Here is a 110862-nt window from a genome sequence, read left to right on the forward strand (position 1 = left end):
GCCGGCAACACCGCCCGCCGAGGGTGCCGCGCCGGCAACGCCACCCGCCGCGGACTCGGCACCCGCAACGCCGCCCGCAGCGGGTGCCGCACCGGCGGCGCCGACCGATGCCGCAGCAACTCCGCCGGCGCCAACTGCCGCCGCTCCGACGACGCCGGCAGCAGCGCCTGCCGAGACCTCGCTGCCGGTCGGCCAGAAGGCGATCTTCTATGAAGAGCGCACCAGCACCGCTCAGGGTTCGGCCGAGCCCGGCAGCATCGTCTGGTCGCTGGTGCAGGAATCGCCTGGCGGCGACCTGCCGCCGGAGCCGGCGATCCGCGCCGAAGCGACCATCCCCGGCAAGGACATCCAGTTGCGCATGACCATCCGCCGCAACACCGACCAAACACTGCCGGCCAGCCACATCATCGAGATGATCTTCCTGACGCCGGATGGCTTCGAAGGCGGTGGCGTCGACAACATCCTGCGCGTCGCCATGAAGAGTTCAGAACAGGATGCCGGCAGTCCGCTGATCGGCATTCCGGCCAAGATCGCCGACGGCTTCTTCCTGGTGGCGCTCAACGACACCAAGGCGGACGAAGACGCCAATCTGACCTTGCTCAGGGGCCAGGACTGGATCGACGTGCCGGTGGTCTACAAGACCGGGCGGCGGGCGCTGCTGACCATGGAAAAAGGCATTCCCGGCGAGAAGGTGTTCGACGAGGCGATCAAGGCCTGGCAGGCGAAGACCGCGGGCTGAGAACGAGTGTCTCGCCCTGGCTGTTGCCTTCGTTCAGAAGCCCTGGAACAGCATGTCGAGCGCGGCAACGATGGCATCGTGCTGCGTCGTTAGATTCAGTCGACTATCACCCAGTTCGCTTGCCGCCACAGTGGCGATGAGGTGGGTGGCCATGACCAGCTTTCGACCGTTGACCTCAAAGGTGGGATGGAGCTTTCGCATTGGCGGCGGCACCGTTGCAGCCGGCAGAAGCGGAACCACCACCCGAGTCTTGAAGTTGTCGAGCAGGTCGGATTGAACGTCGAGCAGATAGCTGCCTTCGATGCGCCCCGCAAAGACATCGTAGCGCGCCATCAGAATTGCCGATATTCTTCCAGCGGGATGCCGTGTTTTTCGACATAGTCGTTCCAGGCATCCATCGTAGCCCGGTTCTCAAGCTTCCAAAGCCGCGTTTTTTCAGCAGCCACAGCCTCAGCTATGCCGGCTTCGGCGGCGCGCGAGACATTCACGTCGAGCCCCTTTGCCTCTCTCATGAGGTTCGAATCGATCGACAGATTTGCTGGCTGACGGATCGCATTCAAGGCAATCTTGCGCATAGTACCCTCCGCAACATGCGCATAATATATGCGCATTTCAATGTCGGAGCAATAATCACGCGGCGCTGATTGCGAGTGGCGGGTCTACCCCTCCATCTCCTCGCGCAGCATCTCCAGCTCCAGCCATTCTTCCTCGAGCGCCGCCAGCGTGGCGCGCTCCTTGTCGAGGGCGGCGATGGTCTTCTGGAACGAGGCCGGATCGCGCTCGTAATAGGCCGGATCGGCGATGTTGTTCTCCAGCCTGGAGATTGAAGCCATCACAGCTTCGATTTTCTTGGGCAGGGATTCCAGCGCGAATTTCTGCTTGAACGACAGCTTTTTCGCCGGCCCCTTTGGCACAGAGGCTTCATTTTTGGCCGTTGCCGACGCGTCACCGGTTTCGGCCTTCGCTCGCGCCTTGCGATCGTCGAGCTTGGTGCCGCCACGCTGCGCCAGCATGTCGGAATAGCCGCCGGCATATTCGATCCAGTGGCCGTCACCGTCCGGTGCAATCAGGCTGGTCACGGTGCGGTCGAGGAAATCGCGATCATGGCTGACCAGGATGACGGTGCCGGCAAAACCGGCGACCAGTTCCTGCAACAGTTCCAGCGTCTCCATGTCGAGGTCGTTGGTCGGCTCATCAAGCACCAGAAGGTTTGCCGGCCGCGCCAAAACGCGGGCCAGCAGCAGACGCGCCCGCTCGCCGCCGGAGAGCTCACGCACCGGGGTGCGCGCCTGTTCCGGCTTGAACAGGAAATCCTTCATGTAGGAAACGACATGGCGCTGCTCGCCATTGATGACAAGGTTTTCACCGCGCCCGTCGGTGAGATATTGCGCCAGCGTTTCTTGCGGATCGACGGCTTCGCGCTTCTGGTCGAGCGTGGCGATTTCCAGATTGGTGCCGAGCCGCACCGAGCCGACATCCGGCTTCATCTCGCCGGTCAGCATCTTGAGCAGCGTCGTCTTGCCGGCGCCGTTCGGCCCGACCAGGCCGACGCGGTCGCCGCGCTGGATGCGGGTCGAAAAGCCCTTGACCACGGTGAGGTCGCCAAAGCTCTTCTCGATGTTTTTCGCCTCGATCACCAGCTTGCCGGATTCGGCGGCGTCGCTGGCCACCATGTTTGCCGCGCCCTCGGCGCCGCGATGGCCACGAAAGCGCTGGCGCATGGTCTGCAATTCGCCGAGCCGGCGCATGTTGCGCTTGCGCCGTGCCGTCACGCCATAGCGCAGCCAGTGCTCTTCGCGCACGATCTGGCGGCCGAGCTTGTGCTGCTCGCGCTCTTCTTCTTCCAGCACCACGTCGCGCCATTCCTCGAAATGGCCAAAACCCTTGTCGAGACGGCGGGTCTGGCCGCGGTCGAGCCAGATGGTGGCGCGCGACACGCGCTCGAGAAAGCGGCGATCGTGCGAAATGACCACCAGTGCCGAGGAGGTGCGGGCGAGCTCCTCTTCCAGCCATTCGATCACCGAGAGATCGAGATGGTTGGTCGGCTCATCAAGCAGCAGGATATCAGGCTCCGGCGCCATCACGCGGGCAAGGGCGGCGCGCCTTGCCTCGCCGCCGGAAAGGTCGTTCGGTCGCTCCTCGCCGGACAGACCGAGATGCTCCATCAGATAGGTGGCGCGATAGGGATCGTCGGCGGGTCCCAATCCTGCCTCGACATAGGCGCGGACGCTGGCGAAATCGTCCATGTCAGGCACTTGTGGAAGGTAGCGCACGGTCGCCGACGGTTGGCGGAACACTTCGCCGTCCTGCGGTTCGATCAACCCGGCGGCAATCTTCAAGAGCGTCGACTTGCCGGAGCCGTTGCGGCCGACCAGCGCGATCTTGTCGCCGGTCGATGCCGTCAGCGCCGCGCCATCGAGCAGCGGCGTGCCGCCGAAGGTCAATTTTATCCCGTCGAGATTGAGAAGCGGCGGCGCCATGTCAGCTTTCTGGAAGAGGGTAGGGGTGGGCGAGCAACAGTGCGCGGCCACCACCCAGTGCAATTTCGAGCCGGCCCTTGACCTCGTTGGAAATGGTCAGCGAGGAGCCGAAGGCAACCTCGACATGGGCGAGCGGCCATTTGGCGCCAGTGACGGTCAGGCCGGACAGATCGGAAAAGCCAAGGATCGAAAACAGCGTGCCGTCGGCATAGTCGAAACCGGCCTTGCCCGGCAGCAACGGGATGCCCTCCTCTTCGCCACTGGTCAGAAGCACCTGCGTACCGGTCTCGGCCAGGTGGATGCTGAGCGCCAGATGCAGGAAAGCATGGTCGGCGCGTTTGCCGCCAAAGGCGCCGGCCAGCACCAGGCTGGTTGCCCCGCGTTCGAGCGCGGCGGCGATGGCCAATTCGCCGTCGGTCTTGTCTTTTTCCGGCGGAAACACCTGGCGGGGCACCGACGCCAGATCGTCCGGCAGATCGGCCGGCACGGAATCGAAATCGCCGACCCAGAGTTCCGGCATCACGCCCAGCATCCTGGCATGGCCGATGCCGGCATCGGCGGCAATGACGCGCGTGCCTTCGACCTGGCGGTCGAGCAGCGGCGTGCGGATGAGATCGCCGCCAAGCAGGATGGTGAATGTGCTCATATCCGGTGGCCCTTACCAGCCCGGCACGAGAAACGGAAGGCGGCAAACTCCCACTTGCGCGGTCGATCGGCCGGGCCTATGTGTCGAAACGCTCTAACGGGGTGCCGGACGCAATCTTCGCGGACCGGCTGAGAGGCAGATTTGCCAACCCGCTGAACCTGATCCGGTTTGTACCGGCGGAGGGATTAGACGTTTCGGATAGCCCGACGCCTCAATTCCTTTCAACGCGAACGAAGGAGGCGCCGATGCGCACGCTTTTTTACTCTCTTGTCTCAGCAACAGTTTTTGCGGCATCTGTTTTTGCCACGTCCGAGCCGGCATCGGCCCAGGAAAAGCTCACCGTCTACACCTATGAGAGCTTTACCGCCGACTGGGGTCCCGGCCCTGCGGTGAAAAAGGCCTTCGAGGCCGAATGCGCCTGCACCCTCGACTTCGTCTCGGTCGCCGATGGCGTGGCGCTGCTCAACCGGGTCAAGCTCGAAGGCGCCGCGACCAAGGCCGATATCGTGCTCGGCCTCGACACCAATCTCACCGCCGAGGCCAAGGCCTCCGGCCTGTTTGCGCCGCACGGCGCGGTGTCGGATGTCAACGTGCCCGGCGGCTGGAGCGACGACACTTTCGTGCCGTTCGACTATGGCTATTTCGCCGTCGTCTACGACACCGAAAAGCTAAAAGTCCCGCCCAAGAGCCTGAAGGAATTGGTCGAGGGCAGCGCCGACGAGAAGATCGTCATCCAGGACCCGCGCACCTCGACGCCGGGTCTCGGCCTGCTGCTCTGGGTGAAGTCGGTCTATGGCGACAAGGCGCCGGAAGCCTGGGCCAAGCTCAAGGCAAAAGTGCTGACCGTGACGCCGGGCTGGAGCGAGGCCTACGGCCTGTTCACCAAGGGCGAGGCGCCGATGGTGCTGTCCTACACCACCTCGCCGGCCTACCACATGGTCGCCGAAAACACCGAGCGCTACCAGGCGGCGTCCTTCGAAGAGGGCGAGTATCTGCAGATCGAGGTCGCCGGCATCACCACCACAGGTGCCAAAAACCCGCTAGCGCAGAAATTCCTGGCCTTCATGACCGGGCCGAAATTCCAGAATGTCATTCCCGAGACCAACTGGATGTTCCCGGCCGGGAAAACCGACAAGCCGCTCAACCCGGCCTTTGACAAATTGGTCAAGCCGACCAAGACCTTGCTGTTCAGCCCGGAAGAGGTCGCGGCCAACCGCAAGGCCTGGGTGGATGAGTGGCTGGCGGTGATGAGCAAATAGCTTTGTGGCAAGCTGATCGAAGATGATCGCTCTATGGCGCCCCCCTCTGTCCTGCCGGACATCTCCCCCACGAGGGGGGAGATCGGCCGTCATGGCGGCCTTCGCCAATTGCCGAGGTCGCAGGAGTAAGCGGAGCGGTGGAATAGCCAATCTCCCCCCTCGTGGGGGAGATGTCCGGCAGGACAGAGGGGGGCGCGAAGGAACGCAGTCCTTTGTAAGTGCCGCAATCCGAGGATTGGCGGTCCAGCGTGCAACGCGCGTCTGATCCCCGCGTCACCGCCGGCATCGTCGCGCTCGCCGCAATCGCGCTGCTGATCGGCGGCGCGTTCGCCGGGCTTATCCTCGAAGGCACGCGGGACCTGTCCGGGGCTGTGTCGGCCTTCGATCCCTATCTCCTGCGCGTCGCCCGCTTCACGTTGTGGCAGGCGGCGCTCTCGACGCTGCTTTCCGTAGTGCCGGCGCTGTTCGTTGCCCGCGCGCTGTCGCGGCATCCGCACTTCCTAGGGCGTGGCTTCATCCTGCAGCTGTTCGCCGTGCCGCTGGCGCTGCCGGCCATCGTCGCGGCGCTTGGCATTCTCGCCCTTTATGGCCGCGCCGGCTATTTCGCCGGCGTGCTCGGTACGATCAGCGGCCAAAACTGGCCCGGCATCTACGGCTTGTCCGGCATTTTGGTCGCCCATGTCTTCTTCAACCTACCGCTCAGCGTGCGGTTGTTCCTCGAGGCGCTGGGCACGGTACCGGCCGACCAGTGGCGGCTGGCGAGCCAGCTTGGCATGGGCGCGGCGCCCGCCTTCCGGCTGATCGAGTGGCCGACATTGCGCGCGGCCCTGCCTGGCGTCGCCGGGCTCGTCTTCATGCTCTGCATCACCTCCTTCACCATCGTGCTGATCCTCGGCGGCGGGCCGGCCGCGACGACGCTGGAGGTCGCCATCTACCAGGCACTGCGCTTCGATTTCGATCCCGCGCGGGCCGTCACGCTAACGCTGCTGCAGATTGCGCTGACCTTTGCCGTGGTGCTGGCCCTGACGCGGCTTGGCGCCAACACCGTCGGCGACGCCAATCTGCCGGTGGCGTCGCGTCGCTATCTTTCGGCCGGTGCTACCGAGACCGCGCTCAACACTGCCTTGATCGTCCTCGCTCTGCTGTTCGTCGCCGGGCCGATGGCTGCCACGGTGATGTCAGGCCTTGGCGCCGATCTCGGCCGTCTCGCCGGCGAAAGTGCTGTACGGCAGGCGACGCTGACCAGCGCCGTGCTTGCCTTCCTGTCGGCGCTGCTTTCCGTAGCGCTGGCGTTGTCGCTGGTCATGGCACGGCGGGCGTTGTCCCTGAGCCGCCGCGTTGGCACCAGAACGCTGCTCGAACACGCCACCGACACCGGAGCCGGTTTTGTTCTTGTCGTGCCGCCGATCGTCATCGGCGCCGGCTGGTTCTTGCTGCTGCGTACGGTCAGCGATGTCTTTGCCATTGCTCCGATCATGGTCGTGACCGTCAACGCGGTGATGGCGATGCCGTTTGCGCTTCGCGCCGTCCGCCCTGCCTATGATGCGGCGAGCGAGCGCCATGAGCGGCTTTGTTTACTTCTCGGCATTTCCGGCTGGAGCCGGCTTCGGCTGATCGACTGGCCGTCGCTGCGGCGGCCGCTTGCCACCGGCTTTGCCTTTGCCATGGCGCTGTCGCTTGGCGATCTCGGCGTCATTGCGCTGTTCGGTAGCGATTCCGTGCAGACGCTGCCCTATCTGCTGCTGTCGCGCATGGGCAGCTACCGCACGGCGGACGCCGCCGGCCTAGCGCTGCTGCTCGGCGTGGTTTGTCTGGCGCTGGTGCTGGCCGCAGACTGGCTGGGACGGGGAGAAAAATCATGACGTCCGCGAACCAGGGCACCGGCGACGAAAAAGGCGCGGCCGTGCGGTTGGACCAGGTCACGTTCAGCTACGCTGAAGTGCCGTTCTTATTCGACGTCGAGTTCGCGGCGTCAAAAATCACCGCCATCATGGGAGCGAGCGGCTCGGGAAAGTCGACACTGCTCAATCTGGTCGCCGGCTTCGAGACACCGCAGTCGGGCCGGGTGCTGATCGGCGGCGCCGATGTCGGTGCTGCGCCGCCCTCGGCGCGGCCGGTGTCGATGGTGTTCCAGGAAAACAATCTCTTTGCCCATCTTTCGGTCGAGCGGAATGTCGGGCTCGGCCGCTCGCCTTCGCTCAGCCTGACCGAGGCCGACCGCGCCGCAATTGCCGAGGCGCTCAAGCGCGTCGGCCTTGCCGGCAAGGAGAGACGCCTGCCGCGCGAACTCTCCGGTGGCGAACGGCAGCGCGTCGCTCTGGCTCGTGTTTTGGTGCGCGACCGGCCGGTGCTGTTGCTCGACGAGCCTTTCGCCTCGCTCGGCCCGGCGCTGCGCGACGACATGCTCGACCTGCTTGTGGGCGTTCATGCGGAACGGCAGATGACGGTGCTGTTCGTGACCCACCAACCGGAAGACGCGCACCGCGTCGGTCAGAACATGGTGTTCCTGGACAATGGCACGGTTGCGGCAACCGGGGCTGCGGCTGATTTCTTCGCTGGGGCTGGCCCCGACGCCTTTCGGCGCTATATCGGCACAGGTCCGGGCGGATCACGAGATGTTGCCCGGAAGCGGACATAATTTACGGCCAAACCGGGTTGGGGCGAAGTGGCGCTTGCTTGCCATGGTCAAGGTAGTGTGGCTAGGTCCGCCCAGTACTGGTCCGGCACTGGCCGTGATTTGCCCCTACAGCGTCGTGTCCATTCGGACGACAAGGATGCTGTAGGTTTTTGATTTTGTGCGTGATCTCCAAGCCGCCGGCGCGAACCTTCGGTTCGGGATCATGTGTTGAGAGCCGAAAGGAAGCCGTTCTGCCGACCGGCACAGACACAGTAAGACGCAGTCCGCTGGCGCGTTTTCTCACGCTGGCCGGCTTGGCCGTGGCGCTGGCAAGCTGCCAGATGTTCACGCCTCCGGACGTGCAGGAATCCGGCTTCCAGCCGTCCGACAAGCCGATCACGGTCGACAATGTTGCCGCCAACAGCAAGCTCGCCGAGCTGGCGAAGGCGCAGCACCCGCGCATCCTCGCCACCTATGGTGGTGAATATTCCGATGCCAAACTCGAGCGCATGGTCGCCAAGGTCGTCGGCAGGCTGACGGTGGTGTCGGCCAATCCGACACAGACCTATCGCATCACCATCCTCAATTCGCCCAACGTCAACGCCTTCGCACTGCCGGGCGGCTATCTCTACGTCACCCGTGGCCTGTTGGCGCTGGCCAATGATTCGGCCGAGCTTGCCGCCGTCATCGCGCATGAGATGGGCCACGTCACCGCCAACCATGGCCTGCAGCGCCAGCAGCTGGAGGCCGAGGAAGGGTTGGCAACCAAGGTCGTCTCCGACGTGCTCGGCGACAGCCCGACCGCCAAGGCGGCGCTGATCCGCGGCAAGCTGAAGCTCGCCCAGTTCTCGCGCAACCAGGAGCTGGAGGCCGACGCGATCGGCATCAAGTCGATCGGCGAGGCGGGTTTCGATCCGTTTGCCGCCGGCCGCTTCCTGCAGTCGATGTCGGCCTATACCGATTTCCGTTCGATCAGCGGCGCCACCGACGCCAGCCTCGACTTCCTGGCGACGCACCCCAACACGCCGCAGCGCATCGATCTGGCGCAGCGCCATGCCCGCCAGTTCGGCGCGCCCGGTGTCGGCACGCGTGACCGCGATTCCTTCCTTGCCGGCATAGACGGCCTGCTCTACGGCGACACGCCGGAGGAAGGCTATGTGCGCGGCGAAACCTTCATGCATCCGGGTCTCGGCGTCTCCTTCTCGGTGCCGGACGGTTTCATCATCGACAATTCGGCCGCGGCGGTGACCGCCACCGGCCCCGGCGACATGGCGATACGCTTCGACGGTGTCGCGATCGACAAGAACCGGCCGCTGACCGACTACATCCGCAGTGGCTGGGTGGCCGGTCTCGTCGAAAGCAGCGTCAAGCAGGAAACGATCAACGGCAACGAAGCGGCGACCGCGCATGCCGGCGCCGAAGGCTGGCAGTTCGATATCGCGGTGATCCGTGCCGGCGGCCAGGTTTACCGGCTGCTGACGGCGGCACCGTCCGCCAGCACCGCGCTGGACCCGGTGGCGCGCTCGGTCAGCGGCTCGTTCCGCATCCTGAGTGCGGCCGAGAAGGCGGCGCTGAAGCCGTTGCATATCCGCGTCGTCACCGTGCAGCCGGGGCAGACCATGGGGTCGCTGTCGGCGCAGATGGTCGGCGTCGATCGCAAGCTCGACCTGTTCCGGGTGCTCAACGCGCTGTCGCCGGGGGCCGCTGTTTCGGCCGGCGACAAGGTCAAGATCGTCACCGACAAGTAAGAATCGGACGGGCAGGCGGTGCTATAGCCCGCCAGCGGGTGGTGGCGAAGGTGATTCCACTCACATCGCCTGGTCAGCCGCCAACGACCGCCGCCGTCAGCCAGGGCTGCCGCCGCCGCTTTGCCTGCCACTACCGCCATTGCCGTTACCGCCGCCACGCCAGGGCGGCGCAGTGAATGGATCGGGTTCGTTCGGTACCGGTCCGAGAAGTTTCGGGAGGTACTCCCTTTTGGGCTTGGCGACCTTGGGCGGCTTCGTACGAATGACCTTTATCTTCGTGATTGTTTTCGTTTCGGGCGTGCAGGCTGCGATCGCCAGGGCATTGCGGCCGGCAGGACCGAGAATGCTCATCGTATAGTTGTTCTGCCGTTCGATACCGGCCCTGAGGAAGGCCACGGCACGGGCCGAGTCGGCGGGCACGCCATTGCGGCCGTCCTTGAAGATCACGGCGAGGTCGCTCATGGCATTGCTATGCCCCATCGCCGCTGCCTTGAGCAGTAGGTCCAATCCCTTGCCGGTATCGCGCTTCACGCCGAGGCCATTGAACAAGGACCGTCCCCACGCCGTCATCGCGTAAGGGTCTCCCTTAGCGGACGCTTCTGAATAGAGGCCATTCGCTTTCGTGGCATCCGCAGGCGTCCCTATTCCGGACGAGGCGATGCGGCCGAGTTCGAAGACGGCCCGGACATGTCCCCGGTCGGCAGCCTCCTGGATCGCCTTGCTGGCTTCGTCGACCTTGCCTGACGCCAGCAAGGCACGGCCCAGTTCGTAGTGGAAGCGGGCGATGTCGGGGTAGGCCTTGACCGCCGCTTGGCAAAGCTCGACCGCGTTGCCGCCGATCTCGTTGGGCAGCAGTCCTGGGACCACGCCTTGCAGGTCGAGGGGGTCGCCTGCCGCCTCGTCGCAAGGCTCGACGCTTGGCGACAGCGTCATCGTCGCCCGCTTCGACGAATTGCTGGCTCGGATTTCGAAGCCGATCTCGACGGCAGCTGTCGAACCGACCTGCGGCTCATAACGCAAATCACTGACTTCATTGGCCATCAGGCTCGATTGAGGCGACAGGATGCGGTCCGGCAGCGACAGCGTTCCCGTTGCCGGATAGCTGGCGAGCTTAAGGCTGATGCCTGGATCCTTTGCCGGCAGATCCAGCTTCAGCGGCACCGGGCCTATTCCGACCGGAACCTTGACATCGCGATCCCCGATCGCCTCGGCGGCCCCGGAGACATGGATGCCGCGCTCAAGCACCCGCTGCTTCTGCTCATTCTTGAGCGAGGCGATGATCTGCTTGCCGTCGGCGCCCTCGCCGCTCATGACCCGCAGCACCAGAACGCCTTTGGATTCGCCGCCCCAATCGTCATGCGTGGCGTAGGCCACCGTGTCCACTTGTTCCTGCGCGCCGACGCCCTTGGGAACCTCTATCTTCAGACGCGGCAGATCCTTGCCCTGGATCGGCTGGCCCACTTCGACGGGTTTGCCATCCAGCGTCAGCCGGCCGAGCGTCGGCGGGCTTTCAATGCTGACGGTGACCGCGCCGCCGTCGACGTCGACAGGCTGCGGCAGGTCCAGCGCGACAGGACCGACGCCGGACGGCACGACCTTCTCCAGCACTGGCGGCAGCGAGGGCCGGGTCACGCGACGCATCAGCACGACGTCGTCGATCAGCGAGGAGTTTTCCCACGGAACCTGCTTGCCATCCGTGGCCTTGACGACATCACGGCGCACCGCGGCCATGACCGTGCGTATCTCCTGGTTCGGCGCCAGTGCCCGGCGCGAGAATGCCGACGAGAAGGGGCTGAGATCGCCGGTTCCGTCATAGGCGATTGCTCCCGGTTCCGTGGCAAAGGCGATCAACGTGTTCTGCGAGCCTTTGACTTGCGCGAGGCCGGTGCCGCCGGTGATGACCAGCTGGTCGCGCAGCCAATAGTCCTTGCGTGGGAACGGATTGTTGCGGCAGGCATCGAGAATGATCACCTGGATCTTGGATTTCGAGCGCAGCTGCTCAAGCACATCATCCAGCTTGACAGCCTGGACCTCGATGTCGGCTGCATCCTTGAGCGATGCATCGACCGGGATCAGGAAATTCTCGCCGCCGATCTGGAAGCCGTGGCCGGAGTAGTAGACGACAGCCAGATCGGCGCCGTCCGCGGCCGCGAGATAGTTGCGGAACTGCTCCTCGAACTGAAGCCTGGTGACGTCCTTGGCAAGGAACACATCGAAGCCAGCCTGCCGAAAAGTGTTCGACACATCGTCGGCGTCCTTGTCCGGATTCTTGAGAGCGGGAATGTCCCGGTACTCGGAATTGCCGATGACAAAGGCAACCCGCCGATCGGCTCGCGCATCGAATGTCGTGAGGCCCACAAGGACCAAGGCTCCAAGGATCGCGTAGCATCGCAACATGGCAAATCCCCATCCGCTATGACCTGTTCGGTCGCAAGAACGCAATTTGCAGCGGCCGGGTCTGTAAAAGGGGTCACAATCCACAAATATAGAGGAATGCCGCCATGGCGGCGATATATTCTTATATAATTAAAGTCTTACGTTGACCCTCAGAGACACCACAGGTGCGTTCAGGCGGCCGTCGCCAGGAACTCCGGGTTCTGCCGCACCAGCGCTATTTTCAGCTTTTCCATGGCGCGCGCCTCGATTTGGCGGACCCGTTCCTTGGAGATGCCGAGCGTCTCGCCGAGCGCTTCGAGCGTCGCGCCCTCGTCGCTCAGCCGGCGTTCCTCGATGATCCTGAGTTCGCGGGCGTTGAGCGCGCCGAGCGCCGTCTTCAGCCAGCCAGACCTGCGTTCGACATCGATGGTGTCGCCAGCGATCTCGTCGGGCAAGGGGTCGTCCGAGATCAGGAAATCCATCCGCTCGGTCGCGCCAGCGTCGTCGGCGAGCGGCGCATTGAGCGAACTATCGGGCGCCGAAAGGCGAGAATCCATCATCGCCACATCGGCTTCGGAAACGCCAAGCGCCACTGACACTTCGCGGTAGAGCGTGGCGTTGGAGATCGGCTCGGCGCCTTGCGCCAGTCGGGCGCGCAGGCGCCGCAGGTTGAAGAACAATGCTTTTTGCGCCGAACTGGTGCCGCCGCGCACGATCGACCAGTTGCGCAGGATGTAATCCTGCATCGAAGCGCGGATCCACCAGGTCGCATAGGTCGAAAACCTGACTTCGCGCTCCGGCTCGAAACGCGCCGCCGCTTCCAGCAGGCCGACATGGCCTTCCTGGATCAGGTCGCCGAGCGGCAGGCCATAGTGACGGAATTTGGAGGCCATGGAGATGACCAGCCGCATATGCGCGACGGTGATCTGGTGCAGCGCGTGCTGGTCCTGGTTCTCCTTCCAGCGCAGCGCCAATATGTGCTCCTCGTCGCGCTCGAGATAGGGAGCTTTCATCGCCGTGCGGACCATGGTCCGTCCTGCCGTGTCTTCCATCATGCGCCGCGCTCCCTGTTACGGGCATTGCGGACGGCTTGGCGACCGCGATCCCTGGCGTCGGGTGGTTGAAATGGTGACGCCGTGCCCTACAACAGCCAAGAACGTGCCATGCGCGGGATTGGTTCCGCCGCTCATGTCGCGTGGGTTGTGCTGCCGGCAACAAGGTTGCAGCGACCCGAAGCGCGGCTGGTTGGCGCCAGCCGGCATGGTTTTGAGAATTCGGTTTCGGGCGCGGCCGATTTTTGAAATCTGGTTCCTTATTTTGCGGCTCGGCATCTGTCAGTTTCCGGCTCTCACAATGCGCCGGACACCGGCCAAGGACGGGATCACAGAAAAATGAAATGGCTCAACTCACTTGTCATCGCCGGAACGCTGCAGGTTCTGGCTGTCACAACCGGCCACGCCGGTGCCAATCTCGACCAGATCAAGCAGGCCGGCACCATCAAGGTCGGCACGGAAGGCACCTATCCGCCCTTCACCTATCACAATGATGCCGGCGCGCTGGTCGGCTTCGACGTCGAGATCGCCAAGGCGATCGGCGACAAGCTCGGCGTGAAAGTCGAGTTCCTCGAGGGCAAATGGGACGGGTTGATCGCCGGCCTCGACGCCAACCGTTATGACACCGTCATCAACGAAGTCGGCATCACCGACGCCCGCAAGGCGAAGTACGACTTTTCCGATCCCTACATCGCCTCCAAGGCGGTGCTGATCGTGCGCGGCGACGACACCGCCATCAAGGCGTTCCCCGATCTCAAGGGCAAGAAGGTGGCGTCGTCGCTGACCTCGAATTTCGGCAAACTCGCCGAGGCCAACGGCGCCGAACTCGTCGGCACGGACGGCTTCGACCAGTCGATCCAGCTGCTGCTCACCGGCCGTGCCGATGCCACGATCAATGACAGCCTGTCCTTCCTCGACTTCAAGAAGCACAAGCCGGACGCCAATGTGAAGATCTCCGCGCGGCAGGAAAACGCCGAGTATTCCGGCGTCATCGTGCGCAAGGGCGATCCGGAACTGGTGGCAGCGATCAATACGGCGCTGGCCGACATCAAGGCCGACGGCACCTATAAGAAGATCGCCGACACCTATTTCGGCCAGGACGTGTCGCAGTAACGGCATTCCCGGAGCGGGTTGCTTGCCCGGCCCGATCACAAATAGCGGCGGGCCGTCTTTGATGGCTCGCCGTTTTTCGCTTGATATGACAACCGCATAGTCGCACTGCCAGACTGGGAACGGCAGTTGTGTGAGGGGAGGAGCCGTTCGTGCCGCACTGGCTGCAACTGATGCTGGACTCGTTGCCGACGCTGTTGTGGGCGGCGCTCATCTTCACCGTACCGCTAACGCTGCTGTCTTTCGTCCTCGGCTTGGCTGTCGGCCTGGGCGCAGCACTTGCCAGGCTGTTCGGATCAAGGCCGTTGGTCGCGCTTGTGCGCTTCTACGTCTGGATCTTCCGCGGCACGCCGCTCCTGGTGCAGCTGTTCCTGATCTTCTACGGCCTGCCGTCAGTCGGCATTCTGCTTGATGCCTTCACCGCGGCGCTGATCGGCTTCACGCTCAACATCGGCGCCTACACCTCGGAAATCATCCGCGCGGCCATCGGCTCGGTGCCGAAAGGCCAGTGGGAAGCCGCCTATTCAATCGGCATGACCTGGAGCCAGGCGATGCGGCGCACCATCCTGCCGCAAGCCGGCCGCGTCGCGGTGCCGCCGCTCTCCAACACCTTCATCTCGCTGGTAAAGGATACGTCGCTGGCCGCGGCCATTACTGTGCCGGAAATGTTCCAGGCGGCGCAGCGCATCGTCGCCACCACCTACGAGCCGCTGATCCTCTATGTCGAGGCGGCGATCCTGTATCTGGCGCTGAGCTCGGTTCTCTCAGCCCTGCAGACGCGACTGGAAACCCGGCTTAACCGCTATGGCGGCTTTCTGGAGGCGCGCTCATGATTGGTCTCACCAGCATCGAGAAGCGGTTTGGCGACAACCTTGTGCTAAAGAGCGTCAGCGTCGCCATCGAGGAGGGCAGCGTCACCGCGCTTGTGGGTCCCTCGGGTGGCGGCAAGAGCACGCTTCTGCGCTGCATCAACCTCTTGGAAATCCCGACCTCGGGTACGGTGCGCATCGGTGATGAGACGCTGGAGTTTCGTCCGGGCGTCAAGGTCTCCACGCGGGATATCCAGCGGTTGCGGCTGCAGACAGGCATGGTGTTCCAGAATTTTCAGCTTTTCCCGCATCGCACCGCGATCGAGAATGTCATGGAGGGGCTGGTGACGGTGCTGAAATGGCCGACTGCCAAGGCGCGCGAGCGGGCGCTCGCGCTGCTCGAAAAGGTCGGCATGGCGCACAAGGCCGATGCGTGGCCGGCAACGCTATCAGGCGGCCAGCAACAGCGCGTGGCGATCGCCCGGGCGCTGGCGCCGTCACCGAAAGTGCTGCTCTGCGACGAGCCGACCTCGGCGCTCGATCCGGAACTGGCGCAGGAAGTGGTCGACGTGCTCGGTCAGCTCGCCAGCGAAGGCACGACCATGGTGATGGCGACGCATGATCTGAGGCTCGCCTCCAAGATCGCGCAGGAAGTGGTGTTTCTCGATGCCGGCGTCGTTGTCGAAAAAGGTCCGGCAGCCGTGCTGTTCAGCAATCCGGAACAGCAGCGGACCAAGCGTTTTATCGCGACGCTGAAGCAAGAGGCGGGCGAGGCGTAGGCAATCGCAGGGCCTTCTACCCCCCCTTGTGGGGAGGTCCGGGTCGGGGGCTGCGCTGCACCCCCACCCCGCTGCTTCGCAGCGACCCTCCCCACAAGGGAGAGGGTTTACCCCAGAAACAAAAAACCCGGCGCCAGGCCGGGTTTTTCATGAATTCTGGGACGAAAGCGATCAGGCAGCTTCTTCCTGTTCGGATTCTTCGTTGTCGGCCTTGGCGCCGCGCTTCGGACCCTTGTTGAGGTTCACCTCGATGAGGCGCACCGCTTCGGTCTCCGACATGCGGTTGACGGCCGCGATCTCGCGCGCCATGCGGTCGAGCGCCGCCTCATAGAGCTGACGCTCGGAATAGGACTGCTCCGGCTGGTTGTCGGCGCGGTAGAGGTCGCGCACCACTTCCGAGATCGAGATCAGGTCGCCGGAATTGATCTTGGCATCATATTCCTGGGCGCGGCGCGACCACATGGTGCGCTTGACGCGGGCGCGGCCCTGAACGACCTTCAGCGCGCGCTCGACATAATCCTCTTCCGACAGCTTGCGCATGCCGATGGAGGTCGCCTTGGCGACCGGCACCTTGAGGCGCATCTTGTCCTTCTGGAAGTCGATGACGAAGAGTTCCAGCTTGTGGCCCGCAACTTCCTGCTCGTCGATCGAGACGATCTGGCCAACGCCGTGCGCCGGATAGACGATGTACTCGCCGGTTTTGAAACCGTGACGCGCCGCGGTGGACTTCTTCTGCGGGGTGATCGTTGCCATTACGCCCTGAACTCCTTCGTTGTGGTACCGGCGTCCTGCCGGCCCGAACTCGCCCGATCGGGATTACCGACCGTTAGCCGCACAACAGGTGAACCCACCGGAAAAGCCGGGACCGGCAAACCGCACAGAATGCGACCGCCCGCCCCAGATCGCTCTGGTCCGGATTGAGAAACTCACCTTTCAGTGATTTGGGGCGTTTGCGCCATAAATCGACGTTGTGTCACCGGCATGTTGGGCTGATGTAACACAAAAAGTCGGAAGAATCAAGGTTTTGCTGCATTCGCGAAGGCCAAGCACAATCGCTGCCTGTCAAGGCAGGTGATGTGTCACGTCCGTTATGCAGCGTTATGCCGGCCAAACCGGCACTCTCGTCAGTCGCCTTCGCCGGGCTCGGCGGAGAAATACTTCTCGAATTTTCCAGCCTCGCCATCGAAGGATTTGGCGTCTGCCGGCGGCTCCTTCTTGGCGGTGATGTTGGGCCATTTCTCGGCGTATTCGGTGTTGACCTGCAGCCACTTTTCCAGACCCGGCTCGGTGTCGGGCTTGATCGCGTCGGCCGGGCATTCCGGTTCACAGACGCCGCAGTCGATGCACTCGTCGGGATGAATGACGAGCATGTTCTCGCCTTCGTAGAAACAGTCGACCGGACAGACCTCGATGCAGTCCATGTACTTGCATTTGATGCAGTTGTCGGTCACGACATAGGTCATCGGTCGGCTCCGGTACGTCCCATTTTTGCTGGGCTTTTTTGGTGAGGTAACGCCTTTGTCCGCCGCTGGCAAGGGCAGCCATTCCTGGCGGCATCAGCGCGCCCGGAATGGAATTCCACAACGTCGCTGCGGCGAAAGCCGGTTGTGGCTCAATCCTCGCCGATCAGCCAGTCAGTCTGGCGGCGTTGCTTCTTGGTTGGACGGCCGCTGCCTGCCTCGCGCAATGCCGGGATCGCGTCCGGCACGGCCTCGTCTTTCGGCACCGGCGGTGGCGACATGTCTTCGTAAAGCAGGCGCGCCTCCTCGGCAGGGCCGCGCCGCGTACCGGTGTTCAGCACCTTCCAGACGAAGATGCGCCGCTCCAGCGTGATGGTCAGGACGTCGCCGGGCTTGACCATATCGGAGGCCTGCGCTGCTTTGTCGCGATTGATGCGGACGCGCCCGGCGACCACCAGCTTGGCCGCCAGCGAGCGCGATTTCACCGCGCGCGAAAAGAACAGCCATTTGTCGATGCGCTGTCGGTCTCTGGCGACCACTGGGGCAACCATCGGAGCGGACCGAGGCTACTTCTTCAGCTGGTCGCGCAAGGCGGCGAGCTTGGCGAAGGGCGAGTCCGGGTCGAAGCGTACCGGCCGCTCCTCACGCGGCTTGGGCTGGAAGGCGGGCTTTGCGCCCGGCGCGCCACCCTTGCCCTCCGGTCTGCCACCCTTCCAGGCGGACCTGTTATCGCGGTGATCGGGACGCTCGCCCTGCGGCTTGCCCTCGCGGCGCTCTGCGCCTTCGCCTTGCGGCTTCGGCTTGAACTTCGAGCGGTCGAAGCGCGGCTTGCCGGCACCGTCGCGCTGATCGCGGCGTCCCGGATGGGCCGGCCGATCGCCCGGCGCGCCTGCCGGCTGCCCGCCGGCGGCGTCCGCCGGCGCATCATTGCGCGCGGCCTGGCCGTTGCGCGGACGGCCGCGGTTTTCGTGCTGACGATTGCGCGGGCGCTGGTCGAAGCGACCCTGGCGCCACAACAGGATGGGTTTTGGCGCTTCGGCCTCCGGCACAGGCTCGCCGGCGGCGGCTTCCGCCACCACGGCTGGCTCAGCCGCTGTATCTTCGCTCGCGGCCGAAGCCTCGGTTACCGGTTCTGCCGATGCTGCTTCCGCTTCGACGACTTCGACTTCCGCCTCGGGCTCTGCCGGTGCGGCTTCAACCTCGACAGCTTCGGCCTCAGCCGCTGGTTCCGCAGGGGTTTCTGCTGCGGCTTCGGCTACCGGCGGCGCGTCTTCCGCGACCGCAACCGGAGTTTCCGGCTGGGCGTCCGCAACGGCCTCCGCTGCTGCTTCGGCAACAGGCTCCGCGACAGCCTCGGCTGCAACCTCGGTAGCGGCAGCCGCATCAGGCTCCGAACCTTCAGCTGGCGCCTCGACAGCCGTATCGGCAGTCGCGGCTTCTGCCGCCTTGGCCTGCTCGGCGCGGGCAGCCTCTTCCGCCGCCAACTTGGCTGCGGCGGCTTCACGCGCGGCATTGTCCTGCGCTTCGAGCCGCGCCTTCACTTCGGCCGCCGGCTTGGGCTCGGCGCGATAGCCGAGGCCTTTGAGGATTTCTTCCATGTCGTCGGCGGTGGCGCCGAGGATCGACATCATCGGCGGCGTCACCATGAAGGCCTGGCCGTCATAGGCGCCCTCGGGGCGTTGGCCGAGACCGGGCTTCCAGTTGGTCGCCGGACGGATCAGGTCGGCCAGCCGCTCCAGAATGTCGATGCGCACGGCGCGACGGCCGAGATTGCGGTAGCCGGCGAGCTTGTAGAAGGTCTTGTCGAAAGCTGGGTCGATGACCACCGAGGTGCGGCCGGAAGCCAGCGCGTGGACCACGTCGCCAAACCCCGGCTTGTCCTTGCCGTCATTCTTCAGCGCCCACAAAAGCGTCACCAGACCGGCCGGAGCCGGCTTGATCAACGCCGGCACGAAGACATGGTAGGCGCCAAAGCGCACGCCGAGGCGGCGGAGCGCGGCGCGTCCCTCCTGGTCGAGCGACTTCATCTCCTCGGCGATGTCGCGGCGGTTGATGAGGCCGAAATGCTCGACGAGCTGGAAGGCGATGCCGCGGCCGATGCCGGTGATCTGCTCGGCGTTCTTGAGGTCGACCAGCGGCTTCAGCAGGGATTCGATCTGGAAATTGACGAAGCGCTCGGCGCGCGCCGCGACCTTGTCGCGGGCGGGGCCGGTGAGCTGCTCGTCGGCCAGCAGCACGAGGCGCGGCTTCAGGGCTTCGTCGCCCGAAACCAGCGTGCCGATCGGCGCGCCAATCCAGCGCAGCGTGCCGTCCGAGCCGAGCGCGATATCACCATTGGACGAGGCACCGAAGCGTTCGGCGCGCGCCTCGAACTCGGCGGCAAGCGCCTTCTGGGCTGCCGCACGCACGGCCTTGGCGTCTTCGCCGCCGGCGCTCTGGTCGGCGGTGAAGCGGAATCCTTGCAACTCGCCGACATGGTGGCCTTCGACAAGGACGGTTCCGGTTGGGCTGATTTCGGCTTCAGGCATGGTATTTTCTCTAAGGCGCCGCATGAGGACGGAAGTCCTGCGGTCTACGAAGCGTTTCGTCAACCGCTCATGCAGCGCATCCGACAATCTGTCTTCGATTTCGCGCGTCTTTTCCTGCCAGTGTGCCTGATCGGCCAGCCAGCCGGGTCGGTTGGACACGAATGTCCAGGTGCGGATCTCGGCAATACGGTGCGACAGCGTGTCGATGTCGCCCTCGGTGGTGTCGGCGCGGCGCACCTGCTCGGCCATGTAGTTCTCGTCGACATGACCGTGCCTGGCCAGGTCCATGTAGATCGAGGCGATGAGGTCCGAATGCTGGGCCGGCGCGATCTTCCGGTAGTCGGGCAGGGCGCAGGCTTCCCACAGAAGCGCAACGCGTTTGGGGTCGGTGGCCAGCGCCTTTATGTCCTCGTCGCGGGACAAATACTCGAGCGCCTGAGCGTCGACCGCCGGCAGCGCCCGCGTCAGGCCTTCGACCGGCGCGTTGGTCTCGATCGAGCGCTTCAGCGCATCGAGGCTGGCAAAGTCGAAACGGGCAGAGCGCCATTGCAGCACTTTCACCGGATCGAACTCATGTCCTTCGATCCGCTTGACCAGTTCCTCGTCGAGCGGATCGACCTGGCCGGTGACGCCAAAGGTTCCGTCGCGCAGATGCCGGCCGGCACGACCGGCGATCTGGCCGAGTTCGGCCGCCGTCAAATTGCGGTACTGGTAGCCGTCGAATTTGCGGTTCTGGGCGAAGGCGACGTGATCAAGATCGAGGTTGAGGCCCATGCCGATGGCGTCGGTGGCGATCAAGTAGTCGACATCGCCCGACTGGAACAGCGCCACCTGCGCGTTGCGGGTGCGGGGCGACAGCGCGCCGAGCACGACGGCAGCACCGCCCTGCTGGCGGCGGATCAGTTCGGCAATGGCATAGACCTCGTCTGCGGAGAAGGCGACGATCGCCGTGCGCCGGGGCAAACGGGTCAGCTTCTTCGATCCGGCATAGGCGAGATGCGACAGCCGCGGCCGCGTCACCACCGAGACGCCCTTCAGCAGGCGCTGCAGGATGCCATGCATGGTGGCGGCGCCCAGCAGCAACGTCTCCTGGCGGCCACGCAGATGCAGGATACGGTCGGTGAAGATGTGGCCGCGTTCGAGATCGCCGGCCAGCTGCACCTCGTCGATGGCAACGAAGGCGGCGTCGGTCTCGCGTGGCATGGCTTCGACGGTACAGACGGAATATCTGGCGCCTGCCGGTTGGATCTTCTCCTCGCCGGTGATGAGCGCCACCTTGTGGGCGCCGACCTTCTCGCAGACGCGGGCATAGACTTCGCGGGCAAGCAGCCTGAGCGGCAGGCCGATAATGCCGCTTTCATGCGCCACCATGCGCTCGATGGCGAGATGGGTTTTGCCGGTGTTGGTCGGGCCAAGCACGGCGGTCACGTCGCGGCCCGACAGGATCAGCGGCTCAGTGTGTTTCGGCTGAATGTTCATCGACCTGGAAATAAGGCTTTCTGCCGTGTTGTCGGGAGCGCGCCTTAATGTGGCGCGTGTGACAGGCGACACATAGGGATTTCGTGCGCGAAGCGAAAGCGGAATGTTCCTGCCTGCTGTCCGAGGGTCGCGTTCGAGGGCCGAATCCGTCCGCGGTTAACAGTTGGAACGAGTCTGGAACGAATCGGCGACGAATCAGTGACTCATGCAGATTCAGCTTTTGTTCACGGCTACATGTGGATTTTTGACCGGCGAGTCTCACCACATGCTGAATCGCTGGAACTGGCCCGATTCATGCAGGCGAACGCTGATGTTAACCTTTGCCGGGGAAGGATCGGATCCTTGCGGCGGACCTTGCCCAAGATTATGAAATTGTTGATCTTTCCTAACGCGCTTTAATCATTTGGAGGGTGGTTTCAGACTTCGCCGTTAACGTTCCGGTCAAAGCCGGAACGAATGGGCGACGAATCAGCGATGGCCCGATTTTCCCGGTTTGTTCACCCCAATATCTTGTGTTGTGAACAGGTTTTCCACCGAGAATCCACAGGCTTGCTAACAGGTTTCGCACAGGCGGCGCTGTTGCCGTTAACATCTGCGTACCGGAGTGGCACAGATCGGCGCCGTGCTCATCCGTCGATGCACGACGACGAGCCTCGGCTGACAATGCCAACGGCCCGTTTTAAGATACGTCCTCTCCCGTTGCATAGCGCTGTAATGTGGGGCCGACGTTCAGGATGATTTCGTCGTGGGACAAGGCGACGACGGGCGGAAGCCGCAGCAAGTATCGACACATCGCCAAACCCAGCAGCTGGCTTGATACGAGCCCGGCCCGTCGACCCGCATCGGCGGCGGCTCCGGCCGACCCAACCACTGGCCACACCTGGTTGGCAAACACCTCGCGCAATTTCTCGGCGGCAAATTCGTTCGAGGTTGCCGAACGCAGCAGAATTGCCATGCCGGGACCGCTGGTCGGACCTTCCCAGATTTCGAGGAAACGTCTGATCAGGGCTTCGCCGACGGCGCTGCGGTCGATCACCTGCAATTCCGGCAATTGCAGATCGACGACCGCTGCCCTGGCGAACAGTTCGTCCTTGCTGCGGAAATAGCGGATCACCATGGCCGGATCGATAGCGGCCTGCGCGGCGACGTCGCGAATGGAGGCGCCCTCATAACCGTGCTCGGCGAACAGGAGCCGTGCGGCTTCGAGGATATGGGTCCGCGTGCGGTCCGACTTGCTGATTTTCATAGGCTGATTCTCGATCATGAACCTCATATGCCAACGACTGTTGACAAATGCAATGGCGTCGATTAAAAAGTCAACACTCGTTGATAAATGGAGAGAGAAATGCTACCCTATACAACAGAAGTGATGATCATTGGCGCCGGCCCGACCGGCATGGCGCTGTCCATCGTGTTGCACCAGGCCGGTGTCGACCACGTTCTGATCGACAGGCTGGAGCAGGGCCTTCAGAGCTCGCGCGCCGGCGTCATTCACGCGCAGACGCTGGAAACGCTGGAGCCTCTCGGCGTGACGCCGCGGCTGGGCGAACTTGCCCTGAAGCTGCAGAAATTTGCCTTCCGCGACCGCAACCGGGCGCTGCTCAACCTCGCTTTCGGCAAGCTTCCGTCAAAGCATCCCTATTTGATGATGCTGCCGCAGAACCTGACCGAGCAGGTGTTCGCCGAACGCATCGCCGCCCTGGGCGGGGTCATTCACCGCGCAGTCGAGGCCAAGGCGGTCGCTCAGGACATCGACGGTGCGCATGTGACGGTGGTCGAGAATGGCCGCGAGAAACTGATATCGGCACGCTACGTCGTTGGCGCCGATGGTATGAACAGCCTGGTGCGCAAGTCCGCCGGCATCGAGTTCGACGGCGCAGCCTATGACGCTTCCTTCGTCCTTGCCGACGTTCGTCTCGACTGGCCCGTTGGGCCGACCGAAGTGTCGCTGTTCTTTGCGCCGGCCGGGCTGGTGGTGGTGGCGCCGCTTCCGGACGGGTCGTACCGCATCGTCGCAACAATGGACAACGCACCGGAAAAGCCTGAGGTCGCCGACATCCAGGCGCTGCTCGACAGCCGTGGGCCGACCGGGAAACAGGCCCGGGTGCTCGGCCTGACGTGGAGCTCGCGTTTTCGCGTGCATCACCGCCTGGTCCGCTCGTACCGCAAGGACCGGTTGTTCCTGATGGGCGATGCCGCGCATGTGCACAGCCCGGCTGGCGGGCAAGGCATGAACACCGGCATCGTTGACGCGGTCGTGCTTGGCCAACTGCTTGCCGATGTTGTGAACGGGGTGCGCGCGGAGGCCGAGCTCGACGTCTATGAAACGCTGCGGCGTCCGGCAGCCCAGGAGGTGCTTGATCTGGCTGGCAGGATGACCGAGATGGCGCTTGCCCGCAGCCCCGTGAAGCGCCTCGTCCGCAATTTGGCGCTTTCGCTGCTGAACCTCAATCCATTCCTGAAGCGTCGCATCGCCTTGAAGCTGTCAGGTCTCAGCCGGGCGCCACTTGCCCGGCTGCCGGCGCCTTCCCGCCGGCCGGATCTGATCGCCCAGACCAAGCCTGCAGCCAAGCCAGGGCTGAAGCTCGCTGCCTGACGGCTATTGTCAGGCTCGCTGCCTCGTCGCGGGTACCGGCCGTTGGGCCGGTACATCGGTTGTCAGCGAGGGACGCCAAAGCCTCAGGCGAAGTATTGGCCGCCATTGGCGGAAATGGTCGAACCGGTGATGAAGCCGGCCTCGTCGGAGGCGAGGAAGACGACGCAGCGCGCGATCTCCTCGGGTTCGCCGAGGCGGCCGACCGGTATCTGCGGGATGATGCGTTCGTTGAGCACTTTTTCGTCGATCGCCTTGACCATCTCGGTTGCGATGTAGCCGGGGCAGATGACGTTGACGGTGATGCCGGCCCGTGCGCCTTCTTGGGCCAGCGCCTTCGAGAAGCCGATGTCGCCGGCCTTGGCGGCGGAATAGTTGACCTGACCGGCCTGGCCCTTCTGGCCGTTGATCGAGGAGATGGTGATGACGCGGCCGAACTTGCGGTCGCGCATGCCGCCCCACAGCGGATGCGTCATGTTGAAGACGCCGGACAAATTGGTGTCGATGACCTCTTTCCACTGTTCGCGTGTCATCTTGTGGAACATGCCATCACGGGTGATGCCGGCATTGTTGACCAGCACGGAAACCGGACCAAGGTCGGCTTCGATCTGCTTGATGCCGGCGCTGCAGGCATCGTAGTCGGCGACCGACCATTTATAGGTCTTGATGCCGGTCTCCGCGCTGAACTTCGCCGCTGCTTCGTCATTGCCGGCATAATTGGCGGCAACGGAATAGCCGGCGTTTTTCAGCGCGATCGATATCGCCGCACCAATGCCGCGCGACCCACCAGTGACGATTGCAACCTTGCTCATGCGCTCTCCTCCCTTTGGTCGGGAGAGTGAATAGGGAGTAGCGAATAGCGAGTAGGGATCTGATGTCCCATCGCGCTGACGCCATTCTTCCCTATTCGCTACTCCCTATTCGCTATTTCACTTCTTCTCTTAGAGCGCTTCGACGCACATGGCGACACCCATGCCGCCGCCAATGCACAGTGTGGCAAGGCCCTTCTTGGCGCCGCGGCGACGCATTTCGAAGACCAGCGTGTTGAAAACGCGGGCGCCGGACGCGCCGATCGGGTGGCCGATGGCGATGGCGCCGCCATTGACGTTGACGATCGAGGTATCCCAGCCCATGCCCTTGTTGACGGCACAGGCCTGGGCCGCGAACGCTTCGTTGGCCTCCACAAGGTCGAGGTCCTTGACCGACCAACCGGCCTTCTCCATCGCCCTCTTCGAGGCGGGAATAGGTCCGGTGCCCATGATCGCCGGATCGACGCCTGCGGTGGCCCAGGACACAATGCGCGCCAGCGGGGCGATGCCGCGCCTGACGGCTTCCGCTTCACTCATCAGCAGGGCGCCGGCAGCGCCGTCATTGATGCCCGACGCGTTGGCGGCGGTCACCGTGCCGTCCTTGTCGAAGGCCGGCTTCAGCTTGGTCATGGCGTCGATCGTGGCGCCGTGGCGGATGTACTCGTCCTGGTCGACGATGGTGTCGCCCTTCTTGCCCTTGATGGTGACGGCGACGATCTCGTCCTGGAACTTGCCGGCCTTCTGCGCGGCCTCGGCCTTGTTCTGGGAGGCCAGTGCGAACTGGTCCTGGTCGTCGCGGGTGATCTGGAACTGGCGAGCGACGTTTTCGGCGGTGTTGCCCATGTGATAGCCATTGAAGGCGTCCCACAGTCCGTCCTTGATCATGGTGTCGATCAGCTTGAAGTCGCCCATCTTGACGCCGGCGCGCAGGTGCTGGGCATGCGCCGAAAGCGACATCGATTCCTGTCCACCGGCGATGACCAGCTTGGCGTCGCCGGCGGCGATCTGCTGCATGCCGAGCGCAATGGCGCGCAGGCCCGAACCGCAAACCTGATTGAGGCCCCAGGCGGTGGTCTCTATGGGCAGGCCGGCATTGATCGATGCCTGGCGGGCCGGGTTCTGGCCTTGCGCGGCGGTCAGCACCTGTCCGAGGATGACTTCGTCGACCTCGCCCGGTTCGACACCGGCTCGCGACAGCAGCTCCCGGATGACGACGGCACCGAGCTCATGCGCGGGCGTGTTGGCGAAGGCGCCGTTGAAGGAGCCGACGGGGGTGCGCGCCGCACTGGCGACAACGATGGCATTGGCAGCGGACATTTTCTTCTCCAGACTTCGAGCTTGTTTTTTTGGCTATGGTTGGAGACTTTTCTTGCCCTTTCCATGATCCAAGTCAAACCGGAAATGGGCATGCCGGCCATGCGCTGCAAGCATGCCGCACGTGCTCACGCCAACGGCACCGCCTTTGCTGCGCAGCATATTGTGCCTGCCATGCAGCATTAATTGATGCCGCACTGCACAAACCACTTGGAATTGTGACGCTTTTGCGCATATCCTCGAAAGAGGCGCAATCGTCACCGGCTGCTTACTCAGGCCAGCCGGGGTCCCGGGGAGGATACTGATGGCCGCGAAAGACGATCCGATCATTATCAAGAAATACGCCAACCGCCGTCTCTACAACACCGGCACCAGCACCTATGTGACGCTCGAGGACCTGGCCGACATGGTCAAGAAGGGCCAGGAGTTCACCGTCCAGGATGCCAAGACCGGCGACGACATCACCCATCCGGTGCTGACCCAGATCATCTTCGAACTGGAGAACAAGGATGGGCAGAACATGCTGCCGATCCCATTCTTGCGCCAGCTCATCGCTTTTTACGGCGACCAGATGCAGATGATCGTGCCGAGCTTCCTCGAACAGTCGATGATGGCCTTCTCCAAGGAGCAGGAGCGCTTTCGCGAGCAGATGAAGGGCGCGCTGGTCAAGTCGCCGCTCGACATGATGAAAATCGCCACGCCGATCAAGGCGCTGGAGGAACAGACGCGGCGCAACATGGAAATGTTCCAGAACGCCATGCGCCTGTTCACGCCATTCCCGCCCGTCGGCTCGAATGGCCCGGCTCCGGCTCCGGCGCCGACCGAGCCGGCCAGGAAGGAAGCGCCGGAAAAATCCGACGACCTTCAGGATCTGAAGGAACAGATCGCCGCCATGCAGCGCAAGCTCGACACCATGTCGTGAGGTCAAAAGCTCGCGGACCGAATGATTTTGCGAGTGATCGAGAATCCCGCAACCCGGAAAGCTATGGCAACTGTCCCTCGTAGCGGGCGCGTGGCCTGATCAGGCCGTTGCTGGTGACCTGTTCGACGGCGTGCGCGGTCCAGCCGATGCTGCGGCCGAGCGCGAACAGGCGGAACGGCGCATCGGGCGGCAGGCGCAGGCTGCGGGTCAACGCCGCCAGGGCGAAATCGATGTTCGGGCGCAAGCCCGTTGCGGCAAAGGCCGCGTCGCGTAGCCGTGAGAACCCACGATCGACCTTGGAGACAGCCAGCAAGGCTTCAGCCCTGGGATCGCCTTCGGGGTAAAGCGGATGGCCAAAGCCAGGCATTGGCCTGTCATGACCAAGCCAGCGCTCGACAGCCGTGTCCGGTCCCAGCCTTTGCGCATCCTCCGCGAGGATCATGACCGCCTCGCCGGCGCCGCCATGGCGCGGTCCCGAAAGCGTGGCGAGGCCGGCCAGCAGGCAAGCGGCAATCGGCGACCCGGTGGAGGCGGCGACACGCGCTGCGAAGGTCGATGCATTCAATTCATGATCGGCCAACAGGACGAGCGCCCGGCGGATCAGGGCTGCGCCTGCGGTGTCAACGGACCAGCCCCGCGCCAGTCTTATGTGGAGGGCAGCCGTTCCGGCAACCGCGCCCAACGCTTGCGCGATAACTCCGATGTCGCCAGCCGCATCCTGATGCAGCGAAGCCGGCATGCGTCCGAGCGAAGGCCGGCCCTCGGCTGCCAGCAAAGCCAGTTTGGCGAAGGCAGCCGGCCGGCCGCGTTCCTGGCCGCTGTGAGGGGCCGGCGAAGCGAACGACACAGGACCATCGGATGCCCATAGCAGCCTTGCCGTGTCCTCCAGCGAGGCCTTCTCGGAGAGCGCAACCGCATCCTGGCCGCGATAGACGAGGCGGCCGTGAACGATGGTCGATATCCCGGTGGCAATCGCCGGCTCACCCCAGGCGATGGCGCTTTCGGCGATGGCCTGGGGCGTTCGCCCGCGCGCCCGGCGGGTCGCCAGCGACGCGATGTCGTCGGCGCGATACTGGCTTCGGCGCGGATCGGCCTGGTCCGGCCGCATGCCGATGCGGCCACGGCTGACATAGGCGTAGAGTGTCTGCGGGCGCACTTTCAGGCGCTCCATCGCCTCTTCCCGGGTCAACCACTCCGACATGTTGACGCTCCGACATATTGATTCACTTGATCAAGATTGATGATTCGATCGCTCACCATTATCTCCAATACGAAATTGGTCAAGGAGACAGCCATGGCAAACGGGCTCGATGACGTGGTGGCGGCGGAGACAGTGCTTTCCGACGTCGATGGTCTTGGCGGTCGTCTCACCATCCGCGGGCATTCGCTGCCGGAACTGGCCGGCCGCTGGCGCTACGCACAGGTGGTTCGCCTGTTGCTCGACGGCTTCTTCGAGGATCTTCCGGGCGATGCGGAACTGGCGGAGAGGATCGGCGAGGCGCGCGTTAACGTCCTCGCGCGGCTTCACCCGATGCTTGCCTCGCTGGCGCCGCTCGACATCTACAGCGCCATGCGCGCCGGCATTGCGATGCTGCCGGACGGCGACACATTGATGGATGCGCTGCGGCTGATCGCGGCACCTGCGGTGCTGACGCCGGCCCTGTTGCGCGCCAAGCGTGGGGCGCCGGCGATCGCCCCCGACCCGCACGCCGATCATGCCGGCGACATGCTGAGGATGCTGACCGGCACTGCCGCGTCACCGGCGCTGGCCACGGCGCTCGACACCTATCTGGTGACCGTCTGCGATCACGGCCTCAACGCATCGACCTTCGCGACGCGCGTGGTGGCATCGACGCAGGCCGGCCTGACATCGTCGGTGCTGGCAGGGCTCGGTGCCCTCAAAGGTCCGCTGCATGGCGGGGCGCCTGGACCGGTGATCGAGATGCTGGATGCGATCGATGCGCATGGCGATGCCGCCGGCTGGCTGCGCGACGAGGTCGCGCATGGCGAACGCATCATGGGCTTCGGTCACCGCATCTACCGGGTGCGCGATCCGCGCGCCGACGTGCTGAAAGCGGTGGTGCGGCAACTCGGCGGCCAGGGCGAAACCGGTCGCCGGTTGGCCTTCGCCGAAAAAGTGGAGCAGGCCGCGCTCGACGTGCTCCGGGTCGCCAAGCCGACGCGCTCGCTGCAGACCAATGTCGAGTTCTACACCGCGCTGCTGCTGGAGGCGGCGGGCTTTCCGAAAGAGGCGTTCAGCAATGTCTTTGCCGCCGGGCGGATGGCCGGCTGGATCGCGCACGCGCGTGAGCAACAGGCGACCGGACGGTTGATCCGGCCGCAGTCGCGCTATGTCGGCCCGGTGCCGGATTTGGTGGCCTGAGCTTCCCAGCGTTCGAAGCCAGCTCTCCGCTTCGAAGTGGAGAGGCTTTTTCTTCATGACCGAAATTTCATGTGATCACGCGACCGTGTTCGTGTTCTTGCCTTGGTCAGGACTTATATGCTGCACTGCAACATAAGTCCGCTGCAGCCCAACCGCCCGATTCCCGGGCGCGATGAGGCGACCGCAGCATCCAGACAGACAGGAACGCCATGACGAAGAACGGCAAGGCGGAGGAAACCAAGAAGATCAACATTGCGCTGCAGGGCGGAGGCTCGCACGGCGCTTTTTCCTGGGGCGTGCTCGACCGGCTGCTGGAGGATGGCAGGCTCGACATTTCAGCGGTTTCCGGCACCAGCGCCGGCGCCATGAATGCGGTGGCGCTGGCCGACGGCTTTGTGCGCGGCGGAGTCGACGGCGCGCGGCAAAAGCTCGACGATTTCTGGCGCGCGGTGGCGGCCAAGGGCCGCTTCAGCCCGGTGCAGCGCATGCCGTGGGATGTCGCCTGGGGCAATTGGTCGATCGAGAACACGCCCGGCTATTTCTTCTTCGACACCATGTCGCGGGTGTTTTCGCCCTATGTCGCCAATCCGCTCGGCCTCAACCCGCTGCGCGACGTAGTCGAACAGGAGATCGATTTCGGCAATGTGCGTGCCTGCAAATCGATGGAGCTGTTCATCTCGGCCACCAATGTCGAGACCGGGCAGCTGCGCGTCTTCTCGGACGGCGAGATCGACCTCGACACGGTGATGGCCTCGGCCTGCCTGCCGCAACTGTTCCAGGCCGTCGAGATCAAGGGCGTGCCCTATTGGGATGGCGGCTATGGCGGCAATCCGGCGCTTTATCCGTTCTTCAAGACGGCGGCGACCGAGGATGTGCTTCTGGTGCAGATCAATCCGGTGGTGCGCGAAGGGACGCCGAAGAGCGCCAACGAAATCCAGAACCGCATCGACGAGATCACCTTCAATGCCGGGCTGCTGCGCGAATTCCGTTCGATCGCCTTCGTCAAGGAACTGATCGCCGCCGGCCGCCTGCCGCATGGCGAATACCGCGACATCCGCATGCACCGCATCGATGCCGACGAGGCGTTCAAGGACCTGTCGGCATCGTCAAAGGTCAATGCCGAATGGGCCTTCCTGGCCTATCTGCGCGACCTCGGCCGCACCGCAGCCAGCGACTGGCTGGAGGAGAATTACGACGCCGTCGGCAAGCGGCCGACGCTCGATCTCTCCGGCGAACTCGATGACGGTTTCAAGCCGGTGCGTGGTCCCGCACCTGGCCGGCGGGTCAAGGAATTTCTGGCGGCGCGCAAAAGGCCTGAGCAGGTACGCCGTCAGGCATAGATCAGTCCGTCAGGACCGGTGTGGCGCAGTGCTTCCCCAGGGGAACCGGGGAAGTGCTGGATTCGGCCCATGGCGCGTTGTAGCTTACCTAGACGTAAACGGGAGGTTGCGATGTTGCAGACCAGACAGGATGCCCTCGGCGCATTGTTCGAGCTGCAGTGCAGGGCATTCGAGAAAGAGCCCTTTCCAGGCTTCGACGTCCGCAAGGATCGCCTCAAGCGCCTGCTGGCGCTCACCGAGCAGCATGAGGCCCAAATATGCTCCGCCATCGACGCCGATTTTGGCGGCCGGTCGGCCGAGGAGACGCGGCTGGCGGAATTGTTCGTCGTCCGCGCCGGGATACGGCATGCACTGGCGCATTTGCGCGGATGGATGCGGGAGCGCCGCGTTGCCACCAGCCTGCCGTTTCTGCCGGGACGCAACCGCCTTCTTCCGCAGCCGGTCGGTGTCGTCGGCATCGTGTCGCCCTGGAACTATCCTTTCCAGCTCGCCATCGCGCCGGCCACTGCCGCGTTGGCCGCGGGAAATCGCGTTCTGCTCAAACCGTCCGAACTGACGCCGCAATTCTCCGCGCTGCTCGATCGACTGGTCGGCAAGCATTTTGCGCCCGACGAGATGAGCGTCGTCATCGGTGATGCCGACGTCGGAAAGACATTCGTATCGATGCCGTTCGATCATTTGCTGTTCACCGGCTCGACCGCAATCGGCCGTCAGGTCGCGCTGGCGGCGGCGGCCAATCTGACGCCGGTCACGCTCGAACTCGGCGGCAAGTCGCCGGCCATCTTCGACGCGTCCTGCGATCTCGATGCGGCGGTGGCCAGTGTCGCCTATGGCAAGCTTCTGAACGCCGGACAGACCTGCATCGCGCCCGACTATCTGCTCGTCCCGCAAGGGCAGAGCGAGGCGATCGCCGCAAAACTTGCCGCGGCCATGAAGCGGCTCTACCCGAGCCTGCGCGACAACCCCGACTATACCTCAATCATCAGCGAACGGCATCGTCAGCGCCTTGGCGATATGATCGCCGAGGCCCGCGAGAGCGGCGCCGAAATCATCGAGATCAACCCGGCCGGCGAAGACCTCGGCGCCACCAACCGCAAGATGACGCCGACCCTGGTCAGGAACGCAGGCGAAAATCTGCGGCTGATGCGCGAAGAGATTTTTGGGCCGGTGCTGCCGATCATCGAATACGGCACGATCGACGACGCCATCGATCACGTGAACCGGGTGGAGCGGCCGCTTGCGCTGTATTGGTTCGGGCGCGATCACGGCAACCGCCAGCGGATCCTGCGCGAAACCATCGCCGGCGGTGTCACGATCAACGATTGCATGCTGCATCTGGTGCAGGAAAGACAGCCCTTCGGCGGTGTTGGCGCCAGTGGCATGGGCGCCTACCACGGCGAATGGGGCTTTCGCACCTTCAGCAAGGAGAAGCCGGTTTTCCTGCAGTCCAAGCTGAGTGCTGGTGGCTTGTTGCGTCCACCCTATGGCAAGACATTCGAGAGGCTTTTCCGTCTGTTGAGGCTGATTACCTGACGGATTCGCCCCTGGTTACTTCACATAGTTGAGAGGTTGCACATTATCCTGACGCCTACTGCCACGAGCATGAAGACCAGAGAAAGCGGGCTGGCAGGCGGCCAGAAGCCTGGGAATGGCGGGTGCGCCTGCCCGGTGGCACCATAACCCATCAACTTTTCTGACTATTTTGCGGTGCAACTTTGATGTAGAAGCGCGCTTCGCCGTTCACGGCAAATTGAACACGGCCTTGCGCGCACCCATATCGGCAGCGCGCCCGAGTAGAAGACGCGGCCTGGCCATGCCCCGCACAGTGGAAAAACGATGATGAAGATCAGGTTTCACAAGCTTGCAGCCGTTGTCGTGCTTGTTGGCTTCGCGGCGTGGGTTGGGACGGGCGTGTTCTCGTCCGTCGGCAGCGCCTCCGTCGACAACAAGCCCAAGGCAGCGGAAGTCGAACAGCCAAAGCCGCCGGTTCGCACCGTCGCCGTGGTGACGCCGCCGCGCGCCACCTATGCCCGCGCCATCCGCATTTCGGGATTGACCGAAGCCGACAAGCGCGCCGTGCTGGCGACGCGGGTGGCTGGCGTCATTGCCGAGTTGCCGGTCAAGCAGGGCCAGCACGTCAAGGCCGGAGATCTGGTGCTGATGCTGGCTGCCGAGGAGAAGATCTCGGCTGTCGACAATGCCAAGCAGCTTCTGGTGCAGCGCCAGGCCGAGCTCGAAGCCGCCCTGCGGCTGATGAAAACCGGCAATCTGCCCAAGCTGCAGCTCGATACCGCCCGCTCCAATTTGACGTTGGCGCAATCACAGCTGGAAGCCATGCAAGCCGAGCTTGACCGCAACGAGGTGAAGGCGCCCTTCGACGGCATCATCGACCGCGTGCCGGTGGAGCTTGGCAGCGCCGTCATGCAGGGCGGCGAGGTCGCCACCATTCTCAGCCTCGATCCCATTGTCGCCCGGGGCGAGGTCAGCGAAAGCGATCTCGGATATTTGAAGATTGGCGATAAGGCGAATGTGCGACTGGTCAGTGGCCAGATTGTCGACGGCACGGTGCGCTATATCAGCCGCGATGCGTCGTCGGCCACCCGCACCTTCCGTATCGAGGTCGCCATCCCCAATGCCGACGGCGCTCTGCCGGCGGGCATGACGGCGGAAATTTCGCTCAGCGCGCAGCCGACCGATGCGGTCATGCTGCCGCGTTCGGTGGTAACGCTCGGCGACAAGGGCGATCTCGGCATCCGCGCCGTCGACAAGAACAACAAGGTCGTCTTTTACCCGATCGATCTTGTCGACGATTCGCCAAAGGGCTTGGTGCTCGGCGGCATTCCCAAGGATGCCCGCATCATTGTGCAAGGACAGGACCTGGTGACCGAAGGCGATACAGTCAACGCCGTCGAAGCCGATCCGGCGATGATCAAGAAGCTGATCGGCGAAGCCACCGGCGCGACCCAGTAAGCGGCGCAACACAACAGGCAACGGGAAACTTTGCGAATGGGTATCGTTGGTTTTGCGATCCGCAATGCGCGGCTCACGCTGTCCTTCATGATCTTCTTCATCGTGGCCGGCGCGCTGTCCTATATGTCCATCCCGAAGGAAGCAGAGCCGGACGTCCAGATTCCGATCATCTATGTCAGCCTGAGCCTGCAGGGAATCTCGCCCGAGGATTCGGAGCGGTTGCTGCTGCGTCCGGTCGAGACGCGCATGAAGAGCCTTTCCAACGTCAAGGAAATGCGCTCGGCCGCCTTCCAGGGCGGTGGCTACGTGCTGGTCGAATTCAACCCCGGCGCCAATCTGTCGACGGCGCTGGAGGATGTCCGCGCCAAGGTTTCGGACGCCAAGCGCGACCTGCCGCAATCGGCCGACGAGCCCACCATCAACGAGGTCAACCTTTCGGAGTTCCCGGTTCTGGTTGTGACTTTGGCGGGCAACGTCCCGGAAAGGGCGCTGACGGCGGCGGCGCGCGACCTGCGTGACCGCATCGAAGAGGTTCCGGGCGTGCTCGAAGCCGATCTCGAAGGCGCGCGCGACGATCTCGTCGAGGTCATCGTCGATCCTGTGAAGCTGTCGTCCTATGGACTGCAGCTCGACCAGCTCATCGCCGGTGTCGGCGCCTCCAACAGCCTGGTCGCGGCCGGCAACATCGAGGGCGCCGAAGGAAAATATGCGGTCAAGGTGCCGTCTCTGATCGAGACGCCGGAAGATGTCGCCAACCTGCCGGTGATCGCCGGCCCGAATGCCGTGGTACGCGCCCGCGACATCGCCACCATCCGCTCGACCTACAAGGATGCCGAGACGATCACCCGGCTCAACGGCAAGCCGGCCATCGCCATCGAAGTCAAGAAGCGCATCGGCGCCAACCTCGTCGAAACCGTCGACGCGGTGAAGGCGATCGCCGACGAGTATGCCAAGAAGCTGCCCGAAGGCAGCATCGTTTCCTACAGCCAGGACAAGTCAACATCGATCCGGCAGCTGCTCGGCGACCTGCAGAACCATGTGATGATCGCCGTCATCCTGGTGTTCATCGTCATTCTCTATGCACTGTCCGGCCGTGCCTCGCTGTTGATCGGGCTGGCGATCCCGTCATCGTTCCTGCTCGGCATATTGATGCTGTCGCTGCTCGGCTTCACGGTGAACATCGTCGTGCTGTTCAGCTTGATCCTGGCCGTCGGCATGCTGGTCGACGACGCCATCATCGTCACCGAATTCGCCGAACGGCGAATGACCGAGGGCATGGACAAGAAGGAGGCCTATGCGCTGGCCGCCAACCGCATGGCCGGACCGGTCATCGCCGCGACCATGACGCGCATTGCCGCCTTCTCGCCACTGCTGTTCTGGCCGGGCATCGTCGGCGAGTTCATGAAATACATGCCGATCACGCTGATCGTGACGCTCGGCGCCTCGATGCTCTACGCGCTGGTCTTTACACCGACGCTGGGCGCCATCTTCGGCAAGGCGCACAAGGAGCCGGAACACAAGGACGGCCTGTATATGGGCACTGTCAAGCTTGCCGTGCGCCATCCGATCATAACGCTGCTGCTGACGGTCGCGCTGCTGGTCGGCTCGGTCTACACCTATGTCCAGAAGGGCAATGGCGTCGAATTCTTTCCCAACGTCGAGCCGGACTACGGCCTGCTCTATGTTCATGCGCGCGGCAACCTCTCGCTGGACGAGATGGACGCGGCCGTCGGCCAGGCGGAAAAGCGCATCCTCGGCTGGCCGGGCATCAAGTCCGTCTACACACGCGCCGGCAAGGCGCAGGGATCGGCCAACAACGACGTCGCCGAGGATGTCATCGGCGTCATCCAGTACGAATTCGTCGACTGGCGCCAGCGCAAGCCCGCCAATGACGTGCTTTCCGACCTGCGCGTCGCCATGGCCGGCATTCCCGGCGTCGACGTCGAAGTCAGGGTGCCGGATGCCGGTCCGCCGACCGGCAAGCCGATCCAGGTCCGCCTGTCGGCGACCGACCCTGCCGGCTTGAACGACAAGGCCCGCGAAGTGGCCAAAATGCTGAAGACGGTGCCCGGTGTCATAGACATTTCGGATGGGCTGCCGCCGCCCGGCATCGACTGGGCGCTGAAGGTGGACCGCGCCAAGGCCGCACAATACGGCATCAGCCCGGCCTCGGTCGGCACGGTCGTGCAACTGGTGACAACCGGGCTGAAGCTGTCGGAGTATCGTCCGGCAGGGGCCGACGATGCCGTCGACATCAGACTGCGCCTGCCCGAGGATCGCCGCACGCTGGCGACGCTGGACCAATTGCGGGTGCAAACGGCGCAAGGGTCGGTGCCGATCTCCAATTTCGTCAGCCGCGAACCCGAACTGACGACCGGCATCCTCAACCGCATCGATGCGCAGCGAACGGTCATCGTTCAGGCGAATCTGGCGACCGGCACCCAGCCGGCGGAGGCACAGGCCGAGGTCAAGAAGAAGATGGCCGAGATGGAGCTTCCGGGCATACGCTGGAAGCTCGCCGGCCAGGACGAGGAGTCGGCAAAAGCCTCAGCCTTCCTTGGCAAGGCCTTCGGCGCCGCGATCTTCATGATCTGCATCGTGCTGCTCATGCAGTTCAACAAGTTCACCAGCGTGCTGATGGTGCTGTCCTGCGTGGTCATGTCGACGATCGGCGTGCTGCTCGGGCTGCTGATCACCGGCCAGCCGTTCGGGATCGTCATGTCGGGCATCGGCGTCATCGCCTTGGCCGGCGTGGTGGTGAACAACAACATCGTGCTGATCGACACTTATGACCGGCTGCGCCAAGAAGGCTGGGACAAGATGGACGCCGTGCTGCAGACCTGCCGCGAGCGTGCGCGGCCGGTGGTGCTGACCGCCATGTCGGCCATCCTCGGCGTGCTGCCGATCGCCTTCGGCCTCGGCCTCGAAATCTTCCACCACGAGACAACGATCAACGCCCCGTCGACCCAGTGGTGGATTTCGCTGTCGTCGGCGATCGTCTTCGGCTTGTCCTTCGCCACCATCCTGACGCTGGTGGTGACACCAGCAATGCTGATGGTGTTCACACGCAGCAAGGACAGCCGCTTCTATGCGTTCTTCCGCCGGTTGTTCCGGCGCGACAAGAAGCCCGATACGGTCGCAGGGCCAAGACCAGGTCCGCTTGACGAACCGGCAATCGCCTTCCCGAAGGCCGCCGAATAGCTGCATTCGATCAGCCAGACAAAAAAGGCCGTCCGGAACAACCGGGCGGCCTTTTGCATTGTCCCCAGGAGCAACGCAAAGCGTTGTCTCCGAGCAGCACGCAAAGCGGGAGCTTCCGATGCCGATCAGCACCATCCTCATCATCGTCCTTGTTCTCGTCCTGATCGGCGCCGTGCCGAGCTGGCCGCACTCGCGATCCTGGGGCTACGGCCCCTCCGGCATCGTCGGCGTCGTCCTGGTGGTGCTTTTGATACTGCTGCTGATGGGCAGGATCTGAGCCCGGACCAACGCAACGACAAGGCCACGCAAGCCGTTGGGGCTTGCATGGCCTTGTTCATCAGACGATCCGTCAGGCGGTCTTGCGTCTGTCTGCCTTGTCGACGGTCGCAATGCCGATGTCGTTCAGGGCCTGCGAGACGGCTTCGTCCAGCGGGGTGTGCGGGATTTCGCCGATGATGTCTTCCAGCCGGTCGGATACCAGCCGGTGCGGTTCGAAGCGCAGATACGACATCGAGACGATTTCGTGCCACATGGCCACGAAGGGGCTGCCGGCGCGCAGCACCCACCAGGGCATGAAAGTCAGTTTCAGCGAACGGCCCAGCGCCTTCTCGGCGGCGGCCTTGATATCGAGATCGGTGACGGCGTGGCCGGGGAAGTTGAGCGCCTCGTAGACGCCAAGCTTGTCGAGATTGCGCGCCAGCCCGACGAAACCCACGGCGAAGTCCGGCAGATAGGCCCATTCATGTACGAGGTTGGCTGGACCGGGCGCCGTATAGAGGCCCTTGTTCATCTTGGCGGCGACGACCAGATCGAACCACGATCCGCTGCCGGTGCCGCCGAAGAAATCGCCGGCGCGCAGAATGATGGTGCGCACCCGGCCGCCATCGGCCTCGCGGCGAAACAGCGCCTCCATGGCGCAGCGGATGCGGCCCTTCTCGGTCGTCGGGTGGAACGGCGTGTCCTCGGTCACCACCTGAGGCAGCGGCGAGCCATAGTTGTAGACGGTGCCGGGGAAGAGGTGCAGCGCGCCATTCGCATGACAGGCGGCCATGACGTTTTCGGCCATCGGCAGGCATTTGCCCCAGTCGGTGTAGATCGGATTGAGGCCGTTGAAGATGATGTCGACACCTTGCGTGGCGCGGATCAGCGCCTCACGGTCGAGCGCATCGCCGGCGACGGCGGTGGCGCCCTCGAGTTCGGCTGGCACCTTACCGCTGCGGGTAATAGTGCGGACGTCGAAGCCGGCATCGATGAAGGCTTTGGCGACAACGCGGCCGAGCCGGCCATTGGCACCCAGAATTGCGATCTTGGTCATTGCAAGTACTCCTGATCTGGAATTTTCGTGGACGGCTCGGCAGGCGCGATCAGCGGTTGCCGAAGAGGTCGCCGTTGCTGCTCTGGGCGACCGGCTCGCGGACGTCCGACGTCTCGATCGACGTGGTGACCGTGTTGTCGGTGCTGGCGACCGCCGGCTGGCTGGCACCGTTCGAGCCGAACTTGTCGCTACCGGCAAAAGCGGCATTGGCAGCGATGAGGATGGCGGCGGCGGTGAGAGCGATCTTGGTCATTTCATGTATCTCCTGGTTGGTGTTTGCAGTCCGTTCTGGTGTCTGCATCCGGAATATGATCGCCTCGAATGCGAATGGAAATTGACTGCGAATGGCGTTTTGATATTCATAAATGAATGAGCGACATCGACTGGAACCTGATCAAGAGCTTCGTCACCGTGGCGGAAACCGGTAGCCTGTCGGCTGCCGCGCGAAAGCTGGCGGCTAGCCAGCCGACGCTCGGCCGTCACGTCGGTGAGCTCGAACAGGCGCTGGGCGTCACGCTGTTCCGGCGCGGGCGCCGCGGCTATGCGCTGACGGAAGCGGGCAGCACGCTGTTCGAGCGCGGGAAGGCGGTGAGCGAGCAGGCGAGCGCCTTTTCACTGTTGGCGCTGGGTTCGGTCGAGGCGATCGAGGGCACGGTGCGCATTGCCGCCAGCGAGGTGGTGGCGGCCTATGTGCTACCGGAGATGACGGCACGGTTGGGCGTCGAGGAGCCCGGCATCGAGGTCGAGATCGTCGCGTCGAACCAGGTCGAGAACCTGTTGCGACGCGATGCCGATATCGCCATCCGCATGGTCAAGCCGGCGCAAAACGAGCTGGTAGCGCGCAAAGTCAGCGACATTGCGCTGTGCGCCTGTGCGGCGAAATCCTATCTCGACCGGGTTGGTTGTCCGCTCAAGCCGGCCGACCTTGTCAGCCACGCTTTGATCGGCTTCGACCGCAGCGACGAGATTATCAGAGGCTTTGCCGAATTCGGCGTCTCGCTCAGCCGCAGCGCCTTCCGCTTCAGGGCCGACAACCAGATCGTGCTGTGGGAAGCGGTGCGGGCCGGGAACGGCATCGGTTTCGGCCAGGAGCCGCTCATCGACCGCGATCCGCTGATGGAGAAGGTGCTGCCAGGCCTCAAGCTGCCAACGCTGCCGGTTTGGCTGGCCATGCACCGCGATGTGCGCACCAGCGTACGCATCCGCCGCGTCGCGGATTTCCTCTACGAGGAACTGAAGCGCTATTCGGCCGGAGCCGGAGCGAACTCGGCGCGGTGAGCCAGTCCGGCCATCAGCAGGACGATCACCAGCAGCCCCGACAAAGCAACGAAGATCGGACCGAAGCTTGAGTGCTCGGCAACGAAGCCGATCGCCGACGGCGCCACCAGAATGCCGGAATAGCCCATGGTGGTGACGACGCTCATGCCGGTGCCCGAAGACATGCCTTCCTGATTGCCGCCGGCGGAAAAGATGATCGGCACCATGTTGGCGATGCCGAAGCCGCAAAAGGCAAAAGCCGCGATGGCGAGCCAGGGCGACGGCGCCAGACCAGCGACCAGCATGCCGGCGGCGGCGACAAGCGCCGAGACGCGGAGCGTCATCACCGCGCCGAAGCGGTTGCGCACGCCGTCGCCGAGGAAGCGCATGAGCGCCATGACGCCAGAAAAGGCGGCGTAGGCGAGGCCGGCAACGGCCAGGTCGGCACCGAGTTCCTGGCGAAGATACAACGCCGCCCAGTCGAGCACCGCACCCTCGGAGATCATCGTTAGCAGCGCCATCAGCCCGACCAGATAGACCAGCGGATTTGCCGGCAGCGTGAATTTATGATGCTCGGCAACCTCGGGCTTATCTTCGACGATCAGATGGCGGACCGCTACCGCGAGCACGGCAAAGGCAATCGCCGTCACCACAACTGCGTGGGCCAGATGCCCGTAGTTCTGGATGGCGAAGCCGCCAAGCGCCCCGCCGGCAAAACCGCCGAGGCTCCAGAAGCCGTGCGAGGACGACATGATCGCGCGGGAAAGCCTTCTTTCCACAACCACCGCATTGGAATTCATGGCGACATCCATGCCGCCGATCAGGCCGCCGAAGATGAACATGGCGATGGCCGCCAGCGGCACATTGGGCGCCAGCGCGACGACCAGCAGGCCGAAGCTGCCGCACAGACCGAACCAACGCAGCACGGTGCGCGAACCATGCCTGGAGATCAGATGGCCGCACCAGGTCATGGCCGCGACAGCGCCGGCGCCAAACAAAAGGATCAGCAGGCCGAGCGTGAATTTGGAGATGTCGAGCCGGGTCAGGAAAACCGGGATCTGCGGCGCCCAGCTGCCGGTCAAAAAACCATTGGCGAGGAAGATGCTTGCGACGGCCCATCGCCCGCGAATGGCGCTCTGCATGACGTTTTGCGCATCCATAAGGTCGAATCCGCTGCGGAATTGGCTTTGCGCGGCAAATTAGATCGATTCAACTTTCAGTCAAGCGCTGGTTGCCGAAAGCGCTTAGGCCAAGCTGGGGTCAGTGATCCTTGGGCCGCCGCGCCTCGAATTCGGCCTTCTTGGCGTCGGAGGCGTCAAGCTGGTTGAGCGCCTGCCATTCGGCATAGGGCATGCCGTAGACGATTTCCCGCGATTGATCCTTGCTGAGATCGACGCCCTCGGCCCCCGCTGCATCGCGATACCAGTTGGACAGGCAGTTGCGGCAGAAGCCAGCGAGGTTCATCAAATCGATGTTCTGCACGTCGCTGCGCTCGCGCAGATGCGCCAGCAGCCGGCGGAAGGCGGCGGCTTCGAAATCGCGTTGCTGCTCGTCGCTGAGTTCGGTCATCATAAACCTCCTTACAGCGGCCCGGTGCGCGAGCCGAAGATTTTCACCTGGTGTATATCGGGACGACGATCGATCGCGTCAACGATCGGCGCCAGACGTTCGGCCCAGGCGAGCGCACCCTTCTGGTCCGATATCAGGTCCTGGCGGATCTCGATCAGCACATGGGCAAAGCCGTTGACGATGGCATGCTTGAACATGGTGTCGCCGCGCAAGGCGCCGTCATAGGGTTCGTTGTCGCCGACGATGAGGGTTTTGTCCTCGGCCAGCATGTCGATCAGCGGCCGCGCCACACGGTCATCGAGGTCCCACAATATGCCGACGTGCCAGGGTCGTTCGATGCTCTGCATGACCGGCGTGAAGGAATGCACCGAGAAGATGAAAGGCGCCTTCGCAGAGGCCTGCGCTACCGAGGCGATCATGGCGCCGACCGCGTCATGGTAGGGCCGGTAGAAGCGGTCCAGCCGCCGTTCCCGCTCTTCGGCAGCGATGGGATAGTTCCCCGGCACCACGGTGCCGTCATAGAGCTGCCGAATCAGCGTCGGGTCGTCCTCGCCGCGATTGGGGTCGATCAGCAGTCGGGAAAAATTGGCGATCAGCGCCGGCACGCCGAGCAGTGCCGCCAGTTCACGCGTCACCGTTTCAACGCCGATGTCGTAGGCGATGTGGCGCTCGAACTCCGCCGAGGGCAGGCCGAGGCTGCCATACTCCTCGGGCAGGTCGCGACGGGCATGATCGGCAAGAAGCACGATGCCGCGCTTGCGGTCGCCTTCGACGATATCGAAAGGCGCGAAAACTGTGGATCGGGTCATTGGCTGAAAATGGTCTGTTCGCTGGCTTCCGGGGAGGGTGATATCGTCATTCCATGAAGAGGACGCTGGCGCAATGCCGTTGTTTGGCCACGGTTTCTGCGAGAATCCGGCAAAAGGCGGCCGACCGCGCGCCGGGGACGTTTCTAAATCGATTGGAATTGGACAGAACGGCGCGTTGACATGCGCCCGGACTTTTCCGAAAAGGGGCGTTGAGAGATGCACATGTGGTTGTTGAGGGGTTTCAGGATGGGTTCCGCCGGCAGGCCGCGCATGCGCACCGCCTTCGCCATGCCGCTCCTGGTCCTCACGGTTGGCTTGTCGGCGATGGTTGCGGCCTCGCCCGCCCGCGCCGACTTCCGCGTCTGCAACGCCACGCAGAACCTGGTCGGCGTCGGCATCGGCTACCGCGCCAAGGCCGGCTGGATCACCGAGGGCTGGTGGCACATCGAGGGATCGAGCTGCAAGACGCTGATCGAAGGTCCGCTGTCATCAAGGTTTTACTATCTTTATGCAGAAGACGCCGAGCGTGGCGGGCGCTGGGACGGTCCGATCAACATGTGCGTGGCCGAAAAAGAGTTCAAGATCGCCGGCGTAACCGATTGCGTCGCCCGGGGCTTCCAGCGCGCCGGATTCCAAGAATATGACACGGGTGAACAGGCAAGCTGGATGGTCCAGCTGACCGATGAGCCCGCAACGGGAGGCGCCCCAGCCGCCCCGGGAACAAACAGTCAATGAGACGTAGCCGCAAGGTCAAGATCCTCGCCACCATCGGTCCGGCCTCCTCGTCCGAGGAGATGCTGAAAAAGCTTTTCGAAGCCGGCGCCGATGTGTTCCGCATCAATATGAGCCACACCGATCACGATCTGATGCGCACGCTTGTCGGCCGCATCCGCACGGTCGAGGAAGCGGTCGGCCGTCCGATCGGCATCCTCGCCGACCTGCAGGGACCCAAATTGCGCGTCGGCAAGTTCGCCAACGGCAAGGAGGTGCTGACCGTCGGCCAGACCTTCACGCTCGACAACAATCCGGAACCCGGCACGTCGACAAGGGTCTATCTGCCGCATCCCGAAATCCTGAGCTCGGTCGAGGCCGGCCATCGCCTGTTGATCGATGACGGCAAGCTCGAATTGAAGGCGGTAAAGAGCGACGGCAAGGCCATCGTCTGCACCGTCATTGCCGGCACCACCATTTCCGACAAGAAGGGCGTCAGCCTGCCCGACACCGATCTGCCGGTCGGGGCGCTGACCGACAAGGACCGCAAGGACCTTGATGCGGTGCTGGCGACCGGTGTCGACTGGGTGGCGCTGTCGTTCGTGCAGCGGCCAGAGGATCTGGCCGAGGCGCGCAAGATCGCGCGCGGCCGGGCGCTGATCATGGCCAAGATCGAAAAGCCGCAGGCGGTCGCCCGGCTGGCCGAGATCATCGAACTCTCGGACGCGCTGATGGTCGCGCGCGGCGATCTCGGCGTCGAGATGCCGCTCGAAGCCGTGCCTGGCATCCAGAAGCAGATCACGCGTGCGGCGCGCCGCGCCGGCAAGCCGGTGGTTGTCGCCACGCAGATGCTGGAATCGATGATCACAGCACCCGTGCCGACCCGCGCCGAAGTCTCCGACGTATCGATCGCCGTGTTCGAAGGTGCCGACGCCGTCATGCTCTCGGCTGAATCCGCCGCCGGCGCCTATCCGGTCGAAGCGGTGGCGATGATGGACCGCATCGCCACCAAGGTCGAAACCGATCCCACCTATGCCGGCATCATCAACGCGCAGCGCTCGGAGCCGGAAGCGACCGGCGCCGACGCCATCTCGCTTGCCGCCCGCGAAATCGCCGAGACGCTGAAACTGTCGGCGATCATCACCTACACGGCGTCAGGCACCACCGGCCTGCGCGCCGCGCGTGAGCGGCCGCAGGTGCCGATCGTGGCGCTGTCGCCGATCCTCAACACGGCGCGACGGCTGTCACTGCTGTGGGGCACGCATTGCGTGGTCTCGCCCGATGCCAGCGACCTCGACGACATGGTCGACCGCGCCTGCCGCATCGCTCTCGAGGAAGGGTTCGGCAAGCCCGGCGACCGCGTCATCATCACGGCCGGTGTGCCGTTGCGCACGCCCGGTTCGACCAACATGCTGCGCATCGCCTATATCGGCTCGGACTCGCACGCCGGCCACTAGGTCGGCGCGAGTTCGGCCTCAGGCACTTTGAGGTCGGCGCATTTGCCGGCGCCATCTGCATCGCCGGCGATCCGTGCTTCCACGGTCTTGGCCATCGCCTGCAGGTCGATGTCCTTGCCGGCCACCTTTTCGATCGCGCCGACGACCAGATCGGGCGCGATCCAGTCCGGCTTGTGGCCGAGATTGTGGACCCAGACCAGTTCGGCGCCGGGGATGTCACGCACCAGACCGACCGAATGGATCGTGGCATAGACCACCTTGTCGCGATCCCCGGAAATTACAGCGGTCGGCGCCCTGATCTCGCGGTAGCGCGGCGAGGCGTCGAGCGCATAGCGGTAAAGCCCGGCGACATCGGTGGCGTTGGAGCGGAAGGCTTTGGGCCTGAGCACCAGCGGGATCGAAGCCCTATCGACATAGTCGTCCGGCACCTTGTTGGGGGAAAAGACGCAGGTGGTGGCGTCGTCCATCTGCAATGTTCCCGCCGGATAGGTCAGCGTTTCGGAAAACAGCCAGCCGACGACCGGAACGGTGGTCAGACTGTAATACCAGGAGGTCGCGCCGCCCGGCCAGGGATGGCTGACGGGCGAAACGAAGACGAGGCCAAGCGTCCTGTCCTGGTGTTCGCGGCCAAAGGCTGTTGTCACGGCGCCGCCAAAGGAATGGCCGACGATAATGGCTTGTCTGATGCCGAGACGGTCCATCAATGCCGCGATGGTGTTGGCCTGCGCCGACGGGTTCTCGTTGCTGCCCGGGCCGCGCCCCGACCAGCCGTGACCTGGGCGGTCGAAGAAAACCATCTCGGCACGGCCTTCAAGCAAGGGCCGCAGCGGCAGCATCTGGTCTTTTAGATTGGCGCTGGCGCCGTGGATGAAGATGATCGGCGGCAGTTCGGCATTTTCCGGCGCCGGAACATGAACATAGTGGATGCGGGTGCCATCGATGTCGACGAATTCGCCGCCTGGCCGATTGCGACGTTCGATCAGCCACGCGCCGGCGCGGGTAACCCCGACAAGGGTAAGGACAAGCGCCATCAGGAAGGCGAGCGCGGCGTAGATCAGGTTCATGGGGGATATACGGGGGTGGAGAGGGATAAGTTTGTGGGGTGGGCAGTAGGCAGTAGGCAGTAGGCAGTAGGCAGTAGGCAGTAGGCAGTAGGCAGTAGGCAGTAGGCAGTAGGATGTGATCAGCCGCTTATCCTACTGCCCACGCCCTATTCCCTACTGCCTATATTAAATTCCTTCGCCGGCAAGCTCCTCCGAAAGCGTCGCGACCTGATCCTGGGCGCTGCGCATCATCGGATAGATGCCCAGCACCTTCTGCCAGGCTTCGAGCGCCGACTGCTTGTGGCCGGTCGCCGCCATGATCTGCGCCAGCCCCGAAAGCGCGCCGAAATGGCGTGGCTCCAACTGCAGTGTGTGGTCGATGTCGGACATCGACTTTCCAAAATTCTTCATCATGTAGTGCACGGTGGCGCGCCGGTTCCAGCCTTCGGCATAGGTCGGCTGCAAGGTCACAACCTGGTCGAGGAAATCGAGCGCGACGTCGAATTTCTGGTTCTCGATCGCCTTTTGCGACCACAGCATCATCAGGTCAATCGAAGCGCTGCCGGATTGGAACCATTCGCTCCAGATGTGCCCGGCAATGCGCTCGGCGGCCTTTTCGTTGCGTTCGCGCTTCAGGTCGGCGAACAGCTGGTCGAGCCTGGCTGCCTTGGTCTCGGCAACCGGAGGGCCGACCGGGTCGTCCGCCCAAGCGGGCAAGACGGCGCTGGAGAGGAAAAGGGCGGTTAGAAATGCAAAAAGAATCCGCATCGCCGGAATCTAACCCCGGACGGCGGATCGTCAAACTGAAATTAGCGTGAAAGGGCCGGCAAGCCGGCAATAAACATCATGCGGGCGGAGGCAGAGAGCCTCCGGCCGAAAACTCAGCCCTGGCGCGCCTTGTAGCGCGGAGCGGTCTTGTTGATGATGTAGACGCGGCCCTTGCGGCGAACCAGCTGGTTGTCGCGGTGACGCGCCTTCAGCGCCTTGAGCGAATTCTTGATCTTCATGGTCTTGCCCGTCGGTCTGGGCCCATCCCGGGCCGAATTATTAAGGCGCGCTCGGAAAGCGCGCCTTGAACTTGTGCGTGGCTCATAAACGAGGAGCCTTGTCCGTGTCAACCGCAAGCGTGCTCATAGACGACGCGAATGCATCGCACCATCAAATATCTACCATCGGCGCCTTGAGGCATTGCGCCGTCCGGGCCCGGCTGGAATGATGCCGAAGCCGCGAAGTGATTTGGGGACCATCATGCGCCGAATTTTTCTGACCGCCTGTCTTGTCGTCCTGGCGTCGGCCGCGCGTGCGGAAGATTGCGACCGCAGCGACGACAGCCAGCAGATGATGACCATCTGTGCCAGCGAAGACTTCAGCGCGGCCGACGCGAAGCTCAACGAGACCTACCAGAATCTCATCGGCGCAAGTGACGCCAACACCGGGAAACTGCTGCAGACCGCGCAACGCGCCTGGATCGTCTTTCGCGACGCAGAGTGCGCATACGCCACCGCGGGCAGTGAAGACGGCTCCATACATCCGATGGAGGTTTCGGCATGCCTGACACGCTTGACCAACGACCGCATCAATCAGCTTACCGCTGCTACGAACTGCGACGACAGCGATGCGAGCTGCGCCAGCCCCGACGAGGACGAGGGCGACATCCAATAAGATGGTTTAGCCGCGGCGGCTGATCCGGGTGAAGTGGCCCATCTTGCGGCCGGGGCGCGCCTCGGCCTTGCCGTAGAGATGCAGCATCAGATCGGGCTCGGCGAGCAGGGCGGGAACGCGCAGGATATCGTCGCCGATCAGATTTTCCATGACGCAGTTCGAATGGCGGCCAGGATTGCCGAGCGGCAGGCCGGCGACGGCGCGGATATGCTGCTCGAACTGCGAGACGACGCAGGCGGCTTCCGTCCAATGGCCGGAATTGTGGACGCGCGGCGCAATTTCATTGGCCAGCAGCGAGCCGTCGGCGAGAACGAAAAACTCGACGCCGATGACGCCGACATAGTCGAGCGCCGCGAGTATCTCTGCAGCCGCGGCCTGCGCTGCCGCAGCTGTCTCGAGCTTTATCCCGGCCGGCAAGGTCGAGCTGTGCAGGATGCCGTGGCGGTGGACATTCTCGGCCGGATCGTAGGCGGCGACAGCGCCGTCCAGCCCACGCGCTGCGATCACTGAAATCTCGCGCTCGAAGGCGACGAAGGCCTCGAGGATCAGCGGCACGCCGCCCATCGCCTCGCAGGTGCCGGCAAAGCCGCCCGCTTCCATGTTGCGGAAGACGCGCTGGCCCTTGCCGTCATAGCCCATGCGCCGCGTCTTCAGGATGCCGCTGCCGTCGAACTTTTTCAGCGCCGCCGTCAGTTCGTCGTCATTGTCGACGGGGCAGAAATCCGCAGTCTGGATGCCGATGCCGTTGAGGAATTTCTTCTCGGCGACACGGTCTTGTGCCACCTCCAGCGCGCGCGCCGGCGGGTAAACCGGAACCGTTGCGGCAAGTGCGCTGGCGGCCGCGACCGGAACGTTTTCAAATTCGTAGGTGACGACGGCGCTGACTGCTGCCAGTTCCGCAAGAGCGGTTGCATCGTCATAGGCGGCTGTGATCTGCCGGTTGGCGACCTGTGCCGCCGGACAATCCGCTTGCGGCTCCAGCACCACCGTGCGGTAGCCGAGGCGGGCCGCTGCCATGGCCAGCATGCGGCCGAGCTGACCGCCACCGATGATGCCGATGGTCGATCCCGCCGGCAAGCTCACGGCTGGTCCGTCGGTTCGGCGGCGACCTTGGCGGTCTGCGCGGCACGCCAGGCATCGAGCCGGGTGGCGAGCTTGTCGTCGTAGAGCGCCAGTACGGCCGCGGCCAGCAGCGCGGCGTTGGCGGCACCGGCCTTGCCGATGGCCAGGGTGCCGACCGGAATGCCGGCCGGCATCTGGACGATGGAGAGCAGGGAGTCCTTTCCCGACAGCGCCTTCGATTCCACGGGAACGCCGAACACCGGCAACGGCGTCATCGCCGCCGTCATGCCCGGCAGATGGGCAGCACCGCCGGCACCGGCAATGATCACCTTGTAGCCGGCCGCCTTGGCGCCTTTGGCAAAGTCATACAGCCGGTCGGGGGTGCGGTGGGCCGAGATGATCAGCCGATTGTGCGGGATGCCCAGCGCCTCCAGCGTTTCGGCGGCATGGCGCATCGTCGCCCAATCAGACTGGCTGCCCATGATGATGGCGACGTCGGCGCGGTGATCGTTCAAGCTTTTGCTCCCGGCGGCAAAGGCGCGCATTAGCGGAATTCGCGCAAAGCCGCAAGGAACAAGCACCTGCCGGTCGAGACAAAGGGTTTGCGGGGATCAGTCGACCCTGACGACGAAGTGCTTGGTCACCGGCTCGATGATCTTCCACGTGCCCTTGAAATCGGCTTCGACCACGAAAGCGTCGCCAGGGCCGACTTCGACCGGCGCGCCGCCATCAGGCGTGATGATGATGCGGCCCGCGATCATGTGCACGAACTCATAGTCGCTATAGGTCGCGTGCCAGGTGCCAGGCGTCGCCTGCCATGTGCCTGAGAGAACCTTGCCGTCGGCGGTGGTGTGCTGGACGGCGGTCTTCATGGTCGGCTTGCCCTCGACCACGACCCAGCCCGCGAGATCGCCGGCCTCGGCATTGTCGACGGCGCCGAATTTGAGGATGGTCTTGTTTGTCATGGTCAGGCTCCGTTGCCGGCATTGGCTGCCGCGTGATAGCCGATGCACCCGGCGCGGGCAACGCGGATGCGATGCCTCCAACCGGTCCAGCCGGCCAGTTTAGTCCGGCCAGCGCAAGGCGCCGGAAGACTCCTTGCGGGGAGACTTCATGGCGTCCTTGGGACGGTCAGCCGCACGCAACACGGCGCGCAGGCGTTCGGCGACGATCTCCGCCTCGCCCGGGTGAAGGTTGCAGGGGTCGAGGAAGAAGTGGCCGCGCTCGACCTCGTGGTTGCGCACGATGATCGGCGGCGAGCCGGCGGCAAGCGCCGAGGCAAGCCCGGCGGCGCTGAAGCGGCTCTCGGGCGAAACAAAGATCTGCAGCCGGTCGAGCGGGTTGGCGGTCGGATCGGGAATGATGATCGCGGCGATGCCGGGCAGCCCTTGCAGTGCGTCTTTCCAAAGACGCAGCGCTGCGTCCTCGCGCTGGCGGATGCCGGCATGGTCGCGTTTTTCCCAGGCTTCCAGAGCCGCCATGGTGCCGGCAATGCTTTCCTTGCCGACCTTCATGGCGCGGGCCACGCCTCGGTTCTGCAGATAGGCGGTGCGCACCAGATCCTTGCGCCCGGTGACGATGCCGCTGGTCGGTCCTGAGAGGAATTTGTGGCCGCTGTAGACGACGATATCGGCGCCGCGCGCGAGGAATCTGCGCAGATCGTATTCCGAGGCGGCGTCTACGATCACCGGCACGCCCTTGGCGTGGCAGATCTCGCAGAATTCCTCGAGCGACAGCATGCCATACTGCACCGTGTGGTGGGCAACGACGTAGAGTGCCGCCGCCGTGCGCTCGTTGATCGCCTCGCGCACGTGATAATCCTGCGTCACGCTGACCGTGCCGGCAGGTATCACCTTGGCGCCGGCCACCCGTACTGACTGGTCGATGGGCGCGCCGTAATTGACGATATGGCCAAGCTGGATGACGACTTCGGACTTCAGCCCTTCGGTATCGTCGGGCAACCGTTCGATCGCCAGCAAATTGGTGCCGGTCATTGCCCCGGCGATGGCCATGGTGATGCCGCTGGCACAGCATGCGGTGATGAAGCCGGCCTCGCCGCCGGTGAGGCGGGCAATGACCGTGCTTGCGGCACGTTGCAGGTCGTCCATCTCCACCCATTGCGAGGCGATTTCCGCCATCGCGCTGATCGCTTCCGGGACGATGATCGAGGCGCCGAGCGTCGTCATCGTGCCGGAGACGTTGATGATCGGTCGCAGGCCGAGCCGTTCGCGGATCGTGGTGTTGGAGCCGTTAGCGGAATAGGTTTTCATCTCGGCAGATCCATTTCCAAAAAGTCAGGCGGCGATCTCGACGACCGCCTCGATTTCGACTGTGATGTTGCCCGGCAGCGAGCCGACGCCGATCGCCGAGCGGGCGTGGCCACCGATAGTATCGAAAACAGCGGCGAAAAGATCGGAGCAGCCATTGACCACCTTAGGGTGGTCGCTGAACGTCGGGACGGCATTGACGAAGCCAAGCAGCTTGACGATGCGCACAATGCGGCCGAGATCGCCGGCCGCGGCGTGCATGACGGCGAGCAGGTTCAAGCCGGTGAGACGGGCATGGCCATAGGCTTCTTCCACCGTGACGTCGTCGCCGACCTTACCGGTGCAAAGCGTGCCGTCGGCGCGCAACGGCCCCTGGCCGGAAAGGAAGATCAGCCGTCCGCTCTCGGCATGGGTGACGAAATTGGCGATCGGTGTCGGCGGCTCGGGCAGCGTCAGGCCCAGTTCGGCGAGCCGGATGTAAGGCGTCATAAAAGGGCTCCTTGCAACAGCTTGCGCTGCCGATGTCAAAAATGCGAGGCGCGGAACCGCGCCAGGAAGCTGCGAAGACGTTCGTTCTCGAACCCCTCGGCCAGGATTTCGGCAGGCGGGCCTACGGCGCTGACGCCGCCATCGGCCATAAAGACGATGCGGCTCGAGGCGTCGCGGGCAAAGGCCATTTCGTGGGTGACCATCAGCATCGTCATGCCGTCTTCGGCCAGGCTGCGCACGACCTCTAGCACCTCGCCGACAAGTTCCGGATCGAGGGCCGAGGTTATCTCGTCGAGCAGCAGGATCTTTGGCTCCATCGCCACGGCGCGGGCAATGCCGACGCGCTGCTGCTGGCCGCCGGAAAGCTCGGCCGGCAGGCTGTCGGCCTTGTGGGCGAGGCCGACCCGGCCGAGCCAGTGCTCGGCAATGGAACGCGCCTCGGCGTCGCTTTTTCCCCGCACCTTGCGCAGGCCAAGCATGATGTTGCCGGCGGCCGTCAGATGCGGAAACAGGTTGAAGCCCTGGAACACCATGCCGGTCTCGGCGCGCATCGCGGCCAGGTCGCGCTCGCTGCGGCGCTGGCGTGTTCCCGTCTCGCGATAGCCGACTTCCTTGCCGTCGATGCGGATCGAGCCGCTGTCATAGCTTTCGAGGAAGTTGACGCAGCGCAGCAGCGTGGTCTTGCCGCTGCCGGAGGGGCCGATGACGGTTACCACTTCGCCGCGCGTGACCTGCAGGCTTACGGAGCGCAGCACGGCGACGGTGCCGAAGGCCTTGGAGACATCGCGGACTTCAAGCAGCGCGGGGCTGGCGTTTGTGGCGTCGGACATCATGCTATTCCCGAATGAAGGAGAAACGCCGCTCCAGCCGCCGGCTGGCGAGCGAGAGCGCGTAATTGACGGCGAAATAGATGAGCGCGCCGAGGATGTAGAGCGGCATCGCCTCATAGGTGCGGCCGATGACCTGGTTGATCGCCTGCATCAGGTCGGTGATGCCGAGCAGCGAAACCAGGGCGCTGCCCTTGACCGCATCGGTGACGCCGTTGATCCAGGGCGGCAGGAAACGCCTGAAGGCCTGCGGGAAGATGACGTAGGTCAGCCGTTGGCGAAAGGTCAGCCCGATCGCCATCGCCGCTTCGGATTGGCCCTTCGGGATGGAGCCGACCGCGCCACGCAAATATTCGACAACTTGCGCCGTCTTGAACAGGGTGAGCGCTAGCACGGCTGCCCAGAACGACGCCAGATGAATCCCGACGGCAGGCAGGCCGTAATAGACGAAGAAGATCAGCACCAGGATCGGGATGCCGCGGATGGTGTCGCTGAAAGCGCGCACGACCCAGCGCAGCGGCGTTGGACCATAGACAAGGCCGACGCCCATCGCCACGCCGGCGATGAGCGACAACACCACGACCAGCAGTGACACCCACAGGGTGACGGCGAAGCCCTGGGCGAGGAAAGGCAAGGCGTAGAGGATCTGGGTGAGCATATCAGCGTGCCGCCCTGAACCGGCGCTCGACGAGGCGTAGCGCGAAAAGCAGCGCGTAGCCGGTCAACAGGTACATCGCCGTTGTGACAAGGTAGACCTCGACGATGCGGAAGGTGTTGAAGTTGATCCATTGCGCGCCGTAGGTGAGTTCGGGCACCGAAATGACCGACGCGATCGACGTGTCCTTGAACAGCGATATGAAGGTGTTGGAAAGCGCCGGCAAGGTTATGCGCAGCATCGTCGGCAGGCGCACATGTAGCAGCCTTTGCCAGGGCGTCAGGCCGATCGCCTTGCCGGCGTCGAGCTGTCCGCGCGGCACGGCTTCGAGTCCTGAGCGGAACACCTCGACCAGATAGGCACCGCTATAGAGCGACAGCGTGGCGACGAACGAGGTCTGGGCGTTGTAGGCGAGATCGATGACCGTCGGCAGGCCATAGAAGACCAGATAGACCAGCAGGATCAGCGGCACGTTGCGGATGAATTCGACATAGGCGGCGATGATCGACCGTACGATGCGCCCGGCCGAAACGTACCAGACCGCCAGCACGAGCCCGATGACGATGCCGATCGCGATCGAGATGACGGCGAGTTCGAGACTGAGCAGCAATCCGCCCCAGAGCTTGTCGAAATGCCGCCAGATCAGGTTGAAGTTGAGGGCATAGCCCATGCGTCTGCCTCAATATCCAGCATGGCATCACGCTGTCGAGGAGAAGGAGGCGGAAGGGCGTTTGCTTGCCCCTCCGCCGGCTTTTGTCAGATGACCGGAAAACCGGGATGCCGCGCCGGCGGCTCCAGCCCGAAATAGTCCTTGAATGCCGCGTCGTAGAGCGCCGTTTCATGACCGAACATGGCGGTCGCGAAGGTCGTGTTGACGAAGGTCAGCCAGTCGAGATCGCCCTGCCGGAGTGCCGCTCCATAGAGCATCGAGAACCAGCTCTTGCCGGCGTCGAAGTACTTGTCGGGATTGCGCGAGGCGAGCCAGCGGACCGTCGAGAGATCGACGGCGGCAGCGTCGACGCGCTTCGATTCCAGTGCCTGCAGCACGTTGGCCTGTGTGTCGATCTGCATCACCTGCGACTGTGGCAGGACGAGATGGACATTCTGCTCGGCATCGACGTTCTGCAGGATGGAAATCCGTGTCGCCGAACCGCCGGCGAGCAGCTTGTCGAATGTCTTGTTCTCGGCGGTCGGAAGCGTCAGCAGCGCGACGCCCTCGACATAGTAGGGCCGGGAAAAATTGATCAACTGCGAGCGTTGGGCGGTCATGGTCATGAACTGGATGGTGATGTCGACCTTGTTGGTGGTGACATTCGGAATCCGCTGCGCCGGGTCCTGCATGACGAACTCGACCTTGGTCGGGTCGTCAAAAAGCCCCTTGGCGAGAATGTGCCCCATGGTGATGTCCATGCCGACGAGTTCGCCGGCATCGTTCTCAAAATGCCAGGGTGCGTTGGTGCTGCCGGTGCCGACGATCACCTTGCCGCGATCGAGAACGGTGCGCAGGAGGCTGTCGGGTGCTGCCTGGGCAGCCGCTTTCTTGACATCGACCGCGGTTGCCGCGCTCATCACGCCGGCCGTTGCCAGCCCGGCCATTCCCAGTTTCAGAAAATCACGTCTCTTGGATGTGTCGTTCACTGCGACCTCCTTTTCGTGTGTATTCCCCTTTTTCAGACACATGCGTCTGTTGATTTCGCGATTTGTCTCTTACAAAAGACACATGTATCCTATACAAGACAGATACTAACACCAGGAATCGACAATGCAAGATGGCAATGGCTTGGCAGCCGTTTCGGATATCGGTCAGGACGAAGACAGGGTTTCAGGCTCCCGCGAGAAGGGCCTCACCCGGGTGCTGCAGATTCTGCAGTTCCTGCACACGACCCAGCGCGCCATCGGTATCGGCGACCTCGCCAAGGGCGTGAACGCGCCGCGCTCGACGACCTATACGCTGGTGCGCTCGCTGGTCGATGCCGGCCTGCTGGAATTGGCCGGCGACGGTAATCGCGTCTATTTCGGCAAGAAGCTTTATCTCTACGGAATGGATTATGTGAGGGGCAACGACCTGCTCAGGCGAGGGCGCCAGGAGGTCGACAATCTGTCGCGCGAGACCGGCGAGACCTCCGAATTGTGCATGCTGCAAAGCGGCCGCTACACGATCGTCCACTCAAGCCCGGGCACCAGGCCGTTCCGCATCAGCTCGGCGACAGGGTTGCAGATACCGCTCCCCTGGACCGCTTCGGGGCGACTGCTGCTGGCGGGTTTTGAGCGAGCCGTGATCGAAGGCATGGTGTCCGAAGACGACCTCGTGCTGCCGGATGGCCGCAAGCTGAAGCTGGACGATTTTATCGCCGATATCGCCGTCGCCGAGACCACAGGCTATTGCGTCACGTCAGGCCTCGTTGACGCCTACACCAAATGCCTGGCCGCGCCTGTGCTTTCGGTGTCCGGCAAGGTCGAGGCGACGATGTGCCTGGTGGTTCCGATCGATACCTCAAAGGAGAAGACCGGCGAGCTCATCACCCTGTTGCGTGAACGCGCAAGGAAGCTTTCGATCGCCGGATAGCCCCCTTGTTCGGGCGCAGCCGGCAAGCGCCGTTCAGGCAATGATGTCTGGGATGATCTTGTCTTCCAGCGCCATCAGCCGGTCCTTCAGGAACAGCTTCTTCTTCTTCATGCGCTGGATCTGAAGGGGATCACAGCCCATGGCGATCATCGCATTGATGGCCGCATCGAAATCGGCGTGTTCTTGCTTCAGCCGAGAATATTCGAGGCGGACATCAGCCTGTTCCTGGTCGGACATTATCTACCGTCTGCACGTCTGCGGCGCCCAAAATGGGCCTGATTAGGCGGGACCGGCATCATTTTGCTAGCCGGCGCGCAGCCCATATCACATTTCACATTGTCGTGGAATGCTACCACGCAGCATTCGACATCAATGCCGGATGGTGGCAGACTGTCACCGTGCCGTCACAGAAGCGAGCCTGCGGTGGACGCCTTGGCGGCTGCAATCGAGGAAAACCATGAAAGGGAGAACCAATCATGTCTCTTGCTTCCCATCTTGATGAGTTGCAGCGGAAACACGGCGACATCGAACGCGAAATCGATGATGCAATGAACCATCCATCGGTCGACGACCTCGAAATCGTGAATCTCAAGCGGCGCAAGCTGGCACTCAAGGACGAGATTGAAAAACTGAAAGCGACGAAACCGACGACACATTGACGCTCCACAGCTGAGATAGCCGCTTCACGCGGTGAATTGTCTTGCCGGCGGCAAGTGCTGTCGCCGGAAGTGGCTGTGTTTGGCAGCAAATTTCCGAAATCGATGCTTCTGGCGGCACCCCGCAATGCGGTTCCTGCCATGATTGCGTGAGCGATTTGATCGCCCAGTGGCGACCTGTCGCCATTGACAAGCCATCTTTGCTCCTCCACCTCATGCCCGGACCTCGGCGCGATGCGCGGACAACTGTTGGAGCGTCTTTGGCGTCGACGTGGACGCACGTCGCTCCAGAGATAAAAGGCGGCCGGCCATGACCGGATATTTCTCTTCTCCCTTCGCGCGCCGGACATCGGTCGGCGTCGATGTCGGCGGTGTGATCGTCGGCGGCGGTGCACCGGTCGTCGTGCAGTCGATGACCAACACCGACACCGCCGATATCGACCAGACGGTCGCGCAAGTTGCGGCGCTGCATCGCGCCGGCTCCGAGATCGTGCGCATCACCGTCGATCGCGACGAGAGCGCGGCCGCCGTGCCGGCCATTCGCGATCGCTTGCAGCGGCTCGGCATCAACGTGCCGCTGGTCGGCGATTTTCACTATATCGGCCACAAGCTCCTGGCCGACCATCCGGCCTGCGCAGAAGCGCTGGCCAAATATCGCATCAATCCGGGCAATGTCGGCTTCAAGGACAAGAAGGACCGGCAGTTCGCGGCGATTGTCGAGATGGCGATCAAACACGACAAGCCGGTGCGCATCGGCGTCAATTGGGGCTCGCTCGACCAGGAGTTGCTGACCCGGCTGATGGACGACAACCAGGCTAAGGGTTTTCCGCTGACCGCGCAGGAAGTCACGCGCGAGGCGATCGTGCAGTCGGCGATCCTGTCGGCCGAGATGGCGGAAGAAATCGGCCTTGGCCGCGAAAAAATCATCCTGTCGGCCAAGGTCAGTGGCGTGCAGGATTTGATCGCCGTCTACACCGAGCTCGCCACCCGCTCCAACCACGCGCTGCATCTTGGCCTGACCGAGGCCGGCATGGGCTCGAAAGGCATCGTCGCCTCGTCGGCCGCCATGGGCATCCTTTTGCAGCAAGGTATTGGCGATACCATCCGTATCTCGCTGACGCCGGAGCCGAATGGCGACCGCACGCGCGAGGTGCAGGTGTCGCAGGAGCTTTTGCAGACCATGGGTTTCAGGCAGTTCGTGCCGATCGTTGCCGCCTGTCCCGGCTGCGGCCGCACGACCTCGACCGTGTTCCAGGAACTGGCGCAGAACATCCAGGCCGATTTGCGCAAGAACATGCCTGCGTGGCGCGAAAAATACCCAGGCGTCGAAAACCTCAAGGTCGCGGTGATGGGCTGCATCGTCAACGGCCCCGGCGAATCCAAGCACGCCGATATCGGCATTTCGCTGCCCGGCACCGGCGAGACGCCGACGGCGCCGGTATTCGTCGACGGCAAGAAGGCAGCGACGCTGCGCGGCCCGTCGATCGCCGCCGACTTCGAGAAGATGGTTGCCGACTATATCGAGCAGCGGTTTGGGCAACACGGCAAGGCCGCAGCGGAGTAAGGGATGCAGCGTTTCCTCACGGTAACGCTGGTTTTGCTCTGCGCCCTGGGCTGGGTGACAGCCGTTCAGGCCGATCCACCGCAATCCGCCGCCAAAAGATTGATCGGCCGGGTCTGCGACCTGATCGAGACCCAGGCCGACCAGAACGGCCTGCCAAGGGACTTCTTCGCCCGGCTGATCTGGAAGGAGAGCCGCTTCGATCCGAACGCGGTCAGCCCAGTTGGCGCCGAGGGCATTGCCCAGTTCATGCCGGGCACCGCCAAGATGCGTGGCCTCGCCAATTCCTTCGACATTGCTCAGGCGATCCCGGCTTCGGCGAAATACCTCGCTGAAATGAAAACCGGTTTCGGCAATCTCGGCCTGGCGGCTGCCGCCTACAATGCCGGTGAGAGCCGGGTGTCGCGCTGGCTTGATACCGGCGGCTTTCTGCCGATGGAGACCGAGAGCTATGTCTTCGACATTATGGGCGAGCCGGCCGACAAGTTCACCGACACCGCTTATGCCGGCACCATCCAGCCGCTCGACAAGAAAGCCCCCTTCGCCGTCGCCTGCCGCAAGCTGCCGGTGATCATGTCCTCGACCGTGGCGATGGCGTCGATCAACATCAAGCCGTGGGGCGTCCAGGTCGCCGGCAATTTCCGCCGCGGGGCGGCGATCAATCAATGGATCAGGGTCAGGAGCCGGTTTCCGGCTCTGCTTGGCGGCCATGATCCTGTCGTCAGCCGGGTGCGCACGCCGATCGGCCGGCGCGGCATCTATGCGGTTCGCATCGGCGTCGACGATCGCGCCGCCGCCAACGTCATCTGCCAGAAACTGCAGAGCATCGGCGGTGCGTGTATTGTTGTGCGCAATCGGTAGAGCTTCCGAAGGCGCGTTGCAGATGACCGCTAAAATTATCCTCCGGCGTCGGCAGTGCCGGCAAAGATTCCAGCTATAGGTTGCCATGACCGACCGCCTCTACAGCGACCCCGACCTCGTCCAGTTCTACGACATCGAAAACGAGCGCGGCGTTGATTTCGACTATTGCGTCCGCTTCGCCCAAGGTGCTCGCTCGGTTCTCGATCTCGGCTGCGGCACCGGGCAACTGGCCGCGGCACTTGCCGATGGGCGCAGCGTCACCGGCGTCGATCCCGCCTCGGCAATGCTCGATATTGCGCGCCGCAGAGCGGGTGGCGACAGCGTCGACTGGGTCGAGGCCGATGCGCGAAATGTACGGCTCGGACGGCGCTTCGACCTGGTGCTTTTGACCGGGCATGCGTTCCAGGTGTTTCTCACGATGGGAGATCGCGAGGCGGTGATTGGCACCATCGCGGCGCATCTTGTTCCCGGCGGCCGCTTCATCTTCGACACGCGCAATCCCGCGGTCGAGGAATGGCTGGAATGGACGCCAGAACGATCGCACCGGATGCTGGATCATGTCGGACTGGGCACGATCAAGGCATGGAACGATGTCCGGCGCGATGCCACCACCGGCGTCGTCACCTATTCGACCCAATATGACATTTTGGGCCGCAAAGAGATTCTGAGCGCCGAATCGAGAATCGCGTTCCCGGCAAAGGAAGAACTTGCCGGTTTGATCGATGAGGCGGGCCTGACCGTCGAGAAATGGCTCGGCAGCTGGCTTGGCGAGCCCTATGGTCCGACATCGCCGGAGATCATCCCGATCGGCCGGCTGCGCTGACGGGCTATGCCGTCTTCGCCACCACCGTCTCGCTGAGCCAGGTGCCGATCTTGCTGCCGAGGCGATCGGGCGAAACCGGCTTGGGCAGATAATCGTCCATGCCGGCTTCGATGCATTTGTCGCGATCGCCCTTCAGCGCGTGCGCGGTGACGCCGATGATCGGTGTGTGGCTGCCAGTCGTGGCCTCGATCGCCCTGATGGCGCGGGTCGCCTCGTAGCCGTTCATCTCCGGCATGGAGACGTCCATCAGCACCAGCTTGGGGCGAAGCGCTCGATACATCTCGACCGCCGTGCGGCCGTTGCCGGCGATGCGGTAGCTCAGGCCGAGACCGTTGAGGATCTGGCCGAAGACCAGCTGGTTCACGTCATTGTCCTCGGCAATGAGGATATCGATGGGTCCGTTCGGCGTGGCGGTCGATTCCGGTGCGACCGATGCCGGCATTGCCGGCCCGCGGATGACGGTAAAGGCAGGCGGCGCTACCTGGGGGATGACCGGTTCGCGAACGAACTGTGCCTTGCCGACCTGGGCGCGGGCCCTCTGGATGACCGATATGACGGTGCCGAGCAGGATGGCCGAGCGGGCCGGCTTGGTCAGATGCGCGGCGATGCCGAAATCGATGACCATCCTGCCGAAATCGATCTGGTCGACCGAGGTTAGCAGCACGACCGGAATGGCGGACAGGCGGCTGTCCGAGGCAATGGCTCTGGCGACATCGGCGCCGTTCATGCCGGGCATCTGGTAGTCGAGGATGATGCAGTCGACCGCGGCGCCCAACTGGTTGGCGCGATCGAGGAAGGCCAAGCCGACGGCGCCGCTTTCGGCGGCCGCGCAGTCGAAGCTCCAGCTTCGCAGCTGCTCGAGCAGGATCTCGCGGTTGACCGGATTGTCGTCGATGACCAGCACGCGGGCGCCGGTGACGTCGACCGGCACGATCTCGTCGCGTGCATCCTGTTGATGCGAGGGCACCGGCACGGCGAACCAGAAGACAGAGCCACGGCCGATCTCGCTTTCGACGCCGATCTTGCCGCCCATCAGATCGACGAGGCGGGCGGCGATGGCGAGGCCGAGGCCAGTGCCTTCATGGCGGCGCGTCGACGAGCCGTCGACCTGAGCGAATTTTTCGAACACGTTCTGCAGCTTCTCGGCCGGAATGCCGATGCCGGTGTCTTCGACGCGCACTTTGAGCTGGACCAGGCCGGCGACGATTTCGCCGCCGACATCGATCAGCACATGGCCCTTTTCGGTGAACTTCACCGCATTGCCGAGCAGATTGGTGACGATCTGCCGGAACCGTCCGGCGTCGCCGACGACAAAGGCCGGCAGGCGCGGGTCGACACGCACGATCAGCTCGAGGTTCTTCTCGGCGACGCGCGCCGACACCAGGGTGGCGACATCCTCGACCGCTTCAGCAAGGCGGAAAGGGGCCGGGTCGAGCGTCAGCTGGCCGGCGTTGATCTTCGAGAAATCGAGGATGTCGTTGATGATGGTGAGCAGCGCGTTGCCGGATTTGACGATGACATCGGTGAAGGTCTTCTGGCGCGGCGTCAGTTCGGTCTTGGCGAGCAGCTCGGCCATGCCCAGCACGCCGTTCATCGGCGTGCGGATCTCATGGCTCATATTGGCCAGAAATTCCGATTTGGCGCGATCGGCGGCCTCGGCCTTGAACAGGGATTCGGCGGATTCGGCAAAGGCGCGGCGGATCGCCTTTTCCATCGGCCGGAAAATCCACAGGGCAGAGACGGCAAGCACGGCGAACAAAAGCCCGCTCGCCCACAACAGCAAGCGGTCGCCGGAGGCATCAGCCATATGGCGCTCGTCGTCCATGGCGGTGCGGACGCGGACCAGCATCGGCTGGGCAAACAGATCGTTCTGGTTGCGGATCTCGCGATAGCTCCATTCATCGGCCTTCTGCGCCACCGACATCAGGTTGAAGTTGCGCACCATGTCGCGTGTCGACCAGAACAGATCGCCGTTGACGGAGGCGGATTCGAGTTCGTTGACGGTTTTGCTGGAGAGGCGCGGCTTGATCGCGGCAATCTGGGCGGTGAGCGTTTCGATCTCGCCGGTCAGGCGTTCTGAATGGCCGCGCGCCGATGCGGCCAGCCCATCGCGTGTCTCCGCCCGCCAGGTGGTGCCGGTCGTCTCGGCGAAGCTGGTGGCGTTGCGCAGGTCGCGGGTGAAGATGACGAGGTTGCCGCTCAGCGCATCGATGTCGTGACGGAAGGAATTCACGCGGTTCAGCGCAAACATCACGGCGGCGGAAGCCAACGCGAAAATCAGCAATCCCGAGAGATAGCGGATGCGGATCGAACGGATGAAGAAAGAATATTCCGGCATGCGCAACCCCAACACATACGCATCATTTTAATCGCCGGGATTACGCTTCATTTACATTAAAATTTCGTTCGTGGCGGTGGCTGACACATACCTACAGTTGCTTCGGCCAATAGCTGTCATTCGAAAACAGCCCCTATTGGCGCGCTCCAGCAGGCACGAGCTGTGGAGGGGACCGAATTGTCGGATCGGATCCTTGCGGCTGGCAAAGATGCCGCGCCCAAGCTGATCCCGCCGCGTTAGGACGAAGTGGCGTCATGACGGATAGGGAGTGGACTGCCTGTGAGGGATAAGTCTGCTTTGGTCAGCTCCACGCGTATCCGGAGCTCGCAAGCTCCTTTCCGTCTAAAAAAATTGGCCACAGGCTGTAGGGTGCCCCGGCGGCTATCCATACCGACGAGGCGGCGCACGCCGGGCTGTCGTTGGCGTGGCTTCACCATGGCTTCACCAGGAGGTGGGACGCTCCTCTGCCATCCCCAATGCGCCGAGTTTCGGGTCGATCCAGACTTGGTTGCCGATTTATTGCGCCGCTGGACACGACGCACCCACCGCCATCCAGCTTTCGATCGCCTGATAGGTGGATTCGGCCGAGCCCGGCGCCGGCTCACGATCCGTACCTGGCGTCCAGCCCCATGCGACCAGTTTGTCGTCGCGGACATGCAGCGCGACATCAGCCAAGGTGCGGCCTCCATTGCGCGCGGGATCCTTGATCTGAGCACAGATTTCGGGCGAGGATTTGCCGAACCAGGCCATCTCGGCTGGCGCTAGGCGCCAGTTCGGGGCGCCGGGAGGTCCGTGCAATGCCTCGGAATTGCTGGCGAAATGGCATGTATTGCAGCGCAGCCCCGGATTGCCGAAGTCCGATCCGTCAGCACCGCGCTGGACGTTGAAGGCATGAACGCGCACGCCGCCGTAGTGCGCGCCGGACCAGCGCGGGCGGTCATCCGCGACATGGCAGTCGGCGCAACGCGGATGCGAGAACACGGCGTAGATCTTGTCCCATTCAGGCAGCCCCTTGGCTGCATCGACGGTAACCGGCGCCGGCGTCGGGCTTTCTTGGGCGGTTGCGAAATCGGCGCCCCGCCGGCGGCACCCGCGCTGGCCAATGCCATCTTTGCGCTCACCGGCAAGCGCATCCGCACGCTGCCCTTGTCGAAACAGGTCACCTTCGCATGAAAAAGTTTCTCATCATGCTAACGCCTGCTGCCATCCTGTTTTCGGTGATGCCCCTGCGCAGGCAATCGCTGACACCTTTTGAGGCAAACTTGTTGTAATGCGGCCCACGATGATGCCGGGCCCTTAGCCGTTGCCGCCAGCGACTTTAGGATGCCTTCCCATTCCCATCCGGCTGGATCAGCCTGCGCGCGGCATCTGCTCCTGCCGCGAGGATGCGATCCGACAATTCGGTCCCTGCCGCCGCGCGGGCCAGCTGAAGCGCGCCGATGAGGGTCGCAAAGACACCCAGCGCCACGCCTTCCGGGTCCTTGCCCTGCGGCAGCGCGGCAGACACCTGCCGCACCTGGGTCAGGAAGCGCTCGGTATAGACCTCGCGCGTTTCAGGCGGCTGGCGCGCAATCTCCGGCAGCAGCGCGGCGGACGCGCAGCCCTTGTCCGGGTTGTCCCGGTGCTCGGCCGACAGATACGCCTGAATGGTCATTTCCGGACCGCCCGAAGCCAACAACTCCTGAATTTGCTGCGACTGGGCATCCAGGGCCGCTGCCACGCTTTCGCGGATGAGCTCCGCCTTTGATTGGAAGTGCGGGTAGAAGGCTCCGTTCGTCAGCCCGGCGTCGCCCATGATGGTTGCCAGTCCAGACGCGGCGATGCCGTCACTCCTAAAACGCTGGGCGGCGACCTCCACAATCCGATCGCGGGATGCGTCCTTCCGGCCCTTTTCGTAGCGCATGGCGGCGTTTCCTTTCTGCTATTGCATTATGCACGTAATGTGATATTATGATCGTAATTCAACCAATGGCAAAAAGCTAGCCCTCATGCATCTGGAGTATCAAATGAGTGTCCTTTCAGGAAGAACCGCGATCGTTACCGGAGCCTCTTCGGGCATCGGCCGCGCCACAGCCGAAGCCCTGGCGCGGGCAGGATATACCGTCTTCGGGACAAGCCGTAGGGCGATAAGCAACGGCCCGGCGCAGGTGTCCATGCTGACATGCGACGTGACCGATGGCGACTCCGTCAGCGCCCTCGTTGCAACCGTGCTGGCGCAGACCGGGCGGATCGACCTTTTGGTCAACGATGCCGGTGTCGGCATGCTTGGCGGTGCCGAGGAATCCTCGGTCGCACAGGTGCAGTCCCTGTTCGACGTCAATCTGTTCGGCGTCATGCGCATGATCAACGCTGTGTTGCCGTCGATGCGGCGGCGCGGCCAAGGGCGGATCATCAACATCGGCTCGATTCTGGGATTGGTACCCGCGCCATACTCAGCGCATTACTCGGCGGTCAAGCACGCGCTCGAGGGCTATTCGGAATCGCTCGACCATGAGGTGCGCGCCTTCAATATTCGCGTCTCGATCATCGAGCCGGCATACGTGCGTACCGTCTTCGACCAGAACGGCATTGAGCCGGATTCGGTGTTGAAAGATACGATCAGGCCCGAGCCGGGGTCGAAGCGCTACTTCGCGATGTCATGCCCAAAGCCGATCGGCCGGAAGTGGTGGCGGATGTGGTCGTCAAGGCGGCGACCGATGCCCGTCCGCGGCGACGCTATACCGCGGGCAAGGCTGCGCGCCAAGTCAGCATGCTGCGCCGCTTCGCCCCCGCGGAGATGTTCGACAAGACCTTGCGCAAGCAGTTCCGCCTGCCGGTCTGAACCACAGCGAGGAGTTCACGCAGATGAGACTGGCAACCACGACACAATTGGTCAGGCGCCACAGCACGGAGGTGTCAAACATGGCACATATAGTTAATCAGTCGTCCCATTCACGGCTATCGTTCCAGGATGCGCCAACGCGCACCGTCGATGTCGGCGGCACGGCATTCGTTTACCGGGAACTCGGGCCCAGGACCGGCGTGCCGGTCATCCTCCTCAACCATCTGGGCGCTCAGCTGGACAATTTTGATCCACGCATCGTCGATGGTCTCGCCGCGACCCGGCGGGTGATTGCCTTCGACAACAGAGGCATCGGTGCTTCGGCTGGCAAAACGCCGTCAACCATCTCCGGGATGGCGCGCGATGCCGTCGCCTTCATCCGGGCGTTGGGGTTCGAAGAAGTCGACCTCTTCGGCTTTTCACTTGGCGGCTTCGTGGCGCAGGAGATTGTGCTGACCGAGCCCGGGCTTGTGCGTAAACTCATCCTCACCGGCACCGGGCCGGCCGGCGGTCAAGGCATCGACAAGGTGACGCCGCTGACGATCGTGGACATGATCAAGGGGGCGCTGACTTTTCGGGATGCGAAATACTATCTCTTCTTCACAAGGACGGCGAATGGCCGTCGTGCCGCGAACGCCTTTCTGGAGCGGCTGAAAGAGCGCAAGAGCAACCGTGACAAGGCGATTTCGCTGAGCGCGTTCGGCGCGCAACTGAAAGCGATCAAGGCCTATGGGCTGCAAACGCCGCAAGATTTGAGCACCATCCGCATTCCTGCTTTTGTTGCGAATGGCGATCAGGACAGAATGGTACCGAGCAGCAATACCCACGATCTCGCCCGGCGTATTCCGGGGGCGCAACTGGTGATCTACCCGGATGCCGGGCATGGCGGGATCTTCCAGAATTACGCCGATTTCGTCCCGAAAGCCGTTTCTTTCCTAGAGGCATGACGCCTCCCCACAGGGCGGCTTTGCAGCGGAAAAGCGTGGCTTGCTTCGTCCAGGAACACCAACAGACACTTTCAGAAAGTCACTGCCATGAAGGCATTCGTTGTCGATAAATATAACAAGAAGGGCATTCTGCGGCTGGCCGAGATGCCGGAGCCGGAGCTGCTGGACAATGATGTCCTGGTCGAGATCCATGCCGCAGGCGTGAACCTTCTGGACTCCAAGCTCAAGACCGGCGAGTTCAAGCTTATCCTGCCCTATCGCCGGCCCTTCATCCTGGGTCACGACGTGGCAGGGACGGTCGTCAGGGTGGGCTCAAAGGTCCGCAAATTCAAACCCGGCGACGATGTCTATGCGCGGACGCGCGATGGCCGGATCGGGACATTCGCCGAGTTCATCGCAATCGATGAGGCCGACGTGGCCCTGAAACCCAAAAACCTCAGCATGGAAGAAGCGGCTTCCATTCCCCTTGTCGGCCTGACTGCATGGCAGGTGCTGATCGAGAGGGCAGGCTTGAAGAAGGGCCAAAAGGTCTTCATCCAGGCTGGCTCCGGCGGTTTCGGGACATTCGCCATCCAGCTGGCAAAGCATCTAGGCGCGGCCGTTGCGACAACGGCGAGCGCGGCAAGCACCGATCTGGTCAAGGGTCTCGGCGCCGATGTCGTCGTCGATTACAGGAAAGATGACTTCGAGAAGGTCCTGTCGGACTACGACGTCGTGGTGAATAGCCAGGACGCCAAGACGCTTGAAAAATCCCTGACTGTGCTGAAACCGGGTGGCAAGCTGATCTCCATTTCCGGTCCGCCGGATCCCGAATTTGCCAGGAAGCAGGGGCTGAACGTAGTGCTAAGACTGGTGCTGCGCCTGCTGAGCCGCGGTATTCGGGCCAAAGCCAGGCGCCGGGGCGTCGGGTATTCGTTCCTGTTCATGTGGGCGCAAGGCGACCAGCTGGGCAACATCACGTCGCTCATCGAATCCGGAGCGATCCGGCCGGTTGTCGACAGGGTCTTTCCCTTTGAAGCGACCAACGAGGCTCTGGCCTACGTCGAAACAGGACGCGCCAAGGGCAAGGTCGTCATCAAGGTCAAATAGCGCACGCCTTCCCTTTCCGCTGGCAGCACGTCACGAAGCGGACGCGGCGACCTTGGGGCGTCCGAACTCGACGTCCCAGCTGCGCTCCTGGGGTGCAGCTTCGCCGCTGAGCCCGAGTTTGGGGAACAGCAGTTCGGCGACGTTGAACGCCTCTTCCAGGTGTGGGTAGGCGGACGCGATGATCGTTTCGATGCCGATCTCCTGATACTCGCGAATGCGCGCGGCGACATTGTCGGGGTTGCCGACCAGCGCCGTTCCGGCGCCGCCGCGCACCAGTCCAGGTCCCGCCCACAGGTTCGGGCCGACAACCAATTTGTCGCGCCGGCCCTGGTGCAGCGCCGACATGCGCTTCTGCCCAACGGATTCAGAGATGTGGACAAACCCCTTCTGCGCTTCGGCGATCAGGTCGTCGGTGACGTGGCTGATCAGCCGGTCAGCGGCGGCCCAGGCCTCGTCCTCCGTTTCGCGTATGATCAGATGAATGCGAAGGCCGAAGCGGATCGTGCGGCCTTGCGCTGCCGCTGCCTGTCTGACGCGGTCGATCTTTTCGGCAAGTTGGTCCACCGGTTCGCCCCAGCTCAAATAGGCGTCCACATGCTTGGCGGCGATCGCAATGCCAGCGTCGGAAGAGCCGCCGAACCAAAGTGGCGGGTGGGGTTTCTGGACCGGCGGGAAGGAGATGTCGGTGCCGTGCGCGGACAGGTACTTGCCCTCGAAATCGGCCGGCTCACCCGAAAGGATCCGCCGCCATATGGTCAGGAACTCGTCGGTCTGCGCGTAGCGCTCGTCATGGCTGAGCTTGTTGCCGTCGCCTGCGAGGTCGGCAGGATCGGCACCGGTGACGACGTTGAGCAGGACGCGGCCGCCGGAGATGCGGTCCAGTGTGGCCGCATGACGCGCAAACAGCGCCGGTGTTCCGCTGCCCGGCCGAAGTGCGACGAGGAACTTCAGCCGCTCGGTCAGCGGGATCAACCCGGCCGCCACGATCCAGGCGTCCTCGCAGCTCGTTCCGGTGGGCAAGAGCACGCCTTTGAAGCCAAGCCGGTCGGCCGCCTGGGCGATCTCCTTGAGATATCCGAAGCTTGCCGGGCGGTGCCGCTGGTCAGTGCCGAGATACGGCCCGTCGCCATGAGTCGGCAGGTACCAGTAGAGGTCGAGTGGCTTGCTGGACATCGGATTGTTCCTTCAGCGATGAGGGGCGGCAAGCGTCAGAGCTTGCCCTTCCAGGGGATGAGGCGATGCTCCAGCCAGCGCATGCCGCTGGTGAAGGCGAAGGCCAGCACAGCGATGACGATGAGGCCGACGAAGACGACGTCGGTGGCGAGGAAATTGGCGGCCGACATGATCATGTAGCCAAGGCCTGACTGGGCTGCGATCAGCTCGGCGGCGACCAGCGTCGACAAGCCGGCGCCGATGGCAATCTTCAGGCCGGTCAGGATTTCCGGCAATGCCGACGGCAGGATGATGCTGGTGAACAGTTGCAGGCGGCTGGCGCCAAGCGAAAGTGCTGCGTTGATCCGTTCAGCGGGCACGGACCGGACACCGGCCTGTGCGGCAAAGCAGATCGGGGCGAAGGTCGACAGCGACAGCAGCACGATCTTGGAGGTCTCGCCGATGCCCAGCCAGATGATCAGCAGCGGCAGGTAGGCCAGCGGCGGCAAGCCCCAGTAGAGGTCGATCGGAACGCTGAAGATGCCCTTGACCCAGCGGTTGAGCCCCATCAGCAGGCCGAGCGGAATGCCCAGGAAAATGCCGACGCCGAGCGCCGCGGCGATGCGGCCAAGGCTGGCCAGCGTGTGCTCGAGGAGCGTGCCGTTGGCATAACCGTCGACCCAGACAGCGCTGAACTGGGTCAGCACCTCGGCCGGTGACGGCAGGAACAGCGGCGACGCCCATTCGAAATGTGCGGCGAGGAACCACAAGGCAATCAGCGACGCCAGCGTGACCAGGCTGATGCCGAGCGTGCTTGTCGATGCGGACCGGCGCGGCGGAGCAGACAGTCTGCGCTGGGCCGTTGAGAGCCGGAATGAAGTCGGGGAGTTGGCGGCAAGCGTCATTGCAAGTTTCCTGTTCGGGGCAAGGTTCCTGTGCGGGCGGCTTCCGGCTGGTGGATGAGCGAGCGGATTTCCTGCCGCAGTTCGATGAAACGCGGGTGGGACTGGATCGGCCCGATGTCGCCACTCTCGGCGAACTCGCGAACGAAGTCGGCGTCGAACCGGGCAACGATGCGGCCGGGCCTCGGCGACATCACGACGATGGTGGTGCCGAGCGTCAGTGCTTCCTCGATCGAATGGGTGATGAACAGGATCTGCTTGCCGGTCTTGGCCCAGACCGAGGCCAGAAGCTGCTGCATCGTCTCGCGCGTCAGGCTGTCGAGGGCGCCGAACGGCTCGTCCATCAGCAGGATTTTTGGATCGGTGGCCAACGCCCGCGCGATGCCGACTCGCTGACGCATGCCGCCGGACAGTTCATAGGGCGGCTTTTCAGCGAAATCGGCGAGCCCGACCAGTTCCAACAGGTGCCTTGATCGCTCATGGCGTTCGCCGCGCCGCACACCCCGGTATTTGAGGCCGAGCGCGACATTGTCCAGCACATTGGCCCAGGGCAGCAAGGTGTCCTTCTGGAAGACGACGCCACGATCGCCGCCGGGCGCGACAATCTCTTTTCCGTCCAGTGTGATCGTGCCCTCGGTAAGCGGCAGGAAGCCGGCGATCGCGTTGAGCAATGTCGACTTGCCGCATCCGGAAGCGCCGACCGCGACAACGATGGAATCGGGAGCGATGTCGAGCGAGACGTGATCAAGCGCGTGCACGGCCTGGCCGTCCGAGGCCGGGAAGGTGACGCTGGCATCGCGGATTCGAAGCATGGTGGCCTCCAAGCAGTCTGGCTGGCGGGAATTCCGCCAGCCAGAACCGAATGTCGTCAGGGGATTTCTAGTTCGAAGCCTTGGCAGCGTCGGCATATTCCGGATCAGCGGCTGCGGCGTAGCTGTCCTTGATGGCGGTGATCTTCTTCTGGTCCTTCAGGAAGCCTGCGGTGTCCTTGAGGATTTTCGCAACGGCGCCCTTCTCACCACCGCCCAGCCATTTGTCGGAGACCTGCTCGTCGAGCGGCGGAACCACAGTCGTCTTCAACTGCTCCGAATTCTCGGCCGCCGTGCCACCTTGCAATTTTGCAATCAGCTTGGCGCTTTCGGACTCCGGTCCCCACGCGGCCGGGTTGCTCAAATAGGCCGTGTTGTAGCCGTCGATCAGCCGGACATACTGGCCGAGGAAGTCTGGATTGTCCTTGGCGAAATCGCCGGTCACCACCAGTGCGCTGAAGGTCGGCGCGCCACGATCGGCGACCTGGCCGGCGGTGAGCAGGACCTTGCCGTCCTTCTTGAGTTCGGAGAGTGCCGGATCCCAGACGAAGGCCCCATCAATGTCACCGCGCTTCCAGGCGGCGACGATTTCGGGCTGCGGAATGGCGATGACCTGGGTTTCCTTCTCTGAAATGCCTTCCTGCTTGAGGACGGCGAGAAGCTGATAGTGGTCGGTCGATACGGGTGCTGCGGCAAGCTTCTTGCCGCGCAGGTCGGCCGGCGACTTGATATCGGGCCGCACCACGAGCGCTTCGCCGTCACGGGAGACCGAGGAGATGTAGAACGCCTTCACGTCGAGGCCTCTGCTGACGGCAGCGGCGAACGGGCTCGATCCGACATCGCCGATCTGGACGTCGCCGGATGCTATTGCCGCGAAAATGTCGGCGCCGGAATTGAAGCGGCGGAATTCGATATCCCAGCCGGTCTTCTTGGCAAGATCGCCATTGGCGATGCCGAGATTGTAGGGGTTGGCGCCGGTCTGATAGGCGATGACGACTTTCTTATCGGCGGCAAGGGCTGCGGCGGAAGTGGCCGCCAAAGTAAGCCCGACAAGGGCAGCGGAAATCAGTTTTCTCATGGCATTTAATCCTTTTGAACAGAGGGCAAACCCCTCGATTGCCCGCTCTGGCCAAGAGCGTGGGGTTAAAGTCCACTTAACTTATAGACTTAGATAGAAATGGAATTCTGAAAATCAGCTCGCGCTTAAAAAAGAATTCGGATTGGACGGCAGGCCGTCGCTTCAGGACTGTTGCATACGCAAAATGCGGAGTTTCCTGAGGGTATTATGGAGCGCCTGGAAAAAGCGCCCGCAAGCGGCAATCAGAGACGGCTTCGACGGACGGTTCGCGACGTCCATCTCCCCTTGTCGCTTTGGTCGCGCACTGGCGCTCCGGCCATCGCTTCTCACGGAGTGAGAGGATTTCCTTGCAGGAGGTGTAGCGAAGACGCCGAAGCACTTTGCAACGGCAAGGACGGAAGGTTGGAGAATATATGATCCCAATGAAGTTGAGCCACTTTCGTAAGCCTATCCGGCACGGAATCCTTCAATCGGTCTTCGAAGCCAGGAAAAGCCTCGACCTGCAGATAAACATCGTTCTCCGCGAGCAACCGCCGCATTCCAGCAAGCACCCGCGCCTCACTTCCTTCCACGTCGATTTTGACGAACAGGATCGCATCTTTGACATCCAGCAATTCGTCCAAAGCGACCACCTGGACGAGCTCGGAGCCTTCGCTGGATTCCTGTATCAGAGCGGAGCCGCGATTGCCGTCGGCAATCGACGTGCTGCGCTGCAATCTCGCAGTGCCCGGTGAGTCCAGAACGGCCGCCTTGATACGCTTGATGTCGTAGCTGGCTCCGTTGAGAAACATCTGCGCTTCCAACTGCGCGAAGTTGTTTGCGTCCGGCTCGAAGCAAAGTATCTCGTCAAACACCCCCAGGCGCCACATCTTGAGGCTGTACAGGCCCCAATATGCGCCGACATCGATAAACAGTTTGCGCCGCGGGTTGTCTTTGAGGGCTCGTGCCGCGTCGATCATCAGGCCGATTTGTGTGGACTCCCAAGCCCCATGGTCCAACATCTCCCTGTCGACCAGCGAGGAAGGGTCGAGCAGCAGCCGAAGATCGCCCCGTTGCACAACGGAGGCCCCGTCGCGCCGATATTGTTCGGACACGATCCCTCCAAGACGTCGCGCCTCTTGCTCCGCAGCGCGAAGGTCGCGACGAAGTCGTCTCACATGAGGGATGCGTTCGAGTGCCCATTTTGCAAAGGCGGGGGTCCTCATCGTCGGTTGCCTATTTCCATTCGGAAAGCTTACAGGCGACGCAGATTGCGTGGCAAATGATATCCGCCAGACCTGCAGTCGAGCCCCAAGCGCGGTCATTGTATGACCATTGGTGGCGCAACGCAGACAATTCTAAAACCGGCTTCCGACGATCTAACCGGGGCGCAGTCTCAGTTGTTGCGGGCCGCCACGAACTTGGCCGCAGCCTTGAGCAAAACCGCCTGTTCGCCATAAGGTTCGAGCAGCGCATGGGCCTGGTCAACGAGACCATGAAGCTGCTGCCGCGCCCATTTCGCGCCATGCAGCGCCACCAGCGTCGCCTTGCCGGCGGCTGCATCCTTGCCCGTGGCCTTACCCATCTGGCTGATATCAGCTGTCAGGTCGAGCAGGTCGTCGGCAAGCTGAAAGGCAAGGCCGATCGCCGAACCGAATTCGGCCAGCCGGTCGCGGTCTTCGCGCGCTGCGCCGGCGATGATCGGGCCCGCCTCGCAGGCAAAGCGGATCAGCGCGCCGGTCTTCATGGCCTGCAGCCGGATGATGCCGGCCTCGTCGGGCCTGATACGCTCGGCTTCGAGGTCGAGCATCTGGCCGCCGACCATGCCGCCGGCGCCGGCGGCGCGGGCCAACGCCAGCACCAGCGCTGCCCGGCGCTCCGCCGGCAGCGCCGTCGCCTCGTCGGCAAGGATGTCGAAGGCAAGCGTCAGCAAGGCGTCGCCGGCAAGGATGGCGCTGGCCTCGTCGAAAGCCTTGTGCACGGTCGGCTGGCCGCGGCGCAGATCGTCATCGTCCATGGAAGGCAGATCGTCATGGATCAGCGAATAGCAGTGCACGCATTCGAGTGCTGCCGCCACGCGAAGTGCTGCCTCGCCATCGGCCGCAAACAAGGCGGCACTTTCCATGACCAGGAAGGGGCGCAGGCGCTTACCGCCGTTCAGCACACCGTGGCGCATCGCCGCCATCAGGCGTTCCGGGCGAGCGATCTCGCCGGAAAGCGTGCGTGCGTCGAGAAGCCGCCGCAGCAGCGCCTCCAGCGCGCCTGCGCGCGCGCCAAGCAGCGTTTCGAAGGCGATTTGGTCGTCTTTCGTCATAGCCGGGAGCGGTAGCCGACACTCAGACGTTGCGCAAGAAGCCAAGCGCCATTATGCCGGAGCAGGGGTGTAGCACGGGTTGAGCGGCTTGGCGGAACCGATCGTCGATCAAGAAATCGAAGGGCTGGACATGGCGGCGAGACCGAAAGGCGGCAACCGCATCGGTCTCAAACGCTGGGTCCGGCGCGGCATTGTCGTGGCTGCTGTGCTGGCGCTGATCCCGACGGTGCTGACCTTCCTCTACATGCCGTCCTTCGTGCATCCGGTGTCGACATTGATGCTGAAGGATCTGGCGACGTTTTCCGGCTACGACCGACGCTGGGTTTCGATCGACGATGTGGCGCCAGTGCTGGCCAATTCGGTGATCATGTCGGAGGACGGGCAGTTCTGTTTCCATCGCGGCGTCGATTTTGGCGAGTTGCGCGGCGTCGTCGACGACGCGCTGGCCGGCGAGATGACGCGCGGCGCGTCGACCATCACTATGCAGACGGTGAAGAACCTCTATCTGTGGTCGCGGCCGCTTGGCTCTGTGCGCAAGGTGGTCGAACTGCCGCTGGCGGTCTATTTCGACGCGGTGCTGTCGAAACGGCGGATCATGGAAATCTATCTCAACATCGCCGAATGGGGACCGGGCATCTATGGCATCGAGGCCGCCGCCCAGCATCATTTCGGTGTCTCGGCAAAACAGCTGACACGGCGCCAGGCGGCACTGCTGGCCGTCAGTCTGCCCAACCCGATCACCCGCAACCCGGCCAAGCCTGGACCGGGGCTGAGACGGCTGGCGGCGCTGATCGAGCGGCGCGCCGGAAGGTCCGGCGCCTATGTCGGCTGTCTTCACTAGTCTGCCGGCTTCAAAAAAATTCGGCGCAGTGCTGGCCAAAACCACATCAGGCGTGTATAGGCACCCGACTTCTTCAGATTTCGGCCCCTGACACGGCCCTTTCACGAGGGCGGGCGGGGCTTTTTGACCATGTAGTGGAGCATATCCATGGCCGTTCCGAAACGCAAAACCTCTCCGTCCAAGCGCGGCATGCGCCGCTCGGCCGACGCCCTCAAGGCCCCGACCTATGTCGAGGACAAGAATTCCGGCGAAATGCGCCGTCCGCACCATATCGACCTGAAGACCGGCATGTATCGCGGTCGCCAGGTGTTGACGCCCAAGGAAAGCTGAGACCAGCTTTCTCGAAGGTTTGAGTTCTAAAGGACCGGCCAGTGGCCGGTCTTTTTGCGTTTAAAGCGCTGATCGCTGAGCTGAATGGGGCGTGAGCGTGCGGCCAGCTCTACGGATGTAGGCCGGGCTCAGCTGACACCGTTGTTTCGCGCGGTTTCTTTCCGTGTTTGCGGTTGCCGACGAAAATTCTTGACGGCGGGCGCCGGGCGCATACTACAGAAGGCAGTCCAACCCGGAGCCGCCTGATGTTCGGTGCCATTCCGCTGCTGATCGTGCCTTTCGTGCTCTACAATCTCGGGCTTCTGGGAATATTCGGCAGCGGCGACGATCCGTGGGCGAGCGAAATCTTCTCGTTCAAGATGATGTCGGGCGGTGTGTTCTCGATGACGCTCGGCGACCTGATGGTGCTGATCGGGCTGGTCTTCCTGTTCCTCGAAATGGTGAAGTCGGTGCGCACCACAAACGCCTCGATCATGGACCATCTTTTGTCGACGCTGGTCTTCGTCGCCTTCCTGGTCGAGTTCCTGCTGGTGAAGGGCGCGGCGCACTCCGTCTTCTTCACGCTGATGCTCATCGCGCTGTTCGATGTGCTTGCCGGCTTCTCCGTCTCGATGCGGTCAGCCAGCAGGGATATCAATCTCAATTAGGCTGCATTGATATTCAGGTGATGCCGGCCTGCGAAGGGCGGCTTCCTGCGCTTCCGGTACTCACGTACCCAAAAGTACGCTCCGTTCCGGTTCTCGGAAACCGCCCTTCTCGACTCGGCCTGACCTGAATCTCAACGCACCCTCGCCTCTACGCCAAAAGACGCTTAGCCGGGGTCGGCGGTGAAGCCTGCCGCCTCGATGCCGGCGATGGCAGCCGCCTCGTCATTGTCCGACGTGTCGCCGGAAATGCCGACAGCGCCGATGACGACGCCCGCCTTGTCGCGGATCAGCACGCCGCCGACAACTGGCAGCACGCGCCCTCCCGACACGTCGGAGATGCCGGCGACCAGATGCGGGCGCTCCTTGGCGAACGCCTCGACGCGGCGCGAGCCCATGCCGATGGCGAGCGCACCATAGGCCTTGCCGGCCGACATTTGCGGGCGCAGGAACGAGGCGCCGTCCTGGCGCTGGAAAGCGACCAGATGGGCGCCGGCGTCGAGCACCGAGACGCCCAACGGCTTGAACTTCAATTCGGCACCCTTGGCAAAGGCGGCATCGATGATTTGCTTGGCTTTGTCGAGCGTCAGGGCGGTCATGGCAGTCTCCTGTTGGAACGCGTGATTCATTGACCGGGAGCGGGAGAAATGAAATCCCGGTTGCGGTTGAAATTGCTTCGCGTGAAGAGGCGTAGTGGAGGCCGATGGCATTCTGGATCATGCCGTTTGCGGGCACCGTCCCGATATGGCGTTGCCGTCCAGCCGTTTCCAGACCTGCTGCAGAAGACGGGGTTTCTAGGCGACCTTTTTCTTGGCGCGCGCCGGCTTCTTCACCGGGGCTGCGGGCGCATTGGCGAGGTCTTCGGCTTCCTTGGCGAGGCGCAGCGCCCTCAGCTTGTTGGTCTTGGCCTGGCGTGCATCGCTTTCGGCGACATATTCCGCCATCGCCTTCTGGCGGACCGTGGCTGCTTCTTCCTGCTTCTTGAAACGCGAATCGGCCCGCGCGCGGGCAGTGTCCTTAGAGTTCTCAACCAAGTGCGTTTTCCAATCCCGTAAAATATGATTTTCAGTCACTTGATAGCAGAGCCGGCCTGCAAATGGCAAAATAAGTTGGTCAGGAGACCGGGTGGCGCCCGGCCGCCTGCGCCTTGCGGGCGACCACGGCCTCGTATGCGGCCTGCAAGGTGGCGCGGACGGTGGCGCCTGCCGGCGTGGCGGAAGGCGCCCCCAGGTGGTCGTGGCGCAGCTCATCCATGAACCGTTCCCATAATGGCGGGCCGCCTTTTTCCAGCAGCTCGGCACGGATCGAGAGTTCCTCGCTGACCGGCAGCCAGACACGGCCCCAGGCGCCGAGATGCGCCAGGATGGGCACCAACGTGATGGCCATTTCGGTCAGGCTGTAGATCGCCTTCTGCTTGTGGCTGGGATCGTCGGCCTTGGTCAGCATGCCAAGCTCCATCAGCCGCTTCAGCCGGTCCGCGAGGATGTTGGAGGCGATGCCTTCCATCGAGCCGTTGAGCAGTTCGCGAAAATGGCGTTTGCCGCCAAAAATCATGTCGCGAAGAATGATCAGGCTCCAGCGGTCGCCAAACACTTCCAGCGACAGATTGATCGGGCATCCGGACCGGTGATCGAGGCTCATGCGACTCTCCAGAAAAAACTGGTTGCATTATCGTATCAGTCTTATTATCGTGCAACCGATTGCAAAATGCAATCAGTTTAGATGGTGGAGAGGAGATTCCCATGGCCAAGGCTCAAGCACCCGAAATCAAGTCGCAGACGTTTGGCGATTCCGCACATCCAGCGCTGCTGCTGATCATGGGCGCCATGGCTTCGATGCTGTGGTGGCCGGAGGCGCTTTGCCGCAAGCTCGCCGGCGAAGGGCGTTTCGTGATCCGCTATGACAATCGCGATACCGGCCTGTCGACCAAATATGCGTTGGGCGCCTACACATTCGACGACATGGCGGACGATGCCGTCAGTGTCCTCGACAGCTACGGCATAGCGAGGGCGCATGTGGTCGGCATGTCGGCGGGCGGCATGATCGCGCAGCTGGTGGCGTTGAAACACCCCTCGCGTGTCATCTCGCTGACGGTGATCAGCAGTTCGCCGGTGGGGATCGACACGTCGCATCTACCTGGGACGACGGCAGCCTACATGGAGCACTCGGCCGAGGGGGCTGATGTCGACTGGTCGAACCGCGAGCAGGTGGTCGACTTCATCGTCAAGGACGCACACGCGATCGCCAGCACCGTGCATCCCTTCGATGAGACGAAGACGCGGGCGTTCGTCGAACAGGACTATGACCGCTCCGGCGGGTTTCTGAGCGCGACCAATCATTTCACGCTGAAGGGCGGCGAGGACTGGAAAGGGCGCCTGCACGAGATCAAGGCCCCGCTTCTCGTCCTCCACGGGACGTCAGATCCGATCTTTCCGGTCGAGCATGGCGCCGCCCTTGCCGAAGCCGTGCCCGGCGGACGGATTGTCCGCATCGAGGGCGGTGGCCACGAACTGCATCCCCAGGATTGGACAACGATCGTCGCTGCTATCGTCGCCCACACTCAAGCCAAATAAGTGCCCGAGCGGGACCTTGACACCAAACGGTCGCGGCAATAGTTAAGTAAATGCTTCAGTGTTGAGTTCACTGCCGCCGACGCCGGCCAGATCTGCAAACCACGAAAAGAGACGAGCAAGACAATGTCCCTGACGATGCATCTCCATCCGCTGGCGTCCTTCTGCTGGAAGCCGCTGATCGCGCTCTACGAGAATGGCACGCCGTTCATCGCCGTGATCGTCGATCTCGGCGATGAGCAATCACGCGCCGCCTTCCTGAGGATATCGCCGACCGGCAAGATGCCGGCACTGCGCGACGATGCGCGCGACCGCACGATACTGGAATCGACCATCGTCATCGAATATCTGGCCGCGCACTATCCCGGTCCGGTCGACCTCATTCCTGCCGACATCGACCTGGCGCTGGCGGTCCGCCAGGCCGATCGTTTCTACGATTTCTACGTCCAGGCGCCGATGCAGAAGATCGTCGCCGACAGGCTGCGGCCGCAGGACAAGATCGACCCGTTCGGGGTCGAGGAGGCGCGCGCGCAACTGCGTAATGCCTACGCCATCATCGAGCAGGATATGCAATCGAAGACATGGGCGACCGGCGAGGCCTTCACCATGGCCGACTGCGCCGCGGCACCGGCATTGTTCTACGCCAACAAAGTCGAGCCGCTGGGTGACAAATACCCGGCCGTGAAGCGCTATCACGACCGGTTGCTGCAACGCCCGTCGGTCGTCCGCGTCATCGAGGAAGCGCAGCCTTACTTCAAATTCTTTCCCTACAACAACGGCTGAGCCCGATGCTGCACGATACCGCCCAGCTCGACCTGATGTTCCAGGCGCTTGCCGACCCGGCGCGGCGCAGCATGGTCGAGCGGCTGTCGCGTGGCCCGGCTTCGGTCAGCCAGCTGGCCGAGCCGCTGGCGATGTCGCTGTCGGCGGTCGTCCAGCACCTCAATGTGCTCGAGGCGAGCGGCCTCGTGCGTACGGAAAAGCTCGGCCGGGTGCGCACCTGCCAGATCGAGCCGAAAGCGTTGCGGAGCGCCGAGCACTGGATCAACGAACGGCGCCTGACCTGGGAGCGTCGGCTCGACCGGCTGGGCGACTTCCTGGCGCAAACCAAAGATGAAATCGACGAAAACTGAAGGAGACAACCATGACCGAACGATCCGTCGTCCATTCCACCTTCGTCATCGAACGCTTCTATCCGGCAGCGCCGGCGAAGGTCTATTTCGCGCTCAGCAATCCGGCCGCCAAGCGGCGCTGGTTCGCCGATCCTGATAGTCCGAACCCGAGCAGGCACGAGATGGATTTCCGTATCGGCGGCAGGGAGATCAATGCCGGCGGGCCGAAGGACGGACCGATCTACACCTACAACGCCGTCTACCAGGACATCGTGCCGAATGAGCGCATCGTCTACAGCTACGATATGCTGTTCGGCGAGGCCCGCATCTCGGTGTCGCTGGCGACGATCGACCTTCGCCCGGAAGGTAAAGGCACGCGGCTGGTCTTGACCGAGCAGGGCGCCTTTCTCGACGGCCATGACAACTCCGCCAGCCGCGAACATGGTACAGGCGTGTTGCTCGATATGCTGGGCGCAGCGCTGGCCGCCGAGGGCTGACAGTCAGTCCCTGGCGAGACGCTTCAGCCCCCCGGCGTTCCAAGCTGCTCGGCTTCCCAGAACTGGTCGAGCCAGATGTTGAGTTTCAGGAAGCCGGCATTGCTGACTGTATAGACGCGCCGCGTGCCTTCGGCCTTGGCGTTGACCAGCCCGGCCTCGAGCAGCACCTTCAGATGTTGCGAAACGGCCGGGCGCGACACTGGCAGTCCGGCGGCCAGTTCATTGACGGTCTTCGGCCCGCGCCGGAGCTCTTCGAGAAGATGGCGCCGATTGGGATCGGCAATCGCCAGGAAGGCATCGGAAAAGATCATGCCTCATTTGTGAGGCAAAGTTTTCCGAATCTCAACCATTGGTTTCATCTTTTCTGCGCGGGTCGAGCCGCAATGCTTCCGGCGTGACCGAGCGATCGGCCGGTTGGGTCTTGAACGCATCGCGGTTTTCGATCGGCACCGGGGCGCGGCGGCTGATGCGCAGCAGCGTGTAGCCGGCCAGGCTGAGATGGGCGAGCGCGGTCGCCAGGAACAGGCCTTCGGGCCGCATCCAGCCCATCAGGGCAGCGGCCAGCAGCGGTCCGATCATGGTGCCGAAGCCATAGAGCAGCAGCAGGCCACCCGACACTTTGACGAAATCCTCGGAGCGTGCGTGATCGTTGGCATGCGCGACCGCGATCGAATAGAGCGTGTAGGCGAAAGCGCCATAGGCGCCGGTGAAGACCAGGACGAAGACCGCGGAGCGCGGTTCGAACAGGAAGATGGCGAGAGCAAACAGCGCGGCGCCAAAGGCCGCGCCCGCCAGCACGAAACGGCGGTCGGTCTTGTCGGACAGCCGCCCCGCCGGAAGCTGCATGGCCGCACCCGCGACGACCACAAGGCTCATCATCAGCGCGATCTGTGGGGTGGCAATGCCGATGCGGGCGCCATAGACGGCGCCCAGCGTGCCCCAGGCACCGTTGGCAATACCGATCAACAGGCAGGCGATCGCCGATACCGGCGAATTCTTATAAAGGCCTTTGACGTCGAGTGAGACGTCCTGCAGCGGCTTGGGGTGCGAAGCCGTCGAGACGGCGGTCGGGATCAGCGACAGGCAAAACAATATGCCGGTGATCATGAACAGCGAGGCGGACTTCACGTCGCCGCCGGCGACGATCATCTGGCCGCCCATGATCGAGGCGTAGGTGACCATCATGTAAAGGCCGAAGACTGTGCCGCGGTTCTCGTTGGTGGCCTTCTCGTTCAGCCAGCTTTCGATGACCATGAAGGCGCCGGCCATGGTGAAACCGGTGAAGGCGCGCAGCAGGATCCAGAAATATTCGTCGATGATCAGGCCGGTGAGCAGAGCGACAATGGCGCCCGACGCGGCAAAGGCGCCAAAAGCCCTGACATGGCCGGCGCGGCGCACGATGCGCGGCGCAAAGAAGCAGCCGGTGACGAAACCGCCGGCCCAGGCCGTGCCCATCAGGCCGAGCGATGCCGTCGAAAAACCTTCGAGTTGGCCGCGCAGCGGCAACAGCAGGCCGTGCAGCCCCGACGCCGCCAGCAGGAAAGCGGTGCCGCGCAGCAGCGAAAGGATCGGTCGGTAGGTTGCAAACATTTTTGGATCCGGCTGGGGTTATGGGGCAGGTCTGAAGACAGTCGCATTCGGGCTTTTCGGCGGCGCCTGCACCAGCTTCCGGAATTATCCGCGGCGAAACAGTGCTTCGGCCGCCGACTTGGTGGTGTCCTTGCTCTTGAGTTCAGCTTCCAGCCGGGCAATCTCGTCGCGCAGGATGCCGATCCGCTCGGACAGTTCGCTGAGCGAAAGCAACGACAGATCCTGCCCGATCTCGTGCGGTCGTGCCTTCTTTTTGGGTTCGTCGTCGAAGATCGCCATCGTCGCTCCTCCCTGATTTGGCCATTTGCCTGATTTGGCAATCAGCATACATAGGGCAAGGGCGTGGATGCAAACAGCCGGCCACAAGCAGGCGAAGCAAGACGGGAAATTTCATGGCGAGCGGACAGAGAATTCCGGCCAGGATGACGGCCATCGCGATCACGGAGCCCGGTGGGCCACGTGTGCTGAAGCCGGAGACGCGCGACGTGCCGATGCCGGGTCCGGGCGAAATCCTGATCCGGGTGCGTGCCGCCGGTGTCAACCGGCCGGATGTGCAGCAGCGCAAGGGTGCCTATCCAGCGCCGCCCGGCGCGTCGGACCTGCCGGGCCTTGAGGCGTCGGGCGAGGTGGCAGCGCTTGGCGACGAGATATCGCGCTGGCGTGTCGGCGACCGGGTCTGCGCGCTGACGCCCGGCGGCGGCTACGCCGAGTATGTCAAGGTTCCCGCCGGCAGCGTGCTGCCGCTGCCCGCCGGTTTCACCCACACCGAAGCGGCGGCGGTGCCGGAGAACTACTTCACCGTCTGGCACAATGTGTTCGAGCGCGGCGGCCTGAAAAAGGGCGAGACATTGCTCGTCCATGGCGGCTCATCCGGCATTGGCACCACGGCGATCCAGCTTGCCTCGGCATTTGGCGCCTATGTCATCACCACCGCCGGCAGCGAGGACAAATGCGATGCCTGCCTGAAGATCGGCGCCGACCGGGCGATCAATTACCGCGAGGAGGATTTCGTCGCCGCGGTCAAGGAGGCCACCGGCGGCAAGGGCGCCAATGTCATCCTCGACATGGTCGGCGGCGACTATGTGGCGCGCAATTACGAGGCCGCCGCGATCGAAGGCCGCATCGTCCAGATCGCCGTGCAAAGCGGGGCGGTGGCGAGCGCCGATTTCTCGAAGATCATGGTCAAGCGGCTGACCCATACCGGCTCGACGCTGCGGCCGCGCACCGTCGAGTTCAAGGCGGCACTAGCCGCCGCGCTGGAAGCCCAGGTGTGGCCATTGCTCGGCACCCGCAGGATAGCGCCAGTCATGGACATGATCTTTCCGCTCAGCGAAGCCTGGCGGGCGCATGAGCGGATGGAGGACGGCGATCATATCGGCAAGATCGTGCTCGACGTCGGCTAGGCCGTATCGGTATTCAGGTGAGGCCGGCCTGCAAATGGCGGCTTCCTGCGCTTCCGGCCTTCGCCGGCCGAAGCACCAATGATTGGTCGTGGCAGTTAAGGCTACGGCCGGCGTAGGCCGGTGCTCACGTACCAAAAGTACGCTCCGCTCCGGTTCTCGGCAGCCACCCAGTTTGGTCGCTTCGCGCCCGTCTTCGACTCCGACTCGGCCTGACCTGAATCTCGACGCGCCCTGGCGTGCGGTCGCCCAGACAAGCTGAAGAAAGGCTTAATGCTGCAATGCACAATTGCATTGCGGCCATGCAAAAGCGTCTGTTCAATTCGTGGGCAGCGATGCCTATCTAAGCGTCATCGAAACGAATTGATCCAACAAATGGAGGACTACCATGAACCCGATCCGCGCTTACCGTAACTGGCGTATGTACAATGAAACCGTGCGCGAGCTGAACAAGCTCAACGCCCGTCAGCTCAACGATCTCGGCATCAACCGCGCCGACATCGAGGCAATCGCCCGCAAGGCGATCTGATTTCGAGCCTGGTCCGGTTCGAAAACCGGACCATGCTTTAGAAGCCAGAGCCGCAGCAGACGCTTTGCCGTCGCCGGTTCCGAACCCGCTGGACCCTGTCCGGCGGGTTTTGTCTTTTCAGCTGTTGGGTTCATGGCTTTGGCCGGTCCCGGATTGTGCTGACGCCGCCTTTGCCGCGCGCCCTCCCAAAACCGTTGCGATTTGACCTGAGAGCGGTTATACAGACCGCGAATTTCCCATTTTGGTGGCTCTAAACCACCGCCCGCGCGGGAACGCGGGCGAACGAGAAGGATTTTTGCAATGGCCAATACGCTGCTGATGCCCAAGGCGACCGCCGTCTGGCTGGTCGACAACACCGCGCTGTCCTTCGAGCAGATCGCGCAATTCTGCGGGTTGCATCCGCTCGAGGTCAAGGCGATCGCCGACGGCGAATCGGCGCAAGGCATCAAGGGCATGGATCCGATCATGACCGGCCAGCTGAGCCGCGACGAGATCGCGCGCGCCGAGAAGGACCCGAACCAGCGCCTGAAGCTGTCGGATCCCAAGGTTCGGGTGCCGGAATCCAAGCGCAAAGGTCCGCGCTACACGCCGCTGTCGAAGCGCCAGGACCGACCCAACGCCATCCTCTGGCTGGTGCGCAACCACCCCGAGTTGAAAGATGCGCAGATCTCGCGCCTGGTCGGCACCACCAAGTCGACGATCGATCAGATCCGCGACAGGAAGCATTGGAATTCGGCCAATCTGCAGCCGATGGACCCGGTGACGCTGGGTCTCGCCTCGCAGATCGACCTCGACATGGAAGTCAACCGCGCCTCGCGTGGCCGCGAGCAGCCGCAGCCGGTTGGCGACACGCTGCTGCCGGCGGCTTTGACCGAACGGCTGGTGCCGGCGCCGGAGAAGCCGAAGGACGAGGACGCCGAACTCGACGCCAATGCCGTCTTCGCCAAGCTTTCGGCGCTGAAGTCGAAGAACCCGGATCCGGACGAGGAAGAGTAGGAAGCGGTCGGCCGCAGGCCGATCCAGCATAGCAAAAAGCCGCTTCGAGCGGGCTTTTTTATTGCCAGGATTTTTACGGTTTCAGGTTCGCGCTGCCCGGTCCGGCGCCATGCCGTAATCCTCCGAGCGCTCCACCGCCCGATAGAAATCGGTCAGCTGCTTGCCGCGCTCAGGCTTGAAGTTGCGGCCGGCGATGACCACCGAGGCGAGGCGATCGATGCGGAAGGCGCGGAAATCGTCGCGCATCTCGCACCAGGCGACCAATGTCCACACCTTGCCCCAGAACCACAGGCCAAGCGGCCGGATATCGCGCGCGGTGCCGCGGCCGGCCTCGTCGGAATAGTCGATGGTCAGCACCTGACGCTTTTCGACGGCGCGCTCGATCAGGTCGATTGCTTCCCGTGCGGCATCACTCACCACCCACATCGGCGTGTGGATCTCGGTGCGGGCGATGCGATCCTTCTCGGCGTCGGGCAGCACGGCGCCGATCTTGACCAGCGCCTCCTCGGCGGCCCGCGCCATGGCGGCGCCCCCAAAGGCGCGCACCATGCGGGCGCCGGCGACCAGCGCGACGATCTCGTCACGCGTAAACATCAGCGGCGGAAGGTCGAAACCCTCCCTCATCATGTAGCCGACGCCGGCCTCGCCGTCGATCGGCACCCCGGTCGACTGCAGGTCGGCGATGTCGCGATAGATGGTACGCTCGGAAACCTCGAGCCACGTGCCCAGTTTCTGGGCGGTGACCAGACGGCCACCGCGCAGATGCTGCACGATCTGGAAGAGCCTGTCGGCGCGGCGCATCGTATGGTCCCTTGTTTCTATGCACGTCGTGACCCCAAAACCGGTTCCCGTTTTTGGGCGGCACGCATTATGGTTCCAGCCCTTCGCTCTTGCGCTGCGCGGCAACGAATGCCGTGCCGAAGGACAATTTCTTGGTTGTCGGCGTGTTCGCGTCGAGCACTCGCCAGAATGGTGCAATGTCATTCAACGTCATGCCGCGCTCGAGATCCTCGTTGGCAGCTTCGGCGACAGTGCGCAGATGATAGCCGATGGTGACCGGACATGTCACTTCGGCACCGTGCTCGATGGCGAGCGCGGTGCGCAGGGCACGGACATCCATATCCACGCCTTTGGGAATTGTGCGGATGAAATCGTCGACCTGACGTGCCGTCGGTACCAGCATCGGCTGGCCTTCGACGACGTCGGACATCGTGCGCGGCGTCGGCTTGACGCCGTGAATGCCGGGCGTGTTCAACCTGTCGTTCCAGCTCTTCACCATATGAATGCGTTCCCGCTAGACGAAAAGTCCAAAACTGTTGCCGTCCGGGTCGAGACAATAGGCGAACGTACCGGCCGGGATTGAGATCGCCGGCGAGACGACCTTGCCGCCATTCTCGGTCACCCGTGCCATTGCGTCCTCGATCGGTGCCGCGACCGACAAATGGATGGTCGGGCCGGTTCCTGGCGCTGCCGGCTTTCCGGGATAGACATGCCCCGATGCCAATCGTTCCTGGGCACTGAACATGGCTATCGGATTGGGACCGCTCTCTTCGAGGGTCAGATCGTTCTGCAGCACCGAGGCGTAGAAGGCGCGCGCCCGATCCATGTCAGTGACCGGTATTTCGAACCATGCCGATGCTTTTGCGGGAATGAACGCCATATCTCTCTCCTGACATCGCTGCACTATGGCACGCGGCTCCTGACACCATACTGTCAGGAGCCTTCAGCATGCTCTTTGGTCAGCCGGCCAAACATTTCGATGAAAAGGACATTGCTGTTCGCGCACCGCTTGCTCCATCCCATGCGCGCCGAACCTGTCATGTGGGCGTTGTGACGCCCACATCCAACAGTCGTGGCGAAAAAACTCAATTGCCGCGGATGTGGCGGCCTTCAAACATATCCGGCCAACCAATGTCCTTGCGGACGTCCGGCGGCAGCGAATTCATGAAGCGCTGGGTGCGGATCTCGTTGCGCATCGTCCGGATCTTGCCGACATAGTGCTGGACGCTGCGAAGAATTGTGGAACCGTTCATGGCGACTCTCCTCTGTTTTGATGAGGGCATCATCGCACACCCCTCCTGACAGCAGTCTGTCAGGAGCTTTCAGGGCCTTTGACGATCCTTGCTGCTTGTGCCGGCGTTGCGTTTGAGGCCTGGCGATTGTTCACTTTCGGTGTCGGTGTGTTCGACGTCGTTCAGCCGTCAGCGACGGACTGTCGGCGTTTGCGGCCTTCAGCAACAGGGTCGGCGTTCTGATATGGGAGGAGAACAATTTTCCTTAAAACAGGTCCGCGACCTGGGGAGACGACCATGAGCCTGCAACTGACAGGAATTCACCATCTGACGGCAATCACCGCCAATGCGCCCGGAAATCTTCATTTCTACACGAGGGTTTTGGGTTTGCGGCTGGTCAAGAAGACGGTGAACCAGGACGACACGTCGGCCTATCACCTTTTCTACGCCGATGGCGAGGCGACGCCGGGCAGCGACCTTACCTTCTTCGACTGGCCGGTCGGGCGCGAACGCCGAGGCACCCACAGCATTATCCGCACAGGCCTGCGGGTGGGCAGCGCCGAAAGCCTTGCCTGGTGGAAAGAGCGCCTGGCCGGCGAAAATATCGCGACCGGAGAGATCGGCGATATCGGGGGCGCCCTGTCGCTGGATTTCGAGGATCCTGAGGGCCAGCGGCTGCGTCTTGTCAGCGATGGCGGTGCAGGTGACAGCCACCCCTGGGCGCAAAGCCCGGTGCCGGCCGCGCACCAGATACGCGGGCTCGGGCCGATCGTGATCAGCGTTCCCGACATAACCAACACCGAGGCGGTGCTGACCAGGGTGATGAACATGCGCAAAGGGCGCGACTATGCCTCGCCGGACGGCCAGGGGCAGGTCCACGTCTTCGAAATGGGCCAGGGTGGGCCGGCGGCGGAGCTTCATGTCGCGGTGCAGCCGGGTCTTTCGCCGGCCGGCCAAGGTGCGGGTGCCGTCCATCACGTCGCCTTCCGGGCGCCGGACCAGGCAACGTTGCATCAATGGACGGCGCGGCTGGCGGAGTTCCGCCTGCCGTCAAGCGGCGAGGTCGAGCGTTACTACTTCCGCTCGCTCTACTTCCGCGAACCGAACGGCATCCTGTTCGAGATCGCCACCGACGGACCGGGCTTCACCGCCGACGAGCCGCTGGAGACGCTGGGCGAGAAGCTGGCCTTGCCGCCGTTCCTCGAGCCGAAGCGCGCCGCGATCGAGGCCGGCCTCAAGCTGCTGGCCTAGCGTCTGCCAGGCCAGGCGAAGGAGCGCTTTGACAGCCGGCCCTGATGCTGGTCAAAGGCGGCATGTCGAAACTCCTCGCCCTCGTCATCATCGCCATGATGGCCATCCAACTGATCAAGCCGCTCGGTTGGCCGGGGCTGAAGCGGCGCAGCGATTTCTGGAAGCTGGCCCTGCTGGCGATGGCGGCGATCTCGATCACGGCTGTGCTGGGGCATTGGACCTGAGAGTGGCCGGCCGGCCGTTCATTCGGCGATCACCAGCCCAACGAGATGTTCCGCCCAGGCGCGGTAACCGGCCTCCGATGCGTGAAATCCATCCGACGCGAAGCCGGCCTCGGGGTCGGGGATCGGTAGGCGTGGCGCCGGCACCGCGCCGCGCTCGAAGCAAAGGCGCTCGCCCATGCGGTTCATCTCACTGGCGCGGATCTCGAGGATCTTGCCGAGCAGTGGCGGCATTGCTGGCGCCATCGTGAATTCCAGCACCGGCGACCACACCACGCGCGCCTCCGGCCATTTGGCGCGTAGCGCATAGAGAAGGCCGCCAAATTCCTTCTTGAAGCGTGGCACCGAGTGAAAATTCTTGGTGTCGTTGGTACCGATGGCCAACACGATATGCGTCCACGGATCGGCCGACAGATTGGGCAGGACGTGGTCGCGGATCTGGCCTGATGTCGCCGAATTGAAACCAGCCGCCCGCCAGCGCACGGCACGGCCGGTGCGTTGAGCAATCAGCGCTGCCAGTTGCGCGGCAAGCCCGTTCTCCGAATTGCCGATGCCGACCGAGGCAGCGGAGGAATCGCCCAGCACCAGAAGCGAGATCGCCGGCGCCTTGCCGGCGACATCGTGCATGACCGGGCCTTGCGCCGGCAGCATGCGAGAGGTGCGGCGGCGCACACCGAGCCCTTGCCAGATGTAGACCGGGAAGGCGAGCCAGGTGAGGAGGGCGAGAGGGCGCACAGCGAAGACCTTGAGACAATCAAAGATGTGGACTTAGCGCATCTGGCGTTGCGGGTGAACGACCTTGTGCCGGCCGGTGTCAGGCTCTGCTTTGGTCGCAGCAGTCGTCGCTCTGTCTCCCGGACCTGTCGCCATACTCGTCGTGCAACCGCACCCAGTCCATCAGGCTATGGTAGGGACCTGCCTCGTTGCGGCCTTTCGGCGTCATATCGAGATAGTGATAGGCGCCGATCAGCGGATCGCCGCCCCTGGAGCGCGACATGAAGGTCAGGAAGATGTCGCCTTTCTCGTCCCTGTAGAACACGCTGCTGCCGGGAAGTTCCTTCGACGTCCGGGGACGGGTCTCGAAATTGTAAGTGGTGTCGCCGGCTGCGATCTGCTTGTCGGTGAAGGACACCTGCATGTCGAAGTTGAAGTCCGAGGCGTAGGACGACAGCCAGTCGAATTTCCAGTCCATGCGCTGCTTGTAGGGGAGCAGTTCGGCCAGCGGCGCACGCGACACCACGACCAGCGACACGTCGTGGTTCCTGAGATGCTGGTTGGCGCCGTCGATATGGTCGGCAAGGAAGGAACAGCCTTCGCAGCGGTGATCGGCGCCTGGCCCCAACATGAAGTGGTAGACAATCAGCTGACTTTTGCCGGCGAACAGGTCGGCCAACCGCTTCGGTCCCTGTTCGGTCTCGAAGACATAGTCCTTGCGGATTTTCAGCCAGGGCAATTCCCTGCGCTCGGCGGCGATGCGTCGCGAAACCGCGTCAATTCCTTCTCGCGCGCCAGATGCGCCTTGTGCGCCTCGAACCAGTCTTCGCGCGAAACGACCTTGTTGCGATGCATGAGCTTCTCCCTGTCATTCACCCCAAGGACGTTCGGGTTCGGCGCAAGCCGACATCGCCGCCAGCCTTTTTAGGGAGGAGATAGGCATGCAGATGCCGCCCCCCAAGCCGGGCGGCTGCAAATCAAAACCCGGGCGCATCGGCCCGGGTCCGGATCAAGACAGGCGCGTCGGGGTCAGGCGGCCTTTTCCAGGCTCGCCTGCCATTTTCCGAGCGCCGCCAGATGGTTCATGCGGGCGCGGTGGGCGAAGGCGGCCTGGCCGGCAGCCACATTGGCAGCCTTGCCGCCCCAGGCTTTTTGCGGCGCCGCCTGCAAGGCGCGGCCATAGGAGAAGGTCAGCTTCCAAGGATGCGGGCCGATGGCATTGATGGCGTTGAGGTTGGCGGTCGCCTCCTCGTCCTCCTGGCCGCCGGAGAGAAAAGCGATACCCGGCACCGCGGAAGGCACCGTCTGGCGGAACAGCTTTATGGTCTTTTCGGCGACTTCCTCGGGGCTGCTCACCTTGCCCGATTTCTTCCCGGCGAGAACCATGTTCGGCTTCAGGATGGTGCCTTCCAGCACGACGCCGGCCGCATGGAGCTCGTCATAGAGTTTTATCAACGTCGCCTTCGAGATTTCGCAGCAGGTGTCGATGTCGTGGGCGCCGTCCATCAGCACCTCCGGCTCGACGATCGGCACGATGCCGGCCTCCTGGCAAAGTGCTGCATAGCGGGCCAGCGCATGGGCGTTCGAGTTGATCGAATTTGACGAGGGCACGCCCTTGCCGGTGTCGATGTCGATCACCGCGCGCCATTTTGCGAAGCGGGCACCGAGCTTGTAGTAGTCGGCGAGCCGTTCGCGCAGGCCGTCGAGGCCTTCGGTGACGGTGTCGCCGGGAAAGCCGGCCAGCGGCTTGGCGCCGGCGTCGACCTTGATGCCGGGAATGGCGCCGGCGGCCTTGATGATGTCAACCAGCGGCGTGCCGTCGGCGGCCTTCTGGCGAATGGTCTCGTCATAGAGGATGACGCCGGAGATGTATTTTGTCATCGCATCCTTGGCGCGGAACATCATCTCGCGATAGTCGCGGCGGCTGTCGGCGGTGGATTCGACGCCGATGACGTCAAAACGCTTCTTGATGGTGCCGGAGCTTTCGTCGGCCGCCAGCAGGCCCTTGCCATCGGCCACGATCGCGGCGGCAATGTCTTCGAGACGTTCGCTCATGCTGCTTCTCCTAAAACGGTTTTCCGTGCCAACGGAACTCTACCGCCAAAGGAATGGCGCCGGAAAGCTCGAATCGCTTGAAAGTCCCCGGCGCCGCTGTTCGCTCTCGTGGTGATCGCCTCAGTGCTTCAACACGTCGACGCCGGGCAGCGGCTTGCCTTCCATCCATTCCAGGAAGGCGCCGCCTGCGGTCGAGACATAGGTGAAGTCGTCGGCAACCCCGGCATGGTTGAGTGCCGCCACCGTATCACCACCGCCGGCGACCGAGACCAGCTTGCCGGCCTTGGTGCGCGCCGCTGCGTGCTTGGCCGCCGCCACCGTGGCGTGGTCGAAGGGCTCGATCTCGAAGGCGCCAAGCGGGCCATTCCAGACCAGCGTCGCGGCGCGGTCGATCCATTCGGCGATGGTCTTCACGGTCTTTTCGCCGACATCGAGGATCATGCCGTCGGCCGGCACGTCGGCGATGGCGACGGTCTCGCTGGCGGCGCCCGCCTTGAATTCCCGGGCGACGACGCCGTCGACCGGCAGGATGATGGCGCAGCCAGCCTCGGCTGCCTCGATCATGATCTGCTTGGCGGTCGGGGCCAGATCATGCTCGCACAGCGATTTGCCGACATCGGTGCCGCGCGCGGCAAGGAAGGTGTTGGCCATGCCGCCGCCGATGACCAGCGCGTCAACCTTCTTCACCAGATTCATCAACAGGTCGATCTTGCTCGAGACCTTGGCGCCGCCGACGATGGCGACCACCGGGCGGACGGGATTGCCGAGGCCCTTTTCCAGCGCGTCAAGCTCGGCCTGCATGGTGCGGCCGGCGAAGGCCGGCAGCAGATGCGCCAGCCCTTCGGTCGACGAATGGGCGCGGTGCGCGGCGGAAAAGGCGTCATTGACGAAAATGTCGCCATTGGCTGCCAGCTTTTCGGTGAAGGCCGGATCGTTCTTCTCCTCGGCCTTGTAGAAACGGGTGTTTTCGAGCAGCAGCACGTCGCCCTTGTTCATGGCGGCAACGGCGCTCGCTGCCTTGTCGCCGATACAGTCCGCAGCAAAGCCAACGGGACGGCCGAGCACGTCGGCAGTCGCCTTGGCGATCGGCTCCAGCGAGAATTCGGGCGAGGGACCGTCCTTTGGCCGGCCGAAATGGGCGAGCAGAATGACCTTGGCACCTTTGCCGGACAATTCGGCGATGGTCGGCGCGATGCGCTCGATGCGGGTGGCGTCGGTGACCTTGCCGTCGGCGACGGGAACGTTGAGGTCGACGCGCACCAGCACGCGCTTGCCGGAGATGTTGCCGATATCGTCGAGTGTCTTGAAGCCGGCCATGCTGGTCCCTTTCGCGAAAAATCGCCGGGACCATACCCCGCACCGTCGACGATGCAAGACCTGCGACGAGGCGAGGCGGAAAATATGATCCGGCATTTGGCGTCGGGAGCGGTCAGCTCTCGCTTTGTGTCTTTTCCACCGCCGGTTCCGGGGCTGGTTCCACCTCGGCCTCGCCGTCGGCAATCTGCGGTTCACCGGGCTTGCGCCAGTTGCGGACAATGGCGGAGAGCCGGTCGCGGATTTCGCCGGCACTCAGGAAGACCGGCACCCGCGCCACCGGCGCGGTCGGCTCGAAGGACAGGCCGAGGCCCATGATCTTGCCCTTGTCGTCGACGTCGCGGACGATCAGTTCGATTGGGCCAATCAGCACCCGGTCGGCATATTCGGCATGGCCGCCAAGCCGCGCCGTCACCAAGGCGCCGACGGTGAGCTTTTGCTCTGCCTCGGTCAGGCCCGGCGCATAGGCGGCCTCCAGTTCCTCGGCTGAGCGTGCCGGGTCGACGGCGAAGGCGCCGAAGAAATCGGCATCCTCGGGATCGACCACGGCGCGGCTGGCGAACAATTTGTCGAGCAGGCGCGGATAGCGGTCGGGCACGAAAATGTAGACCTGGTCGCCGGCCGCCAGCCGGCCCATGTCCTGGAAGCGCATCGAGCGCCCGTCGCGCAACACCAGCGAGGGTCGCGCCCAGCGCGGAATACGCTCGCCGCGCGCCACCGGACTGCCCGGTGCGACGCGGTAGGCAAGAAGCTCGTGATGGGCAGAGCCCGGCAGTTCGAGTTCGACCTTGTCCAGCGGTCCGAGCCGCGCCGGCACGATCAGGCCGAGGCGGCGTGCCAGCGGCCCGACCGTCCAGCCCTGGATGACCAGCGACACCAGCACGATGATGAAGGCGGTGTTGAAGATGAGGCGGCCATTCTCCAGGCCGCCGAGCAGCGGCGTGATGGCGAGCAGGATGGACACGGCGCCGCGCAAGCCGACCCAGGACACGAAGGCGACCTCGGGGCGCGGCAGGCGAAACGGGATCAGGCACAGCCAGACGGCAAGCGGCCGGGCGATGAAGATCAGGAACAGGCCGAGCAGCACCGCCGGCACCATGATCGCCGGAAACTGCGATGGCGTCGCGAACAGGCCGAGGATCAGGAACATGATGATCTGCGCCAGCCACGACATGCCGTCCTGGAAGCGCTTGAGAATGGTGACGGCGCGGATGTCGGAATTGCCGGCAACCAGGCCGGCGAGATAGACCGCCAGAAAGCCGGAGCCGCCAATGGCGCCGGCGGCGGCGAACACCATCAGAGACAAGGTCAGCACGAAGATCGGCAGCAGGCCGTGATCGAGATTGAGCCGGTCGACGAGGCGCACGATGGCCATGCCGCCGAGAATGCCGACGACGGCGCCAAGCCCCATGTTGAGCAGGAAGCCGAGGACGAGGTTGGTGACCAGAACCTTGGCTTCGGGATCGGCGTGGGCGGCGATGATCTCGACCAGCGTGATGGTCAGGAAGATGGCAATCGGGTCATTGGTACCGGATTCGACTTCGAGCGTGGCGCGCACGCGTTCGCGCAGGTTGATCTCGCCGGCGCGCAACAGGAAGAACACCGCGGCTGCGTCGGTCGAGGCGACGGCGGCACCGAGCAGGAAGGATTCCAGCCAGGTAAGATCGAGCATATAGTAGGCAGCGGTGCCGAACAGGCCGGTGGTCAACAGGACGCCGACGGTCGCCAACGACAACGCCGGCCCCGCCGCCTGCCGCAAGGCGTTGAGCGGCGTGCCGAAACCGGAATCGAACAGAATGACGGCGAGCGCCAGTGAGCCGGCAAAATAAGCCAGCCGCGCATTGTCGAACTGGATGCCGAGGCCATCGGTTCCGGTGGCCAGGCCGATGCACAAAAACAAGAGCAGGAGGGGAGCGCCGAAGCGGAAGGCGATCAGGCTCGAAAACGCGGCGGCAAGGACAAGCGCGGTGCCGACCAGCGTGACGAGATAGATCGCATGCTCCATCCGTGATTTGCCCCTCGAATTCCTCTTTCTCCCGATTTACGGGAGAGTGGGGCGAAGGCATGGCCAGCGCAAGGCGGGAGGGTGGCTTTTTGCCCTATGCCGCTGATTTTCAGGTATTTTGGCGCTCAGGGCTTCTCCTGAGCCGCTCTAACGAAAAACGCCCGGACAAAGCCGGGCGTTTCGTGTCGCGAGACGATGGTTTCGCAATCAGGCGATGGTCTTGCCGAAGGCGACCGCGGTGTCGGACATGCGGTTGGAGAAGCCCCACTCATTGTCGTACCAGGACAGCACCGAAACGAAGTTGCCGTCCATGACCTTGGTCTGGTCGAGCGCCATGATCGAGGACCGCGGATCATGGTTGAAGTCGATCGAGACGTTCGGATGATGGGTGACGCCGAGGATACCCTTGAGCTTGCCGTTGGAGGCGGCGATGACCGCTTCGTTGATTTCCTGGACGGTGGTCGCGCGCTTGGCGATGAACTTGAAATCGACGACAGAGACGTTCGGGGTCGGCACGCGGATGGAGATACCGTCGAGCTTGCCCTTGAGATCGGGCAGCACCAGGCCGATCGCCTTGGCGGCACCGGTCGAGGTCGGGATCTGCGACAGAGCGGCGGCGCGGGCGCGGTAGAGATCCTTGTGCATGGTGTCCAGCGTCGGCTGGTCGCCGGTGTAGGAATGGATCGTCGTCATCATGCCCTTCTCGATGCCGACGGTCTCGTGCAGGACCGCTGCCAGTGGCGCCAGGCAGTTGGTGGTGCACGACGCGTTCGAGATGATGATGTGGTCCTTGGTCAGCTTGTCGTGGTTGATGCCGTAGACAACGGTGAGATCGGCACCGTCGGCAGGTGCGGAGACCAGCACGCGCTTGGCGCCGGCGGTCAGATGCGCGGCTGCCTTGTCGCGGGCGGTGAAGATGCCGGTGCATTCGAGCGCGATGTCGATGCCGAGTTCCTTCCACGGCAGCTGCGTCGGATCCTTGATCGCGGTGACCATGAACTTTTCCTTGCCGACGGTGATCTGGTCGCCATCGACAGTCACTTCATGCGGGAAGCGGCCGTGCACGCTGTCGTAACGCAGCAGATGCGCGTTGGTCTCGACTGGGCCGAGGTCGTTGACGGCGATGACATCGATGTCCTTGCGGCCGGATTCGTGGATGGCGCGCAGGATGTTGCGGCCGATGCGGCCGAATCCGTTGATGGCTACTCTGACGGTCATTTTTCTCTCCCTGGGAGCTGGAAGGCTGACGATGGGTCCGCAGCTTCATAGCGGCGGACGGACAAAGAATCCAGCCGCAGCGACGTGGATTTAAATCGATTAGGTTGGGCCAGCCCCGCGAAACCGTCTTACCCGATTTCGCGGGGGCTTAGTTCTTTACTTAGCGTGCAGGCGGGTTTCCGCCGCCTTGGCAGCCGCTTCGGCGGTAATGCCGAAATGCGGATAAAGCTGTTCGATCGTGCCGGAAGCGCCGAAGCCGGTCATGCCGATGAAGATGCCGTCGGAACCGATCAGATGATCCCAGCCCTGGCGGATGCCCGCTTCGATCGCCATCTTGATGGGGGCGTTGCCGATCGTCTTCTTGCGGTAGTCGGCGCTCTGCTGGTCGAACAGTTCGAAGCAGGGAACCGAGACGACGCGGGTCGGATGGCCGTGTTTTTCCAGCAATTCACGGGCAGCGACCGCGATCTCGACCTCGGAGCCCGAAGCAAAGATGGTCACCGCCGCTTCACCGCTGGCGGCGACGAGCTCATAGGCGCCCTGGCGGCTGAGGTTTTTGGCGACGAATTCGGTACGCACCGTCGGCAGGTTCTGCCGGGTTAGCGCCAGCGTCGAAGGCGTCTTGTCAGACTCGATGGCCAACTGCCAGCATTCGGCGGTTTCGACCGCGTCGGCCGGACGGAAGAAATTGTGGTTGGGGATGGCGCGCAATGCCGCCATGTGCTCGACCGGTTGGTGGGTCGGGCCGTCTTCGCCCAGACCAATGGAATCATGGGTCATGACGAAGATCGAGCGGATGCCCATCAGCGAGGCAAGCCGCATCGCCGGACGTGCATAGTCGGAGAAGCACAGGAAGGTGCCGCCATAGGCGATGAGGCCGCCATGCAGCGTCAGGCCGTTGATCGCCGCGGCCATGCCATGCTCGCGGATGCCGTAGTGGACATAGCGCTGGCCGTAATCGTCGGCTGTGATGTTCTTGGTCTGGCTGGTCTTGGTGTTGTTGGAACCGGTCAGGTCAGCAGAACCGCTTATGGCCTCAGGCACCGCGCCGTTGATGACTTCCAGCGCCATCTCCGACGATTTGCGGGTGGCGACCTTCGGCTTGTCGGCCGCAAGCTTCTTCTTGTAGTCGGCGATGACGGCGTCGAAATTCGACGGCAGCTGGCCTGCGATGCGACGTTCGAATTCAGCCTTCAACTTGGCGTCGGCCTTGGCCAGGCGGCCTTCCCAGTCGGTGCGGGCCTTGACGCCGGTCTTGCCGGCGCCGCGCCAGGCGTCGAGGATATCGGCCGGAATCTCGAAGGGCGGTGAATCCCAGTTGAAGAACTTCCTCGCGCCGGCGATCTCGTCGGCGCCGAGCGGCGAACCGTGTGCCTTGTTGGTGCCGGCCTTGGTTGGTGCGCCGAAACCGATGGTCGTCTTGCAGGCGATCATCGTCGGCTTGTCGGAATGGCGGGCCGCCTCGATGGCGTAGGCGATGGCTTCCGGATCGGTGCCGTCGATGTGGCTGGCGTTCCAGCCCGAGGCCTGGAAGCGGGCGACCTGGTCGGTGTTGTCGGCCAAGGAGACGGGGCCGTCGATCGAGATGTTGTTGTTGTCCCAGAAGACGATCAGCTTGTTGAGCTTGAGGTGGCCGGCAAGCGCGATGGCTTCCTGGGAAATGCCTTCCATCAGGCAGCCGTCGCCGGCCAGCACATAGGTGTAGTGGCTGACGAGGTCGTTGCCGAAGGCGGCGTTCATGATGCGCTCACCGAGCGCGAAGCCGACCGAATTGGCGAGACCCTGGCCGAGCGGGCCGGTCGTCGTCTCGATGCCGGCGGCGTGGCCGTATTCGGGATGCCCCGCCGTCTTCGATCCCAGCTGGCGGAAGCTCTTGATCTGGTCGATCGTGATGTCCTCGTAGCCGGTGAGATAGAGCAGCGAATAGAGCAGCATCGAACCGTGGCCGGCCGACAGGATGAAGCGGTCGCGGTCGGCCCAGTGCGGGGCCTTGGCATCGTATTTCAGGAAGCGCGTGAACAGCACCGTGGCGATGTCGGCGCAGCCCATGGGCAGGCCGGGGTGGCCGGACTGGGCCTTCTCGACGGCATCCATGGAAAGAAAACGGATCGCATTGGCCATCCGGTCATGTTGTTCACGCGAGGTCATGCTTCCTCCAATATGGGGGGTTGGGGCCTTGGGAGAGCCCTTGAAAAGGGTGCGCGACACATAGCAGGCGCGGCTTTTTAGTCAACAAATCGGTGCGCTTTTGCCGGTCTCGTGATGGTGGTGTCCCGGTACATTAGCGTTAGTGGGGGACAGTCGCGAGAGCTTTGTTGACGTCGCCTTCACACGGCGCCTAATGTTTCCCAGATAACGCGTTCTGAATGCGAATGATTCGGTGATGGGCAGGGCACAGGACTAAGGCCATGACCGGGGAAACGACACTCAAGGAAGTCATCGCCAGGCTGGGTAAAGCCATCGAGGGGCTGGAAAACGCGGTCGCGGCCAAGCTCAAGCATGAGCGGGATTATTCCGAATCCGAGGCCGAGGTGCAGCGCATGAACGCCGACCGTTCACGGCTGGCGCAGGAACTCGACAATTCCGAAGCCCGCGCCGAACGGCTGGAAGACGCCAACAAGGAAGTGTCGCGCCGACTGGTGACCGCCATGGAAACCATCCGCGCGGTGCTAGACAGGTAGGCTCATGGCACAAGTCACGGTTTCCATCGACGGCAAGCAGTATCGGATGGCCTGCGACGAGGGCCAGGAAGAGCACCTGATCGATCTTGCCGAGCGCTTCGACCGCTACGTCTCGCATCTGAAGGATTCGTTTGGCGAGATCGGCGACCAGCGGCTGACCGTCATGGCCGGCATCATGGTCATGGACGAGCTGTCGGAACTGCAAAAACGCGTCAAGGGCATGGAAAGCGAAGTGCTGACCCTGCGCAAGACGCGCGACGACGCGCTGACCAAGGCCGACAAGAACGATTCCGTGCTGACCGGCGCGCTTGGCGCGCTCGCCCAGCGCATGGAAGACCTGGCGACGTCTCTGGCGGTGAAGAAAGCCTGAGCCGCAGAAAATCCTGTCGCCGACTGCCGGCAGGGGCGAAAAATTTTCGCCCGCCGATGGCAATGCCTACCCTCTGAGCGTTTGATCGATGCCGTCATGGTGCTAGGATCGATTGCCGGCGCCGGCCGGTATTTCACAAAGGGGTAGGGTCATGAGTGTTCGTATCAACGATATCGCGCCGGATTTCACGGCGGAGACCACGCAAGGCACGATCAACTTCCATGAATGGATCGGCGACGGCTGGGCTGTGCTGTTCAGCCATCCGAAGAATTTCACGCCGGTGTGCACCACCGAGCTCGGCACGATGGCCGGGCTGGAAGGCGAGTTCAAGAAACGCAACGTCAAGATCATCGGCATCTCGGTTGATCCGGTCGCGAGCCATGACAAGTGGCAGGCCGACATCAAGACGGCGACCGGCCAGACGGTGAATTATCCGCTGATCGGCGACAAGGAGCTCAAGGTCGCCAAGCTCTATGAGATGCTGCCGGCGGGCGCCGGTGAAACCTCGGAAGGGCGCACGCCGGCCGACAACGCCACGGTGCGTTCGGTCTACGTCATCGGTCCCGACAAGAAGATCAAGCTGGTGCTGACCTATCCGATGACCACCGGCCGCAATTTCGATGAGATCCTGCGCGTCATCGATTCCATCCAGCTGACGGCCAAGCACCAGGTGGCCACGCCGGCGAACTGGAAGCGGGGCGAGGATGTCATCATCACCGCCGCCGTCTCCAACGAGGACGCGATCAAGCGTTTTGGCGCCTATGAGACGATCCTGCCGTATCTCAGGAAGACCAAGCAGCCTACCGCATGAGCTTCCTTCTCCCCGTCACTATACGGGGAGAAGGTGCCGGCAGGCGGATGAGGGGCGGCGCGGCGTTCGAGGATGAGCGCGTGCCTGCCTCGCAAAGGCAATTGCTGGAAAAGACAACCTCGCGGCCTTGGCGCTGCCCCTCATTGTCCTGCCGGACATTTCTCCCCGTATAGTGACGGGGAGAAAGAGGCGCGCCACCGCTTTCGCCAAATAAAAACGGCGGCGCCAGATTCTGGCGCCGCCGTTTTGTTATTGCTTAATGCGCGGTGGCTTTACGCCGCCGGCTGTACCTCGATGGTGCGCAGTGCCTGCATCTGGCGCTTGGCCGCGGCCTTGACCGCGTCCTGCACCTTCTCGAAGGCGCGCACCTCGATCTGGCGCACGCGCTCGCGGCTGATATCGAACTCGGCCGACAGCTCTTCCAGCGTCAGCGGCTCCTCGGCGAGGCGGCGTGCTTCGAAGATGCGCCGTTCGCGCTCGTTGAGCACGGCAAGAGCGCCCGACAGCATCCCGCGCCGGTTTTCCAGCTCGTCCTGCTCGATCAGCATCTCTTCCTGGCTTTCGTGGTCGTCGACCAGCCAGTCCTGCCATTCGCCGGATTCGCCTTCGCTGGCGCGGATCGGCGCGTTGAGCGAAGCGTCGCCCGACAGGCGGCGGTTCATCGACACCACTTCGGCTTCTGACACGTTCAGCCTTGTCGCGATCTCGGTGATCTGGTCGGGCTTCAAATCGCCGTCGTCGAGCGCCTGGATCTTGCCCTTCACCTTGCGAAGGTTGAAGAACAGGCGCTTCTGGTTGGCGGTTGTGCCCATCTTGACCAGGCTCCACGAGCGCAGGATGTACTCCTGGATCGAGGCCTTGATCCACCACATGGCGTATGTCGCGAGGCGGAAGCCGCGCTCGGGTTCGAATTTCTTGACGGCCTGCATCAGGCCGACATTGCCTTCCGAGATCACTTCACCGATCGGCAGGCCGTAGCCGCGATAGCCCATGGCGATTTTGGCAACGAGCCGAAGGTGGCTGGTGACGAGCTTGTGCGCAGCCGTGGTGTCCTCATGCTCGGCGTAACGCTTGGCGAGCATGTACTCTTCCTGCGGCTGCAGCATCGGAAAGCGGCGGATTTCTTCCAGGTAGCGGCTGAGGCCGCCTTCGCCGGAAACAATACTGGGTAATGACTGGGCCATGATAGCGCCCCCTCTCTCTTGGAGTGATGCCCCCGAAACGCGGCGGGCATGTGACGCGAACGCCAAAAGGCTCATCCGCGACAACGAATTCATATAGGAACAAAACCAGAAAAGACAGGCATTTGTTCAACACGAAACAGTGTGTCACGCCAAAGTGAACAATGCCGCTCAGGTTTTAGGAGACCGTTCAGAGTTTGCGAAAGCCGCCGACGAGTTCCTCCATGTCCCCCGGTATCGGCGCCTCGAACCTCATCGATAAATGGGTAGTGGGGTGCCGAAATGCAAGGAGGCGGGCATGCAAAGCCTGTCGTGGAAATGCCTTCACCAAGGCCTTCAACGGTTCGGGCAGCCGGTTGGCCTTGGTGCGAAAGGCTTGCCCATAATCGGGATCGCCGACGACGGGATGGCCGATATGCGCCATGTGGACGCGGATCTGGTGGGTGCGGCCGGTCTCCAGCCGGCATTCGACCATGCTCGCCGTGGCGAATTCCTGCTGCTGTTCGCCAAAACGCTCCAGCACGATGAAATGGGTGATGGCGTGGCGGGCGTCGTCGCGCCCCGCCGGCACCACGGCGCGGCGCACGCGGTCGGCGGCACGGCCTAGCGGCGCATCGACCTTTCCGGTCGGCCTCGTCGGTATGCCCCAGACCAGCGCCAGATAGGCGCGTTCGAGGTCGCCGGTCAGGCCGTGGTCGGCAAAGGCTTCCGACAACGCCTTGTGCGCGCGATCGGTCTTGGCGACGACCATGACGCCGCTGGTTTCCTTGTCGAGCCGGTGCACGATGCCTGGCCGCCTGACGCCGCCAATGCCGGAAAGACTGTCGCCGCAGTGATGGATCAGCGCGTTGACCAGTGTGCCGGTCCAGTTGCCGGCGCCGGGATGCACGACCAGCCCGGCCGGCTTGTTGATGACGATCAGCTCGGCGTCTTCGTAAAGCACATCCAGCGCGATCGCCTCGCCTTGCGGTTCGGCCGGCTCCGGTTCCGGCGTCACAACCGACACGCGCTCGCCGGCGGCCATCTTGCGCTTGGTCTCGTCGACCGGCTTGCCGTTGACGCTGACCGCGCCCTGCTTGATCAACATCTGCACCCGGCTGCGCGACATGTCCGGGCCGAGTTGGCCGGCCAGCCATTGGTCGAGCCGCTGGCCGGCCGCGTCAGCGCCTGCTTCCAGCGTGATCGGCGCGGGCTCTATGAATTGCTGGGTCTCTTCGCTATGAGCGCTCATCGAAAAAATTCCGGAATTTTGCCATGGCCAGGCCGCTTGCCGACGAAGACCAGGAAAAACCGCTCGACCCCGAGGTCGAAAGCGTGCGGAAGAAACTCCTGCGCTTCATGGCCATCAATCTCGGCCTGCTGTTGCTCGCCCTTATGGTGGTGATCGGAGCGCTTGTCTACAAAGCCCGCAATGCGCCTTCTGTCAGCCCGCCACTGGCCGGCGACATCCAGGTGCCTGCCGGCGAGCCGCTGACGGGGGACATCGTGCTGCCGGTCGGGGCCAAGATCGTCAGCCAGTCGCTATCCGGCAGCCGCATTTCGATCGACGCCGAACTCGCCGACGGCGGCCGGACGATCTTTGTCTATGACATTGCCGAGCGCCGCATCGTCGGCCGCTTTGCAATCCGCACCAAATAACCGGCCGCAACAAATAACTGAGCGCAACACATGACCGGGTTTGCCGAAAGCCGCCGCATTGCCACCGTCACGCTCGTCGTCGCCGACTATGACGAGGCGATTGCCTGGTATGTCGGCAAGCTTGGCTTTGCCCTCACCGACGACATCGATCTCGGTGACGGCAAGCGCTGGGTGACGGTGACGCCGGCGACCGCGCAAGGCGCGCGGCTGTTGTTGGCCGAAGCCGCGGACGATGCGCAGAAAAGCCGCGTCGGCAACCAGACCGGCGGCCGGGTTTTCCTGTTCCTCGAAACCGACGACTTTGCCCGCGATCATGCAGCGATGCTCAAAAACAGCGTCGAGTTCCGTGAAACGCCGCGCCATGAGCCTTACGGCACAGTGGCGGTTTTTGCCGATCTCTACGGCAATCTCTGGGACCTGATCGAACCGAAGCGCCAGGCTTGAAACGGCCCGGATTCTACAGACAACCGATTGTCCCGAAGCCCCGTTGCTTTTTCTCAGCCGTCAGCCTATATCGCCGGTTCTTGAACGCGCCCATCGTCTAGCGGTCAGGACACCGCCCTCTCACGGCGGGAACAGGGGTTCGATTCCCCTTGGGCGTACCAACAAAATCAATACCTTAGCTTCTCACGACCCCCCGCCCGCGCCACCCGACGATGAGCCCCCCGGGCGGCCCACGATGCATTGCGGTCCGTTCCTATCCCCGCAGGTGTGGCCTTAAGTCGCAAACGAATGGCTTCAGAAGCAAGGCGTCGGGGTTCACTGAAGGCGCAATCGACACCATATAGCGATCCACAGCCTCCAAAACGAGAGAAGCTCGCCCGGACGCGGTCGTATTGCGGCCGTCAGCCGGCGTCGGCTCATGAACCAGGAACCTGAAAACCATCATGTCTAAAAATATCGGACTACCTTCGAGAGACGTCCCCCTCATTCAGCTCGGCGTTTTTCAGTGCCGCTTCCCGGTGAGCGAAGACCGGTCAGTGCCCGGCGGGTACCGCTTTTGCGCTGGGCCGACTTCGCCGGATCGCGTGTACTGCGATCACCACCACACCATTGTGACCGCGGTGGACCCTCGTCGAGCCCGTCCGGGTCTCCAGTTGGCTCAACGGCGCGCCGCGTAGGTTACGTTTTGGTGTGGTGAGCCCTCCGCTCGTGGCGGTGGCCAAGAGCATGCCAGGGTTGGCCGCACGGCGGGAACAGGGGGGTCGATCCCCCCTGGGCGTCCAGGATCTCAAAACATCGTGCTCGGATTCGTCGCTTCTGGCGCGGCGCTGCCAATTGAATTAGCATCACCTCAAAAGCCACGAGCCAAAGGCTCGGGACGGCGCGCAGAACGCCGGGGAACGGATCGGGAAAGGCTGCCAGGCACGCACATCCGCCACGCGCATGCTTGGTTGGCGATGGCGTGCGACGGCCAGAGATCTAAGCTCGCCGCAACGGGCGGGACGAGGCAGGGAGAGGGCCAAATGCAGAAGCTGCAATCGCAGGGCGTCCATCACATCACGCTGGTCGGAGCGGGGCGCCAGACCTCGATCGATTTCTGGGAGGGCGTGCTGGGCATGCCGTTCATCTTCGAGCAGCCCAATCTCGACAAGCCCAAGGAGAGTCATCTCTATTTCGATCCGGGCGACGGAAGGCTGATCACCATCTTCACCGATGAGAGCCGCACGGCGGTCAAGCGGCGCACGCCGACCGATCCGGGTTGCGTCCACCACATCGCATTCTCGGTGTCGCGCGTCACCTTCCTGCAAGCGGTCGCCCGGCTCGACGAGCGCGCCATCAAGCACAGCGGCGTCAAGGATCGCGGCTTCATGGATTCGATCTATTTCGAGGATCCGCTCGGCCTGCTGATCGAGCTCGCCTCCTACCGTTTCGAGCCGCCGGTGGGCTTCACCCATGCCGACGTGTTGATGGAGGCACACAAGATCCGCGTCGCGCGTGGTGACTACAATATTGCGGAAGTGCATCTCGCCGACGCGATCCAGGCGCTGGTCGAGCGTTCCCGCGCAACCTTGTCGGACGACCGGGCACCGAAGAACCCATACTGACGACGAGCCAAACAAAAGGGAGGAACACAATGGCCAAGACAGCGACGAAGAGTGCGAAGAAACCTGCGGCCAAGGCAGCCGCCAAACCCGCAGCGAAAGCGGCCGCAAAGCCGGCGGCCAAGGCAGCCGCCAAACCGGCGCCGAAAGCCAAGGCGAAATCGCCGAAAAAGCCGGCGCTGAAGCTCAGCATTCTGAAGCCCAGCGTCAACAACATGACCGTTCGGGTGTTTGCCCGCGCGGCCGGGTTTGACCCTGCCGAGACCGACGCCTGGGGCCACACGCGCTCGCCCGAATATATGGCGCGCAACCCGGCGCATCTGACGCCGATGATCGAGGACAAGGGCCTACCGCGCGGCGTGCTATGGGAAAGCTGCGCCATCATGCAGTATCTCGCCAACAAGCATGGGTTGGACAAATTCTATCCCAAGGCGCCGGCCAAGCGGGCGATGGTCGACAGCGCCATGTTCTACCTGGTCGGCACGTTCTACCCCTATCTGGCGCGCGCTACCTATCCGGCGCTCGGCTTTGCGCAATATGCCGGCGAGGTCGGACACAGCGACGCCCATCCGGATAAAAAATCGGAGGCCCAGAAGGCTGCTACAGCCGCGATTGCCGAGCCGCTGGAGGTCTTTCACAGCTTCTTCCGGGACGGCAAGCCGTTCATCGGCGGCAACAACCCGTCGATCGCCGACATCCGTCTGGCGGCGACGCTCGAGTTCCTGGCGGTCATCGATTACACGCTGCCCAAATGGGCGAAGGAGTATATGGCGGCGATCGAGAAGAAGCTTGGCAAGGCCTATGCCGAGCCGGCCGCCGATGTTCGCGGGTATATCGCCTATGTGAAATCGCAGGCCACGGCCGCAAGCTAAGGTTTCGTTAACCAAAGCCCTGTCTACTCAAGGGCAATTCATCTCCAACCTGTGACCACGGATGTACTGGCGCGGATGTCGAGGTGGAAGGAAAGGTCGGCCTTGCGCCGGCCTTTTTGTTTTTCGAGGGCTCTCGCCCTGGGTCAATGGTGCAGGCGTCTCGCATTGACATGCCGTTGCAGTTCCGGCGTCTCGAAGACGTAGTCGCTCCAGGCCGATTCCGGAATCTGGCCGGCCATATAGCATTCCAGCAGCAGGCTCTGCTCAGGCGTCAGGGGTCTCGGCGCCCGCTCATGGTCGAGTCCCAGCGAGTGGAACAGGTTTCTGGTCAGGCCAGAGACGGTGAAGTGAATAGACATCTTCGGTCTCCTTAGCACACACAACGCGAGCACACACAACGCGCAGGACCGGGCAAAGGTTTCAGCGGCAAGCGGCCGATGTTGCGGGATCGGGATCCATGGTGCCCCTCAGGCCGTGGCGCCGGGGCGACATGCATCGAGCTGCCTGGAACGCTCTTGCCGTCACGGCGTTGTGACAGGGATCAACCAGGAGCAATCGCCATGGTCACGTTCAGGGAAATGAAGGTGCAGGAGATTGTCGAAGACCAATCTCTGACCACCGATCAGAAAATCGCCAGGCTTCGCGACATCGAATCCGAGGCGCGCGGCTTGCAGCGGGCGGCGTCGGAAAGTTCGATGAGCGACGATGATGGCTGGCAGGATGAGCTGCGCCAGGTGCGTTTCGCGCTGGAGAAGCTCGGCGCCAAGGAGCCTAAAAAGGGCGCAGCGTCGCTTTGACTATCTCAACTGAAAGTCGGCCGGCTATTCGCAGACGACGCGATAGCGCTTGCCGGGTGCGCTGACGTCCTTGCAGGTCAGCGGCTTCGTTGGCTCGGCAGACAGGCTGGGCGGGTTGGAGACCCTCGTCAGGCGCCGTGCCGGCGGGGTGTCGCTGTGGGCCACCCATCGTCTCGGCTCCTGCGGCGGCACCGGAAAGACACCGGTTTGCGCCTGCAATTGGGTTGCTCGCGTCTGCGATGGATCCTGGTCCCAGAAACGCCTGACATCGAGCGGTCTGGGGATGACCACCGTCCCGTCATAGCTGCGCGCGCAACCACTGCCGAAAAGCAGCGTCACGCCCAGGAAACAAGGCAGAATCCGACCGAACATTAGCAATACCCCTTGGTAACTTATAACGCGGCTGCGGTCCCGCCGACAACCGGCCGAATTGACGCGTTGCAGTTGCCGTCTTTTGGATCAATGCAACCCGTTATGGTTAGCGGATCATTAATGCTTCTCGGGCACATTCCGTCGGCGAACCGCGGGGAGGGTTCGGCCTTGGTTTTCGGGGTGGGACGGGATGGCGGAAGCGGACGAAACAGTTGGGGCACGTGGCAAGCGCGGTGCCCGCAAGAAGGGTGTGCACGGCGACGATGCGCTCGCCGATCACATCGATTCGGCCGAGGCGCTGCGCCAGTTGGTCGAAGCGGGTGCCGACTGGGTCTGGGAGACCGACGCCGAGTTGCGCTTCTCCTGGGTTTCGGAAAACTACCAGGCCGCCACCGGCATCGATCCCGCGACCATTCTTGGCCGGTTCCGCTTCGATTTCCTCAAGCAGATGATGGACGGCAATCGCAATGCCGCCGCGCATCTCGAGGATTTGCAGGCGCATCGGCCGTTTCGGGATTTCGTCTATGAATTGCAGGGCGGCCGCCCCGACTGCCACTGGGTTGCGATCACCGGCTTTCCACGCTTCGATGCCGAGGCGAAATTTGCCGGCTATCGCGGCATTGGCCGCAATGTCACGGCGTTGGCCGATGCATTCGACCAGCTGAAGTCGACGCAGCAAGACAGTGATGCGCCGGCAGCTGGCGAGAATGCACAGCATCTGGCCGATCTCGAGCGGACCATGGACGCCATGCATATGGGCGTCGTGCTTCTGGACGCCCGGCTCGACACGCTGATCGTCAACAAGGCCTATCGCGACCTCTCCAGGATTCCGGAGGGCGCCGTGACCATTGGCGCTCCGTTCAGCCTGTTGATGGAATTGAACCGCCGCAACGGCATCTATGGCGATATCAACGAACAGGCGTGGCAGCGCTACCTCGCCAGCCGCATCGAGGAGATTCGCGCCGGCTCCGTCGCGCCGCGCGAGTTCCCGCACGCCGATGGCCGGACGATGATGTTCTCGGTGACGGCGCTGTCGGGAGGCAAGCGGCTGTTGACCTATTACGAGGTCACCGAGCTCAAGGCTCTCGATGCCGAGATCGTCAGCGCCAACGCCCGGACTGCTGAAACCTTCGCCAATCTGCGCACGATGGTCGACCAGATGCCGATCGGCGTCCTCGTCCTCGATGCCGACATGCGCGCCGAAGTCATCAATCGCGCCTTCTACGATTTCTGGGGGATCGACGCCCGGCGCGCCGAGATCGGCTGCAACTTCCGCGATCTAATGCAGGCCAGCCGCGACGTCGACCCCTATGGTTCCGACGATGCGACATGGCATCAGCATATGGTCGAGCGCGAGGCGGAGATCAGGGCGGGCACGGCCGGATCGAAGCAATTCCCGCGCAATGACGGCCGCACGCTGATCTCGTCGATGTCGCCGCTGGCCGGCGGCAAGCGGCTGATTTCCTATGTCGACGTCACCGAGATGAAGGACCGCGAGGCGGAACTGGCGGAAGCGCTGGAGAAATCGCGGCTGGCCGAGGCGGTGATCAACGGGGTCAAGGACCCGATCTTCGTCAAGGACGACAATCTGCGTTTCGTCTTCGTCAACGAGGCCTTCTCCTCACTGTTCGGACAGACGCCACAGGCGATGCTCGGCAAGCCCGGTGGCGATTTCGTCGCTCCGGACGAGGTGGTGCTGTTCGAGGAAAGCGAAAGGCAGGTCCTGGCAAGCGGCAAACCTTACGAAGTGGAAGAGAACTTCGCATTTGCCGGCATCGGCCACTCGCGCATCGTCAGGAAGAACCGCGTCTCGATGGCGAGCGGCCGCAACTATGTCGCCGGTTTCATCTTCGACATTTCCGACATGAAGCGCCGCGAGACGGAAGCCGAGGACGCACGCAAGAACCTCGCCACGGTGCTGGAATCGCTGCCGGCCGCCGTCATCATCTACGATCGCGACGACAAGTTCGTTTTCGCCAACCGCAAGCTGCAGGATACGCTGCCGGCGCTGAAGCCGGCCTGGCACCCCGGCGGCACCTTCCGCGACGCGCTGAAGCTCGGCCATTCGGTCGGCTATTTCCGCCTCAGCGGCGACCCTCAGGTCGACAAACTGTATGACGGCGATCCCGAGCGCTGGCTCGACGCCATTCTCGCCCGCTACCGCTTGCCCAACTCGTCCTATGAGCGCCTCAATCCCGATGGCCGCTGGTACCAGGTCTACGACATGCGGACCGAGGACGGCACGTTCATCGGCGTGCGCGTCGACATCTCCGAGATCAAGAGCCGCGAAAAGGCGCTGCAGGAAAGCATGCGGCAGATCGACCTGTTCCGGCACGTGATGGACGAACTGCCGGTTGCCGCCTTCATCAAGGCCGATGATCTGAGCATCGAATTCGTCAACAAGGCCTGGTGCGCGCTGACCGGCATCCCCAAGGAAGAGGTCATCGGCCGCACCGACCGCCAGCTTTTCGGCGTCGACGATGCCGAAACTTACAGCCAGGACGACACCGAAGTCGTCGTCACCGGCCGCGTCCGCGAGATCGAGGAGCCCGTTACCCACCGCGACGGTACGCTCAGGCAATTGATGACGCGCAAGAGCCGGCTGGTGGCGCTCGACGGGTCGGTGCACCTGGTCGGCTCCAGCACCGATATCACTGAGGTCAAGGCGCGCGAACACGCGCTGCAGGAGAGCATGAGCGAGAACGAGGTGTTCCGCAGCCTCATCGACAATGTGCCGGTGTCGATCTACGCCAAGCGCTCCGACCTCAGGCAGTTCTACGTCAACAAGGGCTGGTGCGACCTCACCGGTCTCACCAGGGAAGATGCGATCGGCAAGACCGACATCGAGATTTTCGGGCAGGACGGCGAAGCTTTCGTCAATGGCGATCTTGCCGTACTGCGCACCGGCGAGACCCAGGAGGTGGAGGAGACGGTGACGCTTGCCGACGGCAGCGTGCGCCACCAGTTCGCCCGCAAGGGCGCGATGATCGCGTCGGATGGCTCGCTCTACCTGATCGGATCGACCACCGACATCACCGAACTGAAGCTGCGCGAGGCCGAATTGCGCGAGGCGCGGCAGCGCGCCGTGCTTGCCGACCGCGCCAAGTCGGAATTCCTGGCCAATATGAGCCACGAGATCCGCACGCCGATGAACGGCGTGCTCGGCATGGCCGAACTTCTGGCCAAATCCGATCTCGATCCGAAGCAGAAGACGTTTACCGACATCATCGTCAAGTCGGGCAACGCGCTTTTGACGATCATCAACGACATCCTCGACTTCTCCAAGATCGACGCCGGCCAGCTGGTGCTCGACCCGGCGCCCTTCAACCTCCCCGAGGCGATCGAGGATGTGGCGACGCTGGTGTCGACGCGCGCCAAGGAGAAGGACCTCGAGCTCATCGTGCGCATCGAGCCCGGCCTGGAGAGCCTGTTCATCGGCGATGTCGGCCGCATCAGGCAGATCGTCACCAATCTGGTCGGCAATGCGGTGAAATTCACCGACGAAGGCCATGTGCTGGTCGACGTGACCGGTCAGAAGGTGCCGACGGGAACAAAGCTCACCATCTCGGTCACCGATACCGGCATCGGCATTCCGCCTGAGAAACTGAAACTCGTCTTCGAAAAATTCAGCCAGGTCGATACCTCGTCGACCAGACGCCACGAAGGCACCGGGCTCGGGCTCGCCATCACCTCGCGCCTGGTCGAGCTGATGGGCGGCGAGATCGGCGTGGAAAGCGACGAAGGCAAGGGCTCGACCTTCTGGTTCACCGTGACATTGCCCAGGGCCGGGCAACAGAGCGGGCAGCGGATCATGCCGGTCGACGTGACGGGCGCACGGGTGCTGATCGTCGACGACAATGCCGTCAACCGGTCGATTCTGAGCGAGCAGATGGCGTCATGGACATTCGATGCCTGCGCGGCGGAAAGCGGCGCCGAGGGGTTGAAGGTGCTCGTTGCCGCGGCTGCCTATGGGGTGCCGGTCGACTGCGTCGTGCTCGACTACCAGATGCCGGGAATGAGCGGCGCCGAAATGGCGCGGATCGTGCGCAACACCGCCGGCCTCGCCGATACGCCGATCATCATGCTGACATCGGTCGACCAATCGCTCGCCAACACCAGCTATCGCGATCTCGGCATCGATGCGCAGCTGATCAAGCCGGCGCGGTCCTCGGTGCTTTTGGAAACACTGGTCGCGACAATCCAGCGTCACCATCACCACACGACGGACGGTCGCGTGCTGCCGGCAGCACGCAGCGGTTCCGGCGGCATTGCCGAACCCGCATCCGCAAAGCCGCCACACGCTGCTTCGGAGCGGGCCTTGCTGCAGCCACCGCCGGTTCGTGCCCGCGCCCGGGCTACCGGCGATGAACGCAGGCTCGACATACTGGTTGCGGAGGACAATGAGGTGAACCAGATGGTGTTCACCCAGATCATCGGTGAAACCGGTTACAGTTTCGAAATCGTCGGCAACGGTCGCAAGGCGCTCGACGCCTTCGGCAGGCTCAACCCGCGCATGATCCTGATGGATGTCTCGATGCCGGAGATGAGCGGGCTCGAAGCGACGGCCGCCATTCGCCGGCTGGAAGAGGAGACGGGTACGCATATCCCGATTGTCGGCGTCACAGCGCATGCGCTGAAAGGCGATCGCGAACGTTGTCTGGAAGCGGGCATGGACGACTATCTGCCCAAGCCGATCAGCCCCAGGGCCTTGCTGGAAAAGGTCGAGCGCTGGGTCAACGCCGGCGGGGAGGTCCTGCGCAGCGCAGGATAGGCGCGCCGTCGCAGCTGCTTTCGCAAGGAGCGGAGAAAGATCGCCGAAGATTCGGCGCCGCCCTTGCGCGAAACACTATGGTGCGATCGCACCATACCAAAACAAGCCCGCAGCCGGGACAATGATCGCATAGAAATCCGCACCAGTTACGGGCGGGAGCAAGCGACCGCCGGCAAGAAACAGCGTCAATTCTACCCCAACGGACCCTGTTTTCGGTGATGGCTTGGCCAAGACACGCTCTGGCCACAGGCAACGCGCTCCCGCCCGGCTTTTCTTTCCCTGCGCTTGCCGCTGAGGAAGAAGCCGGCCGGAATCGCGCAAGTCCCTGATTTCGGCAGCAAACCGCGACCACATTGCCAAGGCTGGCCGGCCGCCATTTTCGGCACTCCCGTTCGACGTTACCGGGCTGACACGAAACTGTCATGCGACTGTAATAATCGGGGGCTATTGGCCTCAGCGGGCGCCGAAAGACACTGGCGCCGAGAGACCATCTTCCGAACAGGAGCAGGCCACATGAAGAAATTCCTCCTCACGGCGTCGGCCGCGGCGCTTGCGCTGGCCGCGTCGTCCGGCTTCGCCGCCGCGCGCGACCAGATCCAGGTCGCCGGGTCGTCGACCGTGCTACCCTATGCCAAGATCGTCGCCGAGCAGTTCGGCGAAACCTTTACCAACTTCAAGACCCCGGTGGTCGAGTCCGGCGGCAGCGGCGCCGGCATCAAGGAATTCTGCAAGGGCGTCGGCGAAGACACCATCGATATCGCCAACTCCTCGCGCCCGATCAAGCCGGACGAAGTCAAGTCCTGCGTCGACGCCGGCGTGAAGGAAATCCAGGAAGTCCGCATCGGTTATGACGGCATCGTCTTCGCCACCGACATCAAGGGCCCGGACTGGGCGCTGGTTCCCGCCGACATCTACAAGGCGCTGGCCGCCAAGCTGGTCGTCGACGGCAAGCTGGTCGACAATCCGAACACCAAGTGGAGCCAGGTCAACCCGAAGCTGCCCGACTGGGACATCGCCGCCTACATCCCGGGCGAAAAGCACGGCACGCGTGAAGTGTTCGAGACCAAGCTTCTCGACGCCGGCTGCGACAAGGCCGCCATCAAGGCGACCGGCATCAGCGACGACAAGGAAGTCGGCAAGACCTGCATCGCCATCCGCAAGGACGGCAAGGCTATCGATATCGACGGCGACTATACCGAGACGCTCGCCCGCATCGACTCCAACAAGACCGGCGTCGGCGTGTTCGGCCTCGCCTTCTACGAAAACAACGCCGACAAGCTGAAGGTTGCGACCGTCAAGGGCATCGTGCCTTCGACCGCGACCATCGCCAGCGGCGAGTATCCGGTGTCGCGCCCGCTGTTCTTCTACGTGAAGAAGGCGCATCTCGGCGTCGTTCCCGGCCTCAAGGAATATGTCGAGTTCTTCCTTGACGACCAGATGGTCGGCCCGGAAAGCCCGCTCGCCGAATACGGCCTCGTTGCGGCTCCCGACGCAGAGCGTCAGGCCCAGCGTGACGCATTCGCCGCCGGGAAGACGATGTAATCAGCTACCGAACCAGGGCGCGGGCCAAGTCCGCGCCCTGGTTTCGTCGCCTGCCGCAATGGCGGCGGCGCTTTGAATTTTCCTTGGGGTGGGTGATGTCGTCCTTGCTCGTACTCGCCATTATCGTTGCCATAGGCCTGGTTGCGTTCTTTATCGGCCGGCAGCGTGCTTCCGCTCAGGACAATGGCACGGTGAAGCCGCATTCGCGCGCCCACTATCACGGCTGGTGGGCCTTCCTGCTCGCCGTTCTGCCCGCCCTTTTGCTGCTCGCCGTCTGGAACGTCGGCTCTTCGGTCTATCTCGACCGTCACATTCACGCCGCCTTGCCCGAGCGGACCGCCGACAGCAAGGTTGCCAGCGAGGCGCTGGACGTCAGCCTGGTAAAGAGCCTCGCCAAGGGCTTGCGCCAGCTCGACGCGAACACCGCACTGCCAGCCACTTTCGCCGGACTGCAGCCGATGCTCGCCGCCAAGGGCGTGGCGCTGGCGACCGACACGCAGGACTACATGATCCCGATCGCCGTCGAGGCGAACGCCGTGCAGAACCGGCTCGGCCTGTTTGGCGCAATTATCACCTTCGCCTTGTCGATCGCCGGCGCCTTCTATGCGCTGAGGCAGATCGCGCCGCGCGCCAGGGCGCGCAACAATGTCGAGAGGCTGATGCTGTGGGGGCTGCTTGCCGCCTCCACCATCGCCATCCTGACCACGGTCGGCATCGTGCTTTCCATGCTGTTCCAGACGATCACCTTTTTCGAAAGCGTGTCGCCGGCGAGTTTCTTCTTCGGCACGGTCTGGGATCCGCGTTTCTCCGCTGCCGGTTCGGGCGGGAGCCAGGGCCAGTTCGGCCTGAT

110 protein-coding genes, 1 tRNA gene, 3 pseudogenes and 1 riboswitch (1 of these 115 only partly in view) are annotated in these 110862 nt (G+C 63.3%); of the genes and pseudogenes, 52 read left to right on the top strand and 62 right to left on the bottom strand.

What is annotated here, in order from left to right; genetic code table 11:
- Positions 1 to 739: pseudogene (locus AC1DVW_RS18690) on the top strand (hypothetical protein); the annotation flags it as partial.
- A 33-nt stretch (positions 740 to 772) separates the two neighbouring features.
- Here AC1DVW_RS18690 and AC1DVW_RS18695 read toward each other — a convergent pair.
- The 4 genes from AC1DVW_RS18695 to AC1DVW_RS18710 all read right to left on the bottom strand — a co-directional run bounded on the left by AC1DVW_RS18695 (position 773) and on the right by AC1DVW_RS18710 (position 3865).
- Positions 773 to 1072 (bottom strand): CcdB family protein, encoded by a 300-nt coding sequence (locus tag AC1DVW_RS18695; protein WP_477324985.1) that lies wholly within the window; start codon positions 1070 to 1072, stop codon positions 773 to 775.
- A complete protein-coding gene (locus AC1DVW_RS18700) occupies positions 1072 to 1314 on the bottom strand; it encodes a type II toxin-antitoxin system CcdA family antitoxin (protein ID WP_095201385.1) in 243 nt (80 codons plus the stop codon). Before AC1DVW_RS18700 ends, AC1DVW_RS18695 begins: the two co-directional genes overlap by 1 nt.
- Positions 1315 to 1398: 84 nt before the next feature.
- Positions 1399 to 3219 (bottom strand): ABC-F family ATP-binding cassette domain-containing protein, encoded by a 1821-nt coding sequence (locus AC1DVW_RS18705; protein WP_477324987.1) that lies wholly within the window; start codon positions 3217 to 3219, stop codon positions 1399 to 1401.
- A 1-nt stretch (position 3220) separates the two neighbouring features.
- Positions 3221 to 3865, bottom strand: a complete 645-nt coding sequence (locus tag AC1DVW_RS18710) for a thiamine diphosphokinase (RefSeq protein WP_477324989.1) — start codon at positions 3863 to 3865, stop codon at positions 3221 to 3223.
- An 87-nt stretch (positions 3866 to 3952) separates the two neighbouring features.
- Positions 3953 to 4067: riboswitch (TPP riboswitch) on the top strand.
- A gap of 43 nt (positions 4068 to 4110) precedes the next feature.
- On the opposite strand from AC1DVW_RS18710, the gene thiB reads away from it, so the two are divergent.
- From thiB to AC1DVW_RS18730, 4 genes are all read left to right on the top strand, one after another.
- Positions 4111 to 5124 carry a thiamine ABC transporter substrate binding subunit gene (thiB, locus tag AC1DVW_RS18715; protein WP_477324991.1) on the top strand — a complete coding sequence of 338 codons (1014 nt, stop codon included), beginning with the start codon at positions 4111 to 4113 and terminating at the stop codon, positions 5122 to 5124.
- Positions 5125 to 5372: 248 nt separating this feature from the next.
- The gene (gene thiP, locus AC1DVW_RS18720; RefSeq protein WP_477324993.1) at positions 5373 to 6986 is read left to right on the top strand and encodes a thiamine/thiamine pyrophosphate ABC transporter permease; all 1614 of its coding nucleotides are present in this window, start codon (positions 5373 to 5375) and stop codon (positions 6984 to 6986) included.
- Positions 6983 to 7762: a thiamine ABC transporter ATP-binding protein gene (gene thiQ, locus AC1DVW_RS18725; RefSeq protein ID WP_477324995.1), complete on the top strand. Its 780-nt coding sequence runs from the start codon at positions 6983 to 6985 to the stop codon at positions 7760 to 7762. The genes thiP and thiQ overlap by 4 nt, the downstream gene beginning before the upstream one ends.
- A gap of 320 nt (positions 7763 to 8082) precedes the next feature.
- Positions 8083 to 9489 carry a M48 family metalloprotease gene (locus AC1DVW_RS18730; RefSeq protein ID WP_477324997.1) on the top strand — a complete coding sequence of 469 codons (1407 nt, stop codon included), beginning with the start codon at positions 8083 to 8085 and terminating at the stop codon, positions 9487 to 9489.
- 96 nt (positions 9490 to 9585) lie between these two features.
- On the opposite strand, the gene AC1DVW_RS18735 is transcribed toward AC1DVW_RS18730, so the two are convergent.
- Entirely contained in the window at positions 9586 to 11847 is a 2262-nt protein-coding gene (locus AC1DVW_RS18735) for a caspase family protein (RefSeq protein ID WP_477324999.1), read from the bottom strand.
- Between the two features lie 209 nt (positions 11848 to 12056).
- Entirely contained in the window at positions 12057 to 12920 is an 864-nt protein-coding gene (locus AC1DVW_RS18740) for an RNA polymerase factor sigma-32 (RefSeq protein ID WP_477246166.1), read from the bottom strand.
- 336 nt (positions 12921 to 13256) lie between these two features.
- Here AC1DVW_RS18740 and AC1DVW_RS18745 point away from each other — a divergent pair, with 336 nt between their 5' ends.
- From AC1DVW_RS18745 to AC1DVW_RS18755, 3 genes are all read left to right on the top strand, one after another.
- Positions 13257 to 14030, top strand: coding sequence for an amino acid ABC transporter substrate-binding protein (locus AC1DVW_RS18745; RefSeq protein WP_477325001.1), 774 nt, complete (start codon positions 13257 to 13259; stop codon positions 14028 to 14030).
- Between the two features lie 149 nt (positions 14031 to 14179).
- The gene (locus AC1DVW_RS18750; protein ID WP_477325003.1) at positions 14180 to 14860 is read left to right on the top strand and encodes an amino acid ABC transporter permease; all 681 of its coding nucleotides are present in this window, start codon (positions 14180 to 14182) and stop codon (positions 14858 to 14860) included.
- Entirely contained in the window at positions 14857 to 15615 is a 759-nt protein-coding gene (locus tag AC1DVW_RS18755; RefSeq protein ID WP_477246173.1) for an amino acid ABC transporter ATP-binding protein, read from the top strand. The genes AC1DVW_RS18750 and AC1DVW_RS18755 overlap by 4 nt, the downstream gene beginning before the upstream one ends.
- Positions 15616 to 15786: 171 nt before the next feature.
- Here AC1DVW_RS18755 and AC1DVW_RS18760 read toward each other — a convergent pair whose 3' ends face one another.
- The 5 genes from AC1DVW_RS18760 to AC1DVW_RS18780 all read right to left on the bottom strand — a co-directional run bounded on the left by AC1DVW_RS18760 (position 15787) and on the right by AC1DVW_RS18780 (position 22328).
- On the bottom strand, positions 15787 to 16368 hold the full coding sequence (locus tag AC1DVW_RS18760) for a CarD family transcriptional regulator (RefSeq protein WP_112559634.1): 582 nt from the start codon (positions 16366 to 16368) through the stop codon (positions 15787 to 15789).
- 371 nt (positions 16369 to 16739) lie between these two features.
- Positions 16740 to 17078: a ferredoxin FdxA gene (gene fdxA / locus AC1DVW_RS18765; protein WP_258606784.1), complete on the bottom strand. Its 339-nt coding sequence runs from the start codon at positions 17076 to 17078 to the stop codon at positions 16740 to 16742.
- Between the two features lie 149 nt (positions 17079 to 17227).
- Positions 17228 to 17614 carry an RNA-binding S4 domain-containing protein gene (locus AC1DVW_RS18770; RefSeq protein WP_477246175.1) on the bottom strand — a complete coding sequence of 129 codons (387 nt, stop codon included), beginning with the start codon at positions 17612 to 17614 and terminating at the stop codon, positions 17228 to 17230.
- Between the two features lie 27 nt (positions 17615 to 17641).
- Positions 17642 to 21082 carry a helicase-related protein gene (locus tag AC1DVW_RS18775; protein ID WP_477325005.1) on the bottom strand — a complete coding sequence of 1147 codons (3441 nt, stop codon included), beginning with the start codon at positions 21080 to 21082 and terminating at the stop codon, positions 17642 to 17644.
- Positions 21083 to 21761: 679 nt separating this feature from the next.
- Positions 21762 to 22328: a TetR/AcrR family transcriptional regulator gene (locus AC1DVW_RS18780; RefSeq protein ID WP_477325007.1), complete on the bottom strand. Its 567-nt coding sequence runs from the start codon at positions 22326 to 22328 to the stop codon at positions 21762 to 21764.
- Between the two features lie 99 nt (positions 22329 to 22427).
- On the opposite strand from AC1DVW_RS18780, the gene AC1DVW_RS18785 reads away from it, so the two are divergent.
- Positions 22428 to 23678: an FAD-dependent monooxygenase gene (locus tag AC1DVW_RS18785; protein ID WP_477325009.1), complete on the top strand. Its 1251-nt coding sequence runs from the start codon at positions 22428 to 22430 to the stop codon at positions 23676 to 23678.
- 83 nt (positions 23679 to 23761) lie between these two features.
- Here AC1DVW_RS18785 and phbB read toward each other — a convergent pair whose 3' ends face one another.
- Together phbB and AC1DVW_RS18795 are read right to left on the bottom strand one after the other, a co-directional pair.
- Positions 23762 to 24487 (bottom strand): acetoacetyl-CoA reductase, encoded by a 726-nt coding sequence (gene phbB, locus AC1DVW_RS18790; protein ID WP_477246183.1) that lies wholly within the window; start codon positions 24485 to 24487, stop codon positions 23762 to 23764.
- 129 nt (positions 24488 to 24616) lie between these two features.
- Positions 24617 to 25801, bottom strand: coding sequence for an acetyl-CoA C-acetyltransferase (locus tag AC1DVW_RS18795; RefSeq protein WP_477325011.1), 1185 nt, complete (start codon positions 25799 to 25801; stop codon positions 24617 to 24619).
- A gap of 301 nt (positions 25802 to 26102) precedes the next feature.
- Between AC1DVW_RS18795 and phaR the strand changes: the two genes are divergently transcribed.
- Positions 26103 to 26720, top strand: a complete 618-nt coding sequence (gene phaR, locus AC1DVW_RS18800) for a polyhydroxyalkanoate synthesis repressor PhaR (protein WP_477325013.1) — start codon at positions 26103 to 26105, stop codon at positions 26718 to 26720.
- 61 nt (positions 26721 to 26781) lie between these two features.
- On the opposite strand, the gene AC1DVW_RS18805 is transcribed toward phaR, so the two are convergent.
- Entirely contained in the window at positions 26782 to 27921 is a 1140-nt protein-coding gene (locus AC1DVW_RS18805) for a citrate synthase family protein (protein WP_477325015.1), read from the bottom strand.
- A gap of 93 nt (positions 27922 to 28014) precedes the next feature.
- Between AC1DVW_RS18805 and AC1DVW_RS18810 the strand changes: the two genes are divergently transcribed.
- The 6 genes from AC1DVW_RS18810 (at position 28015) to AC1DVW_RS18835 (ending at position 36891) form a co-directional block, all read left to right on the top strand.
- On the top strand, positions 28015 to 29103 hold the full coding sequence (locus tag AC1DVW_RS18810; RefSeq protein WP_477325017.1) for a citrate synthase/methylcitrate synthase: 1089 nt from the start codon (positions 28015 to 28017) through the stop codon (positions 29101 to 29103).
- A 209-nt stretch (positions 29104 to 29312) separates the two neighbouring features.
- A complete protein-coding gene (locus AC1DVW_RS18815) occupies positions 29313 to 30443 on the top strand; it encodes a patatin-like phospholipase family protein (protein WP_477325019.1) in 1131 nt (376 codons plus the stop codon).
- 111 nt (positions 30444 to 30554) lie between these two features.
- Entirely contained in the window at positions 30555 to 31976 is a 1422-nt protein-coding gene (locus AC1DVW_RS18820) for a coniferyl aldehyde dehydrogenase (protein WP_477325021.1), read from the top strand.
- Positions 31977 to 32279: 303 nt separating this feature from the next.
- Positions 32280 to 33413: an efflux RND transporter periplasmic adaptor subunit gene (locus tag AC1DVW_RS18825; protein ID WP_477246197.1), complete on the top strand. Its 1134-nt coding sequence runs from the start codon at positions 32280 to 32282 to the stop codon at positions 33411 to 33413.
- 36 nt (positions 33414 to 33449) lie between these two features.
- Positions 33450 to 36614, top strand: a complete 3165-nt coding sequence (locus tag AC1DVW_RS18830) for an efflux RND transporter permease subunit (RefSeq protein ID WP_477325023.1) — start codon at positions 33450 to 33452, stop codon at positions 36612 to 36614.
- Positions 36615 to 36732: 118 nt separating this feature from the next.
- Positions 36733 to 36891: a DUF3309 family protein gene (locus AC1DVW_RS18835; protein ID WP_477325025.1), complete on the top strand. Its 159-nt coding sequence runs from the start codon at positions 36733 to 36735 to the stop codon at positions 36889 to 36891.
- Positions 36892 to 36963: 72 nt separating this feature from the next.
- Here AC1DVW_RS18835 and AC1DVW_RS18840 read toward each other — a convergent pair whose 3' ends face one another.
- Entirely contained in the window at positions 36964 to 37929 is a 966-nt protein-coding gene (locus AC1DVW_RS18840) for an SDR family oxidoreductase (RefSeq protein ID WP_477325027.1), read from the bottom strand.
- Between the two features lie 49 nt (positions 37930 to 37978).
- Positions 37979 to 38182, bottom strand: coding sequence for a DUF680 domain-containing protein (locus AC1DVW_RS18845; protein WP_477270717.1), 204 nt, complete (start codon positions 38180 to 38182; stop codon positions 37979 to 37981).
- 116 nt (positions 38183 to 38298) lie between these two features.
- Between AC1DVW_RS18845 and AC1DVW_RS18850 the strand changes: the two genes are divergently transcribed.
- Entirely contained in the window at positions 38299 to 39207 is a 909-nt protein-coding gene (locus AC1DVW_RS18850) for a LysR family transcriptional regulator (RefSeq protein WP_477325029.1), read from the top strand.
- Here the strand turns inward: AC1DVW_RS18850 and AC1DVW_RS18855 are convergent.
- The 3 genes from AC1DVW_RS18855 to AC1DVW_RS18865 all read right to left on the bottom strand — a co-directional run bounded on the left by AC1DVW_RS18855 (position 39171) and on the right by AC1DVW_RS18865 (position 41564).
- Positions 39171 to 40346 carry an MFS transporter gene (locus AC1DVW_RS18855; RefSeq protein WP_477325031.1) on the bottom strand — a complete coding sequence of 392 codons (1176 nt, stop codon included), beginning with the start codon at positions 40344 to 40346 and terminating at the stop codon, positions 39171 to 39173. The two genes, AC1DVW_RS18850 and AC1DVW_RS18855, sit on opposite strands and share 37 nt — an antisense overlap.
- A 100-nt stretch (positions 40347 to 40446) precedes the next feature.
- A complete protein-coding gene (locus AC1DVW_RS18860) occupies positions 40447 to 40755 on the bottom strand; it encodes a DUF1244 domain-containing protein (protein ID WP_477325033.1) in 309 nt (102 codons plus the stop codon).
- An 11-nt stretch (positions 40756 to 40766) separates the two neighbouring features.
- The gene (locus tag AC1DVW_RS18865) at positions 40767 to 41564 is read right to left on the bottom strand and encodes an N-formylglutamate amidohydrolase (RefSeq protein WP_477325035.1); all 798 of its coding nucleotides are present in this window, start codon (positions 41562 to 41564) and stop codon (positions 40767 to 40769) included.
- A 288-nt stretch (positions 41565 to 41852) separates the two neighbouring features.
- Here AC1DVW_RS18865 and AC1DVW_RS18870 point away from each other — a divergent pair, with 288 nt between their 5' ends.
- Both AC1DVW_RS18870 and pyk read left to right on the top strand, forming a co-directional pair.
- Positions 41853 to 42299: a DUF1036 domain-containing protein gene (locus tag AC1DVW_RS18870; RefSeq protein ID WP_477271477.1), complete on the top strand. Its 447-nt coding sequence runs from the start codon at positions 41853 to 41855 to the stop codon at positions 42297 to 42299.
- On the top strand, positions 42296 to 43732 hold the full coding sequence (gene pyk, locus AC1DVW_RS18875) for a pyruvate kinase (protein WP_477246212.1): 1437 nt from the start codon (positions 42296 to 42298) through the stop codon (positions 43730 to 43732). Before AC1DVW_RS18870 ends, pyk begins: the two co-directional genes overlap by 4 nt.
- Here pyk and AC1DVW_RS18880 read toward each other — a convergent pair.
- The 3 genes from AC1DVW_RS18880 to ykgO form a co-directional block, all read right to left on the bottom strand.
- Positions 43729 to 44796 (bottom strand): alpha/beta fold hydrolase, encoded by a 1068-nt coding sequence (locus AC1DVW_RS18880; RefSeq protein WP_477325037.1) that lies wholly within the window; start codon positions 44794 to 44796, stop codon positions 43729 to 43731. The two genes, pyk and AC1DVW_RS18880, sit on opposite strands and share 4 nt — an antisense overlap.
- A gap of 165 nt (positions 44797 to 44961) precedes the next feature.
- Positions 44962 to 45543, bottom strand: a complete 582-nt coding sequence (locus AC1DVW_RS18885) for a tetratricopeptide repeat protein (RefSeq protein WP_477246215.1) — start codon at positions 45541 to 45543, stop codon at positions 44962 to 44964.
- A gap of 113 nt (positions 45544 to 45656) precedes the next feature.
- Positions 45657 to 45782 carry a type B 50S ribosomal protein L36 gene (gene ykgO / locus AC1DVW_RS18890; RefSeq protein ID WP_006327841.1) on the bottom strand — a complete coding sequence of 42 codons (126 nt, stop codon included), beginning with the start codon at positions 45780 to 45782 and terminating at the stop codon, positions 45657 to 45659.
- Positions 45783 to 45987: 205 nt separating this feature from the next.
- On the opposite strand from ykgO, the gene AC1DVW_RS18895 reads away from it, so the two are divergent.
- Positions 45988 to 46437: a lysozyme inhibitor LprI family protein gene (locus AC1DVW_RS18895; protein WP_477325039.1), complete on the top strand. Its 450-nt coding sequence runs from the start codon at positions 45988 to 45990 to the stop codon at positions 46435 to 46437.
- A gap of 6 nt (positions 46438 to 46443) precedes the next feature.
- Here the strand turns inward: AC1DVW_RS18895 and AC1DVW_RS18900 are convergent, their stop codons facing one another.
- From AC1DVW_RS18900 to AC1DVW_RS18940, 9 genes are all read right to left on the bottom strand, one after another.
- Positions 46444 to 47520 carry a 5-(carboxyamino)imidazole ribonucleotide synthase gene (locus AC1DVW_RS18900; RefSeq protein WP_477325041.1) on the bottom strand — a complete coding sequence of 359 codons (1077 nt, stop codon included), beginning with the start codon at positions 47518 to 47520 and terminating at the stop codon, positions 46444 to 46446.
- Complete coding sequence (purE, locus tag AC1DVW_RS18905) at positions 47517 to 48014, bottom strand: 5-(carboxyamino)imidazole ribonucleotide mutase (RefSeq protein WP_477325043.1); 498 nt, start codon at positions 48012 to 48014, stop codon at positions 47517 to 47519. The genes AC1DVW_RS18900 and purE overlap by 4 nt, the downstream gene beginning before the upstream one ends.
- A gap of 96 nt (positions 48015 to 48110) precedes the next feature.
- On the bottom strand, positions 48111 to 48464 hold the full coding sequence (locus AC1DVW_RS18910; protein WP_477325045.1) for a cupin domain-containing protein: 354 nt from the start codon (positions 48462 to 48464) through the stop codon (positions 48111 to 48113).
- A 99-nt stretch (positions 48465 to 48563) separates the two neighbouring features.
- Positions 48564 to 49769, bottom strand: coding sequence for an aminotransferase class V-fold PLP-dependent enzyme (locus AC1DVW_RS18915; protein ID WP_477325047.1), 1206 nt, complete (start codon positions 49767 to 49769; stop codon positions 48564 to 48566).
- Positions 49770 to 49793: 24 nt separating this feature from the next.
- Positions 49794 to 50255 (bottom strand): RidA family protein, encoded by a 462-nt coding sequence (locus AC1DVW_RS18920; protein WP_477246226.1) that lies wholly within the window; start codon positions 50253 to 50255, stop codon positions 49794 to 49796.
- Positions 50256 to 50290: 35 nt separating this feature from the next.
- On the bottom strand, positions 50291 to 51085 hold the full coding sequence (locus AC1DVW_RS18925; RefSeq protein WP_477325049.1) for an amino acid ABC transporter ATP-binding protein: 795 nt from the start codon (positions 51083 to 51085) through the stop codon (positions 50291 to 50293).
- 4 nt (positions 51086 to 51089) lie between these two features.
- Positions 51090 to 51740 (bottom strand): amino acid ABC transporter permease, encoded by a 651-nt coding sequence (locus tag AC1DVW_RS18930; RefSeq protein ID WP_477317844.1) that lies wholly within the window; start codon positions 51738 to 51740, stop codon positions 51090 to 51092.
- A 1-nt stretch (position 51741) separates the two neighbouring features.
- Complete coding sequence (locus tag AC1DVW_RS18935; protein ID WP_477246232.1) at positions 51742 to 52407, bottom strand: amino acid ABC transporter permease; 666 nt, start codon at positions 52405 to 52407, stop codon at positions 51742 to 51744.
- An 86-nt stretch (positions 52408 to 52493) separates the two neighbouring features.
- Positions 52494 to 53375, bottom strand: a complete 882-nt coding sequence (locus tag AC1DVW_RS18940) for a transporter substrate-binding domain-containing protein (protein WP_477246234.1) — start codon at positions 53373 to 53375, stop codon at positions 52494 to 52496.
- A 124-nt stretch (positions 53376 to 53499) separates the two neighbouring features.
- On the opposite strand from AC1DVW_RS18940, the gene AC1DVW_RS18945 reads away from it, so the two are divergent.
- Complete coding sequence (locus AC1DVW_RS18945) at positions 53500 to 54303, top strand: IclR family transcriptional regulator (protein ID WP_477325051.1); 804 nt, start codon at positions 53500 to 53502, stop codon at positions 54301 to 54303.
- 33 nt (positions 54304 to 54336) lie between these two features.
- Here AC1DVW_RS18945 and AC1DVW_RS18950 read toward each other — a convergent pair whose 3' ends face one another.
- Positions 54337 to 54540 (bottom strand): YdcH family protein, encoded by a 204-nt coding sequence (locus AC1DVW_RS18950; RefSeq protein WP_477246237.1) that lies wholly within the window; start codon positions 54538 to 54540, stop codon positions 54337 to 54339.
- A 239-nt stretch (positions 54541 to 54779) separates the two neighbouring features.
- Between AC1DVW_RS18950 and AC1DVW_RS18955 the strand changes: the two genes are divergently transcribed.
- The 4 genes from AC1DVW_RS18955 to AC1DVW_RS18970 all read left to right on the top strand — a co-directional run bounded on the left by AC1DVW_RS18955 (position 54780) and on the right by AC1DVW_RS18970 (position 58204).
- A complete protein-coding gene (locus AC1DVW_RS18955; protein ID WP_477246239.1) occupies positions 54780 to 54962 on the top strand; it encodes a YdcH family protein in 183 nt (60 codons plus the stop codon).
- A gap of 307 nt (positions 54963 to 55269) precedes the next feature.
- Entirely contained in the window at positions 55270 to 56523 is a 1254-nt protein-coding gene (gene ispG, locus AC1DVW_RS18960; protein WP_477325053.1) for a flavodoxin-dependent (E)-4-hydroxy-3-methylbut-2-enyl-diphosphate synthase, read from the top strand.
- A 3-nt stretch (positions 56524 to 56526) separates the two neighbouring features.
- The gene (locus AC1DVW_RS18965) at positions 56527 to 57381 is read left to right on the top strand and encodes a transglycosylase SLT domain-containing protein (protein WP_477325055.1); all 855 of its coding nucleotides are present in this window, start codon (positions 56527 to 56529) and stop codon (positions 57379 to 57381) included.
- 85 nt (positions 57382 to 57466) lie between these two features.
- Entirely contained in the window at positions 57467 to 58204 is a 738-nt protein-coding gene (locus AC1DVW_RS18970) for a class I SAM-dependent methyltransferase (RefSeq protein WP_477270747.1), read from the top strand.
- Positions 58205 to 58208: 4 nt separating this feature from the next.
- Here AC1DVW_RS18970 and AC1DVW_RS18975 read toward each other — a convergent pair whose 3' ends face one another.
- The 3 genes from AC1DVW_RS18975 to AC1DVW_RS18985 form a co-directional block, all read right to left on the bottom strand.
- Positions 58209 to 60542 carry a response regulator gene (locus AC1DVW_RS18975; protein WP_477325057.1) on the bottom strand — a complete coding sequence of 778 codons (2334 nt, stop codon included), beginning with the start codon at positions 60540 to 60542 and terminating at the stop codon, positions 58209 to 58211.
- Between the two features lie 516 nt (positions 60543 to 61058).
- On the bottom strand, positions 61059 to 61523 hold the full coding sequence (locus tag AC1DVW_RS18980; RefSeq protein ID WP_477325059.1) for a hypothetical protein: 465 nt from the start codon (positions 61521 to 61523) through the stop codon (positions 61059 to 61061).
- Between the two features lie 337 nt (positions 61524 to 61860).
- Positions 61861 to 62445 carry a TetR/AcrR family transcriptional regulator gene (locus AC1DVW_RS18985; protein ID WP_477325061.1) on the bottom strand — a complete coding sequence of 195 codons (585 nt, stop codon included), beginning with the start codon at positions 62443 to 62445 and terminating at the stop codon, positions 61861 to 61863.
- A gap of 103 nt (positions 62446 to 62548) precedes the next feature.
- Here AC1DVW_RS18985 and AC1DVW_RS18990 point away from each other — a divergent pair.
- The 3 genes and pseudogenes from AC1DVW_RS18990 to AC1DVW_RS19000 all read left to right on the top strand — a co-directional run bounded on the left by AC1DVW_RS18990 (position 62549) and on the right by AC1DVW_RS19000 (position 65399).
- Positions 62549 to 63363 (top strand): annotated as a pseudogene (locus AC1DVW_RS18990) (oxidoreductase).
- An 80-nt stretch (positions 63364 to 63443) separates the two neighbouring features.
- Positions 63444 to 64310 carry an alpha/beta fold hydrolase gene (locus AC1DVW_RS18995; protein WP_477325339.1) on the top strand — a complete coding sequence of 289 codons (867 nt, stop codon included), beginning with the start codon at positions 63444 to 63446 and terminating at the stop codon, positions 64308 to 64310.
- 87 nt (positions 64311 to 64397) lie between these two features.
- Positions 64398 to 65399 carry an NADP-dependent oxidoreductase gene (locus AC1DVW_RS19000; RefSeq protein WP_477325063.1) on the top strand — a complete coding sequence of 334 codons (1002 nt, stop codon included), beginning with the start codon at positions 64398 to 64400 and terminating at the stop codon, positions 65397 to 65399.
- Positions 65400 to 65429: 30 nt separating this feature from the next.
- On the opposite strand, the gene ssuD is transcribed toward AC1DVW_RS19000, so the two are convergent.
- The 6 genes from ssuD to AC1DVW_RS19030 form a co-directional block, all read right to left on the bottom strand.
- Complete coding sequence (ssuD, locus tag AC1DVW_RS19005) at positions 65430 to 66572, bottom strand: FMNH2-dependent alkanesulfonate monooxygenase (protein WP_477325065.1); 1143 nt, start codon at positions 66570 to 66572, stop codon at positions 65430 to 65432.
- A 35-nt stretch (positions 66573 to 66607) separates the two neighbouring features.
- A complete protein-coding gene (locus AC1DVW_RS19010; protein ID WP_477325067.1) occupies positions 66608 to 67456 on the bottom strand; it encodes an ABC transporter permease subunit in 849 nt (282 codons plus the stop codon).
- Positions 67453 to 68265: a taurine ABC transporter ATP-binding protein gene (locus tag AC1DVW_RS19015; RefSeq protein ID WP_477325069.1), complete on the bottom strand. Its 813-nt coding sequence runs from the start codon at positions 68263 to 68265 to the stop codon at positions 67453 to 67455. The genes AC1DVW_RS19010 and AC1DVW_RS19015 overlap by 4 nt, the downstream gene beginning before the upstream one ends.
- A 67-nt stretch (positions 68266 to 68332) precedes the next feature.
- A complete protein-coding gene (tauA, locus tag AC1DVW_RS19020) occupies positions 68333 to 69340 on the bottom strand; it encodes a taurine ABC transporter substrate-binding protein (protein WP_477325071.1) in 1008 nt (335 codons plus the stop codon).
- 326 nt (positions 69341 to 69666) lie between these two features.
- A complete protein-coding gene (locus AC1DVW_RS19025) occupies positions 69667 to 70434 on the bottom strand; it encodes an FkbM family methyltransferase (protein WP_477325073.1) in 768 nt (255 codons plus the stop codon).
- A 281-nt stretch (positions 70435 to 70715) separates the two neighbouring features.
- Positions 70716 to 71633 carry a polyprenyl synthetase family protein gene (locus tag AC1DVW_RS19030; RefSeq protein WP_477325075.1) on the bottom strand — a complete coding sequence of 306 codons (918 nt, stop codon included), beginning with the start codon at positions 71631 to 71633 and terminating at the stop codon, positions 70716 to 70718.
- Between the two features lie 79 nt (positions 71634 to 71712).
- Between AC1DVW_RS19030 and AC1DVW_RS19035 the strand changes: the two genes are divergently transcribed.
- The 3 genes from AC1DVW_RS19035 (at position 71713) to AC1DVW_RS19045 (ending at position 73451) form a co-directional block, all read left to right on the top strand.
- Positions 71713 to 72474 (top strand): biosynthetic peptidoglycan transglycosylase, encoded by a 762-nt coding sequence (locus AC1DVW_RS19035; RefSeq protein ID WP_477246265.1) that lies wholly within the window; start codon positions 71713 to 71715, stop codon positions 72472 to 72474.
- Positions 72475 to 72621: 147 nt separating this feature from the next.
- The gene (gene rpmF / locus AC1DVW_RS19040) at positions 72622 to 72804 is read left to right on the top strand and encodes a 50S ribosomal protein L32 (protein WP_008834724.1); all 183 of its coding nucleotides are present in this window, start codon (positions 72622 to 72624) and stop codon (positions 72802 to 72804) included.
- A gap of 245 nt (positions 72805 to 73049) precedes the next feature.
- Positions 73050 to 73451, top strand: a complete 402-nt coding sequence (locus tag AC1DVW_RS19045; protein ID WP_477246266.1) for a hypothetical protein — start codon at positions 73050 to 73052, stop codon at positions 73449 to 73451.
- A gap of 164 nt (positions 73452 to 73615) precedes the next feature.
- On the opposite strand, the gene AC1DVW_RS19050 is transcribed toward AC1DVW_RS19045, so the two are convergent.
- The 3 genes from AC1DVW_RS19050 to AC1DVW_RS19060 all read right to left on the bottom strand — a co-directional run bounded on the left by AC1DVW_RS19050 (position 73616) and on the right by AC1DVW_RS19060 (position 75089).
- Positions 73616 to 74047: a GlcG/HbpS family heme-binding protein gene (locus tag AC1DVW_RS19050; protein WP_477325077.1), complete on the bottom strand. Its 432-nt coding sequence runs from the start codon at positions 74045 to 74047 to the stop codon at positions 73616 to 73618.
- Positions 74048 to 74242: 195 nt separating this feature from the next.
- Positions 74243 to 74482: a hypothetical protein gene (locus AC1DVW_RS19055; protein WP_477246270.1), complete on the bottom strand. Its 240-nt coding sequence runs from the start codon at positions 74480 to 74482 to the stop codon at positions 74243 to 74245.
- A gap of 79 nt (positions 74483 to 74561) precedes the next feature.
- Positions 74562 to 75089, bottom strand: coding sequence for a winged helix-turn-helix transcriptional regulator (locus AC1DVW_RS19060; RefSeq protein ID WP_477325079.1), 528 nt, complete (start codon positions 75087 to 75089; stop codon positions 74562 to 74564).
- 101 nt (positions 75090 to 75190) lie between these two features.
- Here AC1DVW_RS19060 and AC1DVW_RS19065 point away from each other — a divergent pair, with 101 nt between their 5' ends.
- From AC1DVW_RS19065 to AC1DVW_RS19080, 4 genes are all read left to right on the top strand, one after another.
- Complete coding sequence (locus AC1DVW_RS19065) at positions 75191 to 76021, top strand: alpha/beta fold hydrolase (protein ID WP_477325081.1); 831 nt, start codon at positions 75191 to 75193, stop codon at positions 76019 to 76021.
- 123 nt (positions 76022 to 76144) lie between these two features.
- Complete coding sequence (locus tag AC1DVW_RS19070) at positions 76145 to 76801, top strand: glutathione S-transferase family protein (protein WP_477325083.1); 657 nt, start codon at positions 76145 to 76147, stop codon at positions 76799 to 76801.
- A gap of 5 nt (positions 76802 to 76806) precedes the next feature.
- Positions 76807 to 77151 carry an ArsR/SmtB family transcription factor gene (locus AC1DVW_RS19075; protein WP_477246278.1) on the top strand — a complete coding sequence of 115 codons (345 nt, stop codon included), beginning with the start codon at positions 76807 to 76809 and terminating at the stop codon, positions 77149 to 77151.
- A gap of 11 nt (positions 77152 to 77162) precedes the next feature.
- Positions 77163 to 77627 carry an SRPBCC family protein gene (locus AC1DVW_RS19080; protein ID WP_477325085.1) on the top strand — a complete coding sequence of 155 codons (465 nt, stop codon included), beginning with the start codon at positions 77163 to 77165 and terminating at the stop codon, positions 77625 to 77627.
- Positions 77628 to 77650: 23 nt separating this feature from the next.
- On the opposite strand, the gene AC1DVW_RS19085 is transcribed toward AC1DVW_RS19080, so the two are convergent.
- The 3 genes from AC1DVW_RS19085 to AC1DVW_RS19095 form a co-directional block, all read right to left on the bottom strand.
- Positions 77651 to 77938: an ArsR/SmtB family transcription factor gene (locus AC1DVW_RS19085; RefSeq protein ID WP_477246282.1), complete on the bottom strand. Its 288-nt coding sequence runs from the start codon at positions 77936 to 77938 to the stop codon at positions 77651 to 77653.
- 31 nt (positions 77939 to 77969) lie between these two features.
- On the bottom strand, positions 77970 to 79217 hold the full coding sequence (locus AC1DVW_RS19090; RefSeq protein ID WP_477325087.1) for an MFS transporter: 1248 nt from the start codon (positions 79215 to 79217) through the stop codon (positions 77970 to 77972).
- An 84-nt stretch (positions 79218 to 79301) separates the two neighbouring features.
- Entirely contained in the window at positions 79302 to 79496 is a 195-nt protein-coding gene (locus AC1DVW_RS19095; RefSeq protein WP_477246286.1) for a DUF1192 family protein, read from the bottom strand.
- Positions 79497 to 79609: 113 nt separating this feature from the next.
- On the opposite strand from AC1DVW_RS19095, the gene AC1DVW_RS19100 reads away from it, so the two are divergent.
- The 3 genes from AC1DVW_RS19100 (at position 79610) to AC1DVW_RS19110 (ending at position 82142) form a co-directional block, all read left to right on the top strand.
- A complete protein-coding gene (locus AC1DVW_RS19100) occupies positions 79610 to 80620 on the top strand; it encodes an NAD(P)H-quinone oxidoreductase (protein WP_477246288.1) in 1011 nt (336 codons plus the stop codon).
- 385 nt (positions 80621 to 81005) lie between these two features.
- Entirely contained in the window at positions 81006 to 81146 is a 141-nt protein-coding gene (locus AC1DVW_RS19105) for a DUF1127 domain-containing protein (RefSeq protein ID WP_477246290.1), read from the top strand.
- A gap of 300 nt (positions 81147 to 81446) precedes the next feature.
- The gene (locus AC1DVW_RS19110) at positions 81447 to 82142 is read left to right on the top strand and encodes a DUF1013 domain-containing protein (protein ID WP_477246292.1); all 696 of its coding nucleotides are present in this window, start codon (positions 81447 to 81449) and stop codon (positions 82140 to 82142) included.
- A gap of 81 nt (positions 82143 to 82223) precedes the next feature.
- Here the strand turns inward: AC1DVW_RS19110 and AC1DVW_RS19115 are convergent, their stop codons facing one another.
- The 4 genes from AC1DVW_RS19115 to AC1DVW_RS19130 all read right to left on the bottom strand — a co-directional run bounded on the left by AC1DVW_RS19115 (position 82224) and on the right by AC1DVW_RS19130 (position 84175).
- The gene (locus AC1DVW_RS19115) at positions 82224 to 82943 is read right to left on the bottom strand and encodes a helix-turn-helix transcriptional regulator (protein ID WP_477246294.1); all 720 of its coding nucleotides are present in this window, start codon (positions 82941 to 82943) and stop codon (positions 82224 to 82226) included.
- 67 nt (positions 82944 to 83010) lie between these two features.
- A complete protein-coding gene (locus tag AC1DVW_RS19120; RefSeq protein ID WP_477246296.1) occupies positions 83011 to 83421 on the bottom strand; it encodes a hypothetical protein in 411 nt (136 codons plus the stop codon).
- A gap of 15 nt (positions 83422 to 83436) precedes the next feature.
- Positions 83437 to 83802 carry a VOC family protein gene (locus AC1DVW_RS19125; protein ID WP_477246298.1) on the bottom strand — a complete coding sequence of 122 codons (366 nt, stop codon included), beginning with the start codon at positions 83800 to 83802 and terminating at the stop codon, positions 83437 to 83439.
- Positions 83803 to 84007: 205 nt separating this feature from the next.
- Positions 84008 to 84175 carry a hypothetical protein gene (locus AC1DVW_RS19130; RefSeq protein ID WP_477246300.1) on the bottom strand — a complete coding sequence of 56 codons (168 nt, stop codon included), beginning with the start codon at positions 84173 to 84175 and terminating at the stop codon, positions 84008 to 84010.
- A gap of 276 nt (positions 84176 to 84451) precedes the next feature.
- Between AC1DVW_RS19130 and AC1DVW_RS19135 the strand changes: the two genes are divergently transcribed.
- Both AC1DVW_RS19135 and AC1DVW_RS19140 read left to right on the top strand, forming a co-directional pair.
- Complete coding sequence (locus AC1DVW_RS19135; RefSeq protein WP_477325089.1) at positions 84452 to 85405, top strand: ring-cleaving dioxygenase; 954 nt, start codon at positions 84452 to 84454, stop codon at positions 85403 to 85405.
- Between the two features lie 62 nt (positions 85406 to 85467).
- Entirely contained in the window at positions 85468 to 85629 is a 162-nt protein-coding gene (locus tag AC1DVW_RS19140; RefSeq protein ID WP_195177932.1) for a hypothetical protein, read from the top strand.
- Positions 85630 to 85647: 18 nt separating this feature from the next.
- Here the strand turns inward: AC1DVW_RS19140 and AC1DVW_RS19145 are convergent, their stop codons facing one another.
- From AC1DVW_RS19145 to tkt, 7 genes and pseudogenes are all read right to left on the bottom strand, one after another.
- Positions 85648 to 86361 (bottom strand): SGNH/GDSL hydrolase family protein, encoded by a 714-nt coding sequence (locus tag AC1DVW_RS19145; protein ID WP_477325091.1) that lies wholly within the window; start codon positions 86359 to 86361, stop codon positions 85648 to 85650.
- A gap of 79 nt (positions 86362 to 86440) precedes the next feature.
- Positions 86441 to 87195, bottom strand: a pseudogene (locus tag AC1DVW_RS19150) (DUF899 domain-containing protein).
- Between the two features lie 174 nt (positions 87196 to 87369).
- Positions 87370 to 88395 carry a class I fructose-bisphosphate aldolase gene (locus AC1DVW_RS19155; protein WP_477325093.1) on the bottom strand — a complete coding sequence of 342 codons (1026 nt, stop codon included), beginning with the start codon at positions 88393 to 88395 and terminating at the stop codon, positions 87370 to 87372.
- 120 nt (positions 88396 to 88515) lie between these two features.
- On the bottom strand, positions 88516 to 89712 hold the full coding sequence (locus AC1DVW_RS19160; protein ID WP_477325095.1) for a phosphoglycerate kinase: 1197 nt from the start codon (positions 89710 to 89712) through the stop codon (positions 88516 to 88518).
- A gap of 112 nt (positions 89713 to 89824) precedes the next feature.
- Positions 89825 to 91714: a potassium/proton antiporter gene (locus AC1DVW_RS19165; protein WP_477325097.1), complete on the bottom strand. Its 1890-nt coding sequence runs from the start codon at positions 91712 to 91714 to the stop codon at positions 89825 to 89827.
- 207 nt (positions 91715 to 91921) lie between these two features.
- A complete protein-coding gene (gene gap / locus AC1DVW_RS19170) occupies positions 91922 to 92932 on the bottom strand; it encodes a type I glyceraldehyde-3-phosphate dehydrogenase (RefSeq protein ID WP_477325099.1) in 1011 nt (336 codons plus the stop codon).
- 156 nt (positions 92933 to 93088) lie between these two features.
- Positions 93089 to 95080, bottom strand: coding sequence for a transketolase (gene tkt, locus AC1DVW_RS19175; RefSeq protein ID WP_477325101.1), 1992 nt, complete (start codon positions 95078 to 95080; stop codon positions 93089 to 93091).
- A gap of 260 nt (positions 95081 to 95340) precedes the next feature.
- Here tkt and AC1DVW_RS19180 point away from each other — a divergent pair, with 260 nt between their 5' ends.
- From AC1DVW_RS19180 to AC1DVW_RS19190, 3 genes are all read left to right on the top strand, one after another.
- The gene (locus AC1DVW_RS19180; RefSeq protein WP_477325103.1) at positions 95341 to 95613 is read left to right on the top strand and encodes a DUF4164 domain-containing protein; all 273 of its coding nucleotides are present in this window, start codon (positions 95341 to 95343) and stop codon (positions 95611 to 95613) included.
- Between the two features lie 4 nt (positions 95614 to 95617).
- Positions 95618 to 95983: a cell division protein ZapA gene (locus AC1DVW_RS19185; RefSeq protein WP_258606986.1), complete on the top strand. Its 366-nt coding sequence runs from the start codon at positions 95618 to 95620 to the stop codon at positions 95981 to 95983.
- 151 nt (positions 95984 to 96134) lie between these two features.
- Entirely contained in the window at positions 96135 to 96794 is a 660-nt protein-coding gene (locus tag AC1DVW_RS19190; RefSeq protein ID WP_477325105.1) for a peroxiredoxin, read from the top strand.
- 272 nt (positions 96795 to 97066) lie between these two features.
- On the opposite strand, the gene rpoH is transcribed toward AC1DVW_RS19190, so the two are convergent.
- Together rpoH and AC1DVW_RS19200 are read right to left on the bottom strand one after the other, a co-directional pair.
- On the bottom strand, positions 97067 to 97978 hold the full coding sequence (gene rpoH / locus AC1DVW_RS19195; RefSeq protein ID WP_477246322.1) for an RNA polymerase sigma factor RpoH: 912 nt from the start codon (positions 97976 to 97978) through the stop codon (positions 97067 to 97069).
- A gap of 187 nt (positions 97979 to 98165) precedes the next feature.
- Positions 98166 to 99206 (bottom strand): RluA family pseudouridine synthase, encoded by a 1041-nt coding sequence (locus AC1DVW_RS19200; protein ID WP_477246324.1) that lies wholly within the window; start codon positions 99204 to 99206, stop codon positions 98166 to 98168.
- A gap of 23 nt (positions 99207 to 99229) precedes the next feature.
- On the opposite strand from AC1DVW_RS19200, the gene AC1DVW_RS19205 reads away from it, so the two are divergent.
- From AC1DVW_RS19205 to AC1DVW_RS19225, 5 genes are all read left to right on the top strand, one after another.
- Positions 99230 to 99613, top strand: a complete 384-nt coding sequence (locus AC1DVW_RS19205) for a fimbrial protein (RefSeq protein WP_477325107.1) — start codon at positions 99230 to 99232, stop codon at positions 99611 to 99613.
- 30 nt (positions 99614 to 99643) lie between these two features.
- Positions 99644 to 100057 carry a VOC family protein gene (locus AC1DVW_RS19210; protein WP_477325109.1) on the top strand — a complete coding sequence of 138 codons (414 nt, stop codon included), beginning with the start codon at positions 99644 to 99646 and terminating at the stop codon, positions 100055 to 100057.
- 86 nt (positions 100058 to 100143) lie between these two features.
- Positions 100144 to 100218 (top strand) — tRNA-Glu (locus AC1DVW_RS19215).
- Between the two features lie 861 nt (positions 100219 to 101079).
- Positions 101080 to 101661, top strand: a complete 582-nt coding sequence (locus AC1DVW_RS19220; RefSeq protein WP_477325111.1) for a VOC family protein — start codon at positions 101080 to 101082, stop codon at positions 101659 to 101661.
- A 29-nt stretch (positions 101662 to 101690) separates the two neighbouring features.
- Positions 101691 to 102530 (top strand): glutathione S-transferase family protein, encoded by an 840-nt coding sequence (locus tag AC1DVW_RS19225; protein ID WP_477325113.1) that lies wholly within the window; start codon positions 101691 to 101693, stop codon positions 102528 to 102530.
- Positions 102531 to 102673: 143 nt separating this feature from the next.
- Here the strand turns inward: AC1DVW_RS19225 and AC1DVW_RS19230 are convergent, their stop codons facing one another.
- Complete coding sequence (locus tag AC1DVW_RS19230) at positions 102674 to 102889, bottom strand: hypothetical protein (RefSeq protein WP_477246341.1); 216 nt, start codon at positions 102887 to 102889, stop codon at positions 102674 to 102676.
- Positions 102890 to 103090: 201 nt separating this feature from the next.
- On the opposite strand from AC1DVW_RS19230, the gene AC1DVW_RS19235 reads away from it, so the two are divergent.
- Positions 103091 to 103327, top strand: coding sequence for a hypothetical protein (locus tag AC1DVW_RS19235; protein ID WP_477246343.1), 237 nt, complete (start codon positions 103091 to 103093; stop codon positions 103325 to 103327).
- Between the two features lie 24 nt (positions 103328 to 103351).
- On the opposite strand, the gene AC1DVW_RS19240 is transcribed toward AC1DVW_RS19235, so the two are convergent.
- Complete coding sequence (locus AC1DVW_RS19240; RefSeq protein ID WP_477246345.1) at positions 103352 to 103699, bottom strand: hypothetical protein; 348 nt, start codon at positions 103697 to 103699, stop codon at positions 103352 to 103354.
- A gap of 190 nt (positions 103700 to 103889) precedes the next feature.
- On the opposite strand from AC1DVW_RS19240, the gene AC1DVW_RS19245 reads away from it, so the two are divergent.
- The 3 genes from AC1DVW_RS19245 to pstC all read left to right on the top strand — a co-directional run.
- Complete coding sequence (locus AC1DVW_RS19245) at positions 103890 to 108470, top strand: PAS domain-containing protein (RefSeq protein WP_477325115.1); 4581 nt, start codon at positions 103890 to 103892, stop codon at positions 108468 to 108470.
- A 513-nt stretch (positions 108471 to 108983) separates the two neighbouring features.
- On the top strand, positions 108984 to 110012 hold the full coding sequence (locus AC1DVW_RS19250) for a substrate-binding domain-containing protein (protein ID WP_477325116.1): 1029 nt from the start codon (positions 108984 to 108986) through the stop codon (positions 110010 to 110012).
- A 95-nt stretch (positions 110013 to 110107) separates the two neighbouring features.
- On the top strand, positions 110108 to 110862 hold the 5' portion of the coding sequence (gene pstC / locus AC1DVW_RS19255) for a phosphate ABC transporter permease subunit PstC (RefSeq protein WP_477325117.1). 706 nt of this gene lie beyond the right edge of the window; 755 of the gene's 1461 nt are visible here — the first part of the coding sequence; its start codon is at positions 110108 to 110110; its stop codon lies beyond the right edge, outside the window.

It is taken from the genome of Mesorhizobium sp. P3_B5, assembly GCF_056402815.1.

Excerpts from the sequence above, each read along its gene's own strand:
- AC1DVW_RS18695 (WP_477324985.1), bottom strand. The coding sequence starts at position 1,072 with ATGGCGCGCTACGATGTCTTTGCGGGGCGCATCGAAGGCAGCTATCTG.
- AC1DVW_RS18700 (WP_095201385.1), bottom strand. The coding sequence starts at position 1,314 with ATGCGCAAGATTGCCTTGAATGCGATCCGTCAGCCAGCAAATCTGTCG.
- AC1DVW_RS18705 (WP_477324987.1), bottom strand. The coding sequence starts at position 3,219 with ATGGCGCCGCCGCTTCTCAATCTCGACGGGATAAAATTGACCTTCGGC.
- AC1DVW_RS18710 (WP_477324989.1), bottom strand. The coding sequence starts at position 3,865 with ATGAGCACATTCACCATCCTGCTTGGCGGCGATCTCATCCGCACGCCG.
- thiB (WP_477324991.1), top strand. The coding sequence starts at position 4,111 with ATGCGCACGCTTTTTTACTCTCTTGTCTCAGCAACAGTTTTTGCGGCA.
- thiQ (WP_477324995.1), top strand. The coding sequence starts at position 6,983 with ATGACGTCCGCGAACCAGGGCACCGGCGACGAAAAAGGCGCGGCCGTG.
- AC1DVW_RS18730 (WP_477324997.1), top strand. The coding sequence starts at position 8,083 with ATGTTCACGCCTCCGGACGTGCAGGAATCCGGCTTCCAGCCGTCCGAC.
- AC1DVW_RS18740 (WP_477246166.1), bottom strand. The coding sequence starts at position 12,920 with ATGATGGAAGACACGGCAGGACGGACCATGGTCCGCACGGCGATGAAA.
- AC1DVW_RS18745 (WP_477325001.1), top strand. The coding sequence starts at position 13,257 with ATGAAATGGCTCAACTCACTTGTCATCGCCGGAACGCTGCAGGTTCTG.
- AC1DVW_RS18755 (WP_477246173.1), top strand. The coding sequence starts at position 14,857 with ATGATTGGTCTCACCAGCATCGAGAAGCGGTTTGGCGACAACCTTGTG.
- AC1DVW_RS18760 (WP_112559634.1), bottom strand. The coding sequence starts at position 16,368 with ATGGCAACGATCACCCCGCAGAAGAAGTCCACCGCGGCGCGTCACGGT.
- fdxA (WP_258606784.1), bottom strand. The coding sequence starts at position 17,078 with ATGACCTATGTCGTGACCGACAACTGCATCAAATGCAAGTACATGGAC.
- AC1DVW_RS18775 (WP_477325005.1), bottom strand. The coding sequence starts at position 21,082 with ATGAACATTCAGCCGAAACACACTGAGCCGCTGATCCTGTCGGGCCGC.
- AC1DVW_RS18780 (WP_477325007.1), bottom strand. The coding sequence starts at position 22,328 with ATGAAAATCAGCAAGTCGGACCGCACGCGGACCCATATCCTCGAAGCC.
- AC1DVW_RS18785 (WP_477325009.1), top strand. The coding sequence starts at position 22,428 with ATGCTACCCTATACAACAGAAGTGATGATCATTGGCGCCGGCCCGACC.
- phbB (WP_477246183.1), bottom strand. The coding sequence starts at position 24,487 with ATGAGCAAGGTTGCAATCGTCACTGGTGGGTCGCGCGGCATTGGTGCG.
- AC1DVW_RS18795 (WP_477325011.1), bottom strand. The coding sequence starts at position 25,801 with ATGTCCGCTGCCAATGCCATCGTTGTCGCCAGTGCGGCGCGCACCCCC.
- phaR (WP_477325013.1), top strand. The coding sequence starts at position 26,103 with ATGGCCGCGAAAGACGATCCGATCATTATCAAGAAATACGCCAACCGC.
- AC1DVW_RS18805 (WP_477325015.1), bottom strand. The coding sequence starts at position 27,921 with ATGTCGGAGTGGTTGACCCGGGAAGAGGCGATGGAGCGCCTGAAAGTG.
- AC1DVW_RS18810 (WP_477325017.1), top strand. The coding sequence starts at position 28,015 with ATGGCAAACGGGCTCGATGACGTGGTGGCGGCGGAGACAGTGCTTTCC.
- AC1DVW_RS18815 (WP_477325019.1), top strand. The coding sequence starts at position 29,313 with ATGACGAAGAACGGCAAGGCGGAGGAAACCAAGAAGATCAACATTGCG.
- AC1DVW_RS18820 (WP_477325021.1), top strand. The coding sequence starts at position 30,555 with ATGTTGCAGACCAGACAGGATGCCCTCGGCGCATTGTTCGAGCTGCAG.
- AC1DVW_RS18825 (WP_477246197.1), top strand. The coding sequence starts at position 32,280 with ATGATGAAGATCAGGTTTCACAAGCTTGCAGCCGTTGTCGTGCTTGTT.
- AC1DVW_RS18830 (WP_477325023.1), top strand. The coding sequence starts at position 33,450 with ATGGGTATCGTTGGTTTTGCGATCCGCAATGCGCGGCTCACGCTGTCC.
- AC1DVW_RS18835 (WP_477325025.1), top strand. The coding sequence starts at position 36,733 with ATGCCGATCAGCACCATCCTCATCATCGTCCTTGTTCTCGTCCTGATC.
- AC1DVW_RS18840 (WP_477325027.1), bottom strand. The coding sequence starts at position 37,929 with ATGACCAAGATCGCAATTCTGGGTGCCAATGGCCGGCTCGGCCGCGTT.
- AC1DVW_RS18845 (WP_477270717.1), bottom strand. The coding sequence starts at position 38,182 with ATGACCAAGATCGCTCTCACCGCCGCCGCCATCCTCATCGCTGCCAAT.
- AC1DVW_RS18850 (WP_477325029.1), top strand. The coding sequence starts at position 38,299 with ATGAGCGACATCGACTGGAACCTGATCAAGAGCTTCGTCACCGTGGCG.
- AC1DVW_RS18855 (WP_477325031.1), bottom strand. The coding sequence starts at position 40,346 with ATGGATGCGCAAAACGTCATGCAGAGCGCCATTCGCGGGCGATGGGCC.
- AC1DVW_RS18860 (WP_477325033.1), bottom strand. The coding sequence starts at position 40,755 with ATGACCGAACTCAGCGACGAGCAGCAACGCGATTTCGAAGCCGCCGCC.
- AC1DVW_RS18865 (WP_477325035.1), bottom strand. The coding sequence starts at position 41,564 with ATGACCCGATCCACAGTTTTCGCGCCTTTCGATATCGTCGAAGGCGAC.
- AC1DVW_RS18870 (WP_477271477.1), top strand. The coding sequence starts at position 41,853 with ATGCCGCTCCTGGTCCTCACGGTTGGCTTGTCGGCGATGGTTGCGGCC.
- pyk (WP_477246212.1), top strand. The coding sequence starts at position 42,296 with ATGAGACGTAGCCGCAAGGTCAAGATCCTCGCCACCATCGGTCCGGCC.
- AC1DVW_RS18880 (WP_477325037.1), bottom strand. The coding sequence starts at position 44,796 with ATGAACCTGATCTACGCCGCGCTCGCCTTCCTGATGGCGCTTGTCCTT.
- AC1DVW_RS18885 (WP_477246215.1), bottom strand. The coding sequence starts at position 45,543 with ATGCGGATTCTTTTTGCATTTCTAACCGCCCTTTTCCTCTCCAGCGCC.
- ykgO (WP_006327841.1), bottom strand. The coding sequence starts at position 45,782 with ATGAAGATCAAGAATTCGCTCAAGGCGCTGAAGGCGCGTCACCGCGAC.
- AC1DVW_RS18895 (WP_477325039.1), top strand. The coding sequence starts at position 45,988 with ATGATGCCGAAGCCGCGAAGTGATTTGGGGACCATCATGCGCCGAATT.
- AC1DVW_RS18910 (WP_477325045.1), bottom strand. The coding sequence starts at position 48,464 with ATGACAAACAAGACCATCCTCAAATTCGGCGCCGTCGACAATGCCGAG.
- AC1DVW_RS18915 (WP_477325047.1), bottom strand. The coding sequence starts at position 49,769 with ATGAAAACCTATTCCGCTAACGGCTCCAACACCACGATCCGCGAACGG.
- AC1DVW_RS18920 (WP_477246226.1), bottom strand. The coding sequence starts at position 50,255 with ATGACGCCTTACATCCGGCTCGCCGAACTGGGCCTGACGCTGCCCGAG.
- AC1DVW_RS18925 (WP_477325049.1), bottom strand. The coding sequence starts at position 51,085 with ATGTCCGACGCCACAAACGCCAGCCCCGCGCTGCTTGAAGTCCGCGAT.
- AC1DVW_RS18930 (WP_477317844.1), bottom strand. The coding sequence starts at position 51,740 with ATGCTCACCCAGATCCTCTACGCCTTGCCTTTCCTCGCCCAGGGCTTC.
- AC1DVW_RS18935 (WP_477246232.1), bottom strand. The coding sequence starts at position 52,407 with ATGGGCTATGCCCTCAACTTCAACCTGATCTGGCGGCATTTCGACAAG.
- AC1DVW_RS18945 (WP_477325051.1), top strand. The coding sequence starts at position 53,500 with ATGCAAGATGGCAATGGCTTGGCAGCCGTTTCGGATATCGGTCAGGAC.
- AC1DVW_RS18950 (WP_477246237.1), bottom strand. The coding sequence starts at position 54,540 with ATGTCCGACCAGGAACAGGCTGATGTCCGCCTCGAATATTCTCGGCTG.
- AC1DVW_RS18955 (WP_477246239.1), top strand. The coding sequence starts at position 54,780 with ATGTCTCTTGCTTCCCATCTTGATGAGTTGCAGCGGAAACACGGCGAC.
- ispG (WP_477325053.1), top strand. The coding sequence starts at position 55,270 with ATGACCGGATATTTCTCTTCTCCCTTCGCGCGCCGGACATCGGTCGGC.
- AC1DVW_RS18965 (WP_477325055.1), top strand. The coding sequence starts at position 56,527 with ATGCAGCGTTTCCTCACGGTAACGCTGGTTTTGCTCTGCGCCCTGGGC.
- AC1DVW_RS18970 (WP_477270747.1), top strand. The coding sequence starts at position 57,467 with ATGACCGACCGCCTCTACAGCGACCCCGACCTCGTCCAGTTCTACGAC.
- AC1DVW_RS18975 (WP_477325057.1), bottom strand. The coding sequence starts at position 60,542 with ATGCCGGAATATTCTTTCTTCATCCGTTCGATCCGCATCCGCTATCTC.
- AC1DVW_RS18985 (WP_477325061.1), bottom strand. The coding sequence starts at position 62,445 with ATGCGCTACGAAAAGGGCCGGAAGGACGCATCCCGCGATCGGATTGTG.
- AC1DVW_RS18995 (WP_477325339.1), top strand. The coding sequence starts at position 63,444 with ATGGCACATATAGTTAATCAGTCGTCCCATTCACGGCTATCGTTCCAG.
- AC1DVW_RS19000 (WP_477325063.1), top strand. The coding sequence starts at position 64,398 with ATGAAGGCATTCGTTGTCGATAAATATAACAAGAAGGGCATTCTGCGG.
- ssuD (WP_477325065.1), bottom strand. The coding sequence starts at position 66,572 with ATGTCCAGCAAGCCACTCGACCTCTACTGGTACCTGCCGACTCATGGC.
- AC1DVW_RS19010 (WP_477325067.1), bottom strand. The coding sequence starts at position 67,456 with ATGACGCTTGCCGCCAACTCCCCGACTTCATTCCGGCTCTCAACGGCC.
- AC1DVW_RS19015 (WP_477325069.1), bottom strand. The coding sequence starts at position 68,265 with ATGCTTCGAATCCGCGATGCCAGCGTCACCTTCCCGGCCTCGGACGGC.
- tauA (WP_477325071.1), bottom strand. The coding sequence starts at position 69,340 with ATGAGAAAACTGATTTCCGCTGCCCTTGTCGGGCTTACTTTGGCGGCC.
- AC1DVW_RS19030 (WP_477325075.1), bottom strand. The coding sequence starts at position 71,633 with ATGACGAAAGACGACCAAATCGCCTTCGAAACGCTGCTTGGCGCGCGC.
- rpmF (WP_008834724.1), top strand. The coding sequence starts at position 72,622 with ATGGCCGTTCCGAAACGCAAAACCTCTCCGTCCAAGCGCGGCATGCGC.
- AC1DVW_RS19045 (WP_477246266.1), top strand. The coding sequence starts at position 73,050 with ATGTTCGGTGCCATTCCGCTGCTGATCGTGCCTTTCGTGCTCTACAAT.
- AC1DVW_RS19050 (WP_477325077.1), bottom strand. The coding sequence starts at position 74,047 with ATGACCGCCCTGACGCTCGACAAAGCCAAGCAAATCATCGATGCCGCC.
- AC1DVW_RS19060 (WP_477325079.1), bottom strand. The coding sequence starts at position 75,089 with ATGAGCCTCGATCACCGGTCCGGATGCCCGATCAATCTGTCGCTGGAA.
- AC1DVW_RS19065 (WP_477325081.1), top strand. The coding sequence starts at position 75,191 with ATGGCCAAGGCTCAAGCACCCGAAATCAAGTCGCAGACGTTTGGCGAT.
- AC1DVW_RS19070 (WP_477325083.1), top strand. The coding sequence starts at position 76,145 with ATGTCCCTGACGATGCATCTCCATCCGCTGGCGTCCTTCTGCTGGAAG.
- AC1DVW_RS19075 (WP_477246278.1), top strand. The coding sequence starts at position 76,807 with ATGCTGCACGATACCGCCCAGCTCGACCTGATGTTCCAGGCGCTTGCC.
- AC1DVW_RS19080 (WP_477325085.1), top strand. The coding sequence starts at position 77,163 with ATGACCGAACGATCCGTCGTCCATTCCACCTTCGTCATCGAACGCTTC.
- AC1DVW_RS19085 (WP_477246282.1), bottom strand. The coding sequence starts at position 77,938 with ATGATCTTTTCCGATGCCTTCCTGGCGATTGCCGATCCCAATCGGCGC.
- AC1DVW_RS19090 (WP_477325087.1), bottom strand. The coding sequence starts at position 79,217 with ATGTTTGCAACCTACCGACCGATCCTTTCGCTGCTGCGCGGCACCGCT.
- AC1DVW_RS19095 (WP_477246286.1), bottom strand. The coding sequence starts at position 79,496 with ATGGCGATCTTCGACGACGAACCCAAAAAGAAGGCACGACCGCACGAG.
- AC1DVW_RS19100 (WP_477246288.1), top strand. The coding sequence starts at position 79,610 with ATGGCGAGCGGACAGAGAATTCCGGCCAGGATGACGGCCATCGCGATC.
- AC1DVW_RS19105 (WP_477246290.1), top strand. The coding sequence starts at position 81,006 with ATGAACCCGATCCGCGCTTACCGTAACTGGCGTATGTACAATGAAACC.
- AC1DVW_RS19110 (WP_477246292.1), top strand. The coding sequence starts at position 81,447 with ATGGCCAATACGCTGCTGATGCCCAAGGCGACCGCCGTCTGGCTGGTC.
- AC1DVW_RS19115 (WP_477246294.1), bottom strand. The coding sequence starts at position 82,943 with ATGCGCCGCGCCGACAGGCTCTTCCAGATCGTGCAGCATCTGCGCGGT.
- AC1DVW_RS19120 (WP_477246296.1), bottom strand. The coding sequence starts at position 83,421 with ATGGTGAAGAGCTGGAACGACAGGTTGAACACGCCCGGCATTCACGGC.
- AC1DVW_RS19125 (WP_477246298.1), bottom strand. The coding sequence starts at position 83,802 with ATGGCGTTCATTCCCGCAAAAGCATCGGCATGGTTCGAAATACCGGTC.
- AC1DVW_RS19130 (WP_477246300.1), bottom strand. The coding sequence starts at position 84,175 with ATGAACGGTTCCACAATTCTTCGCAGCGTCCAGCACTATGTCGGCAAG.
- AC1DVW_RS19135 (WP_477325089.1), top strand. The coding sequence starts at position 84,452 with ATGAGCCTGCAACTGACAGGAATTCACCATCTGACGGCAATCACCGCC.
- AC1DVW_RS19140 (WP_195177932.1), top strand. The coding sequence starts at position 85,468 with ATGTCGAAACTCCTCGCCCTCGTCATCATCGCCATGATGGCCATCCAA.
- AC1DVW_RS19155 (WP_477325093.1), bottom strand. The coding sequence starts at position 88,395 with ATGAGCGAACGTCTCGAAGACATTGCCGCCGCGATCGTGGCCGATGGC.
- AC1DVW_RS19160 (WP_477325095.1), bottom strand. The coding sequence starts at position 89,712 with ATGGCCGGCTTCAAGACACTCGACGATATCGGCAACATCTCCGGCAAG.
- AC1DVW_RS19165 (WP_477325097.1), bottom strand. The coding sequence starts at position 91,714 with ATGGAGCATGCGATCTATCTCGTCACGCTGGTCGGCACCGCGCTTGTC.
- gap (WP_477325099.1), bottom strand. The coding sequence starts at position 92,932 with ATGACCGTCAGAGTAGCCATCAACGGATTCGGCCGCATCGGCCGCAAC.
- tkt (WP_477325101.1), bottom strand. The coding sequence starts at position 95,080 with ATGACCTCGCGTGAACAACATGACCGGATGGCCAATGCGATCCGTTTT.
- AC1DVW_RS19180 (WP_477325103.1), top strand. The coding sequence starts at position 95,341 with ATGACCGGGGAAACGACACTCAAGGAAGTCATCGCCAGGCTGGGTAAA.
- AC1DVW_RS19185 (WP_258606986.1), top strand. The coding sequence starts at position 95,618 with ATGGCACAAGTCACGGTTTCCATCGACGGCAAGCAGTATCGGATGGCC.
- AC1DVW_RS19190 (WP_477325105.1), top strand. The coding sequence starts at position 96,135 with ATGAGTGTTCGTATCAACGATATCGCGCCGGATTTCACGGCGGAGACC.
- rpoH (WP_477246322.1), bottom strand. The coding sequence starts at position 97,978 with ATGGCCCAGTCATTACCCAGTATTGTTTCCGGCGAAGGCGGCCTCAGC.
- AC1DVW_RS19200 (WP_477246324.1), bottom strand. The coding sequence starts at position 99,206 with ATGAGCGCTCATAGCGAAGAGACCCAGCAATTCATAGAGCCCGCGCCG.
- AC1DVW_RS19205 (WP_477325107.1), top strand. The coding sequence starts at position 99,230 with ATGGCCAGGCCGCTTGCCGACGAAGACCAGGAAAAACCGCTCGACCCC.
- AC1DVW_RS19210 (WP_477325109.1), top strand. The coding sequence starts at position 99,644 with ATGACCGGGTTTGCCGAAAGCCGCCGCATTGCCACCGTCACGCTCGTC.
- AC1DVW_RS19220 (WP_477325111.1), top strand. The coding sequence starts at position 101,080 with ATGCAGAAGCTGCAATCGCAGGGCGTCCATCACATCACGCTGGTCGGA.
- AC1DVW_RS19225 (WP_477325113.1), top strand. The coding sequence starts at position 101,691 with ATGGCCAAGACAGCGACGAAGAGTGCGAAGAAACCTGCGGCCAAGGCA.
- AC1DVW_RS19230 (WP_477246341.1), bottom strand. The coding sequence starts at position 102,889 with ATGTCTATTCACTTCACCGTCTCTGGCCTGACCAGAAACCTGTTCCAC.
- AC1DVW_RS19235 (WP_477246343.1), top strand. The coding sequence starts at position 103,091 with ATGGTCACGTTCAGGGAAATGAAGGTGCAGGAGATTGTCGAAGACCAA.
- AC1DVW_RS19240 (WP_477246345.1), bottom strand. The coding sequence starts at position 103,699 with ATGTTCGGTCGGATTCTGCCTTGTTTCCTGGGCGTGACGCTGCTTTTC.
- AC1DVW_RS19245 (WP_477325115.1), top strand. The coding sequence starts at position 103,890 with ATGGCGGAAGCGGACGAAACAGTTGGGGCACGTGGCAAGCGCGGTGCC.
- AC1DVW_RS19250 (WP_477325116.1), top strand. The coding sequence starts at position 108,984 with ATGAAGAAATTCCTCCTCACGGCGTCGGCCGCGGCGCTTGCGCTGGCC.